Annotated in this window: 68 protein-coding genes and 2 pseudogenes (1 of these 70 running past the window's edge); 39 read left to right on the top strand and 31 right to left on the bottom strand. The window is 72.2% G+C overall.

What is annotated here, in order from left to right; genetic code table 11:
* Positions 1 to 214 precede the first annotated feature (214 nt).
* The 19 genes from ACGFRB_RS05655 (at position 215) to ACGFRB_RS05565 (ending at position 18577) form a co-directional block, all read left to right on the top strand.
* Positions 215 to 1129 carry an ATP-binding cassette domain-containing protein gene (locus ACGFRB_RS05655; protein ID WP_363007895.1) on the top strand — a complete coding sequence of 305 codons (915 nt, stop codon included), beginning with the start codon at positions 215 to 217 and terminating at the stop codon, positions 1127 to 1129.
* A gap of 2 nt (positions 1130 to 1131) precedes the next feature.
* On the top strand, positions 1132 to 1902 hold the full coding sequence (locus ACGFRB_RS05650; RefSeq protein ID WP_363007897.1) for an ABC transporter permease subunit: 771 nt from the start codon (positions 1132 to 1134) through the stop codon (positions 1900 to 1902).
* Between the two features lie 131 nt (positions 1903 to 2033).
* Positions 2034 to 2159 carry a lasso RiPP family leader peptide-containing protein gene (locus ACGFRB_RS05645; RefSeq protein WP_363007899.1) on the top strand — a complete coding sequence of 42 codons (126 nt, stop codon included), beginning with the start codon at positions 2034 to 2036 and terminating at the stop codon, positions 2157 to 2159.
* A gap of 116 nt (positions 2160 to 2275) precedes the next feature.
* Positions 2276 to 4111 (top strand): asparagine synthase-related protein, encoded by a 1836-nt coding sequence (locus tag ACGFRB_RS05640; protein ID WP_393239408.1) that lies wholly within the window; start codon positions 2276 to 2278, stop codon positions 4109 to 4111.
* The gene (locus ACGFRB_RS05635) at positions 4108 to 4368 is read left to right on the top strand and encodes a lasso peptide biosynthesis PqqD family chaperone (RefSeq protein ID WP_363007903.1); all 261 of its coding nucleotides are present in this window, start codon (positions 4108 to 4110) and stop codon (positions 4366 to 4368) included. The genes ACGFRB_RS05640 and ACGFRB_RS05635 overlap by 4 nt, the downstream gene beginning before the upstream one ends.
* Positions 4365 to 4796 carry a lasso peptide biosynthesis B2 protein gene (locus tag ACGFRB_RS05630; protein ID WP_363007905.1) on the top strand — a complete coding sequence of 144 codons (432 nt, stop codon included), beginning with the start codon at positions 4365 to 4367 and terminating at the stop codon, positions 4794 to 4796. Before ACGFRB_RS05635 ends, ACGFRB_RS05630 begins: the two co-directional genes overlap by 4 nt.
* The gene (locus ACGFRB_RS05625; protein ID WP_393239404.1) at positions 4793 to 5761 is read left to right on the top strand and encodes an ATP-binding cassette domain-containing protein; all 969 of its coding nucleotides are present in this window, start codon (positions 4793 to 4795) and stop codon (positions 5759 to 5761) included. The genes ACGFRB_RS05630 and ACGFRB_RS05625 overlap by 4 nt, the downstream gene beginning before the upstream one ends.
* A 2-nt stretch (positions 5762 to 5763) precedes the next feature.
* A complete protein-coding gene (locus tag ACGFRB_RS05620; protein WP_393239401.1) occupies positions 5764 to 6660 on the top strand; it encodes an ABC transporter permease in 897 nt (298 codons plus the stop codon).
* Between the two features lie 93 nt (positions 6661 to 6753).
* Positions 6754 to 7986: a sensor histidine kinase gene (locus ACGFRB_RS05615; RefSeq protein WP_393239398.1), complete on the top strand. Its 1233-nt coding sequence runs from the start codon at positions 6754 to 6756 to the stop codon at positions 7984 to 7986.
* A complete protein-coding gene (locus tag ACGFRB_RS05610; protein WP_363007913.1) occupies positions 7983 to 8666 on the top strand; it encodes a response regulator transcription factor in 684 nt (227 codons plus the stop codon). The genes ACGFRB_RS05615 and ACGFRB_RS05610 overlap by 4 nt, the downstream gene beginning before the upstream one ends.
* A gap of 31 nt (positions 8667 to 8697) precedes the next feature.
* A complete protein-coding gene (locus ACGFRB_RS05605; protein WP_393239395.1) occupies positions 8698 to 9873 on the top strand; it encodes an FAD-dependent monooxygenase in 1176 nt (391 codons plus the stop codon).
* A gap of 85 nt (positions 9874 to 9958) precedes the next feature.
* Positions 9959 to 10735 carry a hypothetical protein gene (locus ACGFRB_RS05600; RefSeq protein ID WP_393239392.1) on the top strand — a complete coding sequence of 259 codons (777 nt, stop codon included), beginning with the start codon at positions 9959 to 9961 and terminating at the stop codon, positions 10733 to 10735.
* Positions 10735 to 11496: a hypothetical protein gene (locus ACGFRB_RS05595; protein WP_363007919.1), complete on the top strand. Its 762-nt coding sequence runs from the start codon at positions 10735 to 10737 to the stop codon at positions 11494 to 11496. The genes ACGFRB_RS05600 and ACGFRB_RS05595 overlap by 1 nt, the downstream gene beginning before the upstream one ends.
* Before the next feature lie 11 nt (positions 11497 to 11507).
* Positions 11508 to 12674: an inositol-3-phosphate synthase gene (locus ACGFRB_RS05590; RefSeq protein WP_363007921.1), complete on the top strand. Its 1167-nt coding sequence runs from the start codon at positions 11508 to 11510 to the stop codon at positions 12672 to 12674.
* Positions 12671 to 13612 (top strand): SCO3242 family prenyltransferase, encoded by a 942-nt coding sequence (locus ACGFRB_RS05585; protein ID WP_393239388.1) that lies wholly within the window; start codon positions 12671 to 12673, stop codon positions 13610 to 13612. Before ACGFRB_RS05590 ends, ACGFRB_RS05585 begins: the two co-directional genes overlap by 4 nt.
* Positions 13609 to 15147: an EboA domain-containing protein gene (locus tag ACGFRB_RS05580; RefSeq protein WP_393239386.1), complete on the top strand. Its 1539-nt coding sequence runs from the start codon at positions 13609 to 13611 to the stop codon at positions 15145 to 15147. Before ACGFRB_RS05585 ends, ACGFRB_RS05580 begins: the two co-directional genes overlap by 4 nt.
* Positions 15117 to 15977, top strand: a complete 861-nt coding sequence (locus ACGFRB_RS05575; protein ID WP_363007927.1) for a TatD family hydrolase — start codon at positions 15117 to 15119, stop codon at positions 15975 to 15977. Before ACGFRB_RS05580 ends, ACGFRB_RS05575 begins: the two co-directional genes overlap by 31 nt.
* 13 nt (positions 15978 to 15990) lie before the next feature.
* Positions 15991 to 17178 (top strand): metabolite traffic protein EboE, encoded by a 1188-nt coding sequence (gene eboE, locus ACGFRB_RS05570; RefSeq protein ID WP_393239383.1) that lies wholly within the window; start codon positions 15991 to 15993, stop codon positions 17176 to 17178.
* Between the two features lie 4 nt (positions 17179 to 17182).
* Positions 17183 to 18577: an alkaline phosphatase family protein gene (locus ACGFRB_RS05565; protein WP_393239380.1), complete on the top strand. Its 1395-nt coding sequence runs from the start codon at positions 17183 to 17185 to the stop codon at positions 18575 to 18577.
* On the opposite strand, the gene ACGFRB_RS05560 is transcribed toward ACGFRB_RS05565, so the two are convergent.
* Entirely contained in the window at positions 18516 to 19280 is a 765-nt protein-coding gene (locus tag ACGFRB_RS05560; RefSeq protein WP_393239377.1) for a BTAD domain-containing putative transcriptional regulator, read from the bottom strand. The two genes, ACGFRB_RS05565 and ACGFRB_RS05560, sit on opposite strands and share 62 nt — an antisense overlap.
* A gap of 236 nt (positions 19281 to 19516) precedes the next feature.
* On the opposite strand from ACGFRB_RS05560, the gene ACGFRB_RS05555 reads away from it, so the two are divergent.
* Both ACGFRB_RS05555 and ACGFRB_RS05550 read left to right on the top strand, forming a co-directional pair.
* Positions 19517 to 20212, top strand: coding sequence for a DUF3105 domain-containing protein (locus ACGFRB_RS05555; protein WP_363007935.1), 696 nt, complete (start codon positions 19517 to 19519; stop codon positions 20210 to 20212).
* On the top strand, positions 20209 to 20835 hold the full coding sequence (locus tag ACGFRB_RS05550) for a DUF305 domain-containing protein (protein WP_363007937.1): 627 nt from the start codon (positions 20209 to 20211) through the stop codon (positions 20833 to 20835). Before ACGFRB_RS05555 ends, ACGFRB_RS05550 begins: the two co-directional genes overlap by 4 nt.
* A gap of 1006 nt (positions 20836 to 21841) precedes the next feature.
* On the opposite strand, the gene ACGFRB_RS05545 is transcribed toward ACGFRB_RS05550, so the two are convergent.
* The 5 genes from ACGFRB_RS05545 to ACGFRB_RS05525 all read right to left on the bottom strand — a co-directional run bounded on the left by ACGFRB_RS05545 (position 21842) and on the right by ACGFRB_RS05525 (position 28248).
* Positions 21842 to 22063, bottom strand: coding sequence for a hypothetical protein (locus tag ACGFRB_RS05545; protein WP_363007939.1), 222 nt, complete (start codon positions 22061 to 22063; stop codon positions 21842 to 21844).
* A gap of 175 nt (positions 22064 to 22238) precedes the next feature.
* Complete coding sequence (locus ACGFRB_RS05540; protein WP_393239372.1) at positions 22239 to 23414, bottom strand: serine hydrolase domain-containing protein; 1176 nt, start codon at positions 23412 to 23414, stop codon at positions 22239 to 22241.
* A 295-nt stretch (positions 23415 to 23709) separates the two neighbouring features.
* The gene (locus ACGFRB_RS05535) at positions 23710 to 24876 is read right to left on the bottom strand and encodes a serine hydrolase domain-containing protein (RefSeq protein ID WP_393239370.1); all 1167 of its coding nucleotides are present in this window, start codon (positions 24874 to 24876) and stop codon (positions 23710 to 23712) included.
* Positions 24877 to 25090: 214 nt separating this feature from the next.
* Complete coding sequence (locus ACGFRB_RS05530; protein ID WP_393239367.1) at positions 25091 to 27526, bottom strand: FtsX-like permease family protein; 2436 nt, start codon at positions 27524 to 27526, stop codon at positions 25091 to 25093.
* A complete protein-coding gene (locus ACGFRB_RS05525) occupies positions 27523 to 28248 on the bottom strand; it encodes an ABC transporter ATP-binding protein (protein ID WP_393239364.1) in 726 nt (241 codons plus the stop codon). Before ACGFRB_RS05525 ends, ACGFRB_RS05530 begins: the two co-directional genes overlap by 4 nt.
* A 179-nt stretch (positions 28249 to 28427) precedes the next feature.
* Here ACGFRB_RS05525 and ACGFRB_RS05520 point away from each other — a divergent pair, with 179 nt between their 5' ends.
* The 3 genes from ACGFRB_RS05520 (at position 28428) to ACGFRB_RS05510 (ending at position 30626) form a co-directional block, all read left to right on the top strand.
* Entirely contained in the window at positions 28428 to 29660 is a 1233-nt protein-coding gene (locus tag ACGFRB_RS05520) for a sensor histidine kinase (protein WP_393239361.1), read from the top strand.
* Positions 29648 to 30283 carry a response regulator transcription factor gene (locus ACGFRB_RS05515; RefSeq protein ID WP_363007949.1) on the top strand — a complete coding sequence of 212 codons (636 nt, stop codon included), beginning with the start codon at positions 29648 to 29650 and terminating at the stop codon, positions 30281 to 30283. Before ACGFRB_RS05520 ends, ACGFRB_RS05515 begins: the two co-directional genes overlap by 13 nt.
* A 175-nt stretch (positions 30284 to 30458) precedes the next feature.
* The gene (locus ACGFRB_RS05510; protein WP_363007951.1) at positions 30459 to 30626 is read left to right on the top strand and encodes a hypothetical protein; all 168 of its coding nucleotides are present in this window, start codon (positions 30459 to 30461) and stop codon (positions 30624 to 30626) included.
* A 224-nt stretch (positions 30627 to 30850) separates the two neighbouring features.
* On the opposite strand, the gene ACGFRB_RS05505 is transcribed toward ACGFRB_RS05510, so the two are convergent.
* The gene (locus ACGFRB_RS05505) at positions 30851 to 32851 is read right to left on the bottom strand and encodes an Ig-like domain repeat protein (protein ID WP_393239358.1); all 2001 of its coding nucleotides are present in this window, start codon (positions 32849 to 32851) and stop codon (positions 30851 to 30853) included.
* 438 nt (positions 32852 to 33289) lie between these two features.
* Here ACGFRB_RS05505 and ACGFRB_RS05500 point away from each other — a divergent pair, with 438 nt between their 5' ends.
* Positions 33290 to 35344 carry a vanadium-dependent haloperoxidase gene (locus ACGFRB_RS05500; protein ID WP_393239355.1) on the top strand — a complete coding sequence of 685 codons (2055 nt, stop codon included), beginning with the start codon at positions 33290 to 33292 and terminating at the stop codon, positions 35342 to 35344.
* A 122-nt stretch (positions 35345 to 35466) separates the two neighbouring features.
* Here ACGFRB_RS05500 and ACGFRB_RS05495 read toward each other — a convergent pair.
* Positions 35467 to 36653: pseudogene (locus tag ACGFRB_RS05495) on the bottom strand (dihydrofolate reductase family protein).
* A 419-nt stretch (positions 36654 to 37072) separates the two neighbouring features.
* On the opposite strand from ACGFRB_RS05495, the gene ACGFRB_RS05490 reads away from it, so the two are divergent.
* Together ACGFRB_RS05490 and ACGFRB_RS05485 are read left to right on the top strand one after the other, a co-directional pair.
* Complete coding sequence (locus tag ACGFRB_RS05490; RefSeq protein ID WP_393239352.1) at positions 37073 to 38095, top strand: DNA-directed RNA polymerase subunit alpha; 1023 nt, start codon at positions 37073 to 37075, stop codon at positions 38093 to 38095.
* A gap of 501 nt (positions 38096 to 38596) precedes the next feature.
* Complete coding sequence (locus tag ACGFRB_RS05485; RefSeq protein ID WP_393239349.1) at positions 38597 to 40081, top strand: DEAD/DEAH box helicase; 1485 nt, start codon at positions 38597 to 38599, stop codon at positions 40079 to 40081.
* A 117-nt stretch (positions 40082 to 40198) separates the two neighbouring features.
* Here the strand turns inward: ACGFRB_RS05485 and ACGFRB_RS05480 are convergent, their stop codons facing one another.
* From ACGFRB_RS05480 to ACGFRB_RS05465, 4 genes are all read right to left on the bottom strand, one after another.
* On the bottom strand, positions 40199 to 41434 hold the full coding sequence (locus tag ACGFRB_RS05480; RefSeq protein ID WP_393239346.1) for a hypothetical protein: 1236 nt from the start codon (positions 41432 to 41434) through the stop codon (positions 40199 to 40201).
* A gap of 155 nt (positions 41435 to 41589) precedes the next feature.
* On the bottom strand, positions 41590 to 42339 hold the full coding sequence (locus tag ACGFRB_RS05475; protein WP_393239343.1) for a class I SAM-dependent methyltransferase: 750 nt from the start codon (positions 42337 to 42339) through the stop codon (positions 41590 to 41592).
* 101 nt (positions 42340 to 42440) lie between these two features.
* A complete protein-coding gene (locus ACGFRB_RS05470; RefSeq protein ID WP_393239340.1) occupies positions 42441 to 42995 on the bottom strand; it encodes an EF-hand domain-containing protein in 555 nt (184 codons plus the stop codon).
* A 598-nt stretch (positions 42996 to 43593) separates the two neighbouring features.
* On the bottom strand, positions 43594 to 44553 hold the full coding sequence (locus ACGFRB_RS05465; RefSeq protein WP_393239337.1) for an MBL fold metallo-hydrolase: 960 nt from the start codon (positions 44551 to 44553) through the stop codon (positions 43594 to 43596).
* Positions 44554 to 44643: 90 nt separating this feature from the next.
* Between ACGFRB_RS05465 and ACGFRB_RS05460 the strand changes: the two genes are divergently transcribed.
* Together ACGFRB_RS05460 and ACGFRB_RS05455 are read left to right on the top strand one after the other, a co-directional pair.
* Positions 44644 to 45246, top strand: coding sequence for a TetR/AcrR family transcriptional regulator (locus tag ACGFRB_RS05460; RefSeq protein WP_393239334.1), 603 nt, complete (start codon positions 44644 to 44646; stop codon positions 45244 to 45246).
* A gap of 285 nt (positions 45247 to 45531) precedes the next feature.
* The gene (locus tag ACGFRB_RS05455; RefSeq protein WP_393239330.1) at positions 45532 to 47874 is read left to right on the top strand and encodes a PQQ-binding-like beta-propeller repeat protein; all 2343 of its coding nucleotides are present in this window, start codon (positions 45532 to 45534) and stop codon (positions 47872 to 47874) included.
* A 57-nt stretch (positions 47875 to 47931) separates the two neighbouring features.
* On the opposite strand, the gene ACGFRB_RS05450 is transcribed toward ACGFRB_RS05455, so the two are convergent.
* Positions 47932 to 49002 (bottom strand): hypothetical protein, encoded by a 1071-nt coding sequence (locus ACGFRB_RS05450; RefSeq protein WP_393239327.1) that lies wholly within the window; start codon positions 49000 to 49002, stop codon positions 47932 to 47934.
* 203 nt (positions 49003 to 49205) lie between these two features.
* Here ACGFRB_RS05450 and ACGFRB_RS05445 point away from each other — a divergent pair, with 203 nt between their 5' ends.
* Positions 49206 to 49997, top strand: a complete 792-nt coding sequence (locus ACGFRB_RS05445; RefSeq protein WP_361233409.1) for an enoyl-CoA hydratase/isomerase family protein — start codon at positions 49206 to 49208, stop codon at positions 49995 to 49997.
* Between the two features lie 32 nt (positions 49998 to 50029).
* Here the strand turns inward: ACGFRB_RS05445 and ACGFRB_RS05440 are convergent, their stop codons facing one another.
* Together ACGFRB_RS05440 and ACGFRB_RS05435 are read right to left on the bottom strand one after the other, a co-directional pair.
* Positions 50030 to 51088, bottom strand: a complete 1059-nt coding sequence (locus ACGFRB_RS05440; protein WP_393239322.1) for a GNAT family N-acetyltransferase — start codon at positions 51086 to 51088, stop codon at positions 50030 to 50032.
* On the bottom strand, positions 51085 to 51876 hold the full coding sequence (locus ACGFRB_RS05435; protein WP_393239319.1) for a phytanoyl-CoA dioxygenase family protein: 792 nt from the start codon (positions 51874 to 51876) through the stop codon (positions 51085 to 51087). The genes ACGFRB_RS05440 and ACGFRB_RS05435 overlap by 4 nt, the downstream gene beginning before the upstream one ends.
* A gap of 349 nt (positions 51877 to 52225) precedes the next feature.
* Between ACGFRB_RS05435 and ACGFRB_RS05430 the strand changes: the two genes are divergently transcribed.
* Positions 52226 to 52918, top strand: a complete 693-nt coding sequence (locus ACGFRB_RS05430; RefSeq protein WP_393239317.1) for an HAD family hydrolase — start codon at positions 52226 to 52228, stop codon at positions 52916 to 52918.
* Here ACGFRB_RS05430 and ACGFRB_RS05425 read toward each other — a convergent pair.
* From ACGFRB_RS05425 to ACGFRB_RS05390, 8 genes are all read right to left on the bottom strand, one after another.
* Positions 52893 to 54434, bottom strand: a complete 1542-nt coding sequence (locus ACGFRB_RS05425; RefSeq protein WP_393239314.1) for a LysR family transcriptional regulator — start codon at positions 54432 to 54434, stop codon at positions 52893 to 52895. The genes ACGFRB_RS05430 and ACGFRB_RS05425 overlap by 26 nt on opposite strands.
* Positions 54435 to 54571: 137 nt before the next feature.
* Positions 54572 to 56047, bottom strand: a complete 1476-nt coding sequence (locus tag ACGFRB_RS05420; RefSeq protein WP_393239311.1) for an MFS transporter — start codon at positions 56045 to 56047, stop codon at positions 54572 to 54574.
* Positions 56044 to 58086, bottom strand: a complete 2043-nt coding sequence (locus tag ACGFRB_RS05415; protein ID WP_393239308.1) for a B12-binding domain-containing radical SAM protein — start codon at positions 58084 to 58086, stop codon at positions 56044 to 56046. The genes ACGFRB_RS05420 and ACGFRB_RS05415 overlap by 4 nt, the downstream gene beginning before the upstream one ends.
* 265 nt (positions 58087 to 58351) lie before the next feature.
* Positions 58352 to 59755, bottom strand: coding sequence for a B12-binding domain-containing radical SAM protein (locus tag ACGFRB_RS05410; protein ID WP_393239303.1), 1404 nt, complete (start codon positions 59753 to 59755; stop codon positions 58352 to 58354).
* Positions 59752 to 61185 (bottom strand): asparagine synthase-related protein, encoded by a 1434-nt coding sequence (locus tag ACGFRB_RS05405; protein ID WP_393239300.1) that lies wholly within the window; start codon positions 61183 to 61185, stop codon positions 59752 to 59754. The genes ACGFRB_RS05410 and ACGFRB_RS05405 overlap by 4 nt, the downstream gene beginning before the upstream one ends.
* Before the next feature lies 1 nt (position 61186).
* Complete coding sequence (locus tag ACGFRB_RS05400; RefSeq protein ID WP_393239297.1) at positions 61187 to 62296, bottom strand: AMP-binding protein; 1110 nt, start codon at positions 62294 to 62296, stop codon at positions 61187 to 61189.
* A gap of 35 nt (positions 62297 to 62331) precedes the next feature.
* On the bottom strand, positions 62332 to 63750 hold the full coding sequence (locus ACGFRB_RS05395) for an oxidoreductase (RefSeq protein WP_393239291.1): 1419 nt from the start codon (positions 63748 to 63750) through the stop codon (positions 62332 to 62334).
* Complete coding sequence (locus ACGFRB_RS05390; protein WP_363004268.1) at positions 63747 to 65195, bottom strand: B12-binding domain-containing radical SAM protein; 1449 nt, start codon at positions 65193 to 65195, stop codon at positions 63747 to 63749. The genes ACGFRB_RS05395 and ACGFRB_RS05390 overlap by 4 nt, the downstream gene beginning before the upstream one ends.
* A gap of 536 nt (positions 65196 to 65731) precedes the next feature.
* On the opposite strand from ACGFRB_RS05390, the gene ACGFRB_RS05385 reads away from it, so the two are divergent.
* Together ACGFRB_RS05385 and ACGFRB_RS05380 are read left to right on the top strand one after the other, a co-directional pair.
* Complete coding sequence (locus ACGFRB_RS05385; RefSeq protein WP_363004266.1) at positions 65732 to 66511, top strand: phytanoyl-CoA dioxygenase family protein; 780 nt, start codon at positions 65732 to 65734, stop codon at positions 66509 to 66511.
* 23 nt (positions 66512 to 66534) lie between these two features.
* The gene (locus ACGFRB_RS05380) at positions 66535 to 67407 is read left to right on the top strand and encodes an enoyl-CoA hydratase/isomerase family protein (RefSeq protein ID WP_393239287.1); all 873 of its coding nucleotides are present in this window, start codon (positions 66535 to 66537) and stop codon (positions 67405 to 67407) included.
* 159 nt (positions 67408 to 67566) lie between these two features.
* Here the strand turns inward: ACGFRB_RS05380 and ACGFRB_RS05375 are convergent, their stop codons facing one another.
* Positions 67567 to 68280, bottom strand: a complete 714-nt coding sequence (locus ACGFRB_RS05375; protein WP_393239284.1) for an NUDIX hydrolase — start codon at positions 68278 to 68280, stop codon at positions 67567 to 67569.
* Positions 68281 to 68506: 226 nt separating this feature from the next.
* Here ACGFRB_RS05375 and ACGFRB_RS05370 point away from each other — a divergent pair, with 226 nt between their 5' ends.
* Complete coding sequence (locus tag ACGFRB_RS05370) at positions 68507 to 69679, top strand: P1 family peptidase (protein ID WP_393239281.1); 1173 nt, start codon at positions 68507 to 68509, stop codon at positions 69677 to 69679.
* A gap of 31 nt (positions 69680 to 69710) precedes the next feature.
* On the opposite strand, the gene ACGFRB_RS05365 is transcribed toward ACGFRB_RS05370, so the two are convergent.
* A complete protein-coding gene (locus ACGFRB_RS05365) occupies positions 69711 to 71168 on the bottom strand; it encodes an APC family permease (protein ID WP_393239278.1) in 1458 nt (485 codons plus the stop codon).
* A 272-nt stretch (positions 71169 to 71440) separates the two neighbouring features.
* Positions 71441 to 72472: an MBL fold metallo-hydrolase gene (locus ACGFRB_RS05360; protein WP_393239275.1), complete on the bottom strand. Its 1032-nt coding sequence runs from the start codon at positions 72470 to 72472 to the stop codon at positions 71441 to 71443.
* Positions 72473 to 72817: 345 nt separating this feature from the next.
* On the opposite strand from ACGFRB_RS05360, the gene ACGFRB_RS05355 reads away from it, so the two are divergent.
* Entirely contained in the window at positions 72818 to 73663 is an 846-nt protein-coding gene (locus tag ACGFRB_RS05355) for an arginase family protein (protein WP_393239482.1), read from the top strand.
* A 36-nt stretch (positions 73664 to 73699) separates the two neighbouring features.
* On the opposite strand, the gene ACGFRB_RS05350 is transcribed toward ACGFRB_RS05355, so the two are convergent.
* Positions 73700 to 73912, bottom strand: a complete 213-nt coding sequence (locus ACGFRB_RS05350) for a hypothetical protein (protein WP_393239272.1) — start codon at positions 73910 to 73912, stop codon at positions 73700 to 73702.
* 92 nt (positions 73913 to 74004) lie between these two features.
* Between ACGFRB_RS05350 and ACGFRB_RS05345 the strand changes: the two are divergent.
* The 3 genes and pseudogenes from ACGFRB_RS05345 to ACGFRB_RS05335 all read left to right on the top strand — a co-directional run.
* Positions 74005 to 74324, top strand: a pseudogene (locus tag ACGFRB_RS05345) (hypothetical protein); the annotation flags it as partial.
* Between the two features lie 474 nt (positions 74325 to 74798).
* Positions 74799 to 77498, top strand: coding sequence for an SdrD B-like domain-containing protein (locus tag ACGFRB_RS05340; protein ID WP_393239269.1), 2700 nt, complete (start codon positions 74799 to 74801; stop codon positions 77496 to 77498).
* A 145-nt stretch (positions 77499 to 77643) separates the two neighbouring features.
* A complete protein-coding gene (locus ACGFRB_RS05335; RefSeq protein ID WP_393239266.1) occupies positions 77644 to 78600 on the top strand; it encodes a hypothetical protein in 957 nt (318 codons plus the stop codon).
* A gap of 123 nt (positions 78601 to 78723) precedes the next feature.
* Here the strand turns inward: ACGFRB_RS05335 and ACGFRB_RS05330 are convergent, their stop codons facing one another.
* Positions 78724 to 79365 carry a hypothetical protein gene (locus ACGFRB_RS05330; RefSeq protein WP_393239263.1) on the bottom strand — a complete coding sequence of 214 codons (642 nt, stop codon included), beginning with the start codon at positions 79363 to 79365 and terminating at the stop codon, positions 78724 to 78726.
* A 176-nt stretch (positions 79366 to 79541) separates the two neighbouring features.
* The gene (locus tag ACGFRB_RS05325; protein WP_393239260.1) at positions 79542 to 80882 is read right to left on the bottom strand and encodes a right-handed parallel beta-helix repeat-containing protein; all 1341 of its coding nucleotides are present in this window, start codon (positions 80880 to 80882) and stop codon (positions 79542 to 79544) included.
* Between the two features lie 57 nt (positions 80883 to 80939).
* Between ACGFRB_RS05325 and ACGFRB_RS05320 the strand changes: the two genes are divergently transcribed.
* On the top strand, positions 80940 to 82148 hold the full coding sequence (locus ACGFRB_RS05320) for a Dyp-type peroxidase (RefSeq protein WP_393239257.1): 1209 nt from the start codon (positions 80940 to 80942) through the stop codon (positions 82146 to 82148).
* Positions 82149 to 82254: 106 nt separating this feature from the next.
* On the opposite strand, the gene ACGFRB_RS05315 is transcribed toward ACGFRB_RS05320, so the two are convergent.
* Together ACGFRB_RS05315 and ACGFRB_RS05310 are read right to left on the bottom strand one after the other, a co-directional pair.
* Entirely contained in the window at positions 82255 to 83043 is a 789-nt protein-coding gene (locus tag ACGFRB_RS05315) for an SGNH/GDSL hydrolase family protein (RefSeq protein WP_393239254.1), read from the bottom strand.
* 1058 nt (positions 83044 to 84101) lie between these two features.
* On the bottom strand, positions 84102 to 85054 hold the 3' portion of the coding sequence (locus ACGFRB_RS05310) for a DEAD/DEAH box helicase (RefSeq protein WP_393239252.1). 778 nt of this gene lie beyond the right edge of the window; 953 of the gene's 1731 nt are visible here — the last part of the coding sequence; the start codon falls outside the window, past its right edge; it ends in the stop codon at positions 84102 to 84104.

The raw sequence follows: 85054 nt of genomic DNA, 5'->3' as shown, positions 1-85054 counted from the left end.
GGCCGTCCTCTACCTGCTGCTCGGCGGCGCCGAGTTCGCGGCCCCGGCCGCCCCCCCCCCCCCCCCCCCCCCCCCCCCCCCCCCCCCCGCGCGGGGCCCCCCCCCCCCCCCCCCCCCCCCCCCCCCCCGGCGTGTCTGCGGGCGGCAGTCGGTCCCGGGGATGACATCCTCCGGCCTGATGTGCCCGAACCCGCCCCGCGGCAGGGTGGGGATCATGATTGAGGTAGACCGACTCACCAAGCTGTACGGGACGAAGGCCGCCGTCGACGGGCTGACCTTCACAGTCGAACCCGGCCGCGTCACAGGTTTCCTGGGTCCCAACGGAGCAGGCAAGTCCACCACCATGCGGGCCATGATCGGCCTCGACCGTCCGACCTCCGGACGGGTCCTGATCGACGGCCGGCCCTATACCGAACTGAGGTATCCCCTCCGCGAGGTCGGCGCGCTGCTCGATGCCAAGGCCCTGCACGGCGGCCGCACCGCCCGCGCCCATCTAATGGGGCTCGCCCGCAGCAACCGCGTCCCCGAGCGGCGAGTGGACGAGGTGCTGGATGTCGTCGGCCTCACCAGCGCGGCCGACAAGCGCACCGAGGGGTTCTCCCTGGGCATGGCACAGCGCCTCGGCGTGGCCTCCGCCCTGCTCGGCGACCCGTCCGTGCTGCTCCTCGACGAGCCGGTCAACGGCCTCGACCCCGAGGGCATCCTGTGGATCCGCGGGCTGATGAAGAAGCTTGCCGCGGAAGGCCGCACCGTGTTCGTTTCCAGCCACCTGATGAGCGAAATGGCGCTGACCGCCGATCACCTCATCGTGATCGGCCGCGGCAGGCTGCTCGCCGACACCTCGGTCGAGGGGTTCATCGCCCGCAACTCCCGGGCCTACATTCTGATCCGTACCCCCGAACCGGAGCGGATGCGCGACGTGCTCGCCGAGGCCGGCATCCACACCGACAACGGACCCGACGGAACCCTCGAAGCACTCGGCACCACATCGGAGACCGTGGGAGAGCTCGCCGCCCACCGCGGGGTGATCGTCCACGAGATCAGCCCCCGCACCGCTTCGCTGGAAGAGGCATTCATGCAGCTCACGGCAGACGCGGCCGAGTTCCGTGCGACCAAGGAGGTGCGGTGATCATGACAGACACCCGAGCGGCCGTCGCCTTCGAGTGGACCAAGATCCGCAGCGTCCGTTCCACCTTGTGGAGCCTGATCCTCTGCTTGCTTGTCAGCGTCCTCATCGCTCTGCTCTTCGGCTGGGTGCTACGCGGCGCCTTCGACGGCATGAGCCCCGAGAGCAAGGCGAAGTTCGACCCGGTCGGCTCGGGTTTCAACGGACTACGGCTCGGCATGATCTCCCTTGTCGTCTTCGGCGTGCTCACGGTCACCGGTGAGTACAGCTCCGGCACCATCCGCAGCTCGTTGGCGGCTGTCCCGCGACGCGGTGTCTTCTACGCGGCCAAGGTGCTCACCGGCACCGCCATCGCCCTGGCCGCCTCCATCGTGGTCGTGCTCGTCACCTTCTTCACCGCGCAGACCGCCATCGGCGAGGCGCACAACGCCTCGATCACCGATGACGGGGCGCTCCGCGCCGTCATCGGCTCCATCCTCTACATGACCCTGATCTGCGGGTTCTCCATGGGCCTCGCGACGGTCCTGCGCAGCCCCGCGCTCACCCTCGGCATCCTCGTACCGCTGTTCTTCATGGTCTCGGAGATCCTCAACAACCTGCCCGGAGTACAGAAGGCGGCTCAGTTCCTGCCCGATGCGGCGGGGGGGATCATCATGCGCCGCGAGCCCCAAGAGCACATGATCCTCACAGCGTGGAGTGGCATGGCCGTCCTCGCAGCCTGGGCGGCCCTGGCCCTGGCCGGCGGCTATGTGGCACTGAAGCGGCGCGACGCCTGAGCGGCGCGGCGCGGACACAGGACCCGGACGGGACGGCGAGCCCAGGAGCCCGGGACCTCAGGCCGCCTACGTTGTGCGTGTCCCCGGGGTGCGGCAGCTTCGCACCCCATCCCAGAACAAGGAGGGTGAACATGGCCATGCACGAGGAGTACGAGGCGCCCGCGATCGTCGAGGTCGGCGGCTTCGCGGAGCTCACGCTCGGCGCCGGTCCGTCGGACTGCATCGACTGGTTCAACGGCGACGCCTGGTTCTGCTGAGCACCTCAGTGAGGCGGTGACCCATCGCCGTGCACCCGGTCGGCGGAGCGGCTCCGGCGGAAACCCGCCGGAGCGGCTCCGCCGCTGCGTTCGACCGCCCACCCGAAGAAGGGGACATGGAGTTTCTGATTCTTCCCGACTGCGCCGCCGCGGAACCCCTTGCGCGTGCGGTGGCAGGATCGGACGTCCGGACCGTCACGCACGCTTCAGGCCGGCCCTGGCTGTTGGGCCGCTGGGACGACGACGCGTGCGTCGTTGTCGACGGCGGCCGGAACCGCCTCGTGCTCCTCGGCCCCACGCGAGCCGACACCGGTCTCCTGCGCCGGCTCCTGGCGAATGTCCACTCGCTGTACGACCTCGACTCCGTGGCCCGGTCGCTCCCCGGCTCCTTTCACCTCGCCGCCTCCTTCGACGGCCGCACCCGGACCCAGGGCTCGCTGTCCACGGCCCGCCACGTTTTTCACGCGCGCGTCGACGGGATCACAGTGGCCGCGGACAGTCCCAGCGGGTTGACCGCCCTCATGGAGACCGGGCTGGATGAGGAGACCCTCGCCCTCCAACTGCTGCTGCCCGTGCCCTGGCCGCTCGCTGGACGCCCGGTCTGGACGGGAGTCCGCTCGCTCGGTGTCGGCTGTTGGCTGGATGTGACACCCGACGGTGAGGCCCGCGAAGTCTCCTGGTGGACTCTGCCCGAGCCCGATACCCCGATCTCCCGGGCCGCCGAGGCGATCCACGATGCCCTGGTCGACTCTGTGGCCGTCCGAGCAACCCACCAGGAGGTCGTCAGCGCCGACCTGTCCGGCGGCCTCGACTCCACCAGCCTGTGCTTCCTCGCCGACCGGACCGACGCCGACCTGGTCACCCACCACTGGAAGCCGATGGACCGCGCCAACGCGGACACGACGTGGGCGAGAAGGGCTGCCGCGCTCATGCCGTCTGCCCGGCACCGATTCGTGGACGTGGACGAGGGGCCGCTCTGGTACGAGGCCGCACCCGACCAGGACGGTGCCCGCGACGACGTGGAGGGTCCCCTCATGTGGACTCGCAACCGTGCCCACACCGAGAGCTTGGCGCGTACCGTCCAGGCCGAAGGCGCGTCCAGGCACCTCATCGGCGTCGGTGGGGACGAATTATTCGGCGTGTCCCCCCAGTTCGGCTGGTCGCTGATCCGCAGTGACCCGCTGCGGGGCATCCGTACCATGCGCCGGTTCCGCTCCGTGAATCGATGGCCGCTCGGAGCCACCCTGCGTTCGCTCGCTGACCGGTCCGCCTTCGCCGACAACCTGGACCGAGCCGCCCAGTATCTCACCGCTCCGCCGCCACCCCGCTTCGTACCGCCGCAAGGCTGGGGCCGCGGCGATCTGCGGATGCCCCCGTGGGCCACACCCGACGCTGTCGCGGTCGTCCGCCGCCTGCTGGCTGATACAGCGGCACGTCGACCCTCCCCGCTGCACCCCGATCGGCTCCAGCACCAGACGCTGGAGGTCACCGTGCTCAGCGGGCATGCCGCCCGTCAACTCAACCGTTCCCTGCGCCCCTTCGGTGTCACCTTCGAGACGCCCTTTCTGGACGACCGGGTGATCGAGGCAGCCCTCTCGGTGCGGGTCGCCGATCGGGTCGTACCCGGCCGCTACAAGCCGGCGCTCACCACCGCGTTGCGCGGCACCGTGCCCGACGCCGTGCTGGACCGGCGCGACAAGGGGGCCTTCGGCCAGGAGGCGTACGAGGGGCTCTACCGCAACCGTGAACGGCTCGCCGGGCTCTGCGACGGCCTGCGGCTCGCCGAGCACGGACTGGTCGACGCCGACGCGCTGAGGGCCGCGCTCTACCGGCCGATGCCCGACACCCGCTCGCTGACTCCGTTTGAGAACACCCTGGCATGCGAGACCTGGCTGCGCTCGCCGAGTGCCGCCGCCCCGCGCGCCTCGTCCCCCGCAGGAGGACCCCGATGACGTACACCCTGGAACCCGAGATCATAGCCACCGACGTCGAAGACGGTGTCGTCCTCCTCGACCAGCGCAGCGGACGCTACTGGCAGCTGAACCGTTCCGGCGCGGCCACCCTGCGGCTGCTCCTGGACGGCAACTCCGCCGAGGAGGCGGCCGAGTTGCTCGCGCTGGGCCGACCGGACGCCGCGGAACGGGCCCGCACGGACGTCCGCGCCCTGCTCGACACCCTGGTCAAGGCCCGGCTGGTGGTGCGCTCATGAGCATGCCCGTCGTCTCGGAGCGGTCCGTGAGGATCAGCTGGCACCGCCACGTCACCGCCCGCTGCGCGGTGGGTGCCGCCCATCTGCTCGCCAAGGTGCCGCCGCGCCGCCTGCGCCGCGTCCTGCGGAGCGCCTCGCGCGGCTCCCGGCCCGCCACCGCTTCCCAGACCTTCGACGCCCGCAGCTCCGTCGTGTCGGTCAGCGCCTGGTGCGCCGGACAGGGTTGTCTGGAACGGTCCATCGCCACAGCGCTCCTGTGCCGTCTGCACGGTACGTGGCCCGACTGGTGCACGGGGGTGCGCACTCAGCCGTTCCGCGCCCACGCCTGGGTCGAGGCGGAGGGGCGGCCGATCGGGGAACCCGGCGACACCGGGCTGTTCCGCGCCATGATGAGCGTGCGCCACCCGGCCGCGGAGGGGCCCCGATGAGCGGCGGGCACGCGGTGGTCGTGGAGGGCCTGCGTAAGACGTACGGTACCCACGAGGCCGTTGTCGACCTGGACCTCGTCGTCGCTCCCGGCGAGACTTACGGCTTCCTCGGCCCCAACGGCGCGGGCAAGAGCACCACCATCGGCATGCTCTGCACCCTGCTGCGGCCTTCGGCCGGGCGGGCGGAGGTGGCCGGACACGACATCGCCCGCGAACCCGACGCGGTCCGGCGCGGCATCGGCCTGGTCTTCCAGGAGTCCACCCTGGACGGCGAGCTGACCGCCGAGGAGAACCTGCGCTTCCAGGCGGACCTGTTTGCGCTGCCCCGCACCCTGGCCCGTCGGACCATCGCCGAACTGCTCGACCTCGTCGAGCTGACCCCACGCAAGGATGCGCCCGTGCGCACCTTCTCGGGCGGCATGCGCCGCCGGCTTGAGATCGCGCGAGGGCTCCTGCACACGCCCCGTGTGCTGTTCCTCGACGAACCGACCACCGGCCTCGATCCGCAGACCCGGGTCGCCATCTGGGAACACCTGCACCGGCTGCGCCGTGAGCAGGACATCACCATCTTCCTCACCACCCACCACCTGGAGGAGGCAGAGCACTGCGACCGGATAGCGATCATGGACCAGGGGACGCTGGTGGTGGAGGGCACGCCGACCGGGCTGAAGGCGGTCGTCGGCGCCGACTTGATCGTGCTGCACACCGGTGACGACGAGCGGGCGGCCCAAGCCGTCCAGGACCGGTTCGGTATCGAAGCCGAAGCCGCCCCCGACGGCGTGCGTCTGCGTACCCGGGACGGTGCCGCGTTCGTGCCCCGGCTCTGCGCGGAACTTTCCGTCCCCGTCCACGCGGTGACGGTGATCCCGCCCACGCTCGACGACGTCTTCCTGCACTACACCGGCCGCACCATCCGGGAGGCCGACGGTCCGCAGCAGCCGCCCCACTTCGGACCAAGGAGGTAGCCATGGCTCAGACCGAGGTACACGGCCCGCGTACGGAATTTGCCGCCCCGACCGGCACCGCCCCCGGCACACCCGCGCCGCGGGACGCCGGCGATGGCCGGCTGGCCCGCGACCTGCGCACGGTGAAGGTGCTGTGGCGCCGGGAGACCATCCGCTTCGGCCGCAACAAACTGCGCATCGCCATGGGCATGGTCACCCCGCTGATGTTCCTGCTCGTGCTCGGCACCGGCCTGAACTCCGCGATGTCCGAGGACAGTCTCTCGAACTTCCGGGCCTTCCTCTTCCCAGGCGTCGTCCTGATGTCGGTCCAGGCCCCGGCCATCGCCGTCGGCGCCTCGATCGTGTGGGACAGGCGGTCCGGCTTCCTGCGGCAGATGCTGGTGGCACCAGTGCGGCGCAGCGCGATTCTCGTTGGCACCTGCCTGGGCGGAGCGACCTCCGGAGCGGCCTACGGCATGCTCGTGATGCTACTGGGACCCGTCGTCGGCGTGCCCTACCATCCGCGACTCCTTGTGGTGCTGCTGCAGGTCGTTCTGGTGTCCTTCGCGTTCACCGCGCTTGGCGTCGCGGCGGCGGTCTGCATCCGGCGTCCCGAGACCTTCCAGGTGGCGGTGAGCCTTTGCATGATGCCGCTCTTCTTTCTCTCCGGGGCCATGTTCCCGGTCGACGGACTGCCCGGATGGCTAGGCGCCGTGGTGCGGTTCAACCCGCTGACCTATGCCGTGGACGCGTTGCGCCGCACCATGCCCGGTGACGCCGCGACGGCCATGGACAGCGGATCGACGAGCCCGCTGTGGTGGGGCTGGACCCCGTCCGTGGCGGTGGAGACCGGTCTGGTCGCGGTCCTCGCCATCCTCGCCCTGGCCGTCGCGACGCGTAAGTTCTCCCGGGTGGAATGAGCGCGTGGGCCCCGGTCCGGCCGCTCTCTCCTACCAGGGACTGTCATCCCACGGCACGAAGCCCTGGCACCGCAGGGCGGCTACGGTCGGACGATGGATCACTCCGAAGCCCCGCCGCTGTTCGGACGGCGGCTGTCCCCTGCCCAGCTCATCGCGCTCGACTGCTTGGCCGCGGCCGGCTACGTCGGGCTCCTGCTGGTCCTGCGGCACACCCGGGCGACCCCCGGACCGGAAGACCTGCCCGGCTGGGCCGCAGGCATTCTGATGGTCGCGACGGGACTGCCCGCCGCCGTCCGACGACTGTGGCCGCTGCCGGTGCTTGCCGTCACCTTGATCGTGTCGCTGGCCTCGGTGGGTCTCGGTGCCGTCACCGACCCGTTCCTTGCCGTGGCGTTCGTGCTCTACCCCGTCGCCCTGGCCGGAGCGGCACAGCGCTGGACTCCCGTCGCGGTGGCCGGCCTCATCGGCCTCGGCGGGATGATCGCCACTGAGCCCCGCAGCCCGTATGCCTACTGGTGGCTGGAGGGCCCCGGGCTCATGCTCATCGGCTGGGCACTGATCGCGGGTGCCTGGGCGCTCGGCAACGCCGTACGCGAGCGGCGCTCCTACGCAGCGCAGGCCGCCCAGGAGCTCGCCGAGCGGGCCGTTGCCGAGGAACGCATGCGGATCGCCCGCGAGCTGCACGACGTCGTCGCCCACAGCATCGGTGTCATCGCCGTCAAGGCGGCCGTTGCCCACCACGTCGTCGCCACCCGCCCGCAGGAGGCCGGTGAGGCGCTCCGTGTCATCGCGGCTACCAGCCGCGACGCGCTCCACGAGATGCGCCACCTGCTCGGCATCCTGCGCGCCGAGGACACGGGCGCCCTCACGGAGGCCGATCTGCGCCCGGTCCCCGGGCCCGCCGGGCTCGCCGGACTGGTCCGCAACGCCACTGAAGCAGGGCTCCGCGTCCGGCTCGACGCGCCCGATCTGGACGACCTGTCCGAGGCACTCGGCCTGACCGTCTACCGCGTGGTCCAGGAGGCACTGACCAACGCAGTCAAGCACGCGGCTCCGGCAGACTGCCGTGTTGTGATCACCAGAGACGAACGACAGGTGACGATCGACGTGACGGACGACGGGCGGTCGGGCCGCCTCGACGGGCCGGACCGGGGAGTCCCGACCCAGCCCGGCCACGACGGCGGGCACGGCCTCATCGGCATGCGCGAGCGGATCGCGGTGTACGACGGGGACTTCTCTGCCGGGCCGCGCCCCGGAGGGGGCTTCGGCGTCTTCGCCCGGCTGCCGCTTGACCTCTCCGACCCCCGCCGGGGGACGGCCCGATGAGCAAGGACATCCGCGTCGTCGTGGCCGACGACCAAGCGCTGCTGCGGGGCAGCTTCCGCCTCCTCATCGAGAACGAGCCGGGCCTGACAGTGGTCGGCGAGGCCGCTACCGGGCGCGAGGCGGTCGAAGTGGCCGCCCATGAGCACCCCGATGTCGTTCTGATGGACGTCCGGATGCCTGAGATGGACGGTATCGAAGCCACCCGCCGGATCTGCGGCTCACCGGATACGGCCGGGACCCATGTCCTGATACTGACCATGTTCGACCGGGATGCTTACGTGTACGCTGCGTTGCGTGCCGGAGCCGGCGGCTTCCTGCTCAAGGACACCCCGCCTGCGGACCTGCTCACCGGGGTCCGGGTGGTCGCCTCCGGAGAGGGGCTGCTGGCCCCCTCCGTGACGCGCCGCCTCATCGAAGAGTTCGCTCGCGGCGTCGAGCGCGCACCATGCCCCCCGAACCACGCGCTGGAGCGGGCCGGGATCACCGACCGCGAGCGTCAGGTGCTTACCCTGATCGCCCGAGGGCTCACCAACGCGGAGATCGCCGAGCGCCTGCGGCTGAGCGTGCCTACCGTCAAGACCCACGTCAGCCACCTGCTGACCAAACTCGACAGCCGCGACCGCGCCCAACTGGTCATCCTCGCCTACGAGACGGGACTGGTGTCGGCCGGCTCGCGGTGAATCCACCCGCGACCGCACATGAGGGGAACTCATGCCGAACACCCTGCCCGCCCCGCACGTCGCCGTGGCCGGCGCCGGCCTGGGCGGCCTCGCCGCCGCCGGCGCCCTGCTGGCCGCCGGCGTCACCGTCGACGTGTACGAACAGGCGCCCGCACTGCGCGAGACGGGCGTCGGGATGCACCTCGGACCCAACAGCTCCCGCATCCTGTTCCGCTGGGGCCTGGAGGAAGCGCTGCGCGCGGTTGCTGTCCGGCCCGTGGCGCTCGAGGTGCGCGCCCAGGACGGCAGGCTGCTCACCCGCCGTCCGATGGGGGACACCTGGGAGAAGGAGTACGGCGCCCCCCACCTCACCGTGCTCCGCAGCGACCTGCACGCCTTGCTTGTCTCCCGGGTGCCGGCCGAGCGCATCCACCTGGGAGCCGGCCTGGCCTCCTGGGCCTTGGACAAGAACGCCGTCCGGCTCCGGTTCGCCGGCGGGCACGAGGCCGCGGCCGACGTTCTGGTCGGCGCCGACGGGGTGCACTCGGTGGTGCGTCGCACCGTGGTGGGACCGGACCACACCGTCTTCTCCGGGTCGAGCGCACTGCGCGGGGTGGTGCCCGCGGCCGAGGTCCCCGGCCTCGCCCCCGACACCCTGTACATGTGGGTCGGCCGGCAGGCGCGGCTGCTCGTCGCACCGGTCGACGCGGGACGCCGGCTCACGTATGTGGCCGTCCTGCCCGACACCGCCCCGGCGGAGGAGTCGTGGAGTGCCACCGGTGACCGGGAGGCGCTGGCCACGGCGTTCGACGGCTGGCACGAGGACGTGACGGCCTTGGTGCGGGCCGCCGGAACACCGGGGCGCTGGGTGCTGTACGACCGGGAACCGCTGCCGCGCTGGGGCCACGACCGTGTCACGCTCCTCGGCGACGCCGCGCACCCGATGCTGCCGCACCACGGCCAGGGCGCCGGGCAGGCACTGGAGGACGCGGTCGCCCTCGCGCACTTCCTCGATGGCACCCCCGCCGGACTGCGCCGCTACGAGGAGTTCCGCCGCCCGCATACGACCCGGGTCCAACTCGGCTCGCGGGGCGGCGGAGCGCAGAAGGTCCGCCCCACCGGGGCAGGACCCGACGATGGAGCCGGAAGCGGCCTGGACCAGGTCGTGGAGGACGTGTCCTGGGTCCACCACTACGACGTCGAGGCGGCCCTCGCCGAGAACGTATAGACAGACGTACAGAACAACGACAGGCGACCGCACAACCCACGCTCCTAGCCTCGCGGCATCACCGTCGCAGACCGGAGGAGACCACGTGTCGCACCACGTAGACCGACGACAGGTCCTGAGGGTTTCACTGGGAGTGGGGGCCGCCGCGGCCGTAGGCCTGATGGGCTCCGAGCAGGCCGCAGCCGTGGGCCTGCACGACGAGCTCCCCGAGGTCCCCGGCATGAGTGGAGACCGCCGGGCCAACGAGTTCTGGTATCGGCTGGACGAGGCGACGCTGTTCCATTCCGCCCAGGAGGTGAAGGACGCCTACCGGGACATCAAGGCGCACGTCGGCAACATCGAGCGCGGGATGCGCGAGAAGTGGCTCGAGATGGTCGCCCAGCCCGGCTATCCGAGCAACTACGCCGACTTTCTTGCACCTGTCAAAGGGCCGCTGGAGGTCCTCTCGCGCACGCAACTCGGCGTGATCGACCGCTATTACGGCCGGCGTCACCACCGCCTCGTCCAGGCCTTCGGCTGGTTCGGGGAAGGCGTGCTCTACGACCCGCGCGGATACGCCCCGTTTCTCGTGCACACCATGAACTCCACCCCGGTGGTCCCGCCGCCCGGCTACCACACCTGGTACGCCTACATGCGCGGCATGATGCTGCTGGACATCGACCGCCCGCGCTGGGAGCGGATCGCCCCTGCCCTCGCCTTCGCCTGGGCGGTACAGAGCACCGCCAAGCCCGCTCAGGACAAGGTCAACCCGCCGCTCCCGGAGCACACCCTGCGTCGGCTCGCCGCCACCTGGCTGGTCAAGGACACCGACACGCTCGACCAGGACTTCCAGTCCTTCCCGTACCCCGATGGGATGAGCTGATGGCGGCTCGCCCCGGACGCCGTACCGTTCTGAGGGCATCGGCCGCGCTGGCCGCCGGAGCCGCGCTGCCCGTGGCGGGCGGCGTCCTGCCCGCCGCCGCGGCACCGTCCGGCGGCGAATTGCCGGAGATCCCGGGCATGCTTGGCGACCGCCGTGCCAACGAAGTGTGGTACCTGCTGGACCAGGCGACCCTCTACCGCCCGTCGCCGGAATTCAAGAACGCCTACTTTGCCCTCGTCGCGCTCTATGGCCCAGGGTGGGACAACGTTCTCCTCGGGACCTGGCGCCGCATGGTGACGGCTCCCGAGTACCCGGCGAACTTCGCCGAGTTCGTGGCCCCCGCGCGGGTGCCCATGGAGGCGATGTCACGCGTCCAGCTGGAGGTGTTCGACGCGGTCTACCGTCCGCGCGACCCAGGTCTCGTACGCGCCTTCGCCGAGTTCGGACAGGGCCTCCTGTACGACCCGCGCACCAAGGGCCTGCACATCATGACCGGCCGTCCGCCAGGCGGCTATCCCGTCTGGCACGTCGTCATGCGGGCCATGATGCTGCTCGGCATCGGCGCCGGCCGCTGGGAGCACCTGGCGCCCCTCAACGCCTTCGGCTGCGCCGTGCAGCTCGAGGCGGACCCGGACCTGGAGCACGTCAACTCGCCGCTGTCCCACCGGACGGTGCGGCGGCTCGCGACCCACTGGCTGCACCGCGATTTCTGGCAGCTGGACGTCGACTTCCAGTCCTTCCCCTATCCGCAACAGCCGTGAAGGAAGATGCCATGCGTACGGGAATCTGGCTGGTGGGCGGTCGCGGCTCGGTCGCGGCCAGTACCGTGGCCGGCGCGGCGGCCGTCCGCGCGGGACTCCTCCCCCCGACCGGCGTCGTCAGCGAGCTCGCGGCCTTCCGGGACGTTCCCCTGCCCGCCTTCGAGGACCTCGTCTTCGGTGGACACGACCCGACGACCACCGGACTCGTCAAGCGGGTCGAGCGTCTTGCCGCGGACGGAGTGGTCCCGCCCGGCCTGCCCGGTCTCGTCCGCCCGGACCTGGAGGCCGCTGATGCCGAGATCAGGCCTGGTCTGACCGGTGCCGGCCATCCGGCGGGCACCGCGGACGCCGCCGTCGACGCTCTCGCCGCCGACATCGCCGATTTCCGGAGCCGGACCGGCGCGGACAGCGTGGTCGTCGTCAACGTCGCCACCACGGAGCCGCCCGCCCGGCCGCATCCCGCGCACGCCTCCTGGGAGCTGCTCGAAGCGGCGCTCCGTCGCCCCGATGGCACCGATGTCCTGCCGGTCAGCTCACTGTACGCATGCGCCGCGCTGCGGGCCGGTTGCCCTTTTGTGGACTTCACGCCCTCGGCCGGCGCCCGGCTGCCCGCCCTGGACGAACTCGCCCGCCGGCGGGGGCTCGCGTACGCCGGCAGCGACGGCAAGACCGGAGAGACCCTGGTGAAGTCGGTGCTTGCTCCCATGTTCGCGCGGCGCGCGCTGCGCGTGCGGAGCTGGTCAGGCACGAACCTGCTGGGCGGCGGTGACGGAGCCGCGCTCGCGGACCCGCGGCGCGCCGCTGCCAAGATCAGGTCCAAGGACCGGCTGCTCAGGGAGCAACTGGGCGGGCCGGTGCAGGGCGGCGTGCACATCCACGAGGTGGCCGACCTGGGAGAGTGGAAGACGGCCTGGGACCATGTCGCCTTCGAGGGCTTCCTCGGCGCGCGTATGACCCTTCAGTTCGTCTGGCAGGGCTGTGACTCCGCGCTGGCGGCGCCGCTCGTCCTCGACCTCGCGCGGTTCATGGCGCTCGCCCATCGGGCCGGCGTCGCCGGTCCCGTGCCGGAATTGGGCTTCTTCTTCAAGGACCCGGTGGCCTCGGACGAGCACGCGCTGGATCGGCAGTTCGACACGCTGGTCGACTGGACACATCGGCTGGCAGAGGCGGTCCGATGAGCCCCGGAGACCGACTGGGCGCGTACGCCAGGCTGGTACGGCTGCCCGCCGCACTCACCGTGCCCGGTGACATCCTTGCCGGCGCCGCGCTGGGCGGGGCGGGGCTCCGGCCCCGCGTGGTCGGCCCGATCGCCTCCTCGCTGTGCCTGTACTGGGCCGGCATGGCCCTCAACGACTACGTCGACCGAGAGTTGGACGCCGAGGAGCGCCCGGAGCGCCCCATCCCGGCCGGGGAGATCAGCCCCAGGGCCGCTCTCGGGACGGCCGTCGCCCTCACCACCGCAGGTCTCGGCCTCGCGGTGCTCGGCGAGGGCCGGCGAGGACTGGCCACTGTCGTGCCGCTGACCGTGGCGGTCTGGGCATACGACACCCTCGGCAAGGAGTGGGCGGTCGGACCGCTGATAATGGGCGCTGCCCGCGGCCTCAACGTCCTGCGCGGCGCCGACCGGCTTCCGGCGGCCCTTCCGGCGGCGCTCACCCTCGCCCTGCACACGGCGTCGGTGACCACGCTCAGCCGCCACGAAACGGCGCCCCCGTCGGCCCTGACAATCGTCCCCGCCCCGCCCTCCGACACCAGCGGGCGGCGCTCGCAGGCCGGCGAACAGCGGGTGCGGGCCATCGCGGCCGCCTCGCTCGCGGCCAGCGTGATCGCCGGGGGCGCCGCCGTCCTCACGGCCAGGGGTGGAGCGCGCCGGCACCGGGCTCTGACCGGCGCGCTTGCCGCAGTGTTTCTCGCCACGTACGGCCCCGAACAACTGGCCGCCGTACGGAAGCCGACCCCTTACCACGTGCGCCGTGCGGTGGCGGCCGGCATCCAGGCGATGGTGCCACTCCAGTCGGTGCTAACGGCGGCGGCCGGCCGAGGCGGGCCCGGGCTCGGCCTGCTCGCCGTGTATCCGCTGGCCCGGCGCCTGAGTCGAAAGGTCTCCCCGACATGAGAAACCGCTCTCTGACGTATGCCTACGGCACCAACGGATTCGGTGACCACACCCTTGACGAGACGCTGGACGTGCTGCGCGGCCTCGGTTATGGAGGCGTCTCCATCACCCTTGACCGCCGCCACCTCGACCCGTTCGCGGACGACCTCGACCGCCGTCTCGCGCACCTGCGCGGCCGGCTCGACGAGCTCGGGCTGGAGGCGGTCGTCGAGACCGGCGGCCGCTACCTCCTCGACCCCTGGAACAAACACCGCCCCACCTTCTTCGACGACGGGCGAGAACTTCGCGTCGATCTGCTGCGCCGCGCCCTCGATGTCGCCGCTCGGCTCGACGTTCCCGTCGTCCACCTGTGGAGCGGAATCCTGCCTCCCGGCGTCGACGAGGAGACCGCCTGGGACCGGCTGCTCGGCGCCTGCGAGACCCTCACGGCCGAGGCCGAACGGCTAGGTGTCCGGCTGGGCTTCGAACCCGAACCCGGGATGTTCATCGACACCCTCGACCGGTTTGACGAGCTCTGCGCGCGCCTCGGTGATCCCCCCGCCCTCGGACTCACCCTGGACCTCGGGCACTGCCGCTGCCTGGAGGCGGAGTCGGTGGCTGCGTGCGTGCGACGGGCCGCCCCCCGTCTCGTCCACGTACAGATCGAGGACATGCGGCGCGGCACCCACGAGCATGTGGAGTTCGGGCACGGCGAGATCGACTTCCCGCCTGTTCTCGGCGCCCTCCTGGACGTGGGATACCGCGGTCTGGTCTCCGTTGAACTGCCCCGGCACAGCCACATTGCTCCTGCGACGGCCCGGCGCTCGCTGGCCTTCCTCCGCGCTGCCGAGCAGGGCGCGGGCGCCGCCGACGCGCTGTGGGACCTGCTGCCCGGCGCCGCCGCCGGCTGGACCCGCGAAGCCCAGCACACTCTCGCTGTGAACCCGGGCGCGGTGACCGGATTCTTTCCCATAGTGGGACGGCGCTGCGGCCGCGAGCCGTTGCCGGGCGCCGGCAACGGACCGTTTGCCTGGACGGTCGACGACGCCGTGCGCACCCTGCTGCTCGACGCTCCGGCCCTGCGGGGCACCGAACTTCTTTCCATCATCACTGAGTTGTATGAGAATGGGGACGCGGCCGAGCGGCGCGGCGTCCTGCGAGCGCTGCCGGTGCTGGATCGGGCGGGGAGGCTTGGCGATACCGCGCTGCCGCTTGTCCACGACGCGCTGCGCACCAACGACCTCCGGCTGATTGCGGCTGCCCTGGGCACCGCCCCGACCGCGCCCGGCTACGCCGCCCGCCACCTCGATGCTCAGGCCTTCCGTCAAGCTGTGCTCAAGTGCGTGTTCACCGGGATCCACCTGGACCAGGTGACCGGCCTGACGGAACGCGCCGACCCGGAACTGGTCCGCATGGTGCGGGCGTACGCGGACGAACGCCACACTGCCGATCGTGACGTGGCGCCCGACATCGAGGCATTCCTCATCGCTCACGAAACCGGACCGACCACGGAGGGAGCGCCGTCGTGCGTATCTTCGATTCCCACATCCATATGACCTCCCGGACCACGGATGACTACGCGGCGATGGCCGCCTCCGGGGTCCGGGCACTCGTGGAACCGTCCTTCTGGCTCGGCCAGCCGCGCACCGCCGTCGGCACCTTCACGGACTACTTCGACAGCCTGCTCGGCTGGGAGCCCTATCGTGCCTCCCAGTTCGGCATCCGGCACCATTGTGCCCTGGCGCTCAATCCCAAGGAGGCCAACGACCCCCGGCTCACCGGCGTGCTCGACCTCCTGCCGCACTACATGGCCAAGGACGGTGTGGTCGCCGTTGGCGAGATCGGCTACGACTCCATGACCCCGGCCGAGGACGAAGCCTTCGCCCGCCAGCTCGAACTCGCCCTCCGGCACGACCTCCCGGTGTTGGTCCACACCCCGCATCGGGACAAGGCAGCCGGCACCCGCCGTACCCTCGACGTCGTTCGTGAGTCGGGCATCGACCCCGCCCGCGTCGTCGTCGACCACCTCAGCGAGGCGACCATCGAGCCGGTTGCGGAAAGCGGCTGCTGGATGGGGTTCTCCGTCTATCCACGGACGAAGATGAGCGAAGCGCGGATGGTCCGTATCCTGCGCCGCCACGGCACCGAGCGCATTCTGGTGAACTCGGCCGCCGACTGGGGCCACAGCGACCCCCTCACGACGCGGGCGACCGCCGACGCGATGCTGGCCGCCGGATTCGGCGACGACGATGTCGATCGCGTGATGTGGGGCAACCCCGTCTCCTTCTACGGGCAGAGTGGCCGGCTGGTCCTCGACGAGGCCGTCGGCCCGGCGTGGCCCGAGGCCGCCTACGCGGGCAACTCCCTCGCCCGCGGCGGCGAGTGAGACCGGAGAAGCCATGCGGTTCAGACACCCGGACGGCACCCTCGTCCACCTTGCCTACTGCACCAACGTGCACTCTGCCGAGGACCTTGATGGAGTCCTCGCCCAACTCACCCGTTACGCCGTTCCGGTAGGACGTCGGCTTGGCGTCGCCCGGCTCGGCCTCGGTCTGTGGCTGTCCCACGCTGCGGTCACCGAGCTCACAGCGGACCCCGGGGCCGTCGCCCGGACGCGCCGGGAACTGGACGCACGCGGACTCGAGGTCGTGACCCTCAACGCCTTCCCCTACCAGGGATTCCACGCGGGAGCCGTGAAAAAGTCCGTCTACCGGCCCGACTGGTCCGAACAGGCGCGACTCGACCACACCCTCGACTGCGCCCGGCTTCTCACCGCTCTGCTGCCGGCCGACGCCGCGCGCGGCTCCGTGTCCACCCTTCCCCTGGGTTGGAGGGAGGCATGGTCCGCCGACCGGGCCGACCGGGCGGCTCGTCATCTGGACCGGCTCGCACAAGGCCTCGAGATGATCGCCGCGGACACCGGCCGTACCGTGCGGGTCGGTTTCGAACCTGAACCCGGTTGCCTGATCGAGAACACCGAGCAGGCCGTACGTCTGCTGGCCGCCGTCGACCCGCGGTGGCTCGGCGTCTGCCTGGACTGCTGTCACACCGCGGTGGGCTTCGAGGACGGGGCGACCGCCTGCGCCCGGCTCGCAGCCGGGGGTCTTCCCGTCGTCAAGGCGCAGCTCTCCTGCGCCCTGACCGTCGACGACCCGCAGGACCCGGCGGCTCGCGCCGCCCTGTGGGAGTTCGCCGAGCCGCGGTTTCTTCACCAGACCCGGGAGTCGCTGAACGGCCGGCTGCTCGCGGTCGACGACCTCCCCGACGCGCTCGGGGGAGCTCTTCCCGGGGTCGGCCCCTGGCGGATCCACTTCCACACCCCCTTGCACGCCGACCCCAAGCCCCCGCTGCGCTCCACCCGGAGCGGACTGCCGGCCATGCTCGACGCACTCGTCGGCGGTCCTTCCCCCCGCACCGACCATCTCGAGGTGGAGACGTACACCTGGTCGGTTCTGCCGTCCGCCACCGGCCCGGGCCCGGGCGTCGGCCCCGGGGACGACGACCTCATCGACGGCATCGCCGGAGAGCTGGCCTGGGCCCGCGACACCCTGACCCGACTCGGACTCAAGGACGAAAGCGCGAGGTGACTTCGTGAACCCACTCCTGGTGCTCGACGTCGTGGGACTCACCCCACGACTCCTCGCCCACATGCCCCACCTCCGCGCGCTGGGCGAGCGCGGCTTCCAGGCCCCCCTGGAGACCGTGCTGCCCGCCGTCACCTGCACCGTGCAATCCACCCTGCTCACTGGCGGGACACCGGCCGCGCACGGGGTGGTCGCCAACGGCTGGTACTTCCGCGACCTCGGTGAAGTGATGCTGTGGCGCCAGCACAACCGGCTAGTCGAGGGTGAGAAGGTCTGGCAGGCCGCCCGCCGGACTCGGCCCGACTACACGGTCGCCAACGTCTGCTGGTGGTACGCGATGGGAGCGGACGTCGACTGGACCGTCACACCCCGCCCCGTCTACCACGCGGACGGCCGCAAAGAACCGGACTGCTACACGTATCCGCCTTCGCTGCACGACGAACTTACCGACCGGCTTGGCGACTTCCCCCTCTTCCGTTTCTGGGGGCCGACCGCGGACATCGCGTCCTCCCGCTGGATCGTCGATGCGGCCCGCCATCTCCTGCGCACTCGCCGCCCCGACCTCAGCCTCGTGTACCTGCCCCACCTCGACTACGACCTACAGCGGTACGGGCCGCACGGCCGGGAAGCCGTCCGTGCGGCCCGCGCACTCGACCGCGTCCTCGCCCCGCTGCTCCACGATGCCCGACGCGCCGGGGTGACGACCGTCGCGCTCAGCGAGTACGGAATCACCGAGGTCTCCCGTCCCGTGCACATCAACCGTGCCCTGCGTCGCGCCGGACTCCTGGATGTGTATACCCAGGCCGGCATGGAGTACCTCGACCCCTGGACGTCCCGCGCGTTCGCCGTCGCCGACCACCAGATCGCGCATGTGTACGTCGCCGATCCCGCCGACGTCCCGGCCGTCCAGCGGGTACTTGAGTCACTGCCGGGCGTGGGGGCGGTCCTCGACGAGGCCGGCCGTAAGGAACGGGGCCTCGACCACCCCCGCTCCGGCGAACTGGTCGCCCTCGCCGATCGGGACGCCTGGTTCACGTACTACTACTGGCTCGAGGACGACCGCGCCCCCGACTTCGCCCGGCTCGTCGACATCCACCGCAAACCCGGCTACGACCCGGCCGAGCTGCTCTTCGATCACACCGACCGTCGGGTGAGACTCCGGGCGGCCACGGCGCTGGTCCGCAAGCGACTCGGCATGCGCTACCTCATGAACGTGGTGTCCCTCGACTCCGGGCGGGTGCGCGGTAGCCACGGGCTGCTGCCCGCCCACCCTGACGAGGGACCCGTCCTGCTGTGCGACGATCCGGCGGCCGCCCGTCCGCGGTACACAGCAACCGAGGTCAAGGCGCTCCTGCTGCGTCTGGCAGGACTGCCGCCGGATGATGCGGCTCCTTCCACGTGAGCCCTCCGTTGAGGACCGCGTGGTGCGTGGCTGCCAGGGCCGAGCCGGGGTCGACGCCGAGCTCCTCGGAGAGTAGTCGCCGGCCCTCGTGGTACACGGCGAGCGCCTCCGCCTGCCGTTCGCACCGGTAGAGCGCGGTCATCCATTGGGCCCGCAGCCGTTCGCGCAGCGGGAAGCGCGCCACCAGACCGGTGAGTTCGGCGACCAGCTGACGGTGCTCGCCCAGGGCCAGCTCCGCCTCGATCCGACTCTCCAGCGCGGCCATTCGCGCCTCGTCGAGCTGCGGGTTCTCGGCCTCCCGCAGCTCGTCCGTGACCCCGCCCAGAGACGGTCCGCGCCAGAGGTCAAGGGCCGCGCGCAGGAGCCGCGCGGCCCGGTCGGGGCGGCCCTCGCGCAGCGCCTCGTGTCCCGAACGGGACAGCCGGTGGAACTCGGCCGCGTCGAACCGCGCGGACCCGATGCCCAGGCGGTAACCGGCCGGTACGCGGATGAGCTCGACCGCGGCGCCCAGTCGTAGCCGCAGCCGCGAGACGTACGTGTACAGCAGGGCGTTCACCGTGGCGGGCGGCCGCGGCCCCCACAGGAGGGCGATCAGCCGTTCGTCGGACAGGACGCCCTCCCGGGCCAGCAGCAGCGCCGCGAGCAGGGTCCGCTGCTTGCGGCCCTGGATGGGAACCTCCCGGCCGTCGGTGCACACGCGCATCGGTCCCAGGATGCCGAATTCCATCTTTCTCCCACCGTTGGTCGTGCATGCCGGTACCCGCGGTCCCGCGGCCGGGTGCTGGAGATCGCCGAGCGTAGGACACCCCGCGTCCCGGGAGCCTGGGACAACCGTCCCGACACCGTCCTGGGAGCGAGTAGGGACCCTGGCCCCAGGACTTGAGGACCAGACCCTTCCTAACCTTGATCCGTTCACCCCCGTGACCCGAGAGGCCGCCCATGGAACAAGAGCAGCGCCCTTACCGCCCCCCGTCGGCCGGTCGCGACGACGACGCGCGGCAGGCCCGGCTCGACGAACTGCGCCGGGAGGATACGCGGCGAATCCGCCGTGGCAAGCGGCTGCGCGCAGGAGCGACGATCGCGGGCGCGCTGGTGGCGGTGGCCGTTGCCCTTAGCGTGGTCGCCGGCCTGCACGGCAGGCCCGCCGCCGACTCGACCGCCGATTCAGGAATAGACCCGGACCGGGTCAACGTCGCCGGCGAGAAGCTCTACCGGGAACTGGAGCGTGGCCACGTCAAGACGGAGGTCGACTATCCCGCCGGCATGCGGCCTCCCGCGGGCGGCCCGCACGACCCGCAGTGGCAGAATGCCAATGGCGACGTCTACACCCGGCCGCTCCGCGAGGAGAACGCTGTGCACGCCCTGGAGCATGGCGCGGTGTGGGTGACGTACTCGAGCAGGCTTCCCCAGAACGAGGTCGAGTTGCTGCGCGCCAAGGTGGCGGGTGTGCCGTACCGGATGATGAGCCCGCTGCCGGACCAGGACAGCCCCGTGCGCCTCACCGCATGGGGACACCAACTGTCCCTCGAGTCCGCCACGGACGACCGGATGGACGCCTTCTTCGACACCTACGTCCAGGGGCCGCAGGCCCCCGAGCAGGGCGCGCCAGTCACCGGCGGAAAGGCGACCCCGTGACCGGCCGGCGTCCTGCCCGTGGCTTGCTGACGGTCGCCGCCGTCCTCGTCCTGCTTGGGGGCGCCTTGATGCTGACTGGTCTGTCCCGCGGCCCCCGTACGGACACAGAGGCGCCGGCCGCTGACTCGGTCGCGGTCGGATTCAGCCGTGACATGGCCGTCCATCATCAACAGGCGGTCGAGATGTCGCTGTCCGTCCTGCGCAACGGGGCTTCCGTCGAGGTGCGGACGCTGGCGTACGACATTGCCAACACACAGGCCGCCCAGCGGGGCATGATGCTCGGGTGGCTCCAGATGTGGGGTCTCACTCCCACATCGGGCGAGTCGCCCATGCGCTGGATGGGCATGCCGCCGACGAGCGAGGAGGACCGTCGGCGAGGTGTTCTGATGCCCGGAATGGCGAGCCGCGCCGACCTGACCGAACTTGCCGCGGCACACGGCACCCGCGCCGACGCCCTCTACCTCCGCCTGATGATCGCCCACCACCAGGGGGGCGTCCACATGTCCGAGGCGGTTACGGCCCCCGACACACCCCCGGCCCTCCTCCGCCTGGCCCAGGAGATGACTCGGGGCCAGCGGGCGGAACTGGACCTGATGCGGTCCCTGGCGAGGGACATCGTCTGAGTCGACGTGACACGAATCCGCCAGTGGGTCGCGGTGGACGGTTCGTGGCGGGGCCGTACACCATGAAGCCGTCGTGTTCCGCGTTCTGCTGCATCTGCTCCACGAAGCGCAGGACACCCTGCTTGGCGGCGATGTCGGCCAGAACCCGGGCCTTCAGCCCTCCGGCCTCCTTGGCCGTGCCGGGCCTTACGGCCTGTGCCGTAGCACCGGTCCGGTGCGTGCGCGTCAATGGCTGCCTTGGGTTGTCTTGGCGGAGTCTGGTGGATACGAACAGGGACAATCCGCAGCGTCAGGTGCGGCTGAGTTTCCTGAGCTGACCAGAGTGGCCGGGAACGTCCTGGGTGCGGTCACCAGGGCGACCTCGACGGAGCGAGTCCGCCGTGGACGACGGCGTAGCGGTGGGCACCACGGAAGATCCAGCGTGAGCCGCCGGGCCGGAATTCCGCTTGGTGTCAAGGTCCTGAAGCGGGAGGGGAGTGGCCGGCCCGGCAGCCATGGGGGCCCACCCGCTCCGGACCGCGGCCGGGATTCCTTCGGCACGCGGACGGAAGTCCTCAAGAGCGGGGTGGGCTTGCCGGTCCGCTGATCATCGGCGGGGGCCGGCCGGTGGGGTTGGCGAAGCTCACGGCTCTGAACTGCTCAGATGCCGTGAGCTTCTGGCGTTGCCGGTCGGCGTCGACTGGCCTTGGGCGGTCCGGGGACGGCCCAAGGGACACACGCTTTCAACGGTGTCGAGAGGGTGCCGGTCGGCGTGCGGGGGCGTTCACCAGCGTTCGCGGGCGACTTGCCTGCCGGAAGCGTCCGGCGCGTGGCCCTGCGGGAGGGCTTCTTCCTCCCCGAAGTCCGGGGCTTGGAAGGGCTGGGTGGTCGGAGGCGGCGATGTCGCGGTGGAATCGCGGGGTCGCCCTTCCAGGGCGGAGAACAGCGACGTCGGATTGATGAGAGATCTCCCGTTCGTCATGGGCCCTTTGGGGCCTGATGGTGCCGTGACCGGGCGCGGCCGGTCCTACAGCTTGGTCATCTTGGGGTACGGGCTCAGGATTCGCATGGGCTCCGAGCCGAAGTCCACGAGTACCGCGATTCCTTCCTCGATGCCGATCACTCGGCCGAGGCCGTACACGTCGTGTGTGACCTGGTCGCCGATGGCGAAGTATTTGGGGGCGGGCCTGACCGGAGCCTTGAAAGGGCTGGTAGGCAAGTGGCGCTTGGGTGCGGCGGGCTTTGACATTGTCTCCAGTATGCGCCCACGAACCGTGCCGGCGGTCGACTCTCGGGGACCGGAAGTAGTTGATTGCTGAACTAGGTCCTGGGTGTGTCCGGAGTCGACGGAACGGGGCCGGGCCCGCGGGAACGCGTCGGCGCCCCCGCGGGCCCTCTCCCGCCTCCCGTCTGTCTCCGCCCGATCAGCGGCACAGCGCCGTGTCGACGGCTGCCTCCACCCGCTGGGAGGCCGCGCCCACCGGGGCGGTGGTCACCGCGATGCCGGCGGCACGGCCGTCCTCGGTGACGCCGCCTCGTGTCCGGTATCCCAGGGCCGTTCCGCCGTGGCCCCAGTAGACGCCGCCACACGACAGCGGTGTGCTGGTCAGGCCCAGTCCGTAGCGGACGCCGGGGCCGCGTACCTCCGCGGGGACGGTGGTGCGCATCTGGGCGAGCTGGGCCGGCGGCAGGAGTTCACCGCCGAGGAGGGCGGTGAAGAAGCGGTTGAGGTCGCTGTTGGTGGACACCAGAGCACCTGCGGCCCACCCCATGGACATGTCCATGGTGGTGTAGTCGACCAGAGGGCCGTCGTCCTCCTCCCGTTCGTAGCCCTTGGGGTGGGGCTCGTGGACGGTCGTCTCTCCGGGGGTGGGGAAGTAGGTGTGGCGCAGTCCGATGCGGTCGATGATGCGCCGGCCGATCTCCTCGCCCACGGGGCGGCCGGTGACCTTCTGGATGATCAGGCCCGCGACCAGGTAGTTCGTGTTGCTGTACTCCCACTTCGCGCCCGGGGCGAAGCGGGCCTCCTGCTTCAGGGCGCCGTCGAGCAGGTCGCGCGGCTCGAAGTACCGGTACCGGACGGCGGGGAAGTCCGCGAAGACGGGAGCGTTCATGTACTCGGGCAGGCCGCTGGTGTGCTGGAGGAGCTGGCGGACGGTGATGTGGCGTCCGTCGATCCCCTCGCCACGGAGCAGGCCGGGCAGGTAGGTGTCGACGGGGGCGTCCAGGGCGACCTTCTTCTCGGCGACGAGCTGGAGGACGACGACGGCGGTGAACGGCTTGGTGTTGCTGCCCGCCCTCACCTGCCCGTCCTTGGGGACCTTCGCCCCGGTCTTGAGGTCGCCGACTCCCGCGGTGTAGGTGCGGGTCCGGCCCTCGCGGTCCGTGACGCTCGCCAGCGCGGCGGGTATCCCGTCGTCGGCCACCAAGGCGTTGAGGCTGTTCTGAACGGGGTCGGGCCTGGCCGCCGAGGCGGTGGGCGGGAACAGCGCACCGGTGGCCAGGACGGCTCCGGCGAGTACGGTCGCGGCCGGCGCGGCCTTGCGCCGGCCGGTTCGCGAAAGAGGGGTACGAGAACTCGGCGAAACGCGTGCGTACATTACGACTCCTGTCGTGAGGGTGAAGGTGAGCAGGGGCCCGCCGGGGCATCGGCCGCCGTTCCCGCGAACGCGAACGCGAACGCGATCGGGAACGCGAACGCGATCGGGAACGCGAACGCGAACGCGATCGGGAACGCGAACAGGAACGGCGACCGATACCGTCAAGCGCCGGTGGCGCCAGGACTCCCGCCGCCGGCTCGACCCGCCCTCACCAGGCGGCCGCGTCCGCGGCCGCTCGACGGGGATGGCGGGGATGGCGAGATGTGGCGGGTCCCCGGTCGGGGTGGTGAAGCTCTCAGCGGCACAGGTTCGTCTCGACGGCGGACTGCAGGCGCTGTTCGGTGGCGCTGTCGGCCGGGAGGGCGGTCAGCGCGACGTCGACCGCACGGCCGTCCTCCGTGACGCCTCCCAGCGTGGCGTAACCCGGAATGGTGCCGCCGTGGCCCCAGTAGACGCCGCCGCACGGCAGGGGCCTGCTGAACAGGCCCAGCCCGTAACGGTTACCCGGACCGGCCTCCTCCGCGGAGACGGTGGTGCGCATCTGGGCGAGCTGGGCCGGGGGCAGGAGTTCGCCGCCGAGGAGGGCGGTGAAGAAGCGGTTGAGGTCGCTGTTGGTGGAGATCACCGCACCCGCGGCCCAGCCCCAGGACGGGTCGAGCTCGGTGACCTCGCGCCAGGGCGAGTCGGCCGTCTCCCGGTCGTAGCCCTTGGGGTGGGGCCCGTCGATGGTCATGTCCCCGGGCGCGGGGAAGTAGGTGTGGCGCAGTCCGATGCGGTCGATGACGCGCCGGTTGACCTCCTCGCCCAGCGGCCGGCCGGTGACCTTCTGGATGATCAGGCCCGCGACCAGGTAGTTCGTGTTGTTGTACTCCCACTTCTCGCCCGGCGAGAAGTGGGCCTTCTGCGCCAGTGCGCGCTCGAGGAGCTCGCGCGGCTCGTAGTACCTCCGCGGATCCTTGAGGATCGCGCGCTTGTCCACGTACTCGGGCAGGCCGCTGGTGTGCTGGAGGAGCTGGCGGACGGTGATGTGGCGTCCGTCGATTCCGTCACCGCGCAGCAGGCCGGGCAGGTAGGTGTCGACGGGGGCGTCCAGGGCGACCTTCTTCTCGGCGACGAGCTGGAGGACGACGACGGCCGTGAACGACTTGGTGTTGCTGGCCGCCCGCACCCGTGCGTCCTTGGGTACCTTCGCGCCGGTCTTGAGATCGCCGACCCCTGCGGTGTAGGTGCGCGTCCGGCCCTCGCGGTCCGTGACACTGGCCAGCGCGGCGGGTATCCCGCCGTCCGCGACCAGGGTGTTCAGACTGGTCTGTACGGGGTCGGGCTTGGCCGCCGAGGCCGTGGCCGGGAGCAGCGCACCGGTCACGACGGTTCCGGTGAGCATGGTCGCGGCCAGCAGGCCCTTGCGCCGGCCGGTTCGCGAGAAAGCGGTGCGAGACCTCGGTGAAACGCGTGCGTACATGGAAGGACTCCTGTCGATAGGGAACAACGTCAGTGGGTCAGGGATGGTCGTGGTGTGACCGGCGGCCCTGCCAGTGGTTCGGCTCAGCCCGGTCCGGCTCAGCCCGGCCAGGTCCGGCCCGGTCCTGTCGTGGTCGCGGGCGGGAAGGAGCGGCCCTTTTCTCGTGGCCCCGCCCGAGGCCGGGGGCGTACGAGAGCGGCGGGGCCCGCCTCCGCTACGCGATGCGCGGAGGCCTTCGGCGGGGCAGCAGCCGGCGGGCGGGCAGCATGACGGCCGCCATGCCCGACAGGAACACCGTGCCGAGTACGGCCGCGCAGACCGTGGGCGACACCGACAGCGCGGACAGACCGGTCACCGCGCCGCCGAAGGTCAGCAGCGTCGCCGCCGCGACGAGGGAGCCGACAGCGGCCCCCGTACCGAGTACGAGGCAGGTCTCCAGCCGCAGCATGGCCAGAACCTGGCCGCGGGTCGCGCCGATGAGCCGGAGCAGAACCAGTTCACGACGGCGGGACGCGGTGGCGACGGCCAGTGTGGTCAGCACGCCGATCAGGGTGAACAGGGAGATCGCCGCGACGGCGAACAGCCCGGGCAGGCCTTGCCGGCGGGCCTGCTCGGTGAGCGCCGCGCTGTACTGTCCGGCGGACGTGGCATGAGTCCCGGGGAAGCGGTCGAGCACGGGTCGCAGATCGGCCTCTCCCTTCACCAGGAGGTAGTCGTCGTGGCCCGGGTCGGTGACATGGGCGGCGACCACGTCGTGCGGCAGCAGGACGTCCCCGAAGCCCTGGCCCCGGTCGTAGACGGCCACCACCCTGGGGTGGATCAGGGTGCCGTCGCCGAGCCAGAGGGACACGGTCGAACCGACCTCGTCCGCGCTGCCGACGTTCGTGCTGAGCGCGACCGTGTTCGTGCCGCGCAGCCCCTTCAGCCCCTTCAGTGAGCCCGCCTTCACGCCCGGGTCGATGTTCGACAGCGCACCCTTCAGCCCCTGAGTGGGCAGGGACTGGAGCTGGTCCGTGACCTTCATCACCACGGTGGTGCGCTTCACCGCCGTCACGGCGCCGGGCCCGACCGTCTCTCGCACCGCCTGGTACGCGGCCCGGGGCACGCCCGGCCCGTTCGCGACGAGGACATGGTCCGCGCGCAAGCCCGCGGCCGCCTGCGTCCGGGTGGCGTTGACCGCGGTGGTCTGCACGAACAGCTGGCTGGCGCCGAAGGAGAGCGCGAGTGCGATCGGTGTGACGACCGACGCGAGCCGTACGGCCGAGGCGGTGGCCGTGTCGGTGGCGAGCCGCCCCGGAACCGGGAACGGCAGCCGCATGACCGGGCCGAGGACGGCGACGCCCGCTCGGACGATCCAGGGTCCCAGCAGGGCCGCGGCCCAGATGAGAGAGAGGACGAGTCCGCCCATGGCCGCGGCCGCCACCTGCCCGCCGAGCGCGAACGCGGTGGTGGCCGAACCGAGACCGACGGCCAGGAACACCAGGCCGGTGACCATGCGCCAGCGCGGCAGCCGGGTCGGTTCGACGGAGGACTCGCTCACGGCCTTGGCCGGCTGGATCGCGCAGACGCGCCGTGCCGCGAGCCAGGCGGAACCGACCGCGGTGAGAACCGCGAGCGCCAGGGCGCCAAGGACGGGAATCGGCCCCAGGGCGAGCCCCAGCCCCGGGGGCAGAACGCCCTGCCCGGCCATGAACCGGTGCAGCAGTGTGCCGAGTTGCAGCGACAGCAGACCACCCAGGAGCGACGCCGGAACCGCGACCTTGAGCGTCTCGCGGACGATCACCCGGCGGACCTGCCGGGGGGTGGCACCGATGGCGCGCAGGACGGCGAGCTCGCGGGTCCGGTCCCGTACGGACATGTCAAGCAGACCGGTCACGATCAGCAGCACCACCAGGAGGGCGACACCGCCGATCGACGCGCACACACCGATCAGGTCGAGTCGTGCCGCCGCCACCTCCGGGTGCTCGACGTCGCCGCGGTCCGCGCCGGTCGCGACGACGAGGCCGGGGGCGGCCGCCTCCAGCGACCGGGCGGACGTCTCCTTCGTACCGAGTACGACCAGCGCGTCCGCGCGCCCGGGCCGGCCGGCGAGAGCCTGCGCCGTACGCTGGCCGAACCAGACGTCGCGGCCCGCGGCCGACCCGCCGGCCACCAGACCGCTGACCCGGTAGGGCTCCGGCGCACCGCCGCCGACCTGGAGGCGGAGCGTGTCGCCGACGGCCCTGCCGCCGGCGGAGTCCACCGCGACTTCGTGTTCCGCCGACGGGGCCCGGCCGGCCCGCAGTTCGACAGAGGTGAGCGCGGTCGCGTCCCAGCCGCGGCCGGTCCGCACCACGCCGTCGGCGGTGACCACCGGCAAGGAGACGTCCGCGACCACCTTGGTGACCCCCGGTACCGCGCGCACCCGGTCCGCCACCGCTGCCGGTACCCGGGCCCGTTCCACCAGCGGCCTGGGGTCGCTCTGGTCGGGATTTCCGCTCCGGGCGGCCTCGACGCGCTGGCTCGCGGCGACGACGGCCACGGCGCTCCCATAGCGGTCGGTCGCTCCGTGCGCCCGTAGCGCGGACTCCAGCAGGACCCCGAACGCGCCCGTCAACGCGGCCGCGCACAGCAGTGCCGCCGCCACCCCGGCGGCGATCCCGCGCCTCACAGCGTGGCCCAACGGGCCAGGACGGCCGCGATGGAGGGAGCCGTGAGCTCGTCGACGACGCTGCCCCCGCTCAGGAAGACGACGCTGTCGGCCCAGGTCGCCGCCATCGGGTCGTGGGTGACCAGCACGACCGTCTGCCCCATCTCGTCGACCGCGTCGCGCAGCAGCTTCAGGACGTGCTCGGCCGACCTCGGATCGAGCGCGGCCGTCGGCTCGTCGGCGAAGACGATCTCCGGGCGGGTGACCAGGGCCCGGGCGATGGCCACCCGCTGCTGCTGGCCGCCGGACAGACGGGCCGGGAGCCGGTCCAGGTGGTCGGCCATCCCCACCCGGTGGACCACCTCGTCCAGCCAGCGCCGGTCCACCTGGCGGCCGCCGAGGGACAGCGGCAGGGTGATGTTGCGCTCGACGTCCATCGAGGGCATGAGGTTGTAGCCCTGGAAGACGAACCCGATCCGTTCACGGCGCAGCCGGGTCAACTCCGTCTCGCGGAGCCCGCCCATGTCCAGATCCCCGAGCCGTACGGTTCCGCCGCTGGGCCGGTCGAGGCCGGAGGCGCAGTGCAGGAGGGTGCTCTTGCCCGATCCGGACGGGCCCATGATCGCGGTGAAACTGCCCTTGCGGAACCCCCAGCTGACCCGGTCCAGCGCGGTCACCTCGCCATAGGACTGGGAGACCTCATCCAGGGACACGGCGAACGGCGTGGCCCGGGTCGTCGTCATCGATTGCATGATGGGTCCTTCGGTTCCCTCGATCGGTCAGAACGAGTACCGAACGTAATCGCGCGCACCGAGCGGACGGCAGCGGTCTCTCTCCCGGAGCAGGGGTGTAGTGCGCTCCACCTGCCAGGTGGAGCGCACTCTTATGACAGGGGAACACCCGTGAAGTACCGTCTTGCTCCATGGACCTGAAGGCGAGAGCACTCCACGGCCTGCGATCCACGCGATATCTGCTGGGCGGGCTCGTCACCGCGCTGCTTTCGCTGGTCGGTTACTGTCTGTTGCCGCTGGTCTGCTTCTCGTTGCTCTTCGCGCCGATCCTGCCGTGGGCGGTGCGGCCGTTGCGCGCCTTGGCCGATGCCGAACGCCGGCGCGCCGAACGCGTTCTCGGCCGCCCGGTGCGCCGGCCCTACCCGACGCCCGAAGGCAACGCCTACCAGCGGACGTTCCAGCTGCTGCGGTCCCCGGGCACCCGCAAGGACGCGGCCTGGATGCTGGTCCACGGCATCGTGGGGCTCGTCCTTCCCGTCCTCGTCCTCGGAGTGCTGCTCAGTCTGCTGCTGACGATCTCCATCCCGCTGTGGTGGTGGACGCTTCCCGGCGGAACCCTGACCCTCCTCGCGGCCCCCCTCACCACCTGGATGCAGGCGATCGTCCTGTCCGCGGTGTGTGCCTGGCTCCTGAGCGCCGTCTTCTTCCGGCTGGCCCCCGCCGCGGAGAAACTGGAGACCCGGATCGCGGAGATCATGCTCGGCACCTGGACCGGCGCCGGCCGGCGGATCGAGGAACTGACCGCCTCGCGCGCCGGAGCCCTCCAGGCCCACGAGGCGGAACTCCGGCGGATCGAACGGGACCTCCACGACGGCACCCAGGCGCAACTCGTGGCGGTCGCCATGCGCCTGGCCCTGGCCGACCGCAAGTTCGACAAGGACCCGCAGAGCTCGAGGAGAATGGTGCTCGAGGCCAAGACCACCGTGGACGAGGCACTTGTCCAACTGCGCACCGTCATCCGCGGTGTCCATCCGCCGATCCTCTCCGACCGGGGACTGAACGGAGCCATCCGTTCCCTGGCCGCGGGCCGGCCGATCCCCACTACCCTGGAACTTCCGGAGACCGACCGCCGGCCCCCCGCCGCCGTGGAGGCGGCCGCCTATTTCGTCGTCGCCGAGGCGCTGACCAACATCGCCCGGCACAGCGAAGCGAGCCGTGCCCGGGTGTCGCTTTGGTACGACGGACCCACGCTGCGCGTCGTCGTGGGGGACGACGGGTGCGGTGGGGCCGCGCCGGGGTCCGCCTCGGGCAGCGGACTCGCCGGGATACGCCGACGGGTCGCCGCCCTGGACGGTACGACGAGGATCGACAGCCCTGTCGGTTCCGGAACGACGATTGAGGTGGTGCTGCCGTGCGGATCGTGATCGCGGAGGACAACGTTCTTCTCCGCGAGGGCCTGATCCTGCTCCTGGAGGACGTCGGGCACGAGATCGTGGCCGTCGTGGGGAGCGGGCCCGAGATTGTCCCCGCCCTGCTCGAACACCGGCCGGACGTGGCCGTCCTGGACGTCCGGCTGCCGCCCGGATTCCGCGACGAGGGACTGCGTGCCGCCATCGAGGCCCGCAGACTCGTTCCCGGCCTGCCGATTCTGGTGCTCTCCCAGTACGTCGAGGAGAGCTATGCCGCCGAATTGCTCGGACAGGGCGCCTCGGGGGTCGGCTACCTGCTCAAGGACCGGGTGGGGCACATCGAGGAGTTCCAGGACGCGCTGGAGCGCGTCGCCGCGGGCGGAACGGCGCTGGACCCCGAGGTCGTCTCCCAGCTGATGAGCCGCAGGGACCCGCTCGACGCGCTGTCCCCCCGGGAACGGGAGGTGCTCGGGCTGATGGCGCAGGGCCTGGGCAATCCCACGATCGCCACGACCCTGTTCATCACCGAACGTTCCGTCAGCAAGCACATTGGCAACATCCTCGCCAAGCTGAACCTGCCGCCCAGCGACAGCGGAAGCCGACGGGTCCTCGCGGTGCTCGCCTACCTGAACGCCTGACCCGCGGGGCGGCCGGTGACCTGCTCGTCACCGCGGGGGTGTAGCGGGCTACACCCCGGGTTCGGGGGGACGGTCCGATGTGCCGGCCAGGGGTGCGGAGAGAGGGTGGACGACGTAAGAGATCCCGCCCCTGCCGCCCGTCGGGCCAGGGGCGTACAACAGGAGGAACCCCCTGATGAAGCCCGTGCTCTGGCTGCTGCTCGTCGTCTCCACGGTGGCGGCGGTCTACGTCAGCACCTTCGCCCACTACACCGGCACCCTGAGGGTCCTGGCCGGAGTGGGCACCGGCGTCGTCCTCGTCGGATCGGCGCTGGGACTGTGGCTGGCCGGCGGGAAGAAGTGACCCGCAGCAGCGGGAGTATCTGAGGAGGGGGTGTCCGGCGGCGAGCCGGACACCCCCTCCTCGTGTGCGACGCGGAAGACCGGACGCGCGCCGTCCGCGAGCCTTGATCACGCCTGTTCGCGTCGCGTGGTCACGGCGGCGGGCTCGACCGGCGATGCTCATCGCGAGGACGGCCGCTCGAATCCGCGCACGGCAGCGGCGATCGATGCCAGGACTGACCGCCGTTACGCGCTCCGGGCCTTCCTGTCGCCGTCGCCGTAGCCGTCGCCGTAGCCACCGCCGTTGCCGTTTCCATTGGTGACCTGGATGGTGGCGGTGGCGGTGTCGCTGGTGATCTGGTCGCCCTGGGGGTCGCTCGCCGTCGCGTACGCCGTGTTGGTGACCGGGCAGGTCGTACCGCCGCCGTGGCCACCGCCGTAACCGCCGCCGTGACCACCATCGTCACGGCCCCGCGTGCACGCGGTCGCGTCGGCCTCGGTGACCGTGTAGCTGCCCTGACACGTGGTGCTCTGCCCGGCGGCAAGGCTCGACTGTCCGCAGCTCACCCCCGTCACCAGGTCGTCCGTCACCGTCAGACCGGTCAGGGCGGCGGAGCCCGTGTTGGTGACCGTGTACGTGTAGTCGACCGTGTCACCGACCTGGAACGGGCCGGTCGAGACCACCTGCTTGGTCAGTCCGAGCGACGAGCCCGCGTTCTCCTCCACGGTCACCGTGACCGCCGCCGACACCGAGGTCGGACAGAGACCGTCCCCCTCGTAGTGCGCCGTGATGGAGTGCGTGCCCACGGGCAGAAAGGTGGTGGTCAGGCTCACGGAGCCGTCCGAGCCCAGCGTGCCCGTGCCGATCGGCGTGGTCCCGTCGTAGAAGACCACCTCTCCGGTCGGAGTCCCGACCGCGCACGTCACATCCGCCGTGAAGGTCACCGCCTCCCCGGGCGCGATCGTGGTGGCGGAGGCCGTCAACGTCGTGGCGCTCTCTCCGTGCACCGCCACCGCCAGGCTGTGGAGGTACCCGCCGGACATCGCCGTGACGCGCCGGCCGGCGGGGATGAGGACCCGGTGCGGCGTGGGGTTGCCGTAACCGCCGGAGGCGCCGTCCCCCAGCTGCCCGTAGTAGTCCGCCCCCCAGGCGTACAGCCGGCCGTCGGACAGCACCGCCATGCTGTGCACGCCACCGGCGGCGATGAGGACGGCATGGGTGCCGGCGGGAAGAAGCGTCTGGACCGGCGTCCTGCTGCTGATGAAGTCACCGGTCCCCAGCGAACCTTCCGAGTTGTACCCCCAGGCCAGGACCCGGCCGTCGGAGGTCAGCGCCAGGCTGTGGTTGCCGGTGGACCCCGCGGCGATGGCGGTGATCGTGGTACCGGCCGGGATCAGTGTCTCGACCGGCGTCGGGTGGTAACGCGTGTTGGTGCCTTCCCCCAGCTGTCCGCTCCTGTTGTACCCCCAGGCCAGGACCCGGCCGTCGGAGGTCAGCGCCAGGCTGAACTCGCCGCCCGCCGTGAAGGCGGTGACCTCGGCACCGGCCGGCAGGTCCACCTCGACCGGCGTACTGCGATTCGTGGTGGTGCCATCCCCCAGCTGCCCGTAGCCGTTGTACCCCCAGGCGAGGATCCGGCCGTCGGAGGTCAGCGCCAGACTGTGGAGCCATCCAGAGGCGATGGCGACGGCGTGCGCACCCGCGGGCAGGTGCACCTCGGCCGGCGTGGGGTGGGGCTCGTCGATGGACGTCGTGCCGTCCCCCAACTGCCCTTCGTCGTTCGCGCCCCAGGCGAGCACCCGGCCGTCGGAGGTCAGTGCCAGACTGTGCCCGCCACCGGCCGCGATGCCCGTGACCCGGGTGCCCGCCGGAAGGTGCGTCTCGACCGGCGTGGGGCGCCTGGTGGTGGTGCCGTCTCCCAGGTTCCCCAACTCGTTGTTGCCCCAGCCGAAGACCCGGCCGTCGGACGTCAGCCCCAGGCTGTGGTAAGCGCCGGCCGCGACCGCGGTGAGTTCGACACCTGCGGGCAGGCTCACGTCGACCGGGGTGTCGCGCTGGGTGGTGGTGCCGTCTCCCACCTGCCCGTAGCTGTTCCACCCCCAGCCCAGGGCGGTACCGGCCGGCGGGGACTGCCGCGCGCTCGCGGGCGGCGCCGCGAACCCGGCCAGGCACAGGGCGGCGCACAGGGCCGCGACCAGGCCGCGAAGGAGAGCCCGGGCCCGGACCCCGCCCGGACGAGAGCGCATCGCATACGAGGGAGGATTCACGCCCCCCTTTCTCTCGCCCCCGCGAACCCGAACCCTCGCGCCACCTTCCGGCCTCACCCGAACGCCGCCCGGCACCACCCACTCGGCCGCCCTCCTATGGCCATCGGGACGCGGATGCCGTACGGCAGCCACGTCACGACGGCAGTGGAGCCGTGGAGGGGACGCGGAGTACCCGGTCGGCCATCGGAATCCCGCCAACGTTTGACAAGTACATGTTCATCGGTGGCAGCTTGGCATATGCCGGTGCGATCGTGAGGCGCTTCGCCGCGAACCCCTGCCGCACCTTCGACTCCCCGGCACGGGTGCCGCGGTCGCATGCCTCCGCGCGCCCGCGCGCACGAAAGCGAAGCACCGGTACGTCGCACCATCGCACACCTGTATCGCACCACTGGGAACCTCGACGAAGAGGGAACGTGTATGGACGAGAACAGATCGATACGGCGCCGCAGTCTCCTCCTGGCCGGCGCGGGGCTGGCAGCGGGCTCGATGGCGGTCGCGGTCCCGCCCGCGCAGGCCGCCCCGTCTTCACGGGCGGCATCGGCCGCTCCGGCCGCGACCATCGACCACGTGCTGTACTGGAACCAGGTACTGCGCGACACCTTCCGCGGACTCGTCAAAGGGGCGGCCTCCCCAGGGAGACTGACCAGGACGGCCGCGATGATGAACGGGGCCATCTACGACAGCGCCAACTCGGCGAGCCGGGCGACCGTCGCGGGCGGCATCGGCCAGCCCTATCTGATCCGCGTTCCCGTCCCGGCGGGTACCGCGCCCGACGTGAGCACGGCGATCGACCATGCCGCGTACGGCGTGCTCAGCGCGTTGTATCCGAAGGCGTCCTATCCGCAGTTCGACTTCGATGCGGCGCTCGGCACCGCGCAGGCCGCCGTCCCCGGCTCCGTCACACAGGCCCAGCGCGAGCAGGCCGCCGCCATCGGGTCCCGCGTCGCCCAGGTGATGCTGGTGACGCGCCGCAACGACGGAGCGGACGCCACGATCGGCTACATACCGGGGAACCGGCCGGGCGACTGGCGGCCCACGGGAGCGGACGCGGCCGTGGACCCGCACTGGGGGAGAGTCCGGCCGTTCACGATGGCGAGCGGGAACCAGTTCCGGCCCTCCCGCCCCATGGGCGCGCAGACGGTCGGCGAACTGATCGGCAACACGACCTATCTCGCGCACGTGGAGGAACTCCGGGACGTCGGCGGGGTCGGCGCCCCGGGCCGCAGCGCCGACCAGACCAGGGCGGCGCACTTCTGGGCGAACGACGTGGACGGCACGTACAAGCCGCCCGGCCAGCTGCTCGCGATCACGGAGCGCGTGGCGGGCCTGCTGCCCGACCGGAGCGAGCTGACCAACGCCAAGCTGTTCGCCTGGATGTCGCTGGCGCTCGCCGACGCCGCCATCGCCGCGTGGGACGCGAAGTACGACACCGACATCGACCTGTGGCGCCCGGAGACGGCCATCCACCTCCACGCCACCCACCCCGACGCCGGCTGGCGGCCCGAGTCCCGCGACCGCGCCGGCAACTCCTTCTCGCCGCCCTTCCCGGCGTTCGTCTCGGGGCACGCGACCTTCGCCGGCGCCTGGTCCCAGGTGCTGCGGAACTACGTGGGACGGGACGACTTCGCCTTCGAGGCCGGTACGGACGACCCGTACGCCCAGGGCGCGACCCGGTCGTTCACCTCCTTCAGCGCCGCCGCGCGGGAGGACGCGGTCAGCCGCGTCTGGCTGGGTGTGCACTACCGCTTCGACGGCGAGTACGGCCTCGCCACCGGAGCGCAGGTCGCGGACTGGGCGACGCGGAGCCGGCTCGGCCCGCCGACCGATGTGCACGCCTCCGACAGCTTCGGCCGGACCGTCGCCGGCGGATGGGGCACCGCGGACTCCGGCGGCGACTGGTGGGTGGGGGATCCGGCGGGTGGCTACTCGGCCGACGGCAGCAGGGGACAGGTCGTCCTGCCGGCCCCGGGTGTCTCCCGCAGCGCCTATCTGCACCAGGTGCTGACCACCGACACCGATCTGACCCTCACCTTCTCGGTCGACAAGGCCGCCACGGGCGGCGGCGTCTACGTCAGCGCCGTCGGACGCAAGGTCGACGGCTCGGGTACGTACCGGGCCCTGGTCCTCCTGCGCGCGGACGGCGGCGTGAGCCTGCAACTGCGCCGCGCCGACGCGACGGGCGCCGAGACCGACATCGGCACCGCCTCGCAGATCCCGGGACTCTCCGTCACCCCCGGCATGCCGCTGCGGGTCCGCTTCCAGGTCACCGGGGCCGCCCCCACCACCCTGCGGGCCAAGGTGTGGCAGGCGACAGCGGGCGAACCGTCGGCCTGGCAGGTGTCGGCGACCGACTCCACCGCCGATCTCCAGGGCGCCGGCAGCACCGGCCTGCTGGTCTACCTGTCAGGATCGGCCACCAGCGTCCCCGTCACCCTCTCCGTGGACGACTTCAAGGCGGTACGCACGATCTGACGGGCCTACGGCAGGATCACCGGTGCGCGGGGACGCACCGGCGGGACTCCCGCGTGGACGGGGGGTGCGGGGCGGGGCGGCGGTCGCCCGCCGTCGCGCGGACGCATGCCGGCCCCGCCGGCTCAGAGCAGGTGCCGGTTGGGTGCCTGGGCGGCATCCGCGTACTCGGGCAGGGCGACGACCGTGATCCCCGCGTCCTCCAGGAGCCTGGTCCCGTCGGCGTCGGTGACGAAGGTGTCCGGCTCGCTCCAGGCCGTGACGACCCGGCGCAGGCCCGCGTCCTGGATGAGCCGGGCGCAGGTACGGGGGCGGGAGGCCCGCCGGGCGCAGGGTTCCAGGGAGCTGTAGATCGTGGCGGTGGCCAGCCGGGGGTCGGCGGCGGGGAGTTTGGCGAGGGCGCCTTCCTCGGCGTGGTCGCGGGGGTCGCTCTCGCGGGAGTAGCCGCGGGCGAGTTCGGTCCCGTCGGCCGCGACGACGACCGCTCCCACGCTGAACGCGGTCGTGGACGGCGGGCAGAGCGCGGCCAGTTCGCAGGCGAGGGCCAGCCAGTTCCGGTCGGCGGCGTTGGGTTCGCGGCCGGTGCCCGGGGCGGCGGCCGGGGGAGGGGTGCTCATCGGGGCTCCGTCGAGAGGTCCTTGGGGGCGTACCTCAGGAGTACCACGTCGCCGATCCGGCGGGCCTCCAGAAGGCGGAGCCGGGCCGCGGGACCGCCGGGGTAGGCCGCCGGGCCGAGCATCCGTACCGCGTCCGGCTGGCCGACCAGGAGCGGGGCGACGACGAGGTGGAGTTCGTCGGCGAGCCCCGCTTCCAGGAGCCGGGTGTGGACGGTGCCGCCGCCTTCGACCATGAGCCGCTCGACGCCGTAGTGGTCGCCGAGCAGGTCGAGCGCGGCCGGCCAGACGTTCTCGGCCGGGACGCTGTGCACGGTGGCCAGGTCGCCGAGGCGGGCGCGGGCCTTCGCGGCGGCGGCGTCGCCGACGGCCAGGACGAGCTTGTCCCCGCCGTGGTGCCAGAACTTCCAGCCGGGGTCGAGGTCGCCGGTGCCGGTGACGGCGACCTTCAGCGGGTACTCCGGCTTGCCGGCCGCGACCCGTGCCGCCCTGCGCTCCGCCGAAGCGACGAGCAGGCGGGGATTGTCGGCGCGGAGCGTCCCGGCGCCGACGAGGAGGGCGTCGGAGTCGGCCCGTACGGCGTCGACGCGTGCGAAGTCCTCCTGGTTGGACAGCAGGAGCCGCTCCTCGCCCGGGCGGGTGTCGAGGTGGCCGTCGAGCGAGACGGCCGCGGACAGCAGGACATACGGGCGGGGCATGGTCTCTCCGGAAGGCGGCGGTGGTGGCGGGGGCAGCGGTGGTGGCGGGGTGGCCTGGTGCGGGACGGGACGGGGGTGAGGGTACCGGCGCGAGGGCGCGCGCCGGTCCGGCGACCGGGTGGCCCGCCTGGAAGGGGCGGTGCCGAGGGGGCGGGACCTGAAGGGCGGACAGGGGAACGGCCCCGAAAGGGTGGTGTGGAAGGGGCGTGTGGGCCCGCTGGGGCAGGCGGCCCCACGGACCGCCGATCACGGTTTCGCGCCGGTCTCCGCCCCGTACGCCCCGTACCCCCGGGGCCGCCGAGCCGGTCGGCAGACGGATGGTGTCGGGCGGTTCGGCCTTGTAGGCGACGGAATCACCCCTACTCTTCGTGGTGTCCACGGCGCCGCACAGGGGCGCCACACACTGGAGGCAATGTCTCGTGCTGATCGCTCAGCGTCCGTCGTTGACCGAAGAGGTCGTCGACGAGTTCCGTTCCCGGTTCGTCATCGAGCCGCTGGAGCCGGGCTTCGGTTACACCCTCGGCAACTCGCTCCGCCGTACGCTTCTGTCCTCGATCCCGGGCGCCGCTGTCACCAGCGTCCGCGTCGACGGTGTCCTGCACGAGTTCACCACCGTGCCGGGCGTCAAAGAGGACGTCACCGACCTGATTTTGAACATCAAGCAGCTGGTCGTCTCCTCGGAGCACGACGAGCCGGTCGTGATGTACCTGCGCAAGCAGGGTCCGGATCTGGTCACCGCCGCCGACATCGCCCCGCCGGCCGGTGTCGAGGTGCACAACCCCGACCTGGTCCTCGCCACGCTCAACGGCAAGGGCAAGCTGGAGATGGAGCTGACCGTCGAGCGCGGTCGCGGCTACGTCTCCGCCGTGCAGAACAAGCAGGTCGGCCAGGAGATCGGCCGCATCCCCGTCGACTCCATCTACAGCCCCGTGCTGAAGGTCACCTACAAGGTCGAGGCGACCCGAGTCGAGCAGCGCACCGACTTCGACAAGCTCATCGTCGACGTCGAGACCAAGCAGGCCATGCGCCCGCGTGACGCCATGGCGTCGGCCGGCAAGACCCTGGTCGAGCTGTTCGGTCTCGCCCGCGAGCTGAACATCGACGCCGAGGGCATCGACATGGGTCCGTCCCCGACGGACGCCGCCCTGGCCGCCGACCTGGCGCTGCCGATCGAGGAGCTGGAGCTCACGGTCCGCTCGTACAACTGCCTCAAGCGCGAGGGCGTCCACTCCGTGGGTGAGCTCGTGGCGCGTTCCGAGGCCGACCTGCTCGACATCCGCAACTTCGGTGCGAAGTCGATCGACGAGGTCAAGGCGAAGCTGGCCGGCATGGGCCTGGCCCTGAAGGACAGCCCGCCCGGATTCGACCCGACCGCCGCCGCCGACGCCTTCGGCGCGGACGACGAGGGGGACGCGGGCTTCATCGAGACCGAGCAGTACTGACGGGACCGAGCGGTACCGGCGGGGCCGACCGCTTCCGGTGGGACCGAGCGGTATCGGACGGAACACCGCACCGGTGACGGGGCCAGGAAGACGAAAGCGCGTTATTCGTCCTTCCCGGCTCCGGATTCCGCACTGGTTCCGGTCTTCTGTGGCCTTTTCCTGATTTCAGGGCGATCCGGACCGGCGCCCTATTGTCACGAGTGAATCCGGTGCGGAAGTTCCGCATGCTAAAATTCATACGGTTGCCGTCGTGTCTTCCGAACTCCGCATGTCCCGGTGATCGTGTGCCGCCGGGCGGTCCCGCCCGTGCCCGGCATCGCGCCGTCGGGTGGCTGGGGCGCTCTTCATGGGCCCCAGCCTTTTGTTTCGCGTTCCAGGTACATTCTCTTCCGTTCTCCTTTCATTCTTCTTCCGTTCTTTTATCCGGCTCGTTCTTGCAATTCATCCGGCTCTCCCGGCCGGGAATTCCTCGCAGCGTGCCCCGCCCGAGGAAGGTTCTGCATGAGCCGTTCAGACCGTACGGACGATCGTTTCCCCCCGCAGAGCGGGATAGCCCCCGCCGCCGCTTCGGAGGAGGATGGCGCGGGGCGCCGTCCCTCCGTCTCGCAGGAGGAATTCGCGGCGCCGGTCACCGTCACCCCGGCCCTGCCCGCCGTCGCGTCCTTCGGTGAACTGGACATGCCGGCCGCGGTACTGGAGACGCTCACCGGACGCGGTCTGAACGAGCCGTTCCCGATCCAGGCCGCCACCCTGCCGAACTCCCTCGCGGGGCGCGATGTCCTGGGCCGCGGCCGTACCGGCTCGGGCAAGACGCTCGCCTTCGGTCTGGCGCTCCTCGTCCGTACGGCCGGACGGCGGGCCGAGGCGCGCAAGCCGCTGGCCCTGATCCTCGTTCCCACGCGCGAACTGGCCCAGCAGGTCACCGACGAGCTCACCCCGTACGCGCGGGCACTGAAGCTGCGACTGGCGACCGTGGTCGGCGGCATGTCGATCGGCCGGCAGGCCGGCGAGCTGCGGGCCGGGGCCGAGGTGGTCGTCGCGACGCCCGGGCGCCTCACGGACCTCGTCGAGCGCAAGGACTGCCGACTGGACCGGGTGCGGATCACCGTCCTGGACGAGGCCGACCAGATGGCGGACATGGGCTTCCTGCCGCAGGTCACCGAACTGCTCGACCAGGTGCGTCCCGACGGCCAGCGCATGCTGTTCTCGGCCACGCTGGACCGCAACATCGACCTGGTCGTCGAGCGCTATCTCCACGACCCCGTCGTCCACTCGGTCGACCCCTCGGCGCACTCGGTCACCACGATGGAACACCACGTGCTCCAGGTTCACAGCGCCGACAAGTACGCCACGGCCACCGAGATCGCCGCCCGCGAGGGCCGCGTGATCATGTTCCTGGACACCAAGCACGCCGTCGACCAGTTCACCCGGCACCTGATGGGCAGCGGCGTGAAGGCCGCCGCGCTGCACGGCGGGAAGTCGCAGCCCCAGCGCACCCACACCCTGGAGCGGTTCAAGAACGGCGACATCACCACGCTGGTGGCCACCAACGTCGCCGCCCGGGGCATCCACGTCGACGATCTCGACCTCGTCGTCAACGTCGACCCGCCCACCGACCACAAGGACTATCTGCACCGCGGCGGCCGCACCGCCCGCGCGGGCGAGTCCGGCAGCGTCGTCACGCTGATCCTGCCCCACCAGCGCAAGGACGTGATCCGCCTCATGTCCGACGCGGGCATCAGGCCGCGGATCACCCAGGTCCGCTCCGGCGAGGCCGAACTGAGCCGTATCACCGGCGCCCGTACGCCCTCCGGCGTCCCCGTCGGCGGCGCGCCGGCCGCGCAGCGTCCGAAGCAGGAGAACGCCCCCTTCCGGGGACTCGGCAGCCGCCCGGGACGGCCTGCCGGTGGCGAATCCCGCCGGTCCGCCGAGGCCCGCAAGCTCGCCGAGGCCCGCAAGGCCGCGCGGGTCCGGCGCGGGGCCTGATCGTCGGACCATCGGATCGGAAGAGGTCCGAACGCGCCGGGACGGATCGTGCGCGGGGGCGGCGATGGCACCACACCGGTGCCGTCGCCGCCCCCCGCGCATTCGGCGCGGTCGGTCTCACCCGGAGGCGAGGGCGTCGAGGGGTACCGCGATCCGCTGGTCGTGCTTGTCGACGAGCCGGCGGTCGATGTCCAGGAGCCACCAGCGCGCCACCTCCACCACGTAGAACCGCCGTGCGCCCGTGCCGCGAAAGCCGTCCTCGGGCAGGCGCCACGCGCTTCGGGTCTCCTCGTCGGGGAAGTTGAGCGCGTAGTAGCTCCGGTGGTGCTCCGCCACCTCCCGTGTGCCGCCAGGCCGAGACGGCCAGCCGTAACTGGGGCAGGCCACAGGAGGCGGCGCAGTCGAGCGGGGCATAGTACGAGAGCACGAAGTATTCGCCGACAGGTTGGGCTTGGCGGTAATCGAAGCCGAAGTAGCGGGCGTAGAGCCGGTCGTGGTGGGTGTAGCAGACGGTGACGGCCACCGGCCGGCCGTCCCGGAACCCGAAGCAGCCGACGGCCTGGCCGAGTGCGCCGGAACGGTGCTGCGCGGCGAAGGAACGCCGCATCCAGCCGGGTCCGCGGTGCCGCCGTAGCGGGCGCGGTTCTGGGTGATCAGGTCCGCGGCGACGGGGATCGCCTCCTCGGTCAGGGGCAGCCGGCGGACGACGGTCCCGGCCCGCTCGCAGGCGCGCAGTTCCGCGCGGCGCCGGGTGCGGTCGCCGTGGCGCATCCGGGCCAGGTGCGTGGCGAACCCGCCTTGCGGTACGGGGAGGTTGGCGTCCGCGTCGTGCAGCAGGACCCGTGCCCGGGGGTGGGTGCGGGCCAGCTCCGCCGCGTCGCGCCCGGTCGGATAGGGCAGGACCAGTCCGGCCGCGCCCCGCGACCGGGCCGTGGCGAGCGCGCCCCGCATGAGCGCCGTGAGGGTGGGGGTCCGCAACGGGCCCCGTACGCAGAGCAGTTCGTTGTACACCGAGCGCCGGGCGCCCAGCCATAGATAGCCGTCGGGCCAGGAGCCGGCCGGCCCCGGGAACAGGTCGGGCAGCCGGAACAGCGGTGCGTCGCGTTCGCCGGGCCAGGTGGGCAGGGCGCCGAGCAGCCGGCCGTCACCGGACGCGGTCACGACGGCCGTGTCCCCGTGAGTGAGTTCCAGGGCGCGCAGCCGGCGGTGACTGTTGTAGAAGTTGTCCGGTCCCACGAGCGCGTCCCACTGCCGTGGTGCGACGGCGGCGACGGAGCCGGTGGTCCGCACGGAGATCCGTACGGCGGTGTCGCCGGTGCGCGGGGTCTGTTGCCCGCAGACGGTGCTCACCATCGTGGGCCCTCTCGTGTGCGGTGGCCGGGGCGGATACGCGGCTCGGCGAGAGGCTCCGCGCGCGGTCTGTTGAAGTCGGCTTGCCCGTAAGGGAATTGGGGTGCCATCCAGGCCCCTGTCGCCGACCGTCCTGTCCTTCGATGCCCGTCTGTCCGCTATCCGCCGCCCTCCGTTTTCCGGCAGTCGATGATCGCGGTGTGGGGGTGGGCGAGATAGTCGTGCCAGTACGTGCTGCCGTGCGCGGTGATGCCCGCGTCGTCCACCCGGGGGTCGTTCCACCGGGGAGGGTCGAAGCCGGTGTCCCGGAGCGTGCTCTCCAGGAGGGTTCTGCTCCAGTACCGGGCGGTGACGGCCCGGTCGTGACCGCCGAAGCGGAGGCGCAGCCGGACCGGGGAGCCGTCGGACGGGGGTGTGGTGGCCGTGAGCGTGAAGCCGTAACGGGCGTAGGAGACGGCGCCGGGCCGGTAGCCGGGATGGACGGGCAGGGTCACGAAGCGCCCGCCCGGGCGCAGGGCGCGCGCGGCGGTGGCGCACAACTGCCGGAGTTCGGCGCGGGTTCTCGCGTACGGCAGGACGTACACCCCCAGCACCAGGTCGAAGGTGCCCGCCAGTTCGTCGGGGAGTTCGCCGCCGAGGATGTAGTCGATGCCGAGCGGCGCGGCGGTCTCCCGGGCCCGGGCGTGGCCGATCATCCCGGGTGAGACGTCGAGGCCGGTCGCGCGGGCGGCTCCGTTCCGCCGGACGAGCCGGGTGTAGGCGCCGGATCCGCAGCCCAGGTCGAGGACGGCGGCGCCGCGGAGATCGCCGACCACGTCCAGCACGCTGGGCGTCTCCAGGAATCTGCGGAACGGGGTGGCGGTGAAGTCGTCGTAGAGGTCGGGCAATGGGTCGAACTGACTGGTCATGAGTTCCTCGATGCCGGCCTCCCGTGGCGGTGGAGACCCGGAGGCGAGGCACCGGATTTCCACCGCGATTGTCCCGCTTTCCGTGCGGTGCCGGAATGCGCTCAGGCGGGTTCGTGGAGGGGGCCGATCAGCCAGTTGCCCGGCGCGTCCATGTTGTCGCTCAGATAGAACTCGGTGATGGCCTGCCGGAATTCCTCGTGGCTGATCTCTCCGTTGCCGTCCCGGTCGAGCCGCTTGAACGCGTCCTTGGAATGCTTGGGCGGAACCCCGAGGGCGTCGTACATGCGCACGTACTCGTCGTGGCTCAGCACTCCGTCGCCGTTGGTGTCCAGTGCGCGCATCAGGGCGTCCGCGATCGCCAGGACGGCCCCTTCGAAGTGCTCGGGGGCGGTGACGTTGGCCTCCATGACGGTGAGGAACTCCGGACGGGAGATCTTCCCGTCCCCGTCGGCGTCGCCGTGGGCGAGCAGCAGTTGCCACCACTTCTCGAAGGCGTCGCGCATGGCGGAGGCATTCGCGTGGTCGTCCTCGGCGGCGAGGGCGGCGAACAGGTCGCCCATCGCCTGGAGGTCGTCATGCGTCAGCTGGCCGTCGTTTCCCTGGTCGAACCAGTCGAAGAGCATGTTGAATTTCTGACTTTTCACGGCGTTCGGCACGCGTGGACTCCCTTTCCTATTGGCGGCACGGATTGCCCCGTTGGAATCAAGAGGCACATTAAGCGGATGATGAGTTGTGAGGCAATCAGCTTCCCATGCAGTCATACGTTCGGAGGATTGGTGCGAGAAAGGCGTCGGATGAACGGGTGAAAGGAGGTGAGGGGAGGAATATTCGCGGCGTTCCGCGTTCGGGCGGTCCCGCGGTCCGGCTTCGCCGGGATGCTCCCGGCGATCATGAGATGGGGGTGGGACCCAGGGCTCGTGGCCACCCTTCGGGGCGGGGGTCGGGCCGGGCGGGGCGGGTCGGGGCGGGGTCGGGAGGGGGCGACGATGAGGCCGGCGCATCCCTCGCCACCGAGGCCGTGCGATCAAGCCGACCGACCTCATTGAGCCGCCAACTCGCTTTCTCTGCTCTCTCGTTCACCGAACGGCCGATCCGGCCGCGAGTGCACCGCCAGGAGCCCGGCGGCTGACTGCGCGGCTGCGCGACCCGTTCCCGTGGTCCGGCGGGCGTGGGGACTTTCCGGTGGGCCGGGGGTGGACAGGCCGGGCGGACAGGTGCCGGGCGGCCGACAGGCGTGGGCCGGTCGGCGCGGTGCTACGTTCCGGGAGGCGGCACCGGGTCGCCCCGGTGGTCGAGCCACTGGTCGAGGAGAGGGAAGAGTTCCTCCTCGGCCGGGGTGCCGTCGCCGTTCAGTTCGCGGTAAACGGCGCCGATGTTGAGGATCAGCCGCTCGGGGTCGGCGAGGTCCGTGAAGCCGGTCAGGTCCGTCTCCCGGGCGGCTCGCAGCACGGGCAGGCCGGCCCGGTGGGCGCGGGTGGCGTGGTCGCGTACCCGTTCCAGGTAGGAGCGGAAGCGGCGGACCTCCGCTGTGCCCGAGACGGGGCCGTGTCCGGGGACGACCGTCGTCACGTCGTCCAGGCCGAGGACACGTGCGCAGACCGCGATCCAGTTGCCGATCGGGCCGCTGTGGATCACGGGATGGCCGCCGACGAACAGCAGGTCGCCGGTGAACAGCACACCGACGTCCGGGACATGGACCAGGACGTCGCCCCGGGTGTGGGCGGCCGGGACCTCGATCAGCCGGACCGTCCGCCGCCCCACGGCCAGTTCCAGTTCGCCACTGAAGGTGCGGTTCGGCAGGGTCGGGGTGATGCCGCCGAAGTCGAAGGTCTTCCGCAGGTCGTCGACGATCCGAGGGAGCCGTGAGTCGCCTGGATCGGCGAGCAGTTCGTGCAAACGGTCATCGCGCATGGCGGTCGCGGCGGCTTCGGAGGCGACGATCTCGGCGTCCGGGAGCAGCTGGTTGCCCCACCAGTGGTCGCCGTCGCTGTGGGTGTTGACGAGCGTGGTGACGGTGACGCCGGGCAGGCTCCGGGCCACGGCGCCGAGCATGGCCCGGGTCGACGGGACGGTGAACAGGGTGTCCACGAGCAGCGCCTCGTCACCCGAGGCGATCAGCCCGGCGTTGCTCAGGCCGAGCGAGCCGTCCGGCTGGAGGTAGGCGTAGGTGTCCGTCGCGATCGCGTGCAGGCCGAGGGTGTAGGGCACGACCATCACTTGACTCCTCGTGAGGGTGTACGTGTGGAGTATCGCGGACCACCAGGTGTACTCCAGTACCATGAAGTATTCAAGTACACTCGCGAGGTGACCTCGACGACACCGCGCGGTGGGCCGGACCGCCGCGAACAGCGCCGTATCGCGACCCGGGAACGCCTGTTGACGGCGGCACTCGAACTGTTCGCCACCCAGGGGTACGCGGGCACCACGTACGACCACATCGCCGCGCGCGCGGACGTGGGGCGGCAGACGGCCTTCAACCACTTCCGCCGGAAAGAGGACTTCGTCGCCGCCTGGATCGAGCGGCGACACGCGCTGATGGATCAGCGGGCGGCGGCGGACACGGCCGCCGGACGGCCCGCCGCCCAGGCCCTCGCGGACGTGCTGCGGGAGCTGTCGGACCTGATGGCCGAGGAGTACGCGCTGGCTAAGGGGCTGTTCGACGGCGGAGTGCTCCAGGCCGTCTTCGCCTCCGGGACCGCGACACCGCACGCGATCCTGGCCACCGTCGAACGGGGCCAGGCGGCCGGTGAGATCCGCCGGGACGCCGACGCCGAAGCCGTCGCCGATCTGATCGCCGACGCGTATGTGACCGCGGTGGGCCGCTGGCTGGCCGCCGGCGGCGACCACTCGCTCACGGACACCCTGCTCGCCCGGCTGGACGTCCTCGCGGCCGGTTTCGCGGCCTGACTCCGGGCGTACCGTACCTGGTTCCGGGGGAACACCGGACTGTACGGCGTGCGGGGCGACACTCGTGGCGGCGCGCATGGTGACGTGCGGGGGCGGTGCGCGTGAGAACGTACCCGAGGACGTGCATGAGGACGCGGGGGAGGACACGCGTGAAGCGGCGGAGGTGAGACTTCCGGTTCGTCACCCGCTTCGCGCCGCCCGACCGGCCTGCGGCTAGTTTGTGCGCAGGACAGGTACGCGGGCCCGTGGCGGCAGAGGTGCACGGGGGACGGGAGGTCGGGAAGAGTGTCGCTGCGCGCAGGTGACCCAGCCGAGATCGGCGGCTATCCGCTGGAGGCACGGCTCGGTTCGGGTGGCATGGGTACGGTCTTCCTGGCCCGTACGAGTTCGGGGCGGTCCGTCGCGATCAAACTCATCCACCAGCACTTCGCGGGGGACGACGAGTTCCGTATCCGGTTCCGTCAGGAGGTGGCGGCGGCGCGACGGGTGAGCGGCGCGTTCACCGCCGCCGTGGTCGACGCGGCACCCGAGGCCGAGCAGCCCTGGATGGCGACGACCTACATCGAGGGACTCACACTCGCCGAGCGCATCACCGCGCAGGGGCCGCTGGACGGGGCGGAGTTGCGCCGCCTCGCCATCGGCCTCGCGGAGGCGCTGCGCGACATCCACCGGGTGGGCGTCGTCCACCGCGACCTGAAGCCCTCGAACGTCGTGCTCTCGCCCGAGGGGCCGCGCGTCATCGACTTCGGTATCTCGCGCGCCGTGGACCAGGAGACGCTGACGATGACCGGCCGGGTCATCGGTACGCCGCCCTTCATGTCGCCCGAGCAGCTGAAGGCGCCGCGCGGCGTGGGGCCGCGGTCCGACGTCTTCTCGCTGGGAACGCTGCTGGTGTACGCGGCGACCGGCCGCGGGCCCTTCGACGCGGACAGCCCGTACATGACGGCGTACCAGGTGGTGCACGAGGAGCCCTCGCTCGGTGCCGTGCCGGGGCCCCTGCGGGCCGTCGTCGAGTCCTGCCTGGACAAGGACCCCGAGGGGCGCCCCACCGCCGACGCGCTCCTCGTGCTGCTGCGGGATCTGCCGTCCGACCTCGGTGGGAGCGCGGCGCGGGGGAACGGGGAGGGAGCCGGTCACCCCACCCGTGACGTGGTCACCCAGCATTACGTCGCCACTCCGGATACACCGGTCCCACCGGCTACTTCGGCTACTCCGGCCACTTCGGCCGCTCCGGCTTCCTCGGCCCCGGCCGTCGTGACACCGGACGCGCCGGCCGGCTCAGGCGTGGTGGGCTCCGGTATCGCCGCGGACATCCCTGGCGGCATTTCCGCCGGACGCCGTCCGCGCCGCCGGTGGCGTCCCGTCCTCGCCGCCGCGGTCGCGGTGGCGGCGATCGGCGGCGGGGTCGCCGCGCTGCGGGCCGGCGGCCTCGGGGCGGACAGCGGTGTACGCGACGGCGGCAAGGGTGCCGGCGTCGCGGCGCGCGGACCCGCGCTGCCGGAGGGCTTCCGGGCGTGGCGGGCGACCGTACGGGGAGGCCGCGCGGACATCCCCGACGAGCTGCGCTGCGTCACCCACGGCGACGCGCTGTTCTGCGGGGGCGGCGGGGTCGTCGCCACCCGGGTCCGGGTCCGGGACGGTTCGCGGACGTGGACGGTGAAGAGTCCGGGTGTCCCTGTCCAGGGCATGCACCTGGCGGGTGCCACCGACGACACCGTGGTCGGTTACCGCTTCGCCGACCAGGACGCCCCGAGCGGTCCGCCGATCGAGGTGGTGGCCCTCGACGCCGGCAGCGGCCGGGAGCTGTGGTCCGTGCCGTCCGGCGCCCAGTCGCTGGCCGTCACCGGCCGCAACCAGGACGCCCTGGTGACCGGCTCCCTCGTCCTGACGGTCGACGCCGCCAACTCCCGCTTGGAGGCCCGGAACGCGCACAGCGGCGAGGTCGCCTGGACGACGCCGTTCCCCGTAGGCACGCAGTGCGCTCCCGTCGCCGTGAGCCCGCGGCTCTACGCGATGTGCGCGACGAACACGGAGCTGGACGCGCTGGAGGTGCGGCACTCCACGCTGTACGAGATCGACCGCGCCTCGGGGAAGCTCGGCGAGGCCGTCGCGGTCGACGGCCACGCCGTGCCGATGGGCGTCACCGAGGGCAGGCTCGTCCTCCTCCAGGAGCGTAGGGAGGGGCCGGCGTTCGCGGGGTACGACGGGGTGGCCCGGTTCGATCCGGCCTCGGGGAAGGTCGCGTACTCCCGTCTGGCCAAGACGTATGCCGGGACGCCCGGCATGGCGGGCGACACCGTCTACGTCAGCGGGCAGACCGGTCTCGTCACCGCGCTCGATCCCGCGACCGGCCGGCGGAAGTGGGCGCGGCAGACCGGTGTGGAGGGCGCGTCGGGTCCCGTCGCGGGAGCGGACGCGGTGTATTTCAGCTCGGCCACCGGCCGGGTGGTCGCGCTGTCACCCCACGACGGCACGCCCCTGTGGAGCACGGACCCACAGGCCGACGGCTTCACGGGCGAGCAGGGCGCGAGCCCGCGCGTGACCGTGGTGGGTCGCGCGGTGGTGGTGGCCGCCGCCAAGAACACCCTCTTCGCCTTCGACACGCACAAGCCGCCGACGTCGGACTGACCCGGTGCCGGGCGTCGGGGGCGCGGGCGTCCAAGGGTGAGGACCCCGCGTCCGCCGTCAGGAAGCCGTGTCCGCCGTGTCCGCCGTCTCGCCGACGAGTGCGGCGAGGCGGCGGGTGCCGGGGGCGCAGGCCCGGCGGAGTTCCTCCGTCTGGCGGGCGGAGAGCCGGGACGCGGCGCCCGGTCGTGTGCGGTCGACCCGTTCCGCGACCCGCTCGGCCCACCGGTCGGGCTCGGCGAGGCCCGCGAAGCGGCCGAACGCGGTCAGCCGGGGCACCGGATCGGCCACCACGGCGTCGTAGGACAGGTGCAGCAGCCGTTCGGGCGGCAGGTCCGCGAGGTGCCGGAGCGCGCCCGTGGCCCGTGACCACATGTCGCCGAACCGGGCCAGCGGGATGTCGGCGTCCGCGAGCGCTGTCGCGTCCAGGCTGTCGGGGGCGAACGGGCGCAGCCGCTCAGGCAGTTGTCGCGTGTGCCGGGGGTCGGGGCTGCGGTAGGGGTCCACGCCCAGCTCCGCGCGCATGTCGCCGATGAGTACCCCCAGCCGGAACAGCGGATGGCGGCTCATCGACAGCGCCGCGTCCGCGCCGTCCCGGTACATATGGACGAAGCGCGCCCCGGGAAAATATGCGAGCAGTTGCGGAAGGAAGCGCAATGACGCCCCGGAACGCTCGACGACCACCTTCCGTCCGGTCGACGAGGCCCACCACGAGAAGAGCCGCAGATACTGCCGGGACGCCGGTGCCGGAGCCCAGCCGGTGACCTCGTCCCGTATTCGGTCGTGCAGCGCGTCCGGATCCCCGGTGAGCGGCGGAAGGGTCATCAGACTCAGCGCGGGAACTTTTCCGGCAGGATAACGGCCCGGACCGATCGGATACCGGTATTCCGGCACCGCGACCCCACGGCTCAGGAGAAGGTTCGGTTTCAGCCGCGGTGCGCCGAGGAGTTTCCAGAAGGCCGGTCCGTCCAGCGTGCCGTCGGGGAAGGCGCCGGGGTCGAGGCAGGCGAAGAACTCGCTCAGGCTGAGGGTTCCCGGGTCCTGGTTCACCAGGTCGGACAGCATCGTCGATCCGCAGCGCCCGGTGCCGAGAACGATGGTCAGCGGCACCGGCAGATCATTTTCTCGCATTCGCTTGAATCCTCTTCCCTGGCTCTTTTCCGGCTCTCGCTATTCCCTGGAAATGGGGGTTGGGGCGGCGAATTTGTCGGGAATGTTCGCGTGGTGTGACGGTCGGGTGCGACAGTTATTGACCCGGCCTGTGCGACGCCCCTAGTGTGCGTCGGCGATCGGGTTCTTAAGGCAATCCGAAAGAGTGAGAAGAGAGGACGCCGATGTCGGTCCCGCTCCAGTCTTCTGAAAACGTCAGCAAATCCCTCGGATGCTCGCGCATCGGCGACGGTGTGGTTCTCGTCGAGTTTTCCGGGGCGCATGAGCAGAATCCGTTCAGCCGGGCCCGGATGCGGGAGCTGACCGCGCTGATGCACGACATCGACCAGGACGAATCCGTCCGCTCCGTCGTCCTCCACGGCGGCTCCGGCCGGTCCTTCGGCGTGGGCGGGGACTTCAACGAGGTCTCCGCGTTCACCGGCGGGGACGAGGTCAACGACTGGATCGACGACATCACCGACCTCTACACGGCGATCGCCGGCATCTCCAAGCCCGTGGTGGCCGCCATCGACGGTTACGCCATCGGCATCGGCCTGCAGATCGCCCTCTGCTGCGACTACCGGGTGGCGGCCGACACCGCCCGTCTCGTGATGCCGGAGTTCCGGGTCGGCATCGCCTGCAACTTCGGCGGATTCATGCTGCGTTACACCGTCGGCGCCTCCGTCATGCAGCGGATGCTGTACACCTGCGACGCCTGGCCGGCCGACCAGGCGCTCCAGGACGGACTGCTCCACGAGGTGCGCCCCTCCGAGGAGGTCCTCGACCGCGCCGTGGAACTGGCCCGCACCATCGCCGGGTACACCCCGGCCGCCGTCCAGGGCACCCGGCCCCGGGTGAACGCGCCGTTCGTGGAAGGGCTGGAGCGCGTCCGCGCCGAGGCCAAGGGGTCGCACCGCGGCGCGTTTCGGGCGGGCGAGGCCCAGGCCCGGATGCGCCGCATCATCGGGAAGGACTGACCCGGGCGGCACCGGCGCGGCGGCCTCAGCGGTCATGGCCGCCGCGCGGCGGGCGCGGCAGGCGCGACGGTGCGCCGGACGTCGTCCCAGCGGGACTCCACCCGCCAGCCGAGCCGCCGGTACAGCGCGCGGGCCCGGACGTTCTCCTCGTCCACGGTGAGCACCATCCCGGCCCGGCCCCGGCGCCGCGCCTCGCCCATCGCCCACCCAAGCAGCACGCCTCCCAGCCCCCGGCCGCGCGCCGACGGATCGATGCCGAGCTGCCGTACGTACGCCACTCCCCGGCTCTCCAGCATCCGGTCGGTCACGTTCACGAACCCCACGACACGGCCGTCGAGTTCGAGCAGTGCGCACTGCGACGGGTCCACTCCGGGGTCGGACCGGTACCACCGCGCCCAGGAGTCGAAGGAGTCCTCCTCCTTGCCGGCCTCGTCGGCGGCGTACGCCTGGTTCTTCGCGTGGTGGAAGGCGCGCAGGTCCGCCTCGTCGCGCAGCGGGCGCACCACCGCGCCGGGAACGACCGGCACGCCGGGAAAGCCCGGAACCCCCGACGCGCCGGTCCGATCCGCGAGGGGGCCGTCCAGCGCCACCGCCATGCGGTGGTACGCCCGGGGCAGACCGAAGCCGTGGTCCCGCAGCGTCGTACGGGCGAGGTCCTCGCCGGCCGAGGTGAAGCAGGACAGCGTCGCTCGCTCCGCGCCGTCGTCACCGCCGAGCGACGCGCGGCAGCGCGCGACGGCGAATTCGAGCAGCGCGGTCGCGTCGGCCTGCGCGGCCCGCGGTCCCAGGGCCAGTTCGACGACCCAGCCGGCCACTCCGGAGGTACGGCCGACCCACGCGGCGCCGACCGCCTCGCCGCCGGGGCCCGGGCACAGCCGGGCGTCCCGCGCCGGATCCGCGCCGGGGGCCGTGAGCCGTCCCTCGATCCACGCCCGGGTGGTCTCCACCCGGCCCAGGGCCGCGAGGTCCCGGGCGCGGGCGAGTTCCCAGACGGTGTCGGTGTGGACCGAGGGGTCGACCGGGCGCAGTTCCGGTGCCCGGCGCACCCGCGAGGCCGTGTCGAGGGGACGCCCCGGGACCGCGGCCGTCACCGGCCGTCCGCCGCGGTGGCCTTGCGGCGCGGCAGCGAGTAGACGTAACTGACGCCGCGCCGCTGGTCCATGGTGGTGTTGGCGGAGGAGGAGTGTGCGGTGTAGGCGCCGAAGAGGACGCCCGAGCCGGCCCGCCGGGGCAGGGTGACCGGCTCCAGATCGGGCCACAACTTCCCGATGTCCAGGCGGGGTTCGCGCGGAGAGGCGAACAGGTCGTCGTGGTCGATGCCCTCCGGCTCCATCAGGACGCGGCCGCGGTGGGAGCCGGGCAGGAAGCGCAGACAGCCGTTGTCCTCCCGGGCGTCGTCCACGGCGATCCAGATGGTGAAGACGTCCTCGTAGTTCTCGTAGAAGTCGTCCTTGAGGAAGATCGCGTCCTGGTGCCAGGGCTTCTCCGAGCCGACCTCGGAGGGCTTGGCCCACAGATAGCCGTTGTAGAAGTCCCCGCGCGTCCCGTGCAGCGGCTCCACCAGGTCCTCGTTGAGCCGGAGCAGCTCGGGGACCTTGGCCAGTTCGGGGGAGTGCTCGTGGATGAAGCTCACCACCCGCGCCTTGCCGGGGATGCCGTCGCGTCCCGCCGCGCGGGCCGCCCAGCCGCCGCCCTCGCCCTTCGCCTCCAGCTGCCAGCCGAGGGTGCTGCGGCGCATGTCCCGGGTCCGCCCGATCAGGTCGTCGCAGCCGCGCCGCATGATCTCCAGAACCGGTTCGGGGACGAGATCGTCGAGTGGGATGTACCCACGCTCGTCCAGTTCGCTGACGAGTTCTTCCACCGGCCGACCGAGCTGCATCCGAGTCACCCTCCGGTACGCGTAAGCCTGTTGTCGCACGATGCGGTGCGGCTCGACTATGTGCCGCCCTTCACGGCGGCGGCAACGTATCCACGGGGACGGGTCGGCCCCCGCCGCAAATGGCATAGGGCGGATGGGCGAGTACGGGCTACGGCGGCCCGGTTGAAGCGGGCACTCTGGAACCGTACGAACGAAGTCGCCCGCCCCCCGCCCCTGTTCCGGCGCCGCCGAACGCGAGCGACGGCACCCACTGCGAGAACGGCCTCGAACCCGGGGTCGCACGCGGGCCCGAGGGACTTGGCGGCTGGGCGCGGGCCCAGGGACGCGACCACGAGGACCAGGGGGAACGATGACAGAGGTGTCGGGGATCGTCGTCGACTGGGGCGGTGTCCTCACCCCGTCCTTCGCCGACGGTATCGCCGCCTGGGCCGCCGACGAAGGGGTGGACGCCGAGGAGTTCCACGCGGCCCTGGGACGGCTGCTGGGCCCGGGCGCCCCGTCCGGCGATCCGGCCGCGCCGCGGTTTCGCCAAGTGGAGCGCGGCGAGCTCCCGGTGGCCGTGTTCGAGGAGACGCTGGCCGCGCTGGTCCGCCGGCCCGACGGCTCTCACCCCGACGCGAAGGGCCTGGTGGAGCGGATGTTCGCGCCGTTCACCGAGGAACCCGCCATGACGGGCCTGCTGCGGGCCCTGCGCGGCGCGGGCCTGAAGGTCGCCTTGCTGTCCAACTCCTGGGGTCACACCTACGACCGGCGGGGCTGGGACGGGCTGTTCGACACGGTCGTGATCTCCTGCGAGGTGGGCCTGCGCAAGCCGGAGCCGGAGATCTTCCGGCACACCGCCCGGCTGCTGGATTGTCCGCTCGGCGGGTGCGTCCTGGTGGACGACCTCGGACGCAACATCCGGGCCGCCCGGGAGCTCGGGATGGCCGGGGTCCACCACAGCGCACCCCGGGAGACGGCCCTCGCCCTGGCGGACCTGCTGGCACCCGCCGGACGCCGGGCCGTCCACGCGTATCTCAGCGGGGCGCCGTCCGGGCACTGACCGGGGAACGGGCCGGCCGTCCGGCCGCGCCCCCGTCGACGGACCGGCCGCTCCCACCCCCGGCGGCGGCCGGTCCGTCGACGGGGTACGCGGAAACGGATCCGGGAGCGGATCCGGGAGCGCGCTCGCCCGTGCGCAGATCGCCCACCAGAGCGTCGAGCCGGTGCTCGGCCGGCCCCGTACAGGCCAGCAGCCGCCGGGCGGCGGCCGACAGCGAGGTGCCCCGGGCCGTGGTGTGCACCAGCGGCAGCCCGCAGCTGGCTTCCAGCCGGTGGATCCGGCGGGTCAGCGCGGGCTGGGTGACCAGTAGTGCCGAGGACGCCTGGTTGAGGCTGCCGGTCCGGCCGATCACCCGGAGCAGGTGCAGATGCTCGGGCTCGAAGCCCGCCGCCCGGTCCGCCGCCGACCAGTGCAGCTCGGAGAGGAGGACCGGCGGGGGCGGCGCCGTCGCGCACCCGCCGGCGGCGGCCGGGCCGGAACCCTTCTCGCCGCCCGTGAAGAGGCCAGGGGAGAAGGAGGGTTGAGTACGGTCCGGGGCATCCGAACCGTAAGGCGAGACGCCCCCCGCACCCTCCAAGCCCTCCAGGCCGCCCCCCGCGCCGCCGGCCGCCGTCGTCCTCGGCGCGTATCGCCCGCGCAGCCACGCGTACAGCTCCTCGGCGAGCGGCCCCGGGATCGCCAGCGGGTCGACGGCCAGCCGCAGTCTGCGCACGAACTTCTGCCGCAGCGGACGCAGCACCACATCCGGTGTGGCGGCCCCCGCGCGGGCCGAGGGGGAGACCAGCGCGATGCCGTACCCCCGGCGCACCAGATCGAGGGCCGCGCCCTGGGAGCGCACCGTGAAACTGACCGGCGGAACCGGGCTGAGCCGGGACAGCGCCCAGCTCTGGTCGTCGCCGGAGTCGCCGCCGACCACGGCCACCCACTCCGTACGGGTGAGATCGCGCAGATCCAGGATGTCCCGCCCGGCGAGCGGATGCCCGAGCGGCAGGGCGACCTGCTGGGGCTCCTCGGCGACGGTCCTGACCAGGACACCGCCGCGCCGCGCGACCGGCCGCCGGGCCGTCTCCCAGCCGAGCGCGGCGTCGGCGGCGTACCGCTCGAAGCGCTGCCAGACCCGGTGGCTGTCGTCGGGCACGACGTCGAACACCAGATCGGGGAAGCGTCCGGCGAGATGCCGGTCGAGGCCGGGCGCCCACTCCGTCCCCACCGCGAACTCCACCACGGGCAGCCGGCTCGCCGTGTCGTCGGCCTGGTGGTGGGTGGTGGCTACGGCGAAGTCGATCGCGGCCAGCAGCCGCCGTCCGACGTGCAGCAGGGCGTGCCCGGCCTCGGTGGGCTCGGTGCCGGTCGCGCCGCGGGTCACCAGCAGGGTGCGCAGCCGGCGTTCGAGTTTGACGAGCCGGCGGCTGGCGGACGACTGCGTCATCCAGCCGTCCCGTTCGACCGCGTGCAGACTGCCGTGGTCCGCCACCGCCTGCAGCAACACCACGTCCGAACGGCGCAGGTCGAACACCCGGCTCTCCTCCCTCACACGGCACGGCCCGTCCCCGGCGCCACCGCGAGGGCGGGGCCGGGCGCGGGCCGTGCCCGCCGATGCCGCGTGGAACCCGGTCCACGGTAGGTCGGCGGGGGCGGTGCGGAACCGGGCGGTCAGGTGGTTGGCCGGATCGGACGGGAGGAGTGGCCGGGCGGCACCGGAACGTCCGGCCGGGGCAGCGGCGCGGGAGAGCGGGGGAAGAGGAACGCCGCGCCGACCCCGACGACGGCCAGGACGGCCGTGCCGATGAACACCGCGCGGTACGCGAGGGCAGAGGGATGGCCGCCGGCGTCGCCCGCGACCATCAGCATCATGGAGCCGACCTGTACGCCGAAGGCTCCGCCGAGGTTGCGCAGGACCCCGTTCAGACCGACCGTCACCGCGGTCGACCCGCTCGGCGAGGACTGGACGAGCAGCTCCGCCATGGCCCCGCCGAGCAGACCGGTGGCAAGGCCGTTCAGGGCGGTGCCCAGGGCCAGGCCCGGGGCGGAGGCGGGCAGGAAGGAGAACACCACGGGGCCGGACGCGAACAGGACCGCGCTCGCGGCCAGCACCGTACGGGCGCTCGCCCGCCCCGACTCCCGCAACCGCCCGGACAGCAGCCCGCCGGACAGCGCGCCGATCTGCATCGGCAGCATGACCAGGGTCAGTACGGCTCCGCTGCCGCCGAGGCCGTACCCCGTCTCGCGCGGCGCGGTCACCAGGGCCGGCGCGAACACGCCGATCTCGAACATCACGAGCCCGGTCAGCAGACTGACCACGTTCAGGCAGAGGAGCGGACGGCGGGACATCAGCCGCATGTCGAGGACGGGTTCCGGGGACCGGCGTTCCACCCGCAGCAGCAGGGCGCCGCCCGCCGCCGCGATCACCAGCAGCACCGCGCCGGTGACCGATCCGACGCCCTCCCGGCCGTACCGGGTCAGGGCCAGCAGCAGGGCGCTGCTGACGATGCCGAGCAGGAGCAGCCCGGGTACGTCGATCCGGGTGGCGGGCCGGCGCGGGGTCTCGGGCAGCAGCAGCGCGCCCGCCACCAGCAGCACCACGGCGAGCAGCGCGGCCGCCGCGAACAGCGTGCGCAGGGCGGGAAGTCCGCCGCCGAACAGTCCCGCCACCACCGCGCCGACCCCGCCGCCGGTGCCGAAGGCGGCGGACAGCACCCCCGACGGGCCGGACAGCGACAGCCCGGGGAAGCCTTCCCGCAACAGGCCGACGCAGAGCGGGAAGAGTCCGGCGGCCACCCCCTGCACCAGCCGCGCGACGAGCAGCACCGCGAACGAGCCGGTCAGCGCCGACACCACCGATGTCACGGCCACCACGGCAAGGACCGCGAGCAGCACCACACGCCGGCCGTGCAGATCGCCGAGCCGGCTCACGACGGGGGTGGCGACACAGCCGACCAGCAGATGACCGGAGACCACCCACGAGGCGTCCGAGCCGGACACCCCGAACGCTTGCTGGACCTGCGGCAGCAGGGTCGCCACCCCGAGCTGGAGCAGCGCGAACAGGGCGCAGGCCCCGGCGAGCACGGCCAGCGCCGCTCGGTGCGGCCGGGCGGCGCCGCCGGCCGGAGCGCCGGGGCCGGCGGTCACCGCTGCTCGCTGAGCGCGGGCTCCGCCACCGGCGTCACCTCGGCCGACTCGAAGCGGTGCCGGTAGTGGCCGATCCGCGAGACCGGATAGCTGGGGCCGATGGCCGCCAGCGCGAACGCCTTCAGGTCGTCCGGCGCGGGGCGGAAGCGGCCGTTGGCCCCGAACCGCTGGTCGCCGTAGTCGACCCGGACCCGGGTAGCGGTCAGCGGGCCGCCGCCGAAGTAGCGCGGCCAGTCGTGGTCGTACGCGGCGGTCTTGCCGTGCTCCGGGTCGTAGTCCGGGCGCAGCATGACGTCCCGCTGGAAGTGCAGGATGTCGCGCAGCCGCGGGTCCTGCTCGGGGTCGAGCCCCAATGTGCGGAGGTAATCGGCCAGTTCCGCGTGGAACCGGTCGAACTCGGTGGCCACCCGCAGCCAGCCCCAGTTGTCGATCGTCCAGCCCCGGCGCCGGCCGTACGGGGCGAGCTGGGCGGCCAGGTCGGGCTGGCTGGCGACCAGGTTGGCCAGCGGCAGCGTCGGGATGTCGATGTAGTCCTGGTACAGGCTGCGCATCCGCAGGTAGAGCGAGCCGATGAAGCTGCTGGGCCGGGCCGCGAAGTGGTCCTGCAGCCCCTCGTAGAAGGCGGTGTAGCCGACCCCGTGCTCCTGCCGGAGGTAGATCGACAGATAGCGGGTGTAGCAGCCGTTGTGCAGGAACTGCACCGCCTGGACGAAGGAGAAGGACTCGACCCATTCGTCGCGGGACATGGCGCCGGTCTCCATGACCATGTCCATCGTCTCCGCCTCGTCGTCGGGGGTCCCGGGACGCTCGACGTACAGCCGCTTGGGCACCGTGCGCAGGCCGTAACCGGAGATCTTCTCCGGGGTGTTGATCGGCGCGTTGGGCAGGATGCCGAACTCGTAGACGCGGATGTCCTCGTGGTTGCCGGCCTCCAGGAGCGAGCCGATGCCGTCGCGGAAGGTGCGGGCGGTCTCCAGCGGCAGGCCGAGGATCAGCTCGGTGTAGGTGTGGATGTTCTCGACCGCGTAACGCTGTTGCAGTTTGCGGTAGTTGTCGAGGCCGATGTTCTTGCGGTCGATGGCCTCCAGGACGTCCATGTCGGTGCTCTGCATGGACAGGGTGGTGCCCATCAGCAGGTCCGCGTCGTGCCAGGCCTTGCTGATCTCGAAGACCCGGTCGTTGGAGTTCTTGGCGAAGTTGACCCGGATCTGCTGGGGCGAACCGGCCTCCCTGCGGGCGTCCGCCAGCGCGTGCGCGATCTCCAGGTCCCTCGGCAGGATGCCGAAGTTGGCGTCGCAGACGAAGAGGTCCTCCACGTCGTTGCGGGCGAACCAGTCGATCTCGTGCTGGATTCGGTCCTCGTCGAACAGCCGCAGGGCGCTCATCGTCGCCGAGCCCCAGTCGCAGAAGGCGCAGGAGTACGGGCAGCCGCGGTTGGTCTCCCACAACGCGTAGAAACGCAGCCCGCGTTCACGGCAGGTGCGCACCGCTCCGTCCATCACCCCGTTCAGATAGGGGCTCGGGGTCTCGATCCGGCGCGGCAGCCGCCGGGCGGCCGGACCGGCGACCGGTCCCGCGGTCCCCTGTACCGTCACCCCCGGCACGGCCGTGTAGTCGGGGTGGTCCGAGATCCGGGTGGCGAGCACCTCCCGGAAGGCCACCTCGCCCTCGCCGTGCGCCAGGACGTCGACATAGGGGTGCCGGGTGAAGAAGTCGCCCACCCGGTCCGGCACATGGGGCCCTCCGGCCACCACGAGCATGTTCGGGTAGCGCTCCTTGAGGATCTTCGCCACCTTCATCTGGCGGCGGAAGTTCCACACGTAGCAGGACAAGGCGAGGACGTCGGGCTCGGTGATGCCGTCCGCCATCTCCTGCACGGGGGCGACCAGGAACAGCGGTTCCTGGAAGTCGTAGGAGGCCGCGATGTGTTCGTCCTGTTCCGCGTACGTGCGCAGCAGGCCGGCGACCAGCGGGAGGAAGGGCACCGCGTTGAGACCGATGAAGTACACCTTGCGGCGGCGGGAGGATTCGGCGGACATGCTCGGGTCACGGCTCCTCGGGGTCGGATCGCTTGAGCGTCGGGTCGGCACCGGCGTGCCGGGGGCGGGCGGGGGAGAAGGGCGGCGCCGTCCGGCGCCCGGCACGCCGGGGGCGCGAGCGGCGCCGGACTCCCCGCCGTCCGGGGCGTGCGGGGCATCGGGCACCCGGTCGTCCGGGGCGTACCGTCCGTCCGGGGTACGGGGGCGGGCGTCGGACTCCCCGCCGTCCGGGGTGTCCCGGTCGTCCGGGGCGTCCGGCGCCCGGTCATCCGGTGCTCGGGACCCGCTCCGGCGCCCGGGTCGCGGCGGGCCGGCCGGACCGGCGGATGCCGTCGAGCATCTCGTCGAAGGCGCTGTTGTCGGAGTAGTAGAAGACGGACGGGTCCGCACCGGTGGCGACGCCCGGGGCGGGGCGGGCACTCGCGCCCGCCAGCAGATCGGCGAGCCGGTGGTAGAAGTCCTCCAGCGGCAGCTTCGTCGGGAACAGCGAGTGGTAGCAGTCGAAGAGTTCCGGGTCGTCGCTGACGAGCCGGTCGCGGCTCTCGTCGTACAGATCCGTGCCGGGCAGCGGGGTCAGCACCGAGAAGCTCGGCATGTCCACCTGGAGTTCCTCGATGGTCCGCCCGAGCCGCGCGAAGTCCTCGCCGACCCAGTTGGGCTGGACGATGAAGTTGGCCCGCACCTTGACCTGGTTGGTGTGGAAGAGATCCAGGGCCCGCCGGGTCTGCTCGGCGTCGGTGCCCTTGCGGTAGCCGGACAGCTCGTCGTCGGTCATCGATTCGGCGCCGACCAGGACCGAGTCGAGACCGATCTCCGCCCAGCGGGCGATCACATCGGGCCGGCGCAGCGCGGTGTCGGTGCGCACGTACATGTGGAACCGCTTGCGGAACCCCGCCTTGTCGATGGCTTCGGCGAGTTCGAGCATCCGCGCGGGCTGGATGAACGCCTCGTCGTCCACCACGTACAGGTTGTCGCCCTCGATCTCGGCGATCTCGGCGAGGACCCGGTCGATGTCCTTGACCAGGTAGCGCCGGTCCGTCATCCGCCACAGCGAACAGAAATGACAGGTGTACGGACAGCCTGCGGTGAAGCGGATCAGGGACACCGGCCGGTAGATCGAGTGGAAGTAGTCCTGCCGGTGGTGGGAGAGCAGCGAACGGTCCGGCATCGGCAGGTCGTTGAGCGCCGCGGGCTTGGGCTTGCCGGCGCGCTCCAGACCGGTGCGGGCCTCGTACGGAGCGAGCCCCTGCCCCGCCCGCGGGGTGCGGCCCGCCTCCAGGTCGGCGGCCAGCCGGCTCAGCGGCCCGCCGCCCTCGCCCGCCACCACCCAGTCGGCCTCGAACCCTTCGAGCCACTCGGCGGAGACCGAGGGGTGGTGCCCGCCGAGCACGATCGGCACGCCGGGCCACAGCCGGCGGGCCTCCCGGCTCGCCTCGCGGGACACCCGGGCGCTGGTGGTGTACGGAATGGCCACGCCCACCAGGTCCGGCGCCTCGTGCGTCTCGGCGTACTCGGCGAGCGAGGAGTCGAGCCGCAGATCGTGGATCGTCACATCGTGGTGGCCGCGCAGCGCGCCGCCGAGATATTCGAGCGGCAGCGGCTCGCAGCAGCTCAACCGGTCACTGAGCAGGGCCCGTTCGTTGCGGGGCCACACCAGCAGAACCCTCATCGTGTGCCTCCCTGACGTCGGTCCCGCATCGTGTCGTCGGCTCCGGCGGCGGGCACCGCGCCGTCGTCGAGCCTGGCCCCGGCCCCGCTGCCCGGGACGGCCCCGCTCCCACCGTCCCGGAAGATCTCCGTGGCCATGTCCCGCAACATCCGGGCCTGGACGGCGGGCTCTTCGCTGCCCAGGGCGGCGGCGAACATCCGGCTCATCGCGGTGCCCTCGTGGATGCCGCGCTTGGGCCGCCAGGCCACCTCCGCCGGCAGGACGTCGGCGGCGGCGCTGCGCAGCACCCACTTCGCCGTCCCCTCGTGGACCTTGAGCCGGCCGCGGATGTCCAGCGCCGCGGTCATCACCTCCCGGGTCCAGTACGGGTGGCGCACGGCGGCGTGCCGGGCGTCGGCGAACGCGGGATGGAACTCGTTGCTGCGCGCGGTCGCGAAGGTCTGCGCGACGACGGCCGCCTCGACGGCCCGCTCGCCGCCGGTGCCGCCGAGCCCCGCGAACAGCAGGTCCGCCCCGTAGCCGGACAGCAGCACCCGGCGGTCGCCGGTCGCGATGTGGTCCTGCAGGAAGCAGGCGGGCGCGGCGATCTGGAGGGTGAGCACATCCCAGGTCTCCAGTGCGCGGATCATTCCGGGCAGCATCGCGGCGAGCTGTTCGGGGCCGAAGAGGATCTCCTCGTGCTTGGTGCCCAGCCGGGCCGCCAGCCACGCCGCCTGCTCGAACTCGTCGCCGAAGGGAGTGCCCACGGTGTACGTGCGCACCGCCGGCGCGCCCAACTCCCGTACCGCGAGCGCCGTGACGGTGGAGGAGTCCACCCCGCCGCTGAGCGAGACGCCGATCTCGTCCGCGTCCGCCGCGAGCCGTACGACGGCCTCGCCGAGTACCCTGCGGACGGTCCGCACCGCCCGGTCCGGGTCGGTCTCCGACGGGCGGTCCGGCAGCGGCGCGAGCCGGCGCACGGACACGGGGGTGTCGCCGTAGGCGTCGGCCACCACGGTCACCGCGCTGTTCGCGGGAACCGCGGTGATCCCGGCGAACCGGCCCCCGGGAAGCAGCGATCGCTCGGCGTCACCCAGCACCGCGGGGGCGCCGAGCAGCGGCAGCATCGCCCCGGCCGACGTGCCGACGAGCAGCGCCCCGGCGGACCGCGCCCAGTGCAGCGGGCTGGTCGCGCCGACATCGCTCCACAGGGTGGCCCGGCCCTCGCGCACCAGGACCGCGCAGTAACGGCTGTGCGCCCGCTCGGCCCAGGCGGTCAGCGCGTCGAACGGTGCGTGTACCGGCGGCTCCTCCGCGGTGAGCCGGTCGCCCTGGACCACCAGGACGTCGGAGCCCTCGCGTCGCACCAGCACGTCCATCCCCAGCCCCTGGCCGAGGAGTTCGACCTCGGCGGCACCGTCCGGACGTATGGACAGCAGGAATCCGGCCATGTCAGTAGACCCCCTCGACGCGTCGTCCCTCGGTGAACTCGGGGCTGTACGGATCGCCCACCCACGGCCACGGATAGCGGTCGGCCGCCACCCCGTACGGCCGCACCCGCCGGGCCCGGTCCCGCTCCCAGAACCCGGGCAGCAGAGCGTCGTCCGTCAGCCGCCAGACCCGGACCCGGCCCTCCTCGCCGAAGGGGACGTCCTCCCCCTGCGCGTCGACGACGTCGAGCATGATGTGCGGCTGGCACGGCACGTACACCACCCGGTGCTCGTCCGCCGCCTCGAAGGGCTTCTGCCAGCTGATGCCGGTGGTCGAGGTGCCGTACATGCCGACCACCGGGACCCCGGGGAAGACGTCCTCGCGCAACTGCCGGTGCGTCTCGGGCTCCAGGGTGGTGCCGGCGTGCACGATGGCCCGCACCCCCGGCAGCGCGTCGGTGCCGAGCCGCTCCGGAAGCATTTCGAGCAGCCGGGAGGTGCAGAACAGGACACCGATGTCCTGGGACCGGGCCACTTGCGCGATCTGGTCCCAGATGTGGTCCACATAGCGGTCGTAGGCAGCCGTCATGCCTTCCTCGCCGAAGATCTTCACGATCCTCGGGTCGAGGTCGATGGAGAAGCACATCCCGCCGCGGCGCTCCGCGAAGGCGACCACGAGCCGGCCCGTCGTGTGCGGGCCCATCGGCCCGACGAACAGCCAGTTCTCCCCGCGCGGGACCCCGTGCAGATCCAGGAACTCGTCGGAGAAGGCGAGGATGTCCTCCCAGTAACGGGCGCCCCAACTGCCGTGCTTGGCCGGCCCCGTGGTGCCGCCGGTCTGCGCCGCCCACAGCGTCCCGGCCTCGGCGAGCACCGAGCGCGGGACGAAGTTCGCGAGCGGCGTCCGGCGCGCGGCCTCCTCGAAGTGCATCTGGTCGGGCCCGTCCCGCAGCGCGATCAGGGCGGCGGCGTCCGCGAGACCGCGCACCTTCTCCAGGGCGTCGGTGCCCTGCCGCCGGTCACGCTCCAGCCAGTACGGCGTGCCGTGCCGCGGATCGAAGTGGAGGCGGACGAGGCGGCGCACGTCCTCATCGGTGACGGGACGGAGCCTCGACTCGCTCGGACTGTGCATGACGGGTGCCTCTCCTCGGTTGCCGCCCGGGCCGGTCACGCGGACGTGCCCGGCAGTACGGCCTTCTTCTTGAACAGGAAGTCGGCGAGATGCCCCTCGTGCGGGTCGCACGGGTGGTAGCCGCGGTCGAACTGTTCGCCGGCGAAGACCTTGTCGACGCCCGGCTCCTCGGCGAGCGCGCCCACCAGCCCGTCGGTCTCGCCGACGACGGAGACGATCAGCGATCCGGCGCACGCGGCGACCGCCTTCGACCGGGGGACATGCGCCACCGCCGTGAAGGGGAACGGGAGTTCCGTGCCGAACAGCGGCGATCCGGGATCCACCAGGAGCACCGTGGGCCGCAGATACGCCCGCCCGTCGAGGTCCACCCGCAGCGGCACCCCGGTCGCGTCCGCCGTGACGTCCACCGCGCCGGCCGCGATCTCCCGCTCGATCCGCAGCGCGAGCGCGTCCCGCACCGCACGGTCCGGGAACGCGGGCACCGCCGCCCGGGGATCGTCCAAAGGCAGCACCGGCCGGGCCGCGAACTCCCCGGCCAGCGCCTCTGCCGCCGAGGCGGCGTCACCCAGCACCACCAGCGAGCTGATGTTGGTGCACAGCCTGCCGCAGCCCGCGAACGCCTCCCGGGCCAGCCGCTTCCAGGCGTCCTCGGGCGGCCGGTCGCCGATCACCGCCCGGCTGCGGCCGAAGTGGTACGTCTTCACCTTGCCGGGCGGCAGATCGGCGGGCACGTTCTCACCCGGCCACAGCACCTGATCGGCCAGCCGGCGCAGCGCGGGCGCGTCGCCGTGCACCAGGGACACCCCGTGCTCGGGCAGCCCCGCCTCGTACAGCTCCCTGGTCAGCAGCAGCGGAGTGAACGGATCGGCGGCCGCGGTGCTCAGCAGCACCGGCCGGCGCGCGGCGAGCACCTGGAGCCACTCGATGTTGATCGTCGGGAAGTTTCCCGGCTGCCGCACCAGCACCGACCGGCCCGCCGGACGCCAGCTCCACCGCAGATGGCGGCCGCCGGTCCGGTAGGCCGCCACCGTGCCGTCGGGGGACTGAGTGGCCAGGATCTCCTCCATCCTGGCCAGATCCTGCGCGGCGGCCCGCAGCCCCCGGGCGGCCCGCCGGCGCGGCAGACCGCTCACCGCGGACAGCGCCCGCAGCCACGGGTCGAAATCGCCGCGGTCCAGCCGGGCGTCGACCCGCTCCCCGGCCCGGCGCAGCAGCCCGAACCAGGCCGCGTCGTCCATGCCGCGCAGCCGGCGGGCCGCCCGGCCCGCCTCCTCCGCCATCCGGAACTGCGTCAGCCGGCCGGCGGAGCCCAGCTTGGCCACCGCCCCGCCCGCCGCGTCGCGAAGGACGTCCGGGCGGTGCGACATGACCGGCCGGGAGCCGTCCTGGGCCGGGACGTCCAGGACACCGGTGTCCGGGGCGTCCGCGGCGGGCGCCGCCGTCGGCGCGGTCACTGGACCTCCGGGATCAGCGCGGCCGGTTCCTTGGCCTCCACCGCGCCGCCGTCCATCAGGCCGAGCCGGGTCTGGACGGTGCTCAGGTCGGCCAGGTACGCGATGCGCTTGTACTTGCCCTCGCGCCGCGTCGGGGTCATGTCGTCGTACAGCTTCCACAGTTCGTCGATGGACGCGCCCTTGCTGGACGTCACCGGGATGTGGCCGGTGAAGCAGTCGCTGTCGTCGGTCTCCAGGGTGAAGTCGACCCGCTTGGCCATGTCCTTCTCCACCTCGTGGTGGAAGGGCACGAAGAAGCAGGGCGAGACGATGTCGTGCGGGTTGTCACCGAGCCGCGCCTGCAGCCAGGTGATGGTCGACCGCATCGCCTCGTCGGTCTCGCCGGGGATGCCGAGGATCAAGGTGGCCTGCACCCCGATCCCGGCGTTGCTCAGCGAGCCGATCGCCCGCTCGGTCACGTCGACCTTGACCGGCCGGCCGAGCCGCTTGAGCAGCGACCAGTCGAGGGTCTCCACACCGACAAGGAGCCGGAAGCAGCCGGAGTCGCGCAGCATGCGCGCCATGTCGTCGTCGATGAGGTCCGGACGCGCCTTGGCCTCCCACTCGAACTTGCCGCGCAGCCCCGACTTCTCGATGCTCCGGCACAGTTCCTGCATCCGGGGGACGTCCTCGACGAAGTCGTCGTCCTCGATCCGGATCCGGTCGAAGCCGTGGACCTCCACCAGTTCGCGGATCTCCTCGATCACCCGCTCGGCGCTGTGCCGGCGCTGGCCGACTCCCCACTGGTGCTTGGAGTAGCAGTAGGCGCAGGCGTACGAGCAGCCGCGGCTGGTGACGAGGTTGCCCGAACGGCCCCGGGAGATCTGGTTGTACAACTGCATGTCCGCCAAGTCCCGTGCGGGCTTGGGGAGTTTGTCGAGGCGCATCAACTGCGGCTGGGCCGGGGTCTCCACCACGGTGCCGTCCTCGTCACGGAAGACGATGCCGCGCACCTTGCCGAAGTTCTTGCGGCCGTTGGTGCCGAACTCGTGGACCAGATGGGAGAAGGTGACCTCTCCCTCGCTCTTGACCACCACGTCGGCGGAGCCGTCCTCGACGAGCTGCCGCGCCAGCGGCGTGGCGCCGACGCCGCCGAGCACGACCAGCGCGCCGGGGTGGTGCCGGCGGGTCTCGGCGCCGAGCTTGATGCCGTTCTTCAGGCTGGAGGTGAGGACCTGGATGCCCACGATGTCCGGGGCGTGACCGCGCAGGAATTCGTTCGGTGTGGCCAACGGGCGCTCCAGAACGAACAGTTGGTCGTCAATGAAGCGGACGTCGGTGCCCTTGGTGTCGTGGAAGGTACCCTCCCGCAGGACCGCGGCCATGGACAGCAGCCCCAGTTGCGGTGCGGAGATCGACTCCCCGGAGTACGACGACCGGCGAGCGTTCACGAGTAGAACCTGCATGCGTGTCTGGCCTCCTGCGCGTGGGGACAGTCCCGGGGCACCGGAGCCGGGCTGCCCGCACGGCCTGTGCACCCGGCTTTCGTGGCATGGCGCGGTGCTGCCGTGCCTGCCCGCCTTCGAGGAGGCGGGAGCGGTGGTGGAACGGCCCGCGCGGGCCGGGGACACCGGGGGCCTCGCGAGCCGCCGCCCAGCGAACACCGCGGGTCACGGCGCCGTCCAATGCCATTCGCGGGTCGCCGCCCCACGCTCGCGGCATGAGTGGGGACGTACGGCCGGAGCCATGCCCAGGGCGCATCGCGCCGATGCCGTCTCGGCTTATGGGCCGCGCCCCGGCCCTGTGGCAGCATCGCTGCGAAGTCCGGCGGGGCCCCGCCGCCGCGGCCCGCTTCGGGCCCGCGCCCGGCCCGGCTCCCTCTCCGCCGGCACCGCGACCACACCAGGTTCCCTCTCTTCCCGAACTTCCCTTTCCTCTCGAACTCGCGAACTTTCCTCTTTTCTCGATCTTCCCGATCTTCCCGATCCTCCCGAGGAGCGTCATGACCTCATCCCAGTCGCCCGCCGGAGCGGCGGAGCGGCCGACCACGACGGACCCGGCAGCCGGTGAACCCGAGGTCTTCCGGCGCGACGGAGTGGTCCGCTGGGACCACGTACTGACACCCGAGCAGGTCAAGGAGCTCCAAGGGAGCGTGGAGCGGGCCTTCTTCGACGGCGACCGGCCGGCCGAGGGCGTCCGCGACCTGTCGGAACGACGGGGACGACCGCTGGACCTGGCCCTGCTGCAGAAGGTGAACCTGTGGCAGTCCGACCCCGCCTGCGAGGCGCAGGTGCGCCGCTCCGATCTCTACCGGAGGGTGGAGCGCCTGCTCGGCGGACCGGTCCGGCTGTTTCGCGACCACTCCTTCTACAAGCCGGCCGGCAAGGGCGACCGCAGCCGTCTCGTCCTGCACCAGGACAACCGCTACTGGCACCTGGACCCGGCCGAGGCGGTCACCGTGTGGATGGCCCTGGACGACGCCACGCTGGACAACGGCTGCGTCCGGTACGTCCTCGGCAGCCACCACTGGGGCCGGGTCGCGCACACCCGGCCGGAGGAGGGCTCCGTCCTGGTCGAGGCGCACAGCGAGCAGGAGACCGTGGCGTACCCGGTGCCCGCGGGCAGCGCGCTGGTCCACCACGCCAACATCCTGCACGGCTCCGGCCCGAACCTCACCGACGGCCCCCGCCGCGCCTACGCGCTGGTCTTCGTCCGGGCGGACGCGACCGTCAGAGGCGAGGCCATGACCGGGTTCCCGCTCGCCGCGGACCTCGCCCGGTGACCCCGGCGGGGGAGTCCGGGCAGGTGGGGGAGCCTGCCCCGGTAGGGGAGAGGGACGCGGCGTACGAGGGGGAGCCCGCCCCCGCGTACGAGACGATCCTGTTGGAGCGGGCCGACGGCATCGCCTGGGTCACGCTCAACCGGCCGGAACGGCTCAACGCCACCACCGAGCGGATGCACCACGAACTCCTCGACGCCTTCGCCCGGGTGGCCGGCGACGGCGCCAGCCGGGTGCTGGTCCTCACCGGCGCCGGGGACCGGGCCTTCTGCATCGGCAGCGACCTCGGCTTTCTCACGGAGGTGCTGGACGGCGACGAGGCCGACTCCGGTCAGTTCGCCGCCTACCTGGAGCGCCTGAACCGGGTCGTCTTCGCCCTCGAACGCATGCCGGTGCCGACGATCGCCATGGTGGGGGCCAAGGCGCGGGCCAGCGGCTTCGAGATGGTCGTGGCCTGCGACTTCGTGCTGATCGCCGAGGAGGCCAGGATCGGTGATGTGCACACCCCGTACGGGCATATGCCCGGCGCCGGCGCCACCCACCGCACCGTCCGGAAGATGGGTCTGCAGCCCGCGATGGAGCTGCTGATGACGGGCCGCTGGCTGACGGCCGCCGAGGCCGTCGAGAAGGGGCTGGCGCTGCGCGCGGTGCCGAGGGACCGGCTGCGCGAGGAGACCACCGCTTTCGCCCGCACGCTGGCCGGGATCCCGGGCGACTGCCTCACCCATCTGAAGGCGGCGGTGATGGGCGGCCTCGGCCGGACCGTCGAGGAGGCCGTCGCGGTGGAGACGGCCGAGTACCTGGCGCTGCTGCGGGTGTCGTCGGGACCCGTCGACGGGTTTCGCGCGGGGCAGCGGGAACGGGCACTGCGGCGGGCGGCGGCGGGCCGGGGCCGGTAACGGGCTTGGTGTGGCGGGGCCGGTGGCGGGGCGTGCCGAGCATGGCTCGTGGACGTACGGCCGCCCAGGTCCGGTTCGCCGACGAGCAGAGGTGCGTCCGCCCGGCGCCCGCCGCCGTACGCACCGACGGTGAGCCGCGCCCCGTTTCCCGGGCTCGGTTCAGCGGGGCGGGCCGCCGTCCGCGAAGCGGCGCCGGGCTGCGGCCAGATCCTCGATCCGGCCGGTGTCCCAGGGACGTTCCCAGCCACCGAGCCGCAGCACCCAGGCGACGAGGGCGCCGGTGAACCCCCACACGAACAGGCCTCCGGACAGGAATCCGGGGGCCAGCGGGCCGTCGGGCAGCCGGATGAGCAGCCGCGCCCCGGGATCGGCGAGCTCCGCGAGCGGCACCCGGTGGACGGACACGATCTCCTTCCCGTCCCCGGCGATCCGTCCGCCCGCGCCCCACCAGCCGAGCACGGGAACGACGGAGAATCCGCTGTGGGCGAGGTACAGCGGGGGCAGCACCCCGGCGATCCGGACCGCCGAGGTGTCGAGGCCGGTCTCCTCGTACGTCTCGCGCAGCGCGGTGCGCACGGGACCGCCGTCCTCCGGGATGGTCGAACCTCCGGGGAAGCACACCTGGCCGGGATGGTCCCGCAGTACCCCGGAACGCCGCAGCAGAAGCAGGTCCGGCCCCGCGTCGCCGGTGCCGAAGAGCATCAGGACGGCGGAACCCCGGGCGTTCGCGGGCGTCGGCCCCGCGTACCGCGACAGTTCCGGGGGAAGATCTGCGGACGTGGACGCGGACGCGGGTATGGACGCCGTCCGGCCGAGGCCGGCCAGCCAGGGAGGGAGGGCGGCACCGGAGGTGTCCGTCTGGTCGTCGGCCATGGACGACAGCGTAGGGACCGCCGCGCCGGGCGGGGATGCGGGAACCGGCCTGCCTGGCCGCCGGATTGGCAGGATCGTACGGATCACGGCACCGGGCGGCGGAGGCACGGCGGCGGCGCGGACCGGGACCGGCGGGCCAGGCGGGATGGGCCCGAATCGGCCGGACGGGCAGGACAGGCGAGACAGGCGAGACAGGCGAGTCGAGCGAGAGAGCCGAGGACAAGGGATGAGTGGGATGCGGACCCCCGGGCCGGCGCCGCGCACCGGACCACGCAACGCGCTGACCGACGTGGCCGGTGTCCGGGTCGGGCACGCCACACGCACCGGCGACGGCCGGCTGACCGGTGTCACCGTGGTCCTCGGTCCACAGGACGGGATGGTCGCGGCGGTCGACGTACGGGGTGGCGGGCCGGGTACCCGGGAGACCGACGCCCTGGACCCGCGCAATCTCGTGCCGCGGATCGACGCCGTCGTGCTCGCGGGCGGCAGCGCCTTCGGCCTCGAAGCGGCGGCGGGGACGATGGCCTGGCTGGAGGAGCGGGGGCGTGGCTTCCGGGTGGGCGCGGGGCCGACCCAGGTGGTGCCGGTGGTGCCCGCCGCCGCCCTGTTCGACCTGGGGCGCGGCGGCCGGTGGACGGCCCGGCCGGGAGCGGCGCTGGGACGGGAGGCCGTCGAGGAGGCGGCCCGTGCCGCCGTGGGCGCGACCGTCCCCCAGGGCTGCGTGGGCGCCGGTACGGGCGCGGTGGCCGGCGGGATGAAGGGCGGCATCGGTACGGCGAGCATCGTCCTGCCCTCGGGGGCGACGGTCGCGGCCCTGGCCGCGGTCAACGCCTCCGGCTCGCTTCTGGACCCGGACAATGGCGCGCTGTACGGGGCGTGGACGGAGGTGGACGGCGAGTTCCGGGCCCAGGGGCTGCGCCATCCGTTCCCCGACCCGGCGGTTCACGCCAGGGCACAGGAACGCCTGGCCGCCGCGCGCGAGGAGACCCGGCGGCGGCAGTCCGAAGAGGTACGGCAGCTGAACACGACGCTGGCCGTCGTGGCGACCGACGCCACCCTCACCCGCGCGCAGGCCCAGAAACTCGCGGGCACCGCGCACGACGGCCTGGCCCGCGCTGTCCGGCCCATCCATCTCCTGACCGACGGCGACACGGTGTTCGCGCTGTCGACCGGCCGGCGGCCCCTGGTGGACGACGACGGCAACGGCCCGGCGGACCCCACCGGCTGGCAGGTCCACACCGAGATGGCGGCGGTCAACGAGATCCTCGCCGCGGGCGCCGATGTGCTCACCCGGGCCGTGGTCCACGCGGCGCTGGCCGCCCGTACCGCCGACACCCCCGGAGGCCTCTTCCCCTCCTACCTGGACCTGTACGGCACACCGGCGGGCCGGCCCGTCTGAGCCGATGGACGAGAAGCGGCGCCGCCTCGTGTCAGAACTCGGTTCGGGACCCCCGCCGTGCTACGACCGGGCCCAGGAGGAGGGCCACCGCCAGTAGGGCCGGGACACCGATCGCCAGGGCGGTGCTGCCGCCGACGAGCGTCGTGAGGTTCTCCAGGATCAGTACGAAGAAGGCCGCCAGTCCGGCCAGTCCCAGCGCCGGTGCGACGGTGTTCGGCCAGACGGCCGTGCGGTGTTCGGGGTGCCGCGCGAAGAAGACCACCACCGCCGCACTGGTGATCGCGTACAGCAGCACCACGCCGACCGAGGCGAAGCTCGTCAGCCAGGCGTAGACCTGGGTGATCGGGTCGAGGCCGATGACCACCGAGAGCGTCAGCAGGGCCGCGACGACGGCGGCGGTGGCGATCGAGGCGCGGTGCGGGGAACGGAAACGGGGGTGCGCGACACCGAGCCACGCGGGCAGGGCGCCCTGGCCCGCCAGCGCGAAGACGTACCGGGCGACGATGTTGTGGAACGACAGGATGGCGGCGAACAGGCTGGTCACGAAAAGGACTTCGACGAGGTGCCCGCCGACCGCGCCGAGGTAGCGGCGGGTGGCGTCGGCGAGCATGGTGCCGCTGTGGCCGGTGGCGGTCCCGACCGCGTGCGCGTCGCCGACGGCGGTGATCAGCGCCCAGCTGGAGACGGCGTAGAAGACGCAGACCAGAGCCAGTGACAGATAGGTCGCCCGGCGGACGGTGCGCTCGGGGTCGCGTGCCTCGTCGCGGAAGACGGCCGCCGCCTCGAACCCGATGAAGCTGAGGATGGCGAAGAGGATGCCGATCCCGGGCGCGCCGGACACGATGCGCCGGGGGCTGACGATGCCGGAGGACAGACCGCTGTCGCCGCCCTTGAACGTGACGACGGCGTCGAACGCGACGACGACGAGCACCTCGGAGAGCAGCCCGACGGCGAGCACCTTGCCGGACAGGTCGACTTGGCGGTAGCCGAGGAAGGTCACCAGGGCGAACGTCGCGGCGGCGTACACCCACCAGGGCGCGCCGGGCAGGTACGGGCCGGGCAGCAGGGCGCCGATGCCCGGCCCGATCAGTCCGTAGATGCCGGCTTCCAGGGTGAGGTAGGAGAGCAGTGCCGCGAAGCCCGTGCCGAGTCCGGTGCCGCGCCCGAGACCTCGCTCGACATAGGAGGCGAAGGTCCCGGTGGTCCGCACATGGGGCGTCATGGCGAGGAATCCGATGGCGAAGAGCAGCAGGACGACGCCGGCGACGACGTAGGTCGCCGGGAAGCCCGTCCCGTTGCCGTCGGCGATGCCCAGCGGGACGGGGCCGCCGATGACGCCGAGCGGGGAGGCGGCGGCGGTGACCATGAAGACGATGCTCGCGACGCCGAGGTCGCCGCGCAGCCGCTCTCCCGGCGCGGGGCCCGTGCCGCTGTCTAACGGTGCCGCCGTGGCGACGGAGGAGCCCGGCCGTTGGATGTCCGTGGGCATGCTGTCTTCTCCTGGGGTGATGAAGTGCGTGCGTGTCCTTGGGCGGTGAGAGGCGCGAATCCTTGTGATGGGGCAGGGGCAGGGGCAGGGCGTGGGCGTTGGCCGGGGGCGATGGTGCGGGAAGTGCGGAGCCCCTGTGGAGTACGGGGCAGAGGGTTGCGGAACGCGGAAGTGCCGTTCCGGCGGGGCCCTTTCGGGTACGCGCGACTGTGCGACCGGGTGCGCCGCACACCGCGTGTCACCGCCCCCCGCCGGGACCCGCCGGACAGAACCTAAGCGAGCGCGGCGGCCAGGTCCATGGCGTCCAGATGGCGGGGTGCCACCACGCGCGAGCCGGGCCCGGCCGCCGCCGTCAGTTCCCGTACGGCCGAGTCAGCGCTGGAGGCGGCCAGGAGACGCGGCGACGCGGTCAACGGCGTGACCATGTCGTCATGGTGACAGGGAATCAGCAACGGGGGATGTCCCGTGATGTCGAGGAGCCGCCCGGGGTAGCGGTGGACCGCCGAGGTCGTGGTCATCGGCACGGCGGCCACGTCCGGACGGATCCCGGCCATCTCCCGCTCGGCGACATCGCTCGCCCCCATGAGCAGGACCGACGGCCCGCCCTCCACGGACACTTGGTAGGCGAGCGTGTCCCCTTCGACGAAGTCGCCGAGGGTCGAGGGCCGGGGTGGCGGGGCGAGCCGGTGACCGGGGGCGAAGTAGCCATGGTCGGGGCGCCTGCTGTGCAGGCTGCGGAAGACCTCGACCGTGTACCCGTCGAACTGGAGGCACTCCCCGCCCTTGACCAGGACGGCGTCCGCGAGCCGTCGAGCCGGGGCGCCCATGGCCGCGATCAGATGGGACACCGTCTCGTGGCACAGCACCCTGATCCGCGACCGCCGCCAGGCCGGCCGCGCGAGGAGCTGCGGGACGTCCGCCATGTGGTCGAAGTGCCCATGACTCACCAGGATCAGCTCGGGAGCGCCAATGAGATGCCGTGCCGCGACCGTCTCGACGGCCTCGTGGTCGAGGCGCAGCGGGATGCCGGGCTCCGTGGAGCCCTCGGCGTTCGTGAAGGGCATACGGCTCAGATAGGGGTCGAACAGGATGCTCCGCCTGCGGTGCCCCCGGCCGAACGCGATCTCCCACCCGCTGACGCCGAGCCAGCGCAGTCGTACGTCGACGGAGAAGGGGCCTCGCTGTCGGCCCGCCGGTGCGAACGCGGCCGTGCCCGCCCCGGTGGCGGTCGACCGCGCCAGTGCTCGTGGGGCCCTGAGGGCCGTACGCCGTTCCGTCATCTTCTCCCCAGGAATGTCGTACACCAGGAGTCGTGGGAACGTTACCGTCCGCGACGATGTGGGGTCGATTCGTGCTTGCCTCGGGCATATCCGTCGCAGGCTGTGAAGGCCGGGCGGGAGCGAAGGGGGCGAAGGGGTCCGAAAAGCGCGAAAGGCGGAGCGCACCCTCTCTGACTGCCTTCGGCCATCGTCGAGTTGCCGATATGCCGGAAAGAGTGGGGGAAGAGCCGCCGCGGGAACAGTGCCCGGAAACCGCCCGGCCGCCGGGAGGCGGCCCGCCCGCCGACGACGTGCCGAAGCCTGGAGGAGACGCCAGCCGTGGAGCGCATCGCCCTGCCCGCGCGCTCCCCCGCGCGGCCCCCCACCTTCATGCGGCTGCCGCTCGACCGGGAACCGGCCGCCCGGGACCTCGTGGTGCTCGGTGTGCCCTACGAGGAGTCGGCGCGATGTCCGGGAACACGTCTGGGGCCAGGGGCTGTTCGGGATGTCTCCGTGCTCGCGTGCGCGCCCGGCGCGGATCGTGGCCCGGGCACCTTCGACCTGGTCGACTGTGTCGACGGCGGGGACGTCGAGCTGCCGCCGGGGGAGCGCGACGCGGCGCCCGGGCTACTGCGCGAGAGGTTGGCCCGACTGCTCGCCGGCAACGCCGCCGTACTGCTGCTCGGCGGCGGCCGTCCGCTGACCGTGGCGGCGCTGCGCGCGGTGGCCGAGCGGCATGGCCCGGTCGCCCTTCTCCGCCTGGCCGCCGACCCGTTGGGCTCGAACCCCCGGGGCGACATCGTGGGCCAGGCGGTCGAGGAACGGCTCGTCGACCCGCCGGCGGTGGTCCGGATCGGACTGCGTGGGCCCGGCGCTCGCGGCCATCCCCAGGGAGGGGTGATGCTGGACGCCGGCGGGTTCGGCCGGCTGGGCGTCCGGGGCGCCTCGGGGGTCGTCCGGCAACGGATCGGCCGCCGGCCCGTCTACGTCTCCGTCTGCGTCGACGTCGCCGACCCCGCCTTCGCCCCGGGGGTCGGCACCCGGGTCCCGGGCGGGCTCACCTCGCGGGAAGTCCTCGGACTGCTCCGCTGTGTCGGGGACTTGAGCCCGGTCGGATTCGAGGTGACGGGTGTGTCCCCGCCCCACGACCGGTCCGGCATCACCGCCGGACTGGCCGCGGAGATCGGCGGCGAACTGATCCACCAGTACGCCAGGGCCCAGCGCATCCCGATGTGACCACCGCAGCGTGGGCCCCGGCGCGGGCCGCCCTCGTCAGCGGGCGGCTGTGATCGTCTCGCCCAGCGCCACGAGAGAGTCGGCGAGTTGGTCCATCCAGTCCGAGACGGGCCTGTCGCCGTCGGACTGCAGCGCGACGAACGTGCCGTCGTGGCCGGCCATCCCGAAGGTGGCCAGGGGCATCGCGATCCGGCCGGCGGTCTCCGGTCCGGCCGTGTCGGCGAAGGACGAGCGGATCATGTGCGCCATGTCAGGCGCGCGCCCCTTGTCGCGGACGGATTCGAGACCAGCGCCGACGGCGTGGACGGACTCCTGAAGACGCCGCTGATCGACGAGATCGGCATCGTCTTCGACGCGGCCTCGGTGTCCGCTCGGTGCGGGTGGTCACCCACTGCGCCGAGGCCGGCATCTCGGCACAGCACATCGCCGCCGCCCGGGTGCGCGCCTACCGCGACGTCCTCGACCCGGCGACCGGATCGGCATCCATGCCCACGAGAACCTCTCTGTCTACTCCAGCTCCCTGCGGCACGCGGAGACCGCCGCGCGGCGGTACGGGGTCGACGTGCGCGACATCCTGATGGAGTGCGGCCGGCGGCGACTGATCGGCGGACAGGAGGACATGATCGTGGACATCGCGCTCGGCCGGGCCGCCGCGAGCTGACCCACGGCGTCCCCGGTACTGACGCCGACACCGACACTGACACGACGGCGTCGCCGGCCCCCTTCCCAGGGTCCGGGCGGCGCCGTCGTGTCGCTCTCGGGGGCTTTGCGCACGACCTTCGAACGACCGCGCGCATCGACCTCCGCTGGTTATCTGAAAGTGCGTCAACTGCACGTAACGGAACGGCACTCGGGTTCGTTTATCCCTTCGTGACATGGGTCGGGACCGGGGCATGAGGGTACGGCGGAGGAGGACTTCGTCATTCCGGCACGATCTTGGCCAAAGCAGCCCTAAGATCCGCAGTGAGGCGGTTCTCCGCATCTCTGTGTACTCCCTTACGAGCAGGGCCATGGGCCCTTCGAACGCTGAGAGCAGGGGATGACATTCACGAATGAACGGACCAAGGGAGCCGCGCCCGAGCCGCGCAGGCGACGATCGACTGTGATCGGTCGCCGTACCGTCGGCTCCGCCGCGGTGCTCGCTCTGGGAATCGGCAGCGGAACCCTGGCGGCGGCGCCGATGGCGCACTCGCAGGGCGAGGAAGGGTCGGTGACGGTCCGGGTGATCCGGGCCGTGGACGACAGCGGAGTGTGGACGCCCGCGCTGGAGCCGGGCATGGCGGGGGTCAAGGTGACCCTCACCGACTATGACGGGAAGGGCATCGAGGGGACCACGGCCGCCGACGGCACCGTGACGCTGACCCCGGCGGCGGGCGAGGGTGGCAGCACCAAGTTCCGGGTCCAGGTGGAGAATCCGAAGCCGGGTGTGCTGTTCCCGGCCTTCGCCTCGCGCCAGGGGCTGGACGGCGCGCCCGGCCGGCTGAGCAGCAACGAGGAGTTCGTCGACCTCTCCGCCGGGAGGAAGGTGGAGTTCACCACCGGACTGTGGAGCCCGGGCGAGTACTGCCAGAAGAACGCCCCCCTGGTGACGACTTGCCAGCCCGCCACGCGCGAGGGTGAGACACAGCGCACGCTGGTCTCCTTCCCGTACAGCGCGCGCGGCCAGGACGGTGTCGACGTCAACGTCACCGATATCGCCACCAATGCCGAGACCGGCACCCTGTACGGCATCGCGTGGAACAAGGCCGACAAGCGGGTGTTCTCCTCGGCGGTGGCCAAGCGCACCACGGACTACGGTCCGGGCGGCGCCGGTGGCATCTACGTGACCGACCGCGAGCAGAAGAAGACCACCCTGTTCACCGTCGTCCCCGACGCGGGGACGACCAAGCACGGTGCGGGCACCGACGACGCCTTCCTCGCCGCCCCCGGAAGGGAGAGCCTCGGCGGCATCAAGATCACCGATGACGGGCGGGATCTGTTCGTCGTCAACCTCAACAACCGCAAGCTGTACCGGTACGACGCCACGGTGCCGACCGCGACGGCGCCGAAGTCCGCCGTGGCCATCCCTGATCCGGGCTGCCCCGCGGCGGGAGACTGGCGTCCCTTCGGCCTCGGCCTGCACGACGGCTCCGGCTACGTCGGCGGGGTCTGCTCCGGCGAGTCCACCGGGAAGGCGTCCGACCTGCGGGCCGTGGTCATGCCCTTCGACCTCGGCAGCGGAGAGTTCGGCAAGCCGGTCCTCGACCAGCCGCTGGACTACCCTCGCGAGTCGACGATCGGCGCACCTCCGTGCGACGGGCCGGGCTGGTTCCCCTGGACCGACACCTTCCCGACCTCCCAGAACGGGCAGGCCTGCCAGAACTATCTGGCCCAGCCGGAACCGGAGTTGGGCGAGGTCGACTTCGAGACCGACGGCTCCATGCTGCTGGCCTTCCGCGACCGCTTCGGCGACCGCGCACCGGCCGGTCCGACCCCGGGCTCGGTCGGCCGGGTCCTGTCCGGCGGCGACCTGGACAAGGCCTGTCCGACCGACGGCATGTACGTGATGGACACCAACAACGGCTGTGGACTGTCCCCTCGGGGCACCCGTTTCTTCGACACCAGCCGGATGGGCTCCCACCACAACGCGTCCTTCGCGGGCATGGCGTTCTCGAAGGTCGAGGACACCATCGCGACCTCCGGGTTCGACCCCAACAGCACCGCCTTCGGGTACGGAACCACCTTCAACAAGCGGGACGGCAAGCAGGACCCGAAGTCCGGTCTGCGGCTCAACCCGGCCGGTACGGCGGCCCCGTTCGGCAAGGGCGCCTCCATGGGCGACCTGGAAGTGCTCTGCGACCAGGCCCCGCTCCAGATCGGCAACCGGGTCTGGTACGACCCCGAGCGCAAGGGCGTCCAGAGCCCGGAGCAGCGTCCCGTCCCGGGCGCGACCGTCAATCTGTACGACGAGTCGGGCAAGCTCGTGGGGACGACGAAGACGACGGAGCGCGGCGAGTACTACTTCGACGACTCCAACGTCTCCGGCGGCCTGAAGCCGAGGACCAAGTACACGATCCGGCTCGACAACCCGGCCGACTACGCCGAGGACGGTCCGCTCTACCAGTGGGTCCCGACGGACGCGGACGTGGGCGACAACCACTTCGTCGACTCCAAGGGCGTCCTCCCCGAAGGCGGGAAGTTCCCCGAGCGGGCACTGACCACCGGCGGGCCGGGCGAGAACGACCACACGTACGACTTCGGCTTCCGGCAGCAGGAAGGCGAGCTGCACCTGGTCAAGCACGACCAGGACGGAAAACCGCTGGCCGGAGCCACATTCCAGCTGTGGAAGGAGACCAACGGCACCGACGACCTTCAAATCTCCGGCGACACGCCGGACACCCGGGTCGGCGAGCCCTGCGAGACAAAGGCCGACGGCCTCTGCGGGGGCAACGGCACCTTGGGCATGTACTACTGGCAGGAGGTCAGCCCGCCGGACGGCTACGCCGTACCCGACAAGACGGTGTTCGGTCCGCTGGTGCTCACCTCCGACAACCTCGACGAAGGGGTATCGGTGACCGCCGTCAACCAGCGGCTGCCCGACCCCACGCCGACGCCCACCCCGTCACCGGAGCCGACGGCACCGCCGGCGCCGGGTGAGCCCGGAACTCCGGGAGCGCCCGGAGCACCGGGGCACGACGGTTCCTCCGGCTCCGGCTCCAGCCTGGGAGGCCTCGCGTCCACCGGCTTGGGCCGGATGGGTCCGCTGGCGGCGGGCTGCGCCGCGCTCACCGTCCTCGGCGGGGCGCTGGTCGTCCTGATGCGCCGCAGGCGAAGGGCACAGCAACACCAGGCCTGATTCGTAGGACAGGCCTTTGCTCCTCAGCGGAGCGACCGGACCCGGTGATCCGCCGGGCCGGCTCGGGCGGGTTCGGGGACCGGTGGTCCGCGAACCCGCCCTCCTGTGCGACCGACCGACGAGAGAAGGCGAGTGCATGGCCCGGATGGCGCGAACGCCCCGGAAGGCCCCGAAGAGCAGGACGGACGCGACGGTTCCGACGACGTCAAAGGCTCCGACGACGACTCCGAAGGGGAAGACCGGCGGCCGGACACGGCGTCGGACCCTCTGGACGCGGACCCTGGCCGCGCTCGCGGTGTGCGGAGCGGCGGGCGGCGTCCTGGTGGCCTGGCGGGCGCTCTCGGACGACACCCCCGCCGAGCGGCCGGTGACCACGGAAGAGGCGTCCCGGCTGGCGCTGTCACGGCTGAACCTGTACCAGGCCGGCCCGGTGGCGGTCACCCTCACCGCGACCGAGGGCGGCGGAGTGGTGGTACGGGTCGAGGGGGTCGTGGACTACCGGACCCACCGGGGCGTGGGGAGCTACGAGGTCACCGGCGCCTCAGGGGCCACGGGAGCCACGGGGGCCTCCGGGAAGAGCACCCAGACCCCCAGGCCTGGCGCGGCGGAGCGGTTCGACCGAGGCCTGATCGTCTGGGACACCGGCGGTCTCGGCCTCGCGCCCGCGCCGAAGACCGGAGGCAGCGGTGGCACCGGCGATGGCCCGCCCTGGCAGCAGGCCGAGCACATCCCTCGCTCCGGCTGGTCCGCCCGCGCCTACACCGCCGATCCGCTGGACTCGGGACTCCAGCTGCTGATCGGGCTGGGCGCGGACCGCCCCGACAACCCGCTGCTGCTCGCCCAGTCCGGCGCCCGCTGGCTGGCGCGCGAGGACATCGACGGCCGCCCCTACGACCGCTTCTCGGGACCGCGCGCCCAGGGCACCACCCCTGGCGCGGGGGCCGGATCGGGCCGATCGCCGCTGACCTACTGGGTCGACGAGGACGGCGGCCTGCGCCGGGTGTCGATGCGGATGCCGGGCCTCGGGACCCCCACCACCCTGGACTTCTCCGGGCACGACGGCCACGCGAAACTCCCCGAGGCGCCGTGGGCCACCCGCTGAGGCGATGCTTTGGCCCCATGAGGGTGCCAGGCCGGGGCGTGGGGCCGGGTCGGGCGTCGGATGGGTGACGACGTCCGGTCCGATTGCCGGACCCGTGAACCCGGCAGGATCCGACGGCAGGTCTCAGCAGAAGCCGTGCACCCTCGCGCCGGCCGGTGCGAGGCTGGGCCAGGGACGCCCTGCTCTGTCGGAGGCGGCGGACCGCAGGAGGTCGAGAAGAGCGCATCCCGGGTAGCCCTGGAAACTCGCGTGGGTGCCCCGGTAGTAGCAGTTCCAGTAGCTCACGACTCGCCGTTGGGTGCGTGCGAAGAAGGCCGGGTTGTCCACCAGGAACTGTCCGTAGGCGCGGTGGCCGGGGGTGCCGGGACTGGCGAGATCGCGGAGCTCGTCACGGAGGACGACCAGGATCTCCACGACGTACTCGCCGGCCAGCCGCACGACGTAGGGGACGACCCAAGGATCAGTGGAACCGGCGACCTTCTCCAGGTGACGCTGTCTGACCATCCCGTCGCAGTGCCGTGAGTACAGGCAGTGCAGAAGCTGCTGTTGGCGCGACGAGAGCGACGCCACCGCGTTGGCCGGCGGCTCGTCGTGGTAGATGCGCTCGGGGATCAGGACCCGCCGGCCCTCCACGACGGCCGGAAACCGGTCACGCGGCTGGAGCCGGGCCTCAGGCATCACCGCCAGGACCGCCTCGGCGTCGCCGGCGAGTTCGGTGGGGAAGGCCGTGATCAAGGGATGGCCGCTGTCGGCAAGCTGTTGCACGAGCCGAGCATAGGCGGGTGCCTCGGCCGCGTCGCCGGGATATCACGGCCTTGCGGGCGTGCGACCCGGCAGAGGGGACGCGATCGGAACACCGACCGTGTCCGGCCCCGGCAGCGTCCGTCCTCGTACACCGTGCCCGCCTTCGTGTACCCGACACGTCCCGGAGGCCGCCGTTCTCAGTGCGCCCGCGGTACGGCGTTCGCGTCCTTCGGCAGCGGATAGGCGTTCGGATCGACGGCGCCCGGCAGCCCGGTCGCGGGCCTGCCCGGGGCCGTCGGGTCGGGCAGGGACGGCTGGGCGGGCGGGGCCGGCACCTGGCTGAACGGGATGCCGGGCGGAGCCTGCACCGGAGTGGTCCGCCCGTCGGGCAGGGCCTTCCCGCGGCGGGTGGCGCAGCCCGCGCGGGTCTCCAGACGGTCCGGGCTCTGGGTGCCGGGCCGGTTGCCCGTGAAGCAGTTCGCGGGGTCGGCGGAGGCGAGGACGAGGTCGGTGCCGTTGCCGGTGACCCGGTTGTCCTCGACGCGGTTGCCGCTGGCGGGATGTCCCGCCGGGTCGGTGACGATCACCCCGGCCGCGCGGTTGCCCCGGACCAGGTTGCGCTGGACACGGTTGTCGGTGCCGCCGCCGATGCCGATCCCGATGCCGAAGCCCCCGTCCGCCTGCTCGGGGGTGTCGGCCGCGTTGTTGTCGACGACCACGTTGCCCGCGATCACCGCGCCCCGCTGCGGGGCGAGGGCCTCCAGATCATTGGAATTGACCGTGATCCCGACCCGGTTGCGGGCGACCCGGTTGCCGAGGATGGACAAGTGGTCGGAAGCATTGGTCAGTTCGATGCCGACCGCGTTGCGCTCCACGGTGTTCCCGCGGACGACGGTGGAACAGGGCTTGCACTGGCCGACGTAGATACCGGAGTCGGCGTGCCCGGAGGCGTAGGACTCCTCGATCACGCCGTTGCGCGCGTCGAAGGCGTAGATGCCGTACAGGCCGTTGTCGTACGCCGTCACCCGGGTCGCGCGGAAGCCGCGGACGGCGGGGAAGCGGGTGGTGTCCAGCGGATCGTACGCGGAGCCGCCGGCGCCCCGCTGCTGGAGCTTCTCGTCGGTGACACCGGTGAACAGCACGCCGTTGGCGAGATAGCCGTGCACGGTGAGGTTCTCGACCACCGAGCCCGCGCCGGTCACCGTGATGCCGTTGGCCAGCCGGACCCCGCCGTCGAAGACCACCTTGTCGCGGTCCGTTCCCCGCAGGATCAGCCGGGGAGTGGTGACGTGCACGCTCTCCTTGTACACACCCGGGCCGACCAGCACGGTCTCGCCCTCACGGGCGACGTCCACCGCCTGCTGCACCGTACGGAAGTCCTGCGGAACGCGCAGCACGCTCCCGGCCGGATGCCGGGCGTCGTCCGACGACGGTTCCTGGCCGGAACACCCGGTGGCCGCCAGCGCGACCGAGACGACCAGAGCCGACAGTCCGAGCGCCTTTCGGACGCCCGTCGAGAGCCGGGGAGAATGAGTCAACAGGCCCTCTGTGGGCAGGATTTGCATGGATGTTGTTCTATCGTCTCCAATAGGCCCATGCCCACCGAACAGGGAAATGAGCGGGATTCACTCCCGGCCGAGGCCACCCGTTCCTTCGGGCGGCGGCGGGCCCTGCTCGCCGGCGGAGCGGTCCTCGCGGCCGGCGTCGGCGTCGCGGCAGACGAAGCGGCGCGGCGAGACCGCGCGGACGGTGCCGCCGGGGCTCCTTCGGTCACGACCGCGTTCCCCTTCCACGGCGCCCGGCAGGCCGGCGTCACGGCACCCCAGCAGCCGGCCACGCAGCTGCTCGCCTTCGACCTGCCCCGGTCCTCGGTCGCCGGGGAGCGCACGGCCCTGCGCACCGTCCTCGGCTCGCTGACCGGCACACTCGCCGGCGCGGCCTCCGAGCAGCCGAGGGACCCCCGTCTCCAGGGCGGTGGTACGACCCGGCTCATCTCTCTGGTCGGCATCGGCCCCGCGACCGCCGCCCGCCTCCGGCTCGACGTCCCCGCCTCTCTCGCCGCGCTGCCGGCCTTCCCCGGCGACCGGCTCGACCCGCGCCGCAGCGACGGCGACGTCCTGGTCCAGCTGTGCGCGGCCGACCGCTGGACGCTCACGGTCGTCGCGGAACTCGTCGCCACCGCCGTACGCACCGCCGGCGCCCAACCCCGCTGGAACCAGTCGGGATTCCTCGCCCCCACGCCACCCGGCACCACACCGCGCAATCTGTTCGGCTCCGTGGACGGCACCGCCAATCCCGGTCGCGAGGCCGCCGAACGATGGGTCTGGGGGGAGTCGGGAGCCCACCGGGACGGCACCGTTCTGGTCTACCGCAGGATCCGCATGGACGTCGAAGGCTTCGCGGCCCTGTCCGAGGAGCGGCGCGACCGGGCGGTGGGCCGCCGCACCCGCGACGGCGCCCCGCTCAGCGGGACCGCCGAGCACGACGAGCCGGACATCTACGCCAAGAACCCCGACGGGTCGTACGTCATCCCGGCCACCGCCCATGTACGCCTCGCCAGCCCGCGCTTCGACCGAGGCGCCCGGATGCTGCGCCGGAGCTACAGCTACGACGACGGTCCGGACGACCGAGGTCTGCTCTTCTGCGCCTTCATGCGCGACCCGGGGCAATTCGTTCGCGTCCAGGAGCGCCTCGCGGCCCGTGACGCGCTCAACCCCTTCGTCCAGCACCGGGCTTCGGCCGTGGCCTACGTACTGCCCGGTGCGACGGAGTCCGGGACCCTCGGGGACCGGCTCTGGGGCTGAGGCCCCGAGTGCCCCCGGCCGGCCGGGACGGCGCCTAGGGTGTTGTTGGCGACGAGGGTGGTGACGGCGGCGGGGGTGGCGACGGCGGTGCCGGGCCCGACAGCCCTCAGAGCGGCAGCAGTTCGGGGCGCTTCGGTTCCTGTGTGGCGTGAGTGTCCTTGCCCATCAGATGCTGCCCGAGCCAGGGCAGGAAGTGCTCCTTGGCCCACTTCAGGTCCGCGAGCCGCTCTGCCTGCCGGTTGGCCGGCCCCCGCAGCGCGCCCGCCGTGGACGTGTCCCGTTCCGGCGCGAGCCCCAGGACCTCGGCGGCCCGCAGTGCCACCTGCCGGTGCCCCTCGGACGACAGATGCAGCCGGTCGTCGCTCCAGGCGAGCGGCTGCTGGATGGACGCCATGGACCACAGATCGACGACCGGGCAGCCGTGCCGTTCCGCGATCGCGTGGATGTGCGCCGTGTACGTGGCGATCTTTCCCCGCAGATGACGCAGCACGGGGGTGCCGCGCGGGTCGAACCCGGTGAAGACCAGCACCGTCCCCGCCGCCGCGCTCAGTTCGGTGACGGCCTCCTCGAAGCGGTCGGTGATGCGGTCCACCGAACTTCCGAGCCGCAGGATGTCGTTGCCGCCGGCGCACAGGCTCACCAGATCCGGCGCCAACTCGACGGCACGGGGGATCTGTTCGTCGATGATCTCGTCGATGAGCCGGCCGCGCACGGCGAGATTGGCATAGCGCAGCGGTCCGGGGGAGTGGTGGGCGAGCCGGTCGGCGAGGCGGTCGGCCCAGCCCACGAGCTCGCCCTCGGAAGTTTCGTCGCCCAGCCCCTCCGTGAAGCTGTCCCCGAGTGCGACGAAGGAACCGATCGGGGCTCCGTCGAGCCGGTTCTGTGTGTCGGACATCCTGCGTGCCTCCCGTTCCGTCACCTCAGTGCCCCAGCACCTTGCCGCACTCTTTTGGCTGAATCAAATAAATATTCAGGACAATGTCATCTCCGGCGTGCGAGCCGGTGCCGGTGTGCGGCTGGGCGAACGACATTGCGCAGGTGGGGACTTGGGTCGGGCTGGACTGGACCGTGAGGGTCGGCATCCGCCTCGGCTCGTCAGTCGGTGGGGAGGATCCGGAGTCGGTCCCGGACGCATCGGGTTCCCTTGAGTGATCCGGACGAAGGGGATCGCCGCGCCGCTCTCGCCGAGCGGGGTGGCCTGGGAGCTGAACTCCCGCTGCCCCGACGGGCGTCGAGGAGGAGGCCGGCGATCCGCCGGGGCCGGATGGTCGACCGGGAGGAGGGGGCGCCATGGCGTGGGCGACGACGAGTACGGCGTGCGGTTCTTCGAGAGCGAGCGCGTGTGCGTCGAGCGTGAGGAGGCTGCCGACCTCGGGCGGTGAGGTGCCCGTAGGGCAGCGGTCCCGGATGTCCGAGAGGCACCCGGTTGGGTCACACGGTGATCCGCTCCGGCCTCTGTCGGGCGGGAGGTTCGTGTGGATCCGTCGGCCGTGGGGCTGTGCCGGGTCGGCCGGCCCCTCGCCGCGGGGGGGGGGGGGGGGGGGGGGGGGGGGCGGGGCGGGCGCGCCGGGGGCGCGGGGGGCGGGGGCGCGGGGGGGGGGGGGGGGGGGGGGGGGGGGGGGGGGGGGCGGGCGGGGGCCGCGCGCGGCGCCCCCCCCCCGCCCCGCCCCCCGCCCCGCCCCCCCCCCCCCCCCCCCCCCCCCCCCCCCCCCCCCCCCCCCCCCCCACAGGTGTGGCCGCCGGTCCGGCGGTGGAGGGCGAGGGCGGCATGGCCGTCGGCGGGCGCGCGTATCCGGACGGGCCGATACGAAGGCGTCCGTGCGCGATCCGTACCCAGGGGCGGGACGGCACGGCACGGACGGGGACGCCACCGGCAGCGGGGCCGGTGTGCTGGGCCGGGTCAACCGCCTCCGTTCGGCCGGTCGATCATGCCGAACGGAGGCAAGTGTCCTGCTAGGACGCCGAGTTGCGGCGGTCGCTGCCGCCTCGTCCGGAGCCCCGGGCGGGCTTGCCGGCGGCGGAGCCGGACGGGCGACCGCCCCTGGCCCGGCGATCGGCACCGCGTCCACCCGAGCCGGCGGCACCGGCTCCGGCCTTCCCGGCGCCCGCGTTCCTGGCGCCGGGAACGGAACCATTCCCGGCTCCGGACGCGGCCCCGGCTCGGCCGGCGCCACCGCGCCTGCCGCCGCCCGCCGTGGACGGCTTGTCGGAGGCCGTCGTCCCGGTGGTCGCGGCACGCCGCTTCGGGCCCTGGTTGCGCGTACCCGCCTCGGAGGAGGTACCCGTCGCCGCGCCGCCGCCGGCCCTGCGCGGACGGCCAGGCCGCCGGCCGGGCTCGCCGTCGGACTTCCGGCCGCGGCGCGAGGCCGCCGGAGGAGTCGGCTGGGCCGTCTCGAGCACGACGGGAACGCCCGAGGGCTCGCGGGCACCGGTGAGGGTGGCCAGAGCCGGGTCGCTGGAGGTGATGCGCGCCGTGCGGGGGCGGATGGCCGCGTCCGACATCAGCCGGGTCATGTCCCGCTTCTGCTCCGGCAGCACCAGGGTGACCACACTGCCCGTGCTGCCGGCGCGCGCGGTACGGCCGCCCCGGTGGAGGTAGTCCTTGTGGTCGGTGGGCGGGTCGACGTTCACGACGAGGTCGAGGTCGTCGATGTGAATGCCTCGGGCCGCGACGTTCGTCGCCACCAGTGCCGTGACCTGGCCGTTCTTGAACTGCTCCAGGGTCCGGGTGCGCTGTGGCTGGCTACGGCCGCCGTGCAGCGCGGCTGCCCGGACACCGACCGACAGCAGTCGCTTGGCGAGCCGGTCGGCGGACCGCTTGGTGTCGAGGAAGAGGATGACCCGGCCGTCACGGGCCGCGATCCTCGTGGTGACGGCCTTCTTGTCGGTCTCGTCCAGGACGTGGA

The organism is Streptomyces sp. NPDC048718 (assembly GCF_043198875.1).
Taxonomy (GTDB): Bacteria; Actinomycetota; Actinomycetes; order Streptomycetales; family Streptomycetaceae; genus Streptomyces.
This window is presented reverse-complemented; position numbering and strand designations above follow the sequence as displayed.

Coding starts and splice junctions, on each gene's coding strand:
- ACGFRB_RS05350 (WP_393239272.1), bottom strand. CDS start 73,912: ATGGCGCACATGATCCGCTCGTCCTTCGCCGACACGGCCGGACCGGAG.
- ACGFRB_RS05400 (WP_393239297.1), bottom strand. CDS start 62,296: ATGCACAGTCCGAGCGAGTCGAGGCTCCGTCCCGTCACCGATGAGGAC.
- ACGFRB_RS05625 (WP_393239404.1), top strand. CDS start 4,793: ATGAGCGGCGGGCACGCGGTGGTCGTGGAGGGCCTGCGTAAGACGTAC.
- ACGFRB_RS05365 (WP_393239278.1), bottom strand. CDS start 71,168: ATGCCCACGGACATCCAACGGCCGGGCTCCTCCGTCGCCACGGCGGCA.
- ACGFRB_RS05615 (WP_393239398.1), top strand. CDS start 6,754: ATGGATCACTCCGAAGCCCCGCCGCTGTTCGGACGGCGGCTGTCCCCT.
- ACGFRB_RS05355 (WP_393239482.1), top strand. CDS start 72,818: ATGCGGCTGCCGCTCGACCGGGAACCGGCCGCCCGGGACCTCGTGGTG.
- ACGFRB_RS05505 (WP_393239358.1), bottom strand. CDS start 32,851: ATGCGCTCTCGTCCGGGCGGGGTCCGGGCCCGGGCTCTCCTTCGCGGC.
- ACGFRB_RS05500 (WP_393239355.1), top strand. CDS start 33,290: ATGGACGAGAACAGATCGATACGGCGCCGCAGTCTCCTCCTGGCCGGC.
- ACGFRB_RS05375 (WP_393239284.1), bottom strand. CDS start 68,280: ATGGCCGACGACCAGACGGACACCTCCGGTGCCGCCCTCCCTCCCTGG.
- ACGFRB_RS05655 (WP_363007895.1), top strand. CDS start 215: ATGATTGAGGTAGACCGACTCACCAAGCTGTACGGGACGAAGGCCGCC.
- ACGFRB_RS05535 (WP_393239370.1), bottom strand. CDS start 24,876: ATGTACGCACGCGTTTCACCGAGGTCTCGCACCGCTTTCTCGCGAACC.
- ACGFRB_RS05475 (WP_393239343.1), bottom strand. CDS start 42,339: ATGACCAGTCAGTTCGACCCATTGCCCGACCTCTACGACGACTTCACC.
- ACGFRB_RS05610 (WP_363007913.1), top strand. CDS start 7,983: ATGAGCAAGGACATCCGCGTCGTCGTGGCCGACGACCAAGCGCTGCTG.
- ACGFRB_RS05520 (WP_393239361.1), top strand. CDS start 28,428: ATGGACCTGAAGGCGAGAGCACTCCACGGCCTGCGATCCACGCGATAT.
- ACGFRB_RS05605 (WP_393239395.1), top strand. CDS start 8,698: ATGCCGAACACCCTGCCCGCCCCGCACGTCGCCGTGGCCGGCGCCGGC.
- ACGFRB_RS05635 (WP_363007903.1), top strand. CDS start 4,108: ATGACGTACACCCTGGAACCCGAGATCATAGCCACCGACGTCGAAGAC.
- ACGFRB_RS05465 (WP_393239337.1), bottom strand. CDS start 44,553: ATGGTCGTGCCCTACACCCTCGGCCTGCACGCGATCGCGACGGACACC.
- ACGFRB_RS05640 (WP_393239408.1), top strand. CDS start 2,276: ATGGAGTTTCTGATTCTTCCCGACTGCGCCGCCGCGGAACCCCTTGCG.
- ACGFRB_RS05445 (WP_361233409.1), top strand. CDS start 49,206: ATGTCGGTCCCGCTCCAGTCTTCTGAAAACGTCAGCAAATCCCTCGGA.
- eboE (WP_393239383.1), top strand. CDS start 15,991: ATGCGGTTCAGACACCCGGACGGCACCCTCGTCCACCTTGCCTACTGC.
- ACGFRB_RS05480 (WP_393239346.1), bottom strand. CDS start 41,434: ATGGTGAGCACCGTCTGCGGGCAACAGACCCCGCGCACCGGCGACACC.
- ACGFRB_RS05650 (WP_363007897.1), top strand. CDS start 1,132: ATGACAGACACCCGAGCGGCCGTCGCCTTCGAGTGGACCAAGATCCGC.
- ACGFRB_RS05320 (WP_393239257.1), top strand. CDS start 80,940: ATGCCCACCGAACAGGGAAATGAGCGGGATTCACTCCCGGCCGAGGCC.
- ACGFRB_RS05390 (WP_363004268.1), bottom strand. CDS start 65,195: ATGCAGGTTCTACTCGTGAACGCTCGCCGGTCGTCGTACTCCGGGGAG.
- ACGFRB_RS05415 (WP_393239308.1), bottom strand. CDS start 58,086: ATGTCCGCCGAATCCTCCCGCCGCCGCAAGGTGTACTTCATCGGTCTC.
- ACGFRB_RS05525 (WP_393239364.1), bottom strand. CDS start 28,248: ATGACGACGACCCGGGCCACGCCGTTCGCCGTGTCCCTGGATGAGGTC.
- ACGFRB_RS05555 (WP_363007935.1), top strand. CDS start 19,517: ATGGAACAAGAGCAGCGCCCTTACCGCCCCCCGTCGGCCGGTCGCGAC.
- ACGFRB_RS05435 (WP_393239319.1), bottom strand. CDS start 51,876: ATGCAGCTCGGTCGGCCGGTGGAAGAACTCGTCAGCGAACTGGACGAG.
- ACGFRB_RS05335 (WP_393239266.1), top strand. CDS start 77,644: ATGGCGCGAACGCCCCGGAAGGCCCCGAAGAGCAGGACGGACGCGACG.
- ACGFRB_RS05430 (WP_393239317.1), top strand. CDS start 52,226: ATGACAGAGGTGTCGGGGATCGTCGTCGACTGGGGCGGTGTCCTCACC.
- ACGFRB_RS05485 (WP_393239349.1), top strand. CDS start 38,597: ATGAGCCGTTCAGACCGTACGGACGATCGTTTCCCCCCGCAGAGCGGG.
- ACGFRB_RS05385 (WP_363004266.1), top strand. CDS start 65,732: ATGACCTCATCCCAGTCGCCCGCCGGAGCGGCGGAGCGGCCGACCACG.
- ACGFRB_RS05510 (WP_363007951.1), top strand. CDS start 30,459: ATGAAGCCCGTGCTCTGGCTGCTGCTCGTCGTCTCCACGGTGGCGGCG.
- ACGFRB_RS05405 (WP_393239300.1), bottom strand. CDS start 61,185: ATGGCCGGATTCCTGCTGTCCATACGTCCGGACGGTGCCGCCGAGGTC.
- ACGFRB_RS05645 (WP_363007899.1), top strand. CDS start 2,034: ATGGCCATGCACGAGGAGTACGAGGCGCCCGCGATCGTCGAGGTCGGC.
- ACGFRB_RS05630 (WP_363007905.1), top strand. CDS start 4,365: ATGAGCATGCCCGTCGTCTCGGAGCGGTCCGTGAGGATCAGCTGGCAC.
- ACGFRB_RS05590 (WP_363007921.1), top strand. CDS start 11,508: ATGCGTACGGGAATCTGGCTGGTGGGCGGTCGCGGCTCGGTCGCGGCC.
- ACGFRB_RS05540 (WP_393239372.1), bottom strand. CDS start 23,414: ATGTACGCACGCGTTTCGCCGAGTTCTCGTACCCCTCTTTCGCGAACC.
- ACGFRB_RS05545 (WP_363007939.1), bottom strand. CDS start 22,063: ATGTCAAAGCCCGCCGCACCCAAGCGCCACTTGCCTACCAGCCCTTTC.
- ACGFRB_RS05585 (WP_393239388.1), top strand. CDS start 12,671: ATGAGCCCCGGAGACCGACTGGGCGCGTACGCCAGGCTGGTACGGCTG.
- ACGFRB_RS05315 (WP_393239254.1), bottom strand. CDS start 83,043: ATGTCCGACACACAGAACCGGCTCGACGGAGCCCCGATCGGTTCCTTC.
- ACGFRB_RS05595 (WP_363007919.1), top strand. CDS start 10,735: ATGGCGGCTCGCCCCGGACGCCGTACCGTTCTGAGGGCATCGGCCGCG.
- ACGFRB_RS05580 (WP_393239386.1), top strand. CDS start 13,609: ATGAGAAACCGCTCTCTGACGTATGCCTACGGCACCAACGGATTCGGT.
- ACGFRB_RS05410 (WP_393239303.1), bottom strand. CDS start 59,755: ATGAGGGTTCTGCTGGTGTGGCCCCGCAACGAACGGGCCCTGCTCAGT.
- ACGFRB_RS05370 (WP_393239281.1), top strand. CDS start 68,507: ATGAGTGGGATGCGGACCCCCGGGCCGGCGCCGCGCACCGGACCACGC.
- ACGFRB_RS05620 (WP_393239401.1), top strand. CDS start 5,764: ATGGCTCAGACCGAGGTACACGGCCCGCGTACGGAATTTGCCGCCCCG.
- ACGFRB_RS05560 (WP_393239377.1), bottom strand. CDS start 19,280: ATGCGCGTGTGCACCGACGGCCGGGAGGTTCCCATCCAGGGCCGCAAG.
- ACGFRB_RS05450 (WP_393239327.1), bottom strand. CDS start 49,002: ATGCGAGAAAATGATCTGCCGGTGCCGCTGACCATCGTTCTCGGCACC.